Here is a 114,776-nt window from a genome sequence, read left to right as displayed (position 1 = left end):
CGGTAAACCATAATACTCGAGATGATCAACTTTTAACGTTTCAAGCTGCCAAGTCCATTCATTCAAATACCAAATTAAATTTTCAGACTCTTGTTCAAAACTTGCCACGTTTAATCCTTCACTTTCCAATGCCCTGCTTTGGTTGAACCCACTCGCATAATTTTATTTTGCTGCTTGAGTTTTTGAAGATGGTACTTCACACCATCTGCCGTGATGTTTAAGTTTTCTGCAAGTTGGTTTCTAGTGAGGTTTGGATTTTTAACAAGAAGTTGAAGAATTATTTCTTGTGTACTTGGTTCACTACCTTGTTCATTTTCTTGGGTAGTTTCTTGGGTAGTTTCTTGGGTAGTTTCTTGGGTAGTGCTACCCAATACTTGTCCGGTAGTTTGTGGGGTAGCTGGTTCATTTTTAGTCAGTGATTCTATAAAGCCTTCTGCATAGGGCAGCACTATTCGCGTGAAGTTGCTTAGGAAAACATAACTGTCTTTAGAATAGTGTTGCAAGATTCTCGGCACGCCAGAACCTAGGTGCTCGACCATTTCTAAATCTCTAAATACACGCATTAAGACTTTGTTTTGTGGGTGTGAGATGCCACTAAAAAAATCGTCTTTATCCATGCCTTCGGGCAATGCACCTGTTGAGGTGATTTCTAATCGGTCGCTAAAAAATTCAAATTTAGGCGGGGCTTCTCGTGTGTAATCGTTGTGTACAATGGCATTAATCACGGCTTCTCGTACCGCAATGTCATTAAGCATTTGTCGTTGTTTGCGGGTGGTTGAAGTGATTTGGGTAAAGGTACGATTTTCTATTTTAATTTTATCTAGAACGGCTTTGGTGGCTTTAATTAAACAGCAGTAACCGTACTCTTCGTTTTCAATTAAATCAATACGATCTGTACCCGCATATTTGGCTACTTTGATTGAGTTACCATTTTGATCGGCAAGTAAATAAGCCGCGTAGTTGTATTTACCGTCTTCGGTAAGCAGCTCTAAGTTTTTAGCAAAGTGCTGATTAAGTGGCAAACCAACGGCTTCATAGTATATTTTAAGCTGCTCAAAGGTTAAATCTTGATATTGAGAACGAATATTGCCAATAGAGTTGCGGGTGCGAGTGGCAAACAGTTTAGAAATCATTTGCTCTGGCATAGGTTCGGACGCGGAACCAATTCGCAAAAAGCAGCCTTTAGGTGCCATGCCATATTTCGTTAGATAGTAAGGTTTTGCAGAACCACTCGCTATGACGATTTTGATAATATTTGTGCCTTGCCAATCTGTAACAAAAACATCAAACAACCCTAAAGCAGATGGCGAAACATTGTGTTTTAAACGGTCTTTGATTTTGAGTTGCAGACTGTCTAAATCATCTAATTTTATGGCTTGTTGAGACTTGTCATCCACACCTATATAAATTTCACCGCCGTGAGGCGAGTTCAAAAAAGCAATAACCTCTTTTTCTAGGCCACTGGTTAATTGACGTTTAAATTCAATACGGTTTGATTCTTGCAAAGGTTTTCTCACTGGCTGACAGGCGGAATGAATCATATAAATCAGTGATTTTACAAGTTAGCAGGCCTGGTGTCATCTTTAATCTCTGGGGGCTAATTGTGTAATCGGGTAAATAATGAAATGGTGTTTGTTTTGGTTTTATTCAGAATAGGTCTGTATTATTGTGGCAAAAAACAGCGCAGGGTTAAAGGTTTTAAATTACCAGGCCTGGTATGCCCTGTGACCATTTAAAATGGTGTGGGCAATAGGGTAAAACAAAAATTACCAGGCCTGGTATGCTCTATGGCCATCTAAAATGGTGTGAGCATAGGGTAAAATAGAATCAAACATTCAAAATCAAACGGATGCTTTTAAAGCCTGTTCTAGGTCTTCTAAAATGTCGTCTATATGTTCAATTCCTATAGATAAACGCACCATGTCTTCTGTGACACCCGCTGATTTTAACTCTTCGGCATTTAACTGTCTGTGAGTGGTTTCGGCAGGAATACTGGCTAGAGTTTTGCAATCACCAATATTGACTAAACGAATGATTAATTTAAGCGCATCATAGAACTTAATTGTGCCTTTACGCCCAGCTTTTAGACCAAAACTTAGAATACCTGAGGCTTTACCGTTCATGTATTTTTTGGCTAAAGCGTGGTCTTTATGGCTTGGTAATCCCGCGTAATTTACCCATGAAACCAGGTCATGATTTTCTAACCATTCCGCAACTTTTTGGGTGTTTTCACAAGTGCGTTCCATACGTAATGCTAGTGTTTCTAAACCTTGCATTAGTTGAAAAGAACTTTGCGCCGATAAGGCTGCACCCATATTACGTAATGGCACTACACGACAACGTGCAATAAAGGCCGCAGCACCAAAGTCATCTGTATAGGTTACACCGTGATAAGAAACGTCAGGCGTGCTTAATAGTGGAAAACGATCTGCATGTTCTGCCCAAGGGAATTTACCTGAATCAACAATAACACCACCTAGGGTTGTGCCGTGACCACCTATGTATTTTGTGGCAGCATGAATCACAATATCCGCACCATCATCAATCGGTTTCCAAAGCACTGGCGTTGCCACGGTGCTATCCACAATTAATGGAATACCGTGTGAGTGTGCAATGTCTGCTAAACGCGCAACATCAGCAATACCACCAGAAGGGTTACCAATGGTTTCACAGTAGATCGCTTTGGTTTTGTTATCGATTAGAGCGCTAATTTCATCATTGGTAGCATCTTTATTAAAGAAGCGTGTTTCAAGACCTTGACGTGGCAAAGTGTGGGCAAATAAATTATAGGTTCCACCATAAAGTTCGCTGGCGCTTAAAAAGTTATCGCCTGCTTCAGCAATGGTTTGCAAAGTGTAAGTAATGGCAGACATACCTGTAGATACTGCTAATGCCGCAACACCACCTTCCATTGCTGCAACACGAGTTTCTAAAACCGAATTAGTTGGGTTCATCATTCTAGAATAGATATTACCAGGTACCTTTAAATCAAATAAATCAGCGGCATGTTGTGCATCATTAAATGCGTAAGAAGTTGTTTGATAAATTGGTACGGCAGCCGATTTAGTGGTTTCTTCGGCGGTATAGCCAGCATGTATAGCAATGGTTTCGAGTTTCATGGAGCATCCTTTGTTTTTTTATATGTTGTAAGGTATTTTGTAATTGGCCGTGTATATTAGAAAAAAAATGATGAAAAGACAAAAACATTAGAGCTTATTAATTTCACTTAGTTTAGAGAATCTTTTTTAGCTTTAAGATATTAATGAAAAGAATCCAGAAATTTTTTTAATGGCTTGATTTTTATCAGTAGGTAATTGGAAGATAGGAATGTCTGTCCAGTTTTCTATACCGTTAAGATGATTCGTTTTGTCTATAAAGTTTTGCACAATACACAATGTTTGTAGCCCGGCTTGTTCAATGGCATTTAATGTGAGCAGGGTGTGGTTAATACAGCCTAACTGATTTTTTACCACCAAGATAACGGGTAGGTTTAAGGCTTTGGCTAAGTCTAGGTTTAAACCGTCTGAGCATAGTGGTGAATAAAAACCGCCTGCGCCTTCTACTAAATATAGGGTGTTTTCACTGGGCGATTTAGGCAAGCCGCAAGCGGTTGCTAATTGATTAGTGGTAATGGTTAATCCTGCTTGTTGAATAGCAACTTGTGGAGAAACAGGGGGCTCAAACTGATAAGGACAAATTGTACTGATTGCTTCAATAGATTGGCAAGATTGCTGTAAAAATAAAGCGTCGCCACTTACCAGGCTGCCATCTTTTTGTTTTATGCAGCCAGAAGCGATTGGTTTGCGCGGTATGACCTTTATGCCCGCACTTATTAAAGTGTGAGCAATACAGCCCGAAGCATAGGTTTTACCCACATCCGTATCTGTACCGGTAATAAAAAAACCACTCGCGGTTTTACCAGGCCTGGTAAAAGCATTGGTGGCTTTAAAAAAAGGCGAATCAATAGGTGCTTTTAAAGACATATTAAGCACAAATTCGCATGACAAAAGGCTTCATATAAACGTTATAAGTTTTCAATTAAGCGTGATTGCGCTTCACGGTATTTATCGTAAGTTTGCATAACAATTTCTTCAGGCAGTTCAGGGCCCGTCGCTGGATTTTTATCCCAGTCTAGGCTGTCTAAATAATCGCGAATAAATTGTTTGTCAAAACTTGGTGGGTTGCTACCTACTTTATAACTTGACGCGGGCCAAAAACGTGAACTATCTGGGGTTAAGGCTTCATCAATTAAGTAGATAGTGCCTTCAGAATCCTCACCAAATTCAAATTTAGTATCGGCAATAATAATACCGCGCTCTAAAGCAAAGTCAGCGGCCGTGGTGTACAGTTTTAAACTTAAATCACGTACGGCTTTGGACTTCTCTTTACCCATAATGGTAACAAGCTGATCAAAGCTAATGTTTTCATCATGATCACCTTGTTCAGCCTTGGTAGACGGCGTAAATAAAGGTTCAGGTAATTTAGCGGCTTGTTTTAAACCTTTTGGTAAGTCTATTCCGCAAACACTTTGGGTCTTTTTGTACTCTTTCCACCCCGAACCGACCAAATAACCACGCACAATGGCTTCAACAGGCAAAGGTTTAAGTTTTTTAACAATCATGCCACGCCCATCAAGTTGCTTTAACTCTTCTGGGGTTAGGTAATCAGCCAGGTTTAAACCTTCTGCTAATTGATTTGGCAAGATGTCTTGCATTTTTCTCATCCAAAATTGCGCCGTTTCAGTCAGTATGCGACCTTTACCAGGGATTGGCGTTGGCAGAATGGCATCGTAAGCAGAGATTCTATCTGTGGTAACAATTAATAGGTGGTTTTCATCGATATCATAGATGTCTCGAACTTTACCTTTATTAATGAGAGGTAGGCTTGTTAAGCTAGATTCATAAAGTGCTTGCATAGAGGCATTCCTGTAAATTTGGGGTTTAGTTCGAAAGTTTGTTGTTAATCATCTTTACGACGATTTAATACGTAGGGCATTTTAAAATGACCATATCGTAAAATGAGTACCGCGATAGACAATAGCGTTATGGTGCCACCAATGGCAATCATTTCCCACTCATTTAAAGATTTTAGGTCTAAAATTAATAAACGAGCTAGGGCAACAATGGCAATATAAATTGGAAAACGAATAGGCAATTTACCAGACTTAAGGTAAATACCCACCATGGCTAATACTTCAAGGTATAAAAAGAGTAAAAGCAAATCACCTAACGTGACTTCTCGTACTTGAATCATGTGAATAACTTCACCTGTTCCAGCAAATAGCGTTGCGATAGTAATGACCAATAAACCAATATATTCAGAGATATGAATGGCTTCGCCTAATATACGATCATGTATTGGTCGTTTTTGCTGTTTACGCATGTAAGAGTAATCTTTTGTTCGGGAAGACTCGTTATGTACTGAACTTTCTTCTTCTATCATGGTTTTTACCTTGGTTTATCACTTTATAAGGAGCATTATCCTTAAAGATTTTTTGCCATTTTAATGGATACTGTTAAAATGCACGAATTATTTTTTAAACATTTATAGATATAAGGTATGTAAACATGGCTAAACAAGAAAATTGGATTGCTCCTTCAATCTTATCTGCTGACTTTGCTCAGTTAGGTAAAGACGTAAAAGACGTCATTGCGGCAGGTGCGGATGTAGTGCATTTTGATGTAATGGATAACCATTATGTGCCTAACTTAACAATTGGGCCTTTGGTTTGCGAATCGTTAAAAAACTTTATGGTTAAAGAAGGCGTAAACGCGCCAATTGATGCACACCTTATGGTTAAGCCTGTTAGCCGTATTATTGGTGACTTTGCTTCTGCTGGTGCTGATTTTATTACCTTTCACCCAGAAGCGTCTGAGCACATTGACGGTGATTTAGGTTTAATTAAAAACGCCGGCCTTAAAGCAGGTTTAGTTTTTAACCCAGCCACATCATTATCGCACCTAGAGCACGTAATGGATAAAATTGACATGATTTTAATTATGTCTGTAAACCCTGGTTTTGGTGGTCAATCATTTATTGCACAATCACTAGAAAAACTAAAAGCAGCACGTAAATTAATCGACGCTTCTGGCCGTGATATTCGTTTAGAAATTGATGGTGGTGTTAAAGTTGAAAATATTCGTGAAGTGGCTGCCGCAGGTTGCGATACGTTTGTATCAGGTTCTGGTATTTTTGGAAAAGCCAACGCTTCAGATGCTAACCGTTATGACACGGTTATTAAGCAAATGCGTGAAGAGTTAGCAAAAGCCTAAAATTTAAAGTTTAGCTTTTTCACCAGAACGCTGGCCACTCAGAAATGGGCGCCGGCGTTTTGTGGTTTTAAGGGAAAGCAATCCTCAAGAAAATTTGAGGCAAAAAGACATAAAAAGAGAATAATATGGAAAAGTTAAAACCAGGATTTGTTTTATTTGATTTAGATGGAACATTAATCGACAGCGTACCCGATTTAGCCTATTGCGTCGATGAGATGATGAAGCAACTAGGTATGCCTCTTCGCGGTGAAGCTGCAGTGCGTAACTGGGTAGGTAATGGTGTTGAACGTTTGGTAGAACGCGCATTAATCAACTCAGTTGAAGGTATGCCAGATCAAGAGTTAAAAGACAAAGCCTACCCAATTTATTTAGAACTTTATAAACACAATAACTCACAGCGCGGCTGTGTGTATGATGGTGTTATTGAAGGTATTGAGTGGATTAAAGAGCAAGGTTACCGTGTGGCTTGTGTCACCAATAAAGCAGAAGAATTTACCATTCCATTGTTAAAAGACAAAGGGTTGTTTGATTACTTTGAAGTGATTGTATCGGGCGATACTTGCGCAGAGAAAAAACCACACCCAATGCCGCTTTTATATGCAGCAGAACAATTAGGTGTTGCGCCAGAAAACGCACTAATGATTGGAGATTCACGTTCAGACGTTAAAGCTGCTCGTGCTGCAGGTTTTCATATTTTCTGTATGACTTATGGTTATAACCACGGTGAAGATATTCGTGACTATAACCCCGATGTTGTCGCGGACTCATTTTTAGAGTTTAAAGACTACTTGGCCTCCAAGTAACAATCAGTTCACCTCGTAGCTTGGCAACTTCTGCGTTAGAGAACGGTCACTCACATTTGTAAGCGTCCTTATCTTTGCCTTGAATTTCCTCAAGCTACAAGGCAATCTGATTGCTATTTCATATTTTTATTTAGGCTATCTGGTTGTTTTTACCCTATGTTCATACGATTTTAGATGACCACAGGGAATACCAGGCCTGGTAAAATTTAAAACAACCTAAAAATACGAAAGATTTGTATTAACAATAAGGATGCACAAAATGGCTTTTATTAAAGCATTGTTACTAGAAATTTTTCGACCGTTATTTTGTTCTCTTGCAGGCATTAAGCGTGCTATCTTATTTAAATATTTAGACAGAAAACAAAACAAATCTTTATCCACCTCGTCAAACCCAAAGGCAGATCAAAAATGAGCAACGAACTTTTTGCCAATTTAGCCAAAGAAGGTTACAACTTTGCGCCGGTTATGCGTACCGTTTTATCGGATTACGATACTCCGCTCAGTGTGTACCACAAGTTAGCTAAAGGCCCTTATTCATATTTATTTGAATCAGTACAGGGCGGTGATAAGTGGGGGCGTTACTCTATTATTGGTTTACCGTGCCGTACTCGAATAGAAATTTCAGGCAATCAAATTAAAGAAATTTGTGATGGCGAAGTGGTACAGCAACAAGTGGCTGATGACCCTTTAGCTTGGGTAGAAGCGTATCAAAACCAGTTTAAAGTGTATGAGCGTCCAGGCATGCCGGTTTTTAATGGTGGTTTGGTAGGCTATTTTGGTTACGATACGGTTCGTTATGTTGAAGAACGACTAAAAAATAGCACGCCAGCACAAGATGATATTGGGGCGCCTGATATTCAGTTATTGGTTTCAAAAGAACTTGTGGTGTTTGATAACTTAAGTGGTCAAGTTCACGTTATTGTAAATGCCGATTTATCTAACCCAAATGCTTACAGTGATGGCGTTATTCGATTAGATGAAATTCAAGCTCAACTCAGTGTTCAAATGAATGTGCCAGCTGATTTACCATGCAAAGAGGTTTTGACCGAATCTGATTTTTCATCGAGTTTTGGTGAACAAGCGTTTAAAGATGCAGTGGCAAAAATAAAAGAGTACATTTTATCTGGCGATGCCATGCAAATTGTAATCTCTCAACAAATGTCAGTAGATTACAACGCTTCTCCTATCGATTTATATCGCGCCTTGCGTTATTTAAATCCATCACCGTATATGTTCTTTATAGATTTAGACGATATGCAAATTGTGGGTTCATCGCCAGAGATTTTAGTGCGTTTAGAGGACAATCAAGTCACGGTTAGACCTATTGCAGGTACTCGTCGTCGTGGTTTAACGGCTGAGCAAGATGCTGAGCTTGAACAGGATTTGTTAAACGACCCTAAAGAGTGTGCCGAGCATTTAATGTTAATTGATTTAGGGCGTAATGATGTAGGGCGTATTGCGCAAGTTGGCTCAGTCGATTTAACTGAAAAAATGGTGGTAGAGCGTTATTCTCACGTGATGCACATTGTGTCTAACGTTAACGCGCAAGCCAAGCCTGGAATGACGGCGATGGATGTATTACGGGCTACTTTTCCGGCTGGTACGGTTTCTGGGGCGCCCAAAGTTCGCGCTATGGAAATCATTGATGAACTTGAACCCGTTAAACGTGGTATTTACGCCGGAGCCGTAGGTTATTTAGGTTGGCATGGCAATATGGATACGGCCATTGCCATTCGTACCGCTGTAATAAAAGACAATAAGCTTTTTTTACAAGCTGGCGCAGGTATTGTGGCCGATTCGGTTCCTCAATCAGAATGGGATGAAACGATGAATAAAGGACGCGCTATCTTTAGAGCGGCCCAATTTGTGACCGAAGGTATGAAAACCGATAACCCAGATGCAGGTCACCGTTAGTTACCGGTTGAATAAGGATAAACTCATGTTATTAATGATTGATAATTACGACTCTTTTACCTACAACATTGTGCAGTACTTTGGTGAATTAGGTCAGCAGGTTGAAGTGTATCGTAATGACCAAATAGATTTAGAAACGATTCAGACATTAAACCCTGAATATTTAGTGATTTCACCAGGCCCATGTACACCAACTGAAGCGGGTATTTCGGTTGAAGCGATTAAACACTTTGCAGGCAAAATTCCTATTATGGGTGTGTGCCTTGGGCATCAAGGTATTGGTCAGGCATTTGGTGGTAATATTGTACGTGCCAAAGAAGTGATGCACGGTAAAACCTCACCGGTTTACCATAAAGATTCAGGTATGTTTGCAGGCCTGCCGAATCCGGTGCAAACCACACGTTATCACTCTTTAGTGATTGACCAAAATACTTTGCCAGATTGTTTAGAAGTGACCGCTTGGACTCAAGATGCCAATGGCGAATTTGACGAGATTATGGGCGTTCGACATAAAGAGTTTGCCATTGAAGGTGTGCAGTTTCATCCAGAATCAATTTTGACAAATCAAGGGCATCAAATGCTCAAAAACTTTCTTGAACAGCATAAATAAGATTGTTTAAAAGGATTAAATCATGGAATTAACAGCCGCATTAGAACACTTATTGGCTAAACAAGATTTTCACGCTGAGCAGATGGAATCTGTCATGCATAAATTGATGTCTGGTAAAGCAACTCCAGCGCAAGTTGCTGGCATTCTAACGGCATTGAGAATGAAAGGTGAATCGCTTGAAGAGATTACGGCTGCGGTTCAAGTTATGCGTAGCTTGGCCACGCCTGTTGAATTAGAAGATAAGTCTAAGCTGATTGATACTTGTGGAACAGGTGGTGATGGTGCGAGTACCTTCAATATATCAACCGCTTGTGCTTTTGTGGTGGCGGCAGCGGGCGGTTCGGTTGCAAAGCATGGTAACCGTTCAATCTCAAGTAAATCGGGGAGCGCGGATGTCTTAGAGGCCGCTGGGGTAAACTTGGATTTAACCCCAGAGCAAGTTGCAGAATGTATTAATACAACAGGTGTTGGATTTATGTTTGCTCAGGCGCATCACCGTGCTATGAAGCATGTGATTGGCGTGCGTAAAGAGTTAGGTGTGCGTACTATTTTTAATATGCTTGGGCCTCTTACAAATCCAGCAGAAGCCCCTTTTCAGGTCATTGGCGTGTACGATAAAGCGTTAACGGTATTGTTTGCTAAAGTACTACAAAGATTGGGCTCTAATCATGTAATGGTCGTTCATGCTGCAGATGGTTTGGATGAAATTAGTATTGGTGATAAAACTTATGTTGCTGAATTAAAGCATGGTGAAGTAACTGAGTGGCAAATTGACCCTGCAGATCATGCAATGAACCATGTTGACTTAAAAGCATTATCAGTCACTTCAGCGCAAGAGAGTCTTGACATTATATGTTCGGTATTTGCTAATACAGATTCAGCAGCAAAAGATATTGTCTGTTTAAACTCAGGTGCATCATTGTATGTAACTGGTCTGGCAAATTCTTATTCAGAAGGTGTAAATTTAGCAAAACAGGTCATTGCAGACGGTTTAGCGCAAGCCAAAATGGATGAGTTTATTGCTAAAACGCAATCGTTTTCTAACGCGTAAATGATTAAATCCCATTAGAGAATATACAGGCCTGGTAAAAGGTGATTTAACATGATGCATGCCGTAAAACGCCACACGTATTTTGTTTTAGGTGTGCTTAGTTTTATAACGGGTTTAATCGGAATTGTTTTACCTATATTACCCACTACGCCTTTTATGATTTTGGCAGCGGCTTGTTTTGCTAAAAGCTCACCACGTTTTCACCAAGCATTGCTTAATAATCGTTGGATTGGTCAAGATCTTAAACGATGGGAACAAGAACATACCATGCTAAGAATAACCAAGGTAAGAGCAACTTGGGTAATTGTTCTTATGTTTAGCCTTTCTATTGCCATATTAATAGGCAGGCCATGGTTGCAACTTATGCTGATTTGCATTGCCATTATTTTACTTTTCTTTATGTGGCGTATAGCCGAAGCACCCGTTGAAAAAATTGCTACAAAAAAGAGTATTAAAAAATAGTTATTAAAAGTATGCGTTATTAAAAAAAACGTAGAACAAAGGAAAATCCTATGAGTGGTACACCAACCATTTTAAAAAAGATCATATTTCGCAAGCTAGAAGAAATTCAAGAAGGGTGTGAACGAATTCCCCTTAGAGAGATGAAACAAAAAGCCTTGATAGCGGCTACAACACCAACTCGTGGCTTTGCAGATGCAATGCAAGCAAAACTTGATGCAGGGCAATCTGCCGTGATTGCGGAAATCAAAAAAGCCTCACCCAGTAAAGGTGTGTTACGTGACCCATTTGACCCAGTAGAGATTGCCAAAAGTTATCAAGCTAATGGCGCAGCGTGTTTGTCGGTATTAACCGATAAAGATTTCTTTCAAGGTTCAAATGAATATTTAATGAAAGTACGAGAAGCGGTTGAATTACCGATTATTCGTAAAGACTTTATTGTTGATGACTACCAAATCTATGAAGCACGAGTTATTGGTGCAGACTGTATTTTATTAATTGCCGCTGCCATTGGTGATGCCCAAATGTTTGAGCTAACACAAACCGCCTTAACGCTTGGTATGGATGTATTAATAGAAGTGCACAATGAAGATGAACTTGATCGTGCCTTACGTTTGCCATTACCTATGATTGGTATTAACAACCGTGATTTACACACTTTTGATGTCTCTCTTGAGACTACCATTAAAATGTTAGATAAAATCCCAGATGACCGAATTGTCATTACTGAAAGTGGCATTTTAGGACCTGATGATGTGAAAAAAATGCGTGAACATCACGTAAATAGTTTCCTGGTAGGCGAAGCCTTTATGCGTGCGGAAAATCCAGGTGAAAAGTTAGCCGAATTATTTGTGTAAATATGTAAATAATAATATAGCATTTTTATTTTTTACTATAAAATGACCAGGCCTGGTAAATTTGAATTTGCCAGGCTTTTTTTGTCTCAAGAATCTCTCCCATAGACAGTTTTTGTTCAATATCCTCATTGAATTTAGGAAGCTTATGTCTGCTCAATCTTTTACTTTAATCTCTATTAATATGCCTGTGGTTTTATCACGCTTACAAATTTCTGAAACGCTCAATATAAAATTGAATAAAGGAATTGAAGCTTGTTATTACGCAGAATTAGAGGAGAATCGTTATCTTTTTTTTACTGAGTTTTCAGTATTAACCTTTATTAATTGGCCACAACAAAAAGTGCTGGAAACCCTGTCTTTATTGGGGATTGAAAATGCCAAGAATTTTAAAGAAACGGTATTGCATCAAGATTATTTAATTAAACAAAAATCCGATGTAAACCAAGGTTCTGCTGTGTCTAATGATTTGATTGAATTAGCCGAGTTTAGTTTATGGCCGTTAATGATTGTCGCTTTAGTCGTTTCCCAAAGTGTGGGATTAGAACGCTTTGAAAATAAAGTAAACCGTTACTTCAGTAAAGGTCGAGATATGGTGAATGATTCGGGCCGTTTAGCTTGGATGAAACGCCATAAATTTGCCGATTATGCCGAAGAAATTAGCTTATTAAGGCACGATATGGTTTTAGACTTACGTCTATTAGATAAGCCCAATGTGCTTTGGGATAATGAAAATTATGAACGTTTATATAATCGTTTGGCAGAAGCGTTAGAGCTAAATGATCGTTTTGAGGTGTTAAGTTACAAACTGAATACGCTTAAAGAAGATATTAGTATGATGATGGATTTATACAACCACAAACACAGCTCTTTTTTAGAGTGGATTATTATTTGGCTGATTGTGGCTGAAGTAGTGATGAGTTTATTAGGTATATTTGGTGTCGTTAACCATTAACCGAACTAAATATGTTGTTGGCTTTAAAAGAATATTAACCACGAAACGAAGAACTCGGCTGTAGCGCCGAGAAGGCACGAAGAAATTTAAAATTTAATATCTGCTACATTCGGTTATAGGTTATTTAGGTTTGTTAAATAAATACTTATGATACTTTGGCTAATAAAAGTATAGGTTACAGTTTTAAGTGGCTATAAATCTTCGTGCCTTCGTGTCTTCGTGGTTCAATTCAAACACTCAACATTCAACATTCAACATCCAAAACTAAAGTGGCGGGTCAATGGTAACGGCGGTTGTGGTGTTGAGTCTAAACCAACCGGCTACACTGGCTCTAGGTTGATGAGTAGGCAAAACTTCATGCGGTATTTGCTCGCTCATAAAAACAACCATTTTGCCCATTTCGGGTTTTATTTTAGCGGTTTGTTCGGTTTGATTATCGTTATACAACACCAATTCACCTCCCCAATTGTCTTGCCAGTCAGGGTTTAAGTACAATACGGTGGTTACCATTCGGTTCGCTTGCCCTTTAAAGCTGTCACGGTGTGTTTTATAAAAGCCGCCTACGGGATAAAGTGCATAATGGCATTCGTATTCAAACAGCCCTAAAAACAGAGCACGATTCATTTCGGTTTGCAGTTGTTGCATGGCTTCAAAATATTGCAACTGAGATTCAGAGCGCCCATCTAGCCATTTTATTTCATCTGTACGCACCTTATTATTTAGCTGATGTTGCTCACCTCGCCCAATACCAGCACGTTGTAAAGCACCGAGTTCATCATAGGTTTCAATTTCAGCAAGTAAGCATTCACACATAGAGTGAGAGATGGCATTAGGCCATTCATACCAGCCGTACTCAACTAAATTGTCTATAAGTGTTGTTATATTTTCAGTCGTAAAATTCAATAGAGTAATGCTCAAAATGAAGGGGGCGAAATTATGCGCCTATTTTTAGGTTAGAGCAATCAAAATATGCACAAAAACGCTATTTTTATATTCAAGGTATTACCTTGTATATCAATAAGATGGGGAGATAATTGATTAGGTGAAAAAAATGAAAAAAATTGCTTGCTTTATTTAAAAAATAACGAATAATACGCTCTTCCTTTTTCACACAGAAACCTTCAGCGTTTTGCTGACGGCAACAGAAAGAAAAATGGTTAACACCTCACGTAGATAAAGCTACGTGGTTGGGGTTCGCAAACTAGCCTTTGTTTGTGAACTATTGGGTAACTAGCTTCTAGTCCCTATTATTAATCATTCATCCGCAACGGCCTTGTTCGGGTGTTTTATAAGGTAATCTAAAAATGCCAAATTCAGAAAACGTTCTGGTCACGAGTAACGACCATTTTGAAGTAATTGAAAAAACCACAGTCATCGATGATTCTTGGCCAACCCATGATCAAGCGGTTGTGGACCAAACTCAAGATCACTTTATTTGCCGTGACGGTAAAACCTTTGCGGGTACGCACTTAATTGTTGATTTTTGGGGAGCAACTGAGCTCGATAACCTTGGATTGATGGAAAAATCGTTAAGAGCCGCCGTAGAAAAAGCAAAAGCGACTTTGTTACATATTCATTTACACCATTTTACGCCAAATGGCGGTATTTCGGGTGTGGCGGTATTGGCTGAATCTCACATTAGTGTGCATTCTTGGCCAGAACGTAACTATGCGGCATTTGATGTGTTTATGTGTGGTGATGCACAACCAGAAAAAGCCATTGATGTATTAAAAGCGGCCTTTAATCCAAATGAAATTAAGGTGGATACTATTTTACGCGGTGAAGTGGTTGAACATGAGTTGGCTATCGCATGAGTAAAAGTTATCTAGAAACCTTATACCCAACTTGGGGGCAGCAATTTGTAATTGATGAAGTGTTGTTTGAAGTAAATACCGATCATCAACATTTGGTTATTTTTAATAATGGCCAATGGGGTACGGTAATGGCGCTAGATGGCGTGATTCAAACCACTGAAAAAGACGAATTTATATATCACGAAATGATGGTTCATGTGCCTATGTTGGCACATGGTCACGCCAAAAAAGTATTAATTATTGGCGGTGGTGATGGCGGTATTTTGCGTGAAGTATTAAAGCACGAGATGGTTGAATCAGTTACGCAGGTAGAGATTGATCAGCAAGTGATAGATATGTGTGTTCAGTATTTACCAAATCATTCTGCGGGCGCATTTAACAACCCTAAAGCCAATATTGTGATTGCTGATGGCGTGGACTTTGTTAACCAGTGCACTGAAAAATTTGATGTGATTATTTCTGATTCAACAGACCCTGTTGGGCCTGGCGAAGTTTTATTTACTTCACGTTTTTACCAAGGGATAAAAAATTGTCTAAATGAAGGTGGCGTGTTTGTTGCCCAAAACGGCGTGAGCTTTTTGCAAACCGAAGAAGTAGCGACAACTTACCAGCGTTTATCACCGCTGTTTACTGAAGCCAGTTTTTACAGTGGTGCGGTGCCAACTTATGTTGGTGGGATTATGACATTTGCCTGGGCTACCGACAACTTAGCCCTTAAAAATGTTTCGTTAGAAACTATTGAAACACGCTACCAAGCGGCCAATCTTTCTACTCGTTTTTATACCCCTGCGGTACATAAAGCAAGTTTTGCCTTACCGCAATATGTTTTGGATTGTCTGAAATGATGAACAATATTGAGTTAGAACAGCATTTTGCTGAAGAGACCCACCCAGATGTGTTGGAACAGTTTGACCGTGCCAGCTTAGAAGAGTTAGTTGCCAAACACGAAACGCCATTTATGGTGCTAGATTTAAGTGAAGTAGAGTACCAATATAAGTCGTTACAAGCGGCCTTGCCTGGTGTAAAACTATTTTATGCGCTTAAGGCTTTGTCACATCCTGAATTAATTAAACGTTTAAAGTCGCTAGGCAGTTATTTTGACTTGGCAACCAGTGGAGAAGTCGATTTAGTAGAGTCTTTAGGCATTAAGGGTAATCAGTGTATTCACACACACCCAATTAAAAAAGACAAAGAGATTAAACGAGCTTTAGAGTTTGGTTGTAATCGTTTTGTGGTGGATAACCTTGAAGAACTTAAAAAATTTATACCATACGCAGGGCAAGTAGAATTAATTGCGCGTGTAAGTTTTAGAAGTAAGCAAGCGGTTGTGGATTTATCGCGTAAATTTGGTTGTTCTTTAGAAGAACTACCCGTTATTGTAGAGTTTGCACAGTCAAATGGTATTGAAGTCGTTGGCTTATCTTTTCATGTGGGTTCTCAGTCACTTTCACCTATGACACAAGTAAATGCTGTGCGCGCTAGCGTGGCGGCAATTAAGGTAATGAATAACGTGAACTGGAAGTTCTTAGATATTGGTGGCAGTTTTCCGGTTTCTTATCAAGAAGACGTTTTGCCAATTGATGAGTTTTGTGTACCGGTTATGGAAGCATTATCTGAGCTACCAGAAGGCATGGAAATTTTTGCTGAACCAGGTCGTTTTATTTCAGCACCGTCTATGATTGAGGTTGTCTCAGTTGTAGGCAAAGCTAAGCGTGGTGCCAGAACTTGGTATTACTTAGACGATGGTGTATACGGCGGATTTAGTGGGCAAATGTTTGACCACGCTAAATACCCAATAGCTCCACTAAAACAATTTGAAGCAACGGGTGAGTTTTTTCCAAGCGTATTAGCTGGTCCAACGTGCGACAGTATTGATGTGGTTGCAGAAGATATTGAATTACCAGAAATGGAGGTTGGAGATATCTTAATTGGTAAACAAATGGGCGCTTATACTATTGCTTCTGCTACGGAATTCAACTATTATCCAAAGCCAAAAATTGTTGTGGTGGAAGATATTTTTGATCCAGAAACCGACGCATTTTAAAATCCGTTAAGGGGTAAAAGGCATGAGTATTTTAGTAAATTGGCAAGGTAAAAAAGCATTTGAGGCAACTTCATCAAGCGGTCATAAGGTGATGATGGACGCTTCTCAAGAGGTTGGGGGTGAAGACCGTGGTTCTCGTCCAATGGAATTATTACTGATGGGTCTGGGCGGTTGTTCAGGGATTGATGTTATGATGATGTTGGAAAAGGGCAAGCAAAACGTAACGGACTGCCAGATGGAAATTACCTCTGAACGTGCTGATGCTGTGCCAGCGATTTACACTAAAATACATCTGCACTTTACAGTAACAGGTAGCGATCTTAACGAAAAAAAGGTCAAACGTGCCGTTGAACTATCAGCAGATAAATATTGTTCAGTATCTAAAATGTTAGAAAAAACCGCAGAGATGACCCATTCTTATGAGATTATTGAAGCGTAAAATATTCATTACACCAATAAAAATGAATTTACCAGGCCTGGTAAATTTAATTCTTTAAAAAGAAGCCCATATTTAAAATCGGTAAATGTGGGCTTTTTTTATGCTTATTGAGGGCAATAGTATGTCTGCAGGCTTAATTCATGGATTGTTATTAGACGGTAACGGTGGCGCTAAGTTTTTAAGTTGGGATGAAGTGAATGCTTGGAACCCGAGTAAAGGCGAACTTTGGGTGCATCTTGATTACAGTGTTTATGATGTAAAAGAGTGGCTTTTTCACGAAAGTAATTTAGATGTTTCAGTGGCTGAAACCTTAATGAGTAATGAGTCACGTCCACGGTTTAGCTTACTTGATTCAGGTGTTTTAATGGCCTGGCGAGGTGTAAACCTTAACCCTACGGCAGAGCCAGAAGACATGGTGGCAATTCGTCTTTGGAAAGAAGAAGGCCGTTTGGTTTCAACTATGCGACGTGATTTAAAATCAGTTAATGAACTGGTGCATGCATTAGAGCGCGGTCGTGGACCTAAAACACTGGGCGAGTTGTTAATCGAAATCGCCGACCACATTGTTTGGAAAATTGGCGATGTAGTGGATGATTTTGATGATGCTATGTCTGATTTAGAAAGCAAGGTTATTGAAGAAAGTCGTTTAACATTGAGAACCGAATTGAGTTCTTTACGTCGACAGATTATCTATCTGCGCCGCTACATTGGGCCACAAAAAGAAGCGCTTTTACGTTTTTCTATCGAGAAAATTAGTTGGTTAAATCAAGATGACCGTATATTACTCAGAGAAGTAGTGGATCGTATCACCCGAACGCTAGAAGAACTTGAAGTGCTTAGAGAGCGTGCTGCAGTAGCACAGGAAGAGCTGCAAAATAAAATCAGTGAAGAGTTAAATAATAGAATGTATGTGCTGTCTGTTATTACAGCAATTTTTCTACCCTTAGGTTTTTTAACAGGCCTGTTAGGGATAAATGTGGGTGGAATCCCAGGTTCTGATAACCCCGAAGCCTTTAGGTTTTTTGTGATTGGGCTGTTTGTTTTAGTTGTATCGCAACTTGTGATTTTTAAATGGCGTAAGTGGTTTTAATTCTGAGTTAGTCATAAAAAATAAGACTGTTCGCCCTATTAAAGGGCGAAAGATAAGATTAATTATTGGTTTCTATTACACAATCGCTTCATTATCAATTTTGGCAATTTGCATAATTAGGCGCATAAAAGAGTGAACAGCATCTAATGAGGCAGTTTCATTCATTGTATGGTAACCCGTAGTTGGGATTTGAATAGTCGTACCGTGAACCAGGCCTTGGGAATTTGCGGTAATTCTACCTAACTCTGTTCGTCCTAGTCCTTGTGGTTTTTGACCTGTTAAACCAGAATCCTGATTCATCTTTTCAATGTATTGATCTTTAAACCCAAAAGGAATGTCTAGCTGAAGACAGTGTTGAACAACGGATTGTGTGGTTTCAACATTAAATTCAGCATGTTCATCACGGTTGCGCAACACAATATGCTGTTTATCGGCTTCTTCACGATTTTTGTATGGACTTGTGTCTAATACATAAAGTTCATTGGTCGAGTTACCAAAACGACGAAACCATTCCAATAAATAACGCCAACTACCACCGCACTCTTCTTCAGCGGTAAAAAAGGCGGTTCCTTGATAACCTAAACTAAATAAATGCACTAAAACGGCTGCGGTTAATACGTTATCAAGTTGACCAGACAAGAACCCTTCTTCAGATTTAAGTTTATCTAAAAAGCCAACAGGCGTACCTGCTACTACGTGTTCTAAACCCTCAACTTCAAAAATTAAGTTATTACGAAACTCGCAAATATAGGCATTATTAATCACCCCTTTGCCACGATAAGCACCAGACCAAGGTTCATAAGCCAAAACAGGGGTTTGGTCAAAACGGTTCATTAGGGTGAGTTTGAGTTCATCACTTGTATTGTTATCAAATAGAGTGCCTACCTTGCCCGTAATAAACGCCGCAAACTGAAACTCGTTAGGGCCAGTACAAATTAAACCGTGGCGGTCAATGTGGCTAGAAAACATACAGCTTTCTGGGTCATTACCTTGTGCGACAAGCACACCTTCATACCAAGTGACATTGGCGCCACGTTCTTCTAGTTCACGTTGTAAAACTCTAAAAAAAGCGTGTTCGGCACCTACTACGCTGGGTTGGCGAATAAGCGATTTCAGTAGGTCAATGAACTCATCAAAGTGTTCCATGTGATTTCTCCAAGTTAGAGTAGACATGGCAGAATAATAAGTTTCTGTTGCGTCAAAATAATAAAAAGCGTTGGCAAATTAGGTAAAAGTAAGTCGCTAAAAAAGATTTTAGTCTGTATTGATTAAAAGTCGTACATTTTATTACTGTTATTGGTTTAAAAACTCTATTTGACAACTTCTACTATAAAAAGACATAATTGCTTTACTACTAAGTAATGCTTATTTAATGGTGTGTTGGTGGTATATATAAAAATTATGAGGAGTGTATTTGTGAATTTCTATTTAGATGTGTGGAAAAATTATTTTAATTTTTCAGATCGAGCAACCCGTCAGCAATATTGGATGTTTGCTTTATTTAACCTGATTATTGTTTTGATTTTAGGGGTGATTGACGGAGTGCTTGGGTTGGGAGCTGATGCAGGTATTGGTTTATTAGGTGGTATATATAGCCTGGCTATATTAATTCCAAGTATTGCGGTTACGGTTCGTCGTTTACATGATATGGGTCGTAGTGGTTGGTGGTTATTGCTGTGGTTAATTCCTTTAATTGGTGTAATTGTTATCTTTATCTTTACATTATTGGATAGTCAGCCTGCAACAAATGAGTGGGGACCAAGTTTGAAGTATGGAGAAGGCTCCGTTCTAACGAATGCATAAATCGTTTTTTATCAGAATCCACGTTACAAAAAAAGTCCGCGTTTGCGGACTTTTGCGTTTTACCAGCTAAATAAGGAGCTGGTTATTTCAGTTTATTCATTGAAGCCGTTATAAGTTATGAATCGTTAGCCTGTAAAGAAATGGTAATGGACTTTAAGATTCCATTGGTTAATTGTTCAAGTTGATTGTGTGGAATATTGTAGGCGGGCATGGTGTAAATCAGTTTGCCAAAAGGTCTTATCCATACGCCGTTGTCTAATGCGTTAGCTTGAATAACCGCACCTAAATCACTTCGTTCCAATTCAATTGCACCAATTGCGCCAAGCACTCTTACGTCTTTTACGCCATTAAGCGCTTTGAGTGGTAATAAGGTTTTATTAAAGTGGTTTTCAATACGCTGAATATTATCTTGCCAAGGCGAGGCGAGTAATACATCAATATTGGCAATGGCTGCACGGCAAGCCAAAGGGTTTGCCATATAGGTTGGGCCGTGTGCCAATATGCCAGGTTGGCCTTGGCTAATGGTTTCACTTATTTGTGCAGTGGCTAAGGTGGCAGCCAGTGTAATGTGGCCACCCGTTAGTGTTTTGCCTAAGGTTAAAATATCGGGCGAAATATCCGCCCATTCACAAGCAAACAGTTTGCCTGTACGTCCAAAGCCCGTGGCTATTTCATCGGCAATCAGTAATACATCAAACTCTGTGCATAAGTCTCTGACTTGTTTTAAATAGTCTGGGCGATAAAAACGCATACCGCCAGCACCTTGAACAATCGGTTCAAGAGTGACAGCGGCGATTTCATTGTGATGTTCTGCAAGAATGGCTTTGAATTGAGCAATGTCTTGGTTGTCTGATTCAAGTTCAAACCCCATTTGTGGTGCAGGGGCAAAGAAATGTTTAGGCAGTAATTCTGAAAATAAACTGTGCATACCATTTACTGGGTCGCAAATTGCCATAGTGGCAAAGGTGTCACCGTGGTAGCCGTTTTTTATAGTTAATAATTTATTTTTACCAGGCCTGGTCAAACTAATCCAATACTGCATGGCCATTTTAATGGCGACTTCCATTGCCACAGAACCTGAATCTACAAAAAACACTTTTTCCAGGCCTGGTGGTGATAAGTCAACCAAACGTTTGGCAAGTTCAATTGCGGGTTCGTGGGTTAATCCACCAAACATAATATGTGGCATGGTCTCAATTTGATCATGCATAGCTTGTTGGATTTTTGGGTGATTATAACCATGTAATGCCGCCCACCAAGAAGACATGCCATCCACCACTTCACGATTATCTGCTAGTGTAATAAGTGAGCCTTGAGTTTTCTTTACACCAATGGCTGAAATAGGATTAGGTAATTTGGCATAAGGGTGCCAAATATGTTCTTGGTCGTATTTTAAGCGTTCATCCCAGTTATCAAAGTTGTTCATAAAGTTTGTCTTACTGTCTTATAAATAGATTGGTATTTTACCAGGCCTGGTAAATTAGAAATTTAACTTTTGTTGCGCAAGTGTAAAGCTATCTTCAAGCGGTGCATGAATGGTCATGGTTTCTAAAGTGTGTGGATGAATAAACTCTAAGCTGGTTGCTGCAAGGTAGAGACGATGTTGTCCTAACCATTTATCAAAAAAATGATTGTGGTGTCGGTCGCCATATTTAACGTCACCAATAATAGGGTGCACAATATGATTCATGTGTCTGCGTAGTTGGTGTTTACGACCAGTTTTTGGTTTTAGTTCAACCAAAGAGTAGCGTTGTTGTTCATAACGTCCAATAGAGTGGTTAACCATAACTTGTGCTAAACAAGAATAAGCCGTTTCGGCCGTTTGGGGCTCAAGTTGTTCTCGTTTTAATTTTTCAGCAACTTTATCCCGTTTATATTTTAAGGGATGATTAATATAGCCGCTTTTATCTACCCAGCCACGACAAATGGCTTGGTAAGTCTTTTGGATAGTGTGTTGCATAAATTGGTCACTAAGCAAACGCGCCGTATCTGAATCAAGGGCAAAAAGCAGTAATCCAGAAGTAGCTTTGTCTAAACGATGTATTGGAAATACTTTTTTATTGATTAAATCTTTAGTGATTTGCACAGCAAATTGGGTTTCATGTTTATCAATAGGTGAGCGATGTACTAATAAACCAGCGGGTTTGTGTATAGCCACAATAAATTCATCCTGATAAAGGATGGATAAGTTTTCGATCTGACAATGAGTATGCATAGTAAATAGATTAGACATAAAGTATAAAGAAAGTATAAAAATAGACTTTCTATTCTATAAGAGTTCTTGAATAAAAGAGCATTAAACCGTTTTGTTTTAAAGGTGGAGCGTATTTATTTTAGGGAATTAAAATAAAATTATAAGTGTTGTTATTGTAGCTATTTACAATTAACTTATTGATTGTTAATATCTATTTTCATTTTGACTTATGGTCATAGCAAGTGGGTGATTGTTTTATTGTTATTTAAATTTAAATTTATTTAAATTTAGTGTTGACAGGGTTCAATAATTCTATAGAATACGCACACACAATTTGGAGGGTTTCCCGAGCGGCCAAAGGGGGCAGACTGTAAATCTGCTGGCTCAGCCTTCGGTGGTTCGAATCCACCACCCTCCACCAGTTTTGCGGGTATCGTATATTGGCTATTACCTCGGCCTTCCAAGCCGATGAGAGGAGTTCGATTCTCCTTACCCGCTCCATATTTCAAAGGCTCTCTTTGTTAATTTGTTCACTCAAGTTGATGCAGAGGGCCTTTTTAATTTGCTCTTATAGCTCAGTCGGTAGAGCGCATCCATGGTAAGGATGAGGTCATCGGTTCGATTCCGATTAAGAGCTCCAGTTTATTTTTAATTTTTGGTGTCGTTATGTCTTGTACATAAGTCGCTATAACGGAGTTTGCATCATGGCAAAAGAAAAATTTGAACGCGCGAAACTGCACGTAAACGTAGGCACCATTGGTCACGTTGACCATGGTAAAACAACTCTAACTGCGGCACTAACAATTGTGCAAGGAAAGAAGTACGGTGGAGACATCAAAGACTTCGCATCGATTGATAACGCACCAGAAGAAAGGGATCGTGGTATCACTATCTCAACGTCACACGTTGAATATGAATCAGATACACGTCACTACGCACACGTAGACTGCCCAGGTCACGCCGACTATGTAAAAAACATGATCACCGGTGCGGCACAAATGGACGGCGCAATCCTAGTATGTTCAGCAGCAGACGGACCAATGCCACAAACACGTGAGCACATCCTTCTATCACGTCAAGTAGGTGTACCATACATCGTAGTATTCCTAAACAAAGCCGACATGGTAGACGACGAAGAACTAATGGAACTAGTAGAAATGGAAGTTCGTGAACTTCTAGACATGTACGAATTCCCAGGTGACGACACACCAGTAATCATCGGTTCAGCTACACTAGCGATCGCTGACGACCAATCAGAAATTGGCGCACCAGCAATCGGCCGTTTAGTAGACGCTTTAGATGCCTACATCCCAGATCCAGTACGTGAAACTGACAAACCATTCCTAATGCCAGTAGAAGACATCTTCTCAATCCAAGGACGTGGAACAGTAGCAACAGGACGTGTAGAAACAGGTGTTGTAAAAGTTGGTGAAGAAATCGAAATCGTAGGAATTCGCCCAACAACAGTAACCACGGTTACTGGTGTAGAAATGTTCCGTAAACTGCTTGACCAAGGTGAAGCGGGTGATAACGTAGGTATCCTACTACGTGGAACAAAACGTGAAGACATCGAACGTGGACAAGTACTAGCCCATAAAGGTTCAGTAACACCACATACTAAGTTCGAAGCCGAAGTATACGTTTTAGGTAAAGACGAAGGTGGACGTCACACTCCATTCTTCAACGGTTACCGTCCACAGTTCTACTTCCGTACAACGGACGTAACAGGTGCATGTGAATTACCAGCAGGAACAGAAATGGTTATGCCTGGTGATAACGTACAAATGACTGTAGAGTTAATCAACCCAGTAGCAATGGCAGAAGGATTACGTTTTGCCATTCGTGAAGGTGGACGTACAGTTGGTGCAGGTGTTGTTGCTAAAATTATTGCTTAATATTTAGCGACAAATAGCGCTTGCTATCATAAAAGAAGGGGGGTATAATCCCCTTTTTTTGTGAATACACTCCAGGGGTATAGCTCCAATTGGTAGAGCACCGGATTCCAAATCCGGGTGTTGGGAGTTCGAATCTCTCTACCCCTGCCACATTCCAAACGGCCTGCATTTTATTGAAATGCGGGTCGTTTTTTAATTTAGCTGATAGATATATATGAGTAAAGAAATAGAAAGTCAAAGTAACTCGAATTCGCTAGACACAGCAAAGATGATTTTGTCTTTATTGGTGTTGGTAGGTTCTCTAGTCGGATATTATATGTTTCCAGATGTTCATCCAGTAATTCGCGTATTAGGCGTTGTTGTGGGTGTATCTGTAGCGATTTTCATTCTTTATCTTACATCTGTCGGTAAAAACTGGTTTCAGTACTTGGTTCTTGCTAAAAGAGAAGTTCGCTTGGTTGTATGGCCAACGCGTCCTGAAGCGGTGCAGATGACATTAATTGTCTTTGTTGTTGTTATTTTAATGGGTATCTTTTTGTGGTTTGTTGACATGTTCTTTTTATGGGCAGTTAAACTCTTAACAGGACAAGGTGGTTAAAATGGCTCAGAGATGGTATGTCGTACATGCTTATTCAGGTTATGAGAATAAGGTAAAAATAGCGCTAGCAGAGTATGTTGAGCGTGCGGGTTTAGAAGAGTTTTTTGGTGAAATTTTAGTGCCTTCTGAAGAGGTTGTTGAAATTCGTGACGGTAAGAAGCGTACGAGTGAACGCAAGTTTTTCCCAGGTTACGTTTTAGTGCAAATGGAAATGAATGAAGATTCATGGCATTTAGTAAAAAGCGTTCCGCAGGTTATGGGTTTTATTGGTGGTACAAGTGATCGTCCAGCACCTATTACTCAAAAAGAAGTTGATAGAATTCTTCAACGCGTTGAAACCAGTGTTGATAAGCCTCGTCCTAAGGTTATTTATGAACCAGGTGAGATGGTCCGTGTAGTAGATGGTCCTTTCAAAGAATTTGAAGCGGTTATCGAAGTAGTGGATTACGACAAAAATAAATTACAAGTTTCGGTATTAATATTTGGACGTTCAACTCCGGTTGAGCTTGAGTTTACTCAAGTAGAAAAAATTTAATATTTATTAAGTATGGGGAGCTGAAAAGCGTTAATACCCAAATAGGAGAAAATCATGGCTAAGAAGATTCAAGCCTATATCAAGTTGCAAGTACCTGCTGGTGCTGCAAACCCAAGTCCTCCAGTTGGTCCTGCTCTAGGTCAGCATGGTGTGAATATTATGGAATTCTGTAAAGCGTTTAATGCTCAAACTCAAAGTCTTGAAGCTAAAATGCCGGTTCCAGTTGTTATCACTGTTTATAGTGATAAGAGTTTTACTTTTATTACTAAAACACCTCCAGCGGCAATTCTTTTGAAAAAAGCAGCGGGTATCACTTCAGGTTCTGCAATTCCTAACGTAAATAAAGTTGGTACAGTTACACGTGCCCAGTTAGAAGAAATTGCAAACACAAAAATGGCTGATTTAAATGCAAATGATTTAGATGCAGCAGTAAACATTATTGCGGGTTCTGCTCGTAGTATGGGTCTAGTGGTAGAGGGTTGATACGATGGCTAAACTGACTAAAAAACAAAAAGTTTTTGCAGAACGCGTTAATCGTGATTCTTCTTATGACCTAATTGAAGGTATTAACATTGTTAAAGATTTAGCGACTTCTAAGTTTGTTGAATCTGTTGATGTTGCTATCCGTTTAGGAATTGATCCACGTAAATCTGACCAGGTTGTTCGTGGCGCGACTGTTATGCCAAACGGTACTGGTAAAACAGTACGTGTTGCTGTATTTACTGGTGAAGCTAACCAAGCTGCTGCTAAAGAAGCGGGTGCTGATTTTGTAGGTATGGAAGAGCTAGCTGACGAAATTAAAAAAGGCATGATGGATTTTGATGTAGTAATTGCATCTCCTGACGCTATGCGTGTGGTTGGTATGCTTGGTCAGGTTTTAGGTCCTCGTGGACTTATGCCTAACCCTAAGACTGGTACAGTTACACCAGACGTAGTTGGCGCAATTAATAACGCTAAAGCTGGTCAAGTTCGTTACCGTGCTGATAAAGCAGGGATTGTACACGCTGCTATCGGTACTGTATCTTTTGACGCAGAAAAACTAAAAGAAAATTTAAATGCATTAATGGAAGACATCAACAAAGCTAAACCAGCTTCTGCTAAAGGTGTTTACATTAAGAAATTGACTATCTCTTCTACAATGGGTCCTGGCCTAGTAGTTGATCAGTCAACACTATAATGGTGGTTGCATCAACTAAGTTGGTGCAGGCATTATTTGCGAATCGAGTCTCCTTTATTCCTAATAGGTTAAAAGTGAGCGCTCATCGCAGACCGTAGGCGAGTGTAGAACATACACTCTTAATAGATTTAAGCCTGCGTAGATGGAAGAGTTCAATGTTTCGATACATTGGACTGTTTTGGAGGTTATATGGCACTCAATATCGAAGATAAAAAGCTAGTTGTTGAAGAAGTTTCTGCTGTAGTTGCAGGTGCAGGTTCAATGATTACAGCTGAATATCGTGGTTTGACTGTAGAGCAAATGACCCAGTTACGTGCTAAAGCACGTGCGGCTAATGTACAAGTGCGTGTTGTTAAAAATACGCTTGCACGTCGTGCGGTATCTGGCACTAAATTTGAAGACATGGCTGAGACTTTTACTGGTCCGCTAGTGTTTGCATGGTCTGGTGAAGAACTAGGTAATGCTGCACGTGTTTTCAAGGATTTCGCTAAAGACAATGATGCACTTATTGTAAATTCATTATCTATTGGTGAAGGTGTAATGGATGCTAGTCAATTAGCTACTGTTGCCGCTCTACCTACTTACGATGAAGCTGTTGCTAAACTTCTATTTGTTATGAAAGAACCTGTTGCTAAGTTGGCTCGCGCCCTTGCTGCGGTTAAAGAACAAAAAGAAGCTGAAGCAGCTTAAATTTTTATTAAACGTTATAACGTTTAAACCCTATTAAATATTTGGAGATTTCAAATGTCTGTATCACAAAATGATATTTTAGAAGCTGTTGCAGCTATGTCTGTAATGGAAGTTGTAGAATTAGTTTCTGCAATGGAAGAGAAGTTTGGTGTATCTGCGGCTGCAATGGTAGCTTCAGGTCCTGCTGGTGACGCTGGAGCATCTGGTGAAGCGCAAAGCGAATTTGATGTTGTACTTACTGGCGCTGGCGCTAACAAAGTTGCAGCTATCAAAGCCGTTCGTGCAGCAACTGGTCTAGGTCTTAAAGAAGCTAAAGAAGCTGTAGAAAGCGCTCCTTTCAACTTGAAAGAAGGTGTTTCTAAAGAAGAAGCTGATGCATTAGCTGCTGAACTTAAAGAAGCTGGTATTGAAGTAGAAGTTAAATAATTCTGCTTTAATCGCTGATTTACAGCATGAAATGGCTGGCGTTTTTGCGTCGGCCTTTTCGTGTTTTTAAAGTGTGTAAAAGTGTGTTAGATATTTTATCGAGCTACCACAGTTTTATGCATTACCGGGTAAATTTTATTTGCTCAATTGACAATCTTATCGTCGAGGTAAACGATGACCTATTCTTTAACTGAAAAGAAACGAGTTCGTAAGGATTTTGCAACTCGCCCATCTATTCTTGAAGTACCTTATTTGCTTTCTTTGCAAAAAGGATCTTTTCACGATTTTTTACAAATGGAAAAAAAGCCAGCTGAACGTGCAGCCGTTGGTCTTCATTCAGCCTTTGCTTCAGTGTTCCCAATTCACGGTGTAGCTGGTACAGCTGATCTTGAATATGTGAGTTATCACATGGGTCAACCTGAATTTGATGTAAAAGAGTGTAAGCAACGTGGTGTTACTTATGCTGCTCCTTTACGTGTAAAAATGCGTTTAGTGTTATTTGATAAGGACGCACCAGCTGGTAAACGCCCTGTTAAAGATGTTAAAGAGCAGGAAGTTTATTTAGGTGATATTCCTTTAATGACGGATAACGGTACTTTTGTTATTAATGGTACTGAGCGTGTAATCGTTACTCAGTTACACCGCTCTCCAGGTGTTATTTTTGATAATGATAAAGGTAAGTCACACTCTTCTGGTAAATTATTGTTTAATGCTCGTATTATTCCTTACCGTGGTTCATGGTTAGATTTCGAATTCGACCATAACGACTGTTTGTTCACTCGTATCGACCGTCGTCGTAAATTACCCGTGTCAATTCTTTTAAGAGCGATGGGTTATTCAAATGAAGAGATCCTTGCGAGTTTCCTAGATTCAAATACGGTTAAGATTACTAAAAAAGGCTTTGAATTACAGCTTGTGGCTGATCAATTAAAAGGTCAAACGGCCGTATTTGATATTGAGCATGATGGTAAAAAGATTGTTGAGACTGGTAAGAAAATTACAGCACGTACTGTTAAGCAAATTAATGAAGCGGGTATTAAATCTGTAGTTGTTTCTCCTGAATACTTACTAGGTAAAGTATTAGCTTCTGGTGTTGTTGATAAAGAATCTGGTGAATTAGTTGCACGTACTAATGAAGTATTGACTACTGAGCTAATTGAAAAAATCTCTCACATTAATAAGTGTGAAATTAAAATTCTGTATATTGATGAACTAGAAAACGGACCTTATATTTCAGATACTTTAAATCTTGATACAACTACGTCACAACTAGAAGCTCAAACAGAAATTTATAGAATGATGCGTCCTGGTGAGCCACCAACAAAAGAATCGTCAGAAGCGTTATTTAATAGCTTATTCTTTGATGATGCTCGCTATGATTTATCTGCTGTTGGTCGCATGAAGCTTAACCGTCGTTTAGGTCGCAAGTCTAACGAAGGTAATGTTGTTTTAGAAAAAGAAGATATTATTGATGTATTGCGTGAATTAATTAATATTCGTAATGGTGCAAGTACTGTTGATGATATTGATACTTTAGGTAATCGTCGTATTCGTGCCGTAGGTGAAATGGCTGAAAACGCATTCCGTGTTGGTCTAGTTCGTGTTGAACGTGCTGTTAAAGAACGTTTAAACCAAGCTGAAACTGATGGTCTTTTACCTCAGGATCTTATTAATGCTAAGCCTGTGTCTGCTGCAATTAAAGAGTTCTTTGGTTCAAGTCAATTATCACAGTTCATGGATCAGGTTAATCCTCTTTCAGAAGTTACTCACAAACGTCGTGTTTCGGCTCTTGGGCCTGGTGGTCTTACTCGTGAACGTGCTGGTTTTGAGGTGCGTGATGTTCACCCAACTCATTATGGTCGTGTATGTCCAATTGAAACACCTGAAGGACCAAATATCGGTCTAATTAACACCTTAGCGATTTATGCTAAGACGAACGAGTATGGTTTTTTAGAAACACCATATCGTAAAGTTGTTAATGGTCAGGTTACAGACGAAGTTGAATATGTTTCTGCAATTGATGAAGCTCAATTCGTAATCGCACAAGCGAGTGCAAATGTTGATGCATCTGGTAAGTTTATTGATAATTTGGTTTCTGCACGTCACCAAAATGAATTTACTTTAGCTTCTTCTGCAGATATTAACTTTATGGATGTCTCTCCAAAACAGATTGTTTCTGTTGCAGCAGCTTTGATTCCATTCCTTGAACACGATGATGCTAACCGTGCACTCATGGGTGCCAACATGCAACGTCAAGCCGTTCCAACTTTACGTGCTGACAAGCCATTAGTTGGTACAGGTATTGAGAAGACCGTAGCTATTGACTCTGGTGTAACAGTTGTTGCTGAGCGTGGTGGTGTGGTTCTTTCATCTGATGCAGCACGTATTGTTGTGCGTATTAATGCAGACGAGATCAAGGAAGGTGAATCTGGGGTTGATATCTATAACTTAGTTAAGTATCAGCGTTCTAACCAAAACACATGTATTAACCAAAAGCCAATTGTGAAAGCAGGTGATACAGTTGTACGTGGTGATGTTATGGCTGATGGTCCATCTACTGATTTAGGTGAACTTGCACTAGGTCAAAATATGCGTATCGCATTTATGCCTTGGAACGGTTATAACTTTGAGGATTCAATCCTTGTTTCTGAGCGTGTTGTTCAAGAAGATCGTTATACCACTATTCACATTGAAGAATTAACGTGTTTATCACGTGATACTAAGCTTGGGCCTGAAGAAATTACAGCCGACATTCCAAACGTTGGTGAGTCTGCATTAGCCCGTTTAGATGAATGTGGTATTGTGCATGTTGGTGCCGAGGTTAAGCAAGGTGATATCTTAGTTGGTAAGGTAACGCCTAAGGGTGAAACTCAGCTAACGCCAGAAGAGAAATTACTACGTGCCATCTTTGGTGAAAAAGCTTCTGATGTTAAAGATACTTCATTGCGTGTTACTAAAGGTATCGAAGGTACAGTTATAGACGTTCAAGTCTTTACTCGTGAAGGGATTCAAAAAGATTCTCGTGCTCTAGCTATTCAAGAAGAAGAGCTAAGTAAAGTTCGTAAAGATATTGATGAACAATACATTATCCTAGAAGCCGATACTTTAGGACGTATTAGAACAATGCTTGATGGTAAGAAGCTTGTTGACGGTACTAAGATTGATGGTGCTTATTTAGATGGTATTGATTCTTCAAGATGGTTTGCATTAAATGTAGATGATGCCGATGTTATGCATCAGCTTGAAATGCTAGAAGCTCAGCTTAAAGAAAGCCGTAAAGATTTAAATGAAGCATTTGAAGAGAAGCGTAAAAAACTGACTCAAGGTGATGATTTAGCACCTGGTGTTTCTAAAATGGTTAAAGTTTACGTTGCTATTAAGCGTCGTATTCAGCCTGGTGATAAGATGGCTGGTCGTCACGGTAACAAAGGTGTTATTTCACGTATTTGTCCTGTTGAAGATATGCCTTACGATGAAACTGGACGTCCAGTAGATATCTGTCTAAACCCACTAGGTGTACCATCACGTATGAACGTTGGTCAGATCTTAGAGGTTCATTTGGGGTTAGCAGCTGAAGGTCTTGGAACCAAGATCAATGCTATGCTTGCACAGCAAGCAGATATTGCTGAAATTCGCGGTTTCTTAAATAAAATTTATAACGAAACTCAAGGTCAAAAGGTTGACTTCACAGGGTTTAGCGATGATGAGATTATCGAGTTAGCGCATAACCTTAAAAAAGGTGTCCCTTTAGCTTCAGCTGTATTTGATGGTGCTTCTGAAGCACAGATTAAATCTTTACTAAGATTAGCTGAGCTACCAGAATCAGGTCAGATGAAATTATTTGACGGATTGAGTGGTGAAGAGTTTGATCGCCCTGTAACGGTTGGTTACATGTACTATCTAAAACTTAACCACTTGGTTGACGATAAAATGCATGCTCGTTCTACTGGTCCATACAGTTTAGTAACTCAGCAACCACTTGGTGGTAAAGCTCAGTTCGGTGGACAGCGTTTTGGTGAGATGGAGGTATGGGCACTAGAAGCTTATGGTGCTGCCTTTACTCTACAAGAGATGCTAACGGTTAAGTCGGATGACTTAAACGGTCGTACTAGAATGTATAAGAATATTGTGGATGGCAATGAGTATATGGAACCAGGTATGCCAGAATCGTTTAGCGTATTACGTAAAGAGATTCGTGCTTTAGGTATTGATATTGAGTTGGAGCAAGACTAAATGAAAGATTTATTAGGATTTCTAAAAAAACAAAACGTATCGAGTGATTTTGATGCGATTAGAGTAACACTTGCTTCACCAGAAAAAATCCGTTCTTGGTCTTTTGGCGAAGTTAAAAAGCCAGAAACGATTAACTACCGTACATTCAAGCCTGAGCGTGATGGTCTTTTTTGTGCAAAAATTTTCGGACCAATCCGTGACTTTGAATGTTTGTGTGGTAAATACAAGCGTTTAAAGCACCGTGGTGTAATCTGTGAAAAATGTGGTGTTGAGGTTACTCAATCTAAAGTACGTCGTGAACGTATGGGTCATATTGATCTAGCGACTTCTGTAGCCCATATTTGGTTCTTAAAATCACTGCCTTCACGTATTGGTTTAATGTTAGATATGACATTAAAAGAAATTGAGGCTGTTCTTTATTTTGAAGCCTTTATGGTGGTTGATCCAGGCCTAACTCCGTTAGAACCTTGGCAGTTACTGACTGAAGAAGAATACCTAGATGCAATGGATGAGCATGGTGATGAGTTTGAAGCACAAATGGGTGCTGAAGCAATCAAGAAAATGTTGCAAGCCATTGACTTAGAAGGTGAAGCTGAGCGTCTACGTGTAGAAATAGACAATACTAATTCTGAAACTAAGCAAAAGAAAATCTCTAAACGCTTAAAATTGGTTGAATCATTCCTGCAATCAGGTAATAAACCTGAGTGGATGATTTTAGATGTATTACCAGTACTTCCACCTGAGTTACGTCCATTAGTTCCGCTTGATGGTGGTCGTTTTGCGACATCTGACTTAAATGATTTATACCGTCGTGTTATTAACCGTAATAACCGTCTAAAACGTTTATTAGATTTGATGGCTCCAGATATTATCGTACGTAACGAAAAACGTATGTTACAAGAATCTGTTGACTCTCTATTAGATAACGGTCGTCGTGGACGTGCTGTAACAGGTACGAATAAGCGTCAACTTAAATCATTAGCCGATATGATTAAAGGTAAGCAAGGTCGTTTCCGTCAAAACTTACTTGGTAAGCGTGTTGACTACTCAGGTCGTTCTGTCATCGTGGTTGGTCCATCTTTACGTTTACACCAGTGTGGTTTACCTAAGAAGATGGCTCTTGAACTATTCAAGCCATTTATCTTCAGTAAACTACAGAAGCGTGGACTAGCACCTACAATCAAAGCAGCCAAGAAAATGGTTGAACAAGGTCTACCAGAAGTATGGGATGTTCTTGATGAGGTAATCAGAGAGCATCCAGTGCTGCTTAACCGTGCACCAACACTTCACCGTCTTGGTATTCAAGCGTTTGAGCCAGTATTGATTGAAGGTAAAGCGATTAACCTACACCCATTAGTTTGTTCTGCATTCAACGCCGACTTCGATGGTGACCAAATGGCGGTACACGTGCCATTATCACTAGAAGCACAGCTAGAAGCTCGTACATTAATGATGTCTACCAACAACCTACTGTCACCTGCTAACGGAGATCCAATTATTGTTCCTTCGCAGGATGTTGTATTAGGTTTGTATTACATTACACGTGAACGTATTAACTCAATTGGTGAAGGGAAAGCTTTCTCTAACTGGCAAGAAGTACAGCGCGCACTTGATTCTAAAGCCGTACATCTACATACGATTATTAAATTGCGTATCGTTGAAACGGTTATTGATGAAGACGGTGTTGAAACGGTTTCTAGCCGTATTGTTGATACAACAGCAGGTCGTGCATTATTAACTAGAATTTTACCTAAAGGCTTAAGTTATGACTTATTAAACTTAAACCTAACTAAGAAAAATATCAGTTCGGTATTAAACACTTGTTACCGTGTTCTTGGACCTAAAGAAACTGTTATTTTTGCTGACCAATTAATGTATGCAGGTTTTAAATGGTCTACATTAGCTGGACTATCTTTCTGCTCTGATGACATGTTAATTCCAGATTCAAAAGCAGGTATTATTGATCGTGCAGAAGCTCAGGTAGAAGAGATTCAAGGCCAGTTTTCACAAGGTCTTGTAACCGAAGGTGAGCGCTATAACAAAGTAGTTGATATTTGGTCTCATACTAACGAACTTGTTACTAAGTCAATGATGGAAGAACTGCAGTTTGAAACGGTTACCGATAAAGAAGGTAAAGAAGTTCAGCAGACTTCATTTAACTCAGTTTACATGATGGCCGATTCTGGGGCTCGTGGTTCCGTAGCACAAATGCGTCAGCTTGGTGGTATGCGTGGTCTTATGGCAAAACCTGATGGTTCTATCATTGAAACACCAATTACAGCCAACTTCCGTGAAGGTCTAAACGTACTTCAGTACTTTATCTCTACACACGGTGCACGTAAAGGTTTGGCGGATACCGCACTTAAAACAGCCAACTCTGGTTACTTAACTCGTCGTCTTGTTGATGTTGCACAAGATGTGGTTGTAACAGAAGATGACTGTGGTACAGAAGCTGGTATTCGTATGACAGCACACGTGGAAGGTGGTGATATTATCGAATCTCTAAAAGATAGAGTATTAGGTCGTATTACAAGCAAAGACGTGGTGACTAAAGATGGTGAAATCCTTGTTGCTAAGGGTGAACTAATTGATGAAAAACTAGCCACTATGATTGATGACAGTGGTGTTGATCATGTTAACGTTCGTTCACCAATGACTTGTGAAACCAAGTTTGGTATTTGTAAGCAATGTTATGGACGTGACTTAGCACGTGGTCACCTTGTTAATATGGGTGAAGCAGTAGGTGTTATGGCTGCTCAATCAATTGGTGAGCCAGGTACTCAGTTAACCATGCGTACTTTCCATATCGGTGGTACAGCATCAGGTTCAGCTGCACAAAGTCAGATTGAAGTTAAACACGCTGGTACGGTTAAGTGGGATAACATCAAAGCAATCAAAAACTCTGATAAACAATTAATCGTAACGTCACGTTCTGGTGAAGTATCGGTGAGTGATGAAACGGGACGTGAGCAAGAGCGTTACAAAATAGCTTACGGTACTACGTTAAACATTGCCGATGGTGGCAAAATTAAGTCAGGTCAACTGTTAGCGCAATGGGACCCACATACTCACCCAGTTATCACTGAAGTTGAAGGTAATGTTGCATTTGGTAACTTTGAAGGAACAGTTGAAGAACGTCTTGATGAGTTAACAGGTTTAACAACTCACGTTGTTAAAGATGCTAAAGAACGTATGTCTTCTGTAAAAGAAACGCGTCCTTACATTGCCTTAGTTGATACAGCTGGCGAAGCCGTTTGTTTTGCAGGAACGCAAACTCCGGCGATTTATTATTTGCCAGAAAACAGTGTTGTTGTTGTGCAAACCGGAAGCAAGGTTGGTGCGGGTGACGTTCTAGCGCGTATTCCACAAGCTTCTTCTAAAAACAAAGATATCACGGGTGGTTTACCACGTGTTGCTGACTTGTTTGAAGCACGTCAACCTAAAGAACCTTCAATCATGGCAGAAGTTTCTGGTGTGGTTGGTTTTGGTAAAGAAACTAAAGGTAAACAACGTCTTGTTATTACACAAGATAGTGGTGAACAATATGAAGCACTTATTCCAAAATGGCGTACAGTGTCAGTATTTGAAGGTGAGCGAGTAGAGAAGGGTGATGTTGTTGTAGATGGTAACCCTAATCCACACGATATCTTGCGTTTATTAGGTATTGAAAAGCTAGCTGAATATATTGTGGATGAAGTACAGGATGTATATCGTCTACAAGGTGTAAAAATCAATGACAAACATATCGAAACGATTGTTCGTCAAATGTTAAGAAAAGTTGAAGTGAAAACCTCTGGTGATACTGGCCTAATTAAAGGTGAGCAAGCTGAGTATTCAAATGTATTAGCATTAAATGAAAAAGCACAAGAAGAAGGTAAAGTAGAAGCCAGTTATGAACGTGTATTACTGGGTATTACTAAAGCTTCTTTAGCAACAGAATCATTTATTTCTGCGGCCTCTTTCCAAGAAACAACTCGTGTATTAACTGAAGCTGCGGTAAGTGGTAAACGTGATACGTTAGTTGGTTTGAAAGAAAATGTTATTGTTGGTCGTCTAATTCCAGCAGGTACAGGTTTTGCCTATCACCTTGCTAGAAAAGCAGCGGCTGAAAAATCAATGGACGAACTGAACGCTTTTATGAGAACAGAACCATCTGAGATTGTAGAAGAAGTTGAAGAAACGATCATTGAAAATGTGATTGAGAATGAAGGTGTTGATGCCTAAGTCAAATAAATTCAAGTAGTTAATGCTTGACTTATTGTCTTTAGGTAACTAAAATCCTCAATCCTAATTTGTAGGTCTGGTAATTTGCCAGGCTTGCACTTTCGTATATGTAAGAGTTAATCTCAAATTTGGAGAAAAATGAATGGCGACTATTAACCAGTTGGTGCGTAAGCCGCGTAAAGATAAGCGTAAAGTTTCTAACGTTGCAGCGTTGCAGGCATGTCCTCAACGTCGTGGTGTTTGTACGCGTGTTTATACAACAACCCCTAAGAAGCCTAACTCTGCTCTGCGTAAAGTTGCGCGTGTACGTTTAACGAATGGCTATGAAGTAGCTTCCTATATTGGTGGTGAAGGTCATAACCTTCAAGAGCACTCGGTGATCCTTATCCGTGGTGGTCGTGTAAAAGATTTACCTGGTGTGCGATATCACACAGTTCGTGGTGCATTAGATTGCGCTGGCGTATCTGATCGTAAACAAGGTCGTTCTAAGTACGGTGCGAAACGTCCTAAAGGTTAGTAACTAACTTTTAAACATACGTTTTGCAACAATTTGTGTTCAATTTATACCGGAAGAGTTAAGAATGGCAAGAAGAAGAGAAATACCAAAGCGTCAGGTTCTACCTGATCCTAAGTTTGGTGATACAACGTTAACAAAATTCGTTAACATGATTATGGTAAGCGGTAAAAAAGCAGTAGCTGAAAAAATCGTTTACGATGCGCTAGATGTTTTAGTAGAGCGTAAAAAAGGTGGCGAGCATGCATCGTTGCTTAAAGAAGCATTAGATAACATCGGTCCTATGGTTGAGGTTAAATCTCGCCGTGTGGGTGGTGCAACTTATCAGGTTCCTGTTGAAGTTCGTCCAGACCGTAAAGTTGCGCTAGCAATGCGTTGGCTTGTAGAAGCTTCACGTAAGCGTAGCGAAAAAGGCATGATGCTAAGATTAGCTGGTGAGTTAGGTGACGCACTAGAAGGTCGTGGCTCGGCTGTTAAGAAAAAAGAAGATACCCACAGAATGGCAGAGGCAAACAAAGCCTTCTCACATTTCCGTTGGTAATCTGAAGAGGGCCCTGTTAAGGGCCTTTGTTATTTAATGTTTAACTAAAAAGGTTGATAAAGTGGCACGTACTACCCCTTTAGAAAGATACCGTAATATCGGCATCATGGCACACATTGATGCAGGTAAAACAACAACAACAGAACGTATTCTGTACTATACCGGTGTATCTCACAAAATTGGTGAGGTTCACGACGGTGGTGCAACTATGGACTGGATGGAACAAGAACAAGAACGTGGTATTACTATTACTTCAGCGGCAACAACTGCTCACTGGAGTGGTATGGCTCAGCAATACCCACAACACCGTATCAATATTATCGATACTCCGGGTCACGTTGACTTCACGATTGAAGTTGAACGTTCTCTACGTGTATTAGATGGTGCAGTAACTTGTTTCTGCTCTGTATCAGGTGTTGAGCCTCAGTCTGAGACTGTATGGCGTCAAGCTGATAAATATGGTGTACCACGTATGGGGTACGTCAATAAGATGGACCGTGCAGGTGCAAACTTCTTAAACGTAAACCAAATGGTTATTGATCGTTTAGGTGCTAACCCTGTTCCTATGCAGTTACCAATTGGTGCTGAAGAGACTTTCCGTGGTGTTGTTGATCTTGTTAAGATGAAAGCAATCTATTGGGAAGAAGAAAACATGGGTATGCAGTTTACCTATGAAGATATTCCAGAAGATATGGTTGATCTTGCGAATGAATGGCGCGAGAAAATGGTTGAAACGGCTGCCGAAGCTTCTGAAGAGCTTATGGATAAATACCTTGAAGAAGGTGATTTATCTGAAGAAGATATTAAATTTGGTATTCGTAAACGTTGTATCGATGTTGAAATCGTTCCAATGTTCTGTGGTTCATCATTTAAGAACAAAGGTGTTCAAACCTTGCTTGATGGTGTTATCGACTACATGCCTGCGCCAATGGATGTTCCAGCTATTCAAGGTGAACTTGAAGATGGTACTGCAGCAGAGCGTCACTCAACAGACGACGAGCCATTTGCTTCTTTAGCATTTAAAATCATGACTGACCCTTATGTTGGAACTCTAACATTCTTCCGTGTTTACTCAGGTACTTTAGCGGCTGGTAGTCCAGTTTATAACTCAGTAAAAGAAAAACGTGAACGTGTTGGTCGTATTCTACAGATGCACTCTAACTCTCGTGAAGAGATTAAAGAAGTGCGTGCTGGTGATATCGCTTGTGCCGTTGGTCTTAAAGATACAACAACAGGTGATACTTTATGTGATCCTGATAATAAAATTGTTCTAGAACGTATGGAATTCCCTGAGCCAGTTATCTCGATTGCTATCGAGCCAAAAACAAAAGCTGACCAAGAAAAAATGGGTATTGCACTTCAAAAGCTTGCTGCTGAAGATCCATCGTTCCGTGTTCATTCTGATGAAGAAACCAATCAAACAATCATCTCTGGTATGGGTGAGCTTCACCTAGATATCATTGTTGACCGTATGAAGCGTGAATTTAGCGTTGAAGCTAACGTTGGTGCACCTCAGGTATCTTATCGTGAAACGATCAAAACAGCGGTTGAAGCAGACGGTAAGTTTGTTCGTCAATCTGGTGGTCGTGGTCAGTATGGTCATGTTGTATTCAAAATTTACCCACGTGAACCTGGTGAAGGTTTTGAGTTTATTAACTCTATCGTTGGTGGTGCTGTACCTCGTGAATACATTGGTGCTGTTGAAAAAGGTGCAAAAGCTCAGCTAGAAAGCGGTGTTATTGCAGGCTTCCCAATGGTTGATGTAGGTGTTGAACTTATTGATGGTTCATACCACGATGTTGACTCGAACGAAATGGCGTTCTCTGTAGCGGCTGGTATGGGTATTAAAAATGGTACTCAACAAGCTAATCCAGTTATTCTAGAGCCAATTATGGCTGTTGAAGTTACCACGCCAGAAGAGTACATGGGTGATATCATCGGTGACCTTAACCGTCGTCGTGGTATGGTTGCAAGCATGGATGACATTCCTACTGGTAAGTCAATCAAAGCTGAAGTACCATTATCAGAAATGTTTGGTTATTCAAATTCAATGCGTTCATTAACGCAAGGTCGTGCTAACTACAGCATGGTGTTTGCGAAATACAATGACGCACCGAAGAATATCCAAGAAGAAATCATTGCAAGTGTCAAAAAAGGCGCTTAATACATTTAGTTAAATCCAGGCCCACTTAATAGGTGGGTCTTTGCTTAATATAGGTATTTTAAAATGGCAAAAGAAAAATTTGAACGCGCGAAACTGCACGTAAACGTAGGCACCATTGGTCACGTTGACCATGGTAAAACAACTCTAACTGCGGCACTAACAATTGTGCAAGGAAAGAAGTACGGTGGAGACATCAAAGACTTCGCATCAATTGATAACGCACCAGAAGAAAGGGATCGTGGTATCACTATCTCAACGTCACACGTTGAATATGAATCAGATACACGTCACTACGCACACGTAGACTGCCCAGGTCACGCCGACTATGTAAAAAACATGATCACCGGTGCGGCACAAATGGACGGCGCAATCCTAGTATGTTCAGCAGCAGACGGACCAATGCCACAAACACGTGAGCACATCCTTCTATCACGTCAAGTAGGTGTACCATACATCGTAGTATTCCTAAACAAAGCCGACATGGTAGACGACGAAGAACTAATGGAACTAGTAGAAATGGAAGTTCGTGAACTTCTAGACATGTACGAATTCCCAGGTGACGACACACCAGTAATCATCGGTTCAGCTACACTAGCGATCGCTGACGACCAATCAGAAATTGGCGCACCAGCAATCGGCCGTTTAGTAGACGCTTTAGATGCCTACATCCCAGATCCAGTACGTGAAACTGACAAACCATTCCTAATGCCAGTAGAAGACATCTTCTCAATCCAAGGACGTGGAACAGTAGCAACAGGACGTGTAGAAACAGGTGTTGTAAAAGTTGGTGAAGAAATCGAAATCGTAGGAATTCGCCCAACAACAGTAACCACGGTTACTGGTGTAGAAATGTTCCGTAAACTGCTTGACCAAGGTGAAGCGGGTGATAACGTAGGTATCCTACTACGTGGAACAAAACGTGAAGACATCGAACGTGGACAAGTACTAGCCCATAAAGGTTCAGTAACACCACATACTAAGTTCGAAGCCGAAGTATACGTTTTAGGTAAAGACGAAGGTGGACGTCACACTCCATTCTTCAACGGTTACCGTCCACAGTTCTACTTCCGTACAACGGACGTAACAGGTGCATGTGAATTACCAGCAGGAACAGAAATGGTTATGCCTGGTGATAACGTACAAATGACTGTAGAGTTAATCAACCCAGTAGCAATGGCAGAAGGATTACGTTTTGCCATTCGTGAAGGTGGACGTACAGTTGGTGCAGGTGTTGTTGCTAAAATTATTGCTTAATTTTAGTTAATATACATTTGTTATAAAAAAGGGAGCCTCGGCTCCCTTTTTTTGTGCCCAGACTTTATTAAATACAAAAATATACGTATAGTAGGTTGATAAAATTATTGTTAGGTTGGCTTATGTATCGTGTTGAATGTCTCTTTAATAGTTTGGTAATACGTCTAATTATTAGTTTAGTTTTTCTATTACCTGTTTCTATTTTTACAGTAATGCCTTTGTTGATTGCTCCATTTGCCATAATTAAAGGAAATGTTTTATTGGGTATTGTGGTCTTAATTTTCACCGTACCAGTTGTGATAGGTGTAATTGGTATGTTACGACGGTTGGTTACTATCAGTAATAAGGAGAATGAAAGTTTTCATAAGAATACAAGAGTCATGTTACTAAGTGGGGTTATTAGTAGTCTTTTAATAATAGTTATACACAACTTTGGTGTTATTAATTTTAAAAATGATATATCAAATATATTTGTATACTTATTTGCGGGTTGTTTACTTCTGTTATTAGCGACCCCAAAAAAAACAAGCATCCCCGAGAATTTTGATCCTTACGCTTGTAATTGGTGGTTAGGTAAAGGAGTTTTGTTTCTGCTGGCGGCAGGGATGGTGTTATTTTTAGTAGTCATTGTTTTTATAGCATTAATGAGTAATGTACAAATGTAAAAACTGTCACAAGCTTAAAAGCTTTTAAGATTGTTTTATATTTCAGTTGAATCGACTGAAATATAAAACACAAATTACCAGGCCTGGTAAAAACCAAATATTAAACACAAATTACCAGGCCTGGTAAAAACCAAATATTAAACACAAATTACCAGGCCTGGTAAAAACCAAATATTAAACACAAATTACCAGGCCTGGTAAAAACCAAATATTAAACACAAATTACCAGTCCTGGTAAAAACCAAATATTAAACACAAATTACCAGGCCTGGTAAAAACCAAATATTAAACACAAATTACCAGTCCTGGTAAAAACCAAATATTAAACACAAATTACCAGACCTGGTAAAAATCAAATATTAAATACAAATCACCAGGTTTGGTAAAACGAAAAATAGTAATTCATGTATGTTCATGGTTTGGGTAATGATTAATTGAGATTTTTTAGTGAAGTTTTAACTATAGTAATAATCCTGCTGGCTAATTATAGGTCTTGAGTTTCGTTTAGTAGTGTTGAGAGTTGTATTTGAGTTTTATGGGGGAATTTATTTGGTTTATATTCGTTTATTATAAGGGCTTGTTTTAATTTAATTAACTTGGTATAATCCGCTCCCTTAGTTTGTATGCCACTAAAAAGGCATGCTTTTCTATATTCTAAATAAAAGAGAATAAATTATGGCGACTCAAAATATTCGTATTCGCTTGAAAGCGTTTGATCACCGTTTGATTGATCAATCAGCTCGAGAAATTACGGAAACTGCAAAAAGAACTGGTGCGCAAGTACGCGGTCCAATTCCAATGCCAACTCGTAAAGAGCGTTTTACAATTTTGATCTCACCGCACGTTAACAAAGATGCTCGTGATCAGTACGAAATTCGTACTCACAAGCGTTTGTTAGACATTGTTGATCCAACAGAAAAAACTGTTGATGCATTAATGAAGTTAGACTTGGCTGCTGGTGTAGACGTTCAATTGGAACTACGTTAATTCGTAGATAGCGAGTCATCAATCGTAATGACTGGCAACACTATAATAATGAGGTAATGATATGAGTATTGGTATCATTGGTAAAAAAATCGGAATGACTCGTGTGTTTAACGACGAAGGTATTTCAACTCCTGTCACAGTGGTTGAAGTTTCTCCAAATCGTATTACACAAATCAAGACTTTAGAGTCTGATGGGTATTCTGCGATTCAGGTTACAACTGGATCAGTGCACGCAGGACGCGTAAGCAAGCCTGCTGCAGGACACTTTGCTAAAGCAGGTGTTGAAGCTGGTAAGGGTCTTTGGGAATTCCGCACAGAAAATGCTGATGTGGAAGGTCTAGAGGTAGGTTCTGAGTTAACTGTAGAGCGTTTTAATGACATTGCTGTTGTTGATGTAACAGGTACAACCAAAGGTAAAGGTTTCCAAGGTGGTATTAAGCGTCACAACTTCAGTATGCAGGATGCTACTCACGGTAACTCGATCTCTCACCGTTCAAACGGTTCAATCGGGCAAAACCAAACTCCAGGTCGCGTTTTCAAAGGTAAGAAAATGTCTGGTCACATGGGTGATGTTCGTCAAACAACACAGAACTTAGATTTAGTGAAAGTTGATGCAGAGAATGGTCTGTTATTGATTAAGGGTGCAGTCCCTGGTGCTAAAAATAGTACTGTCATTGTTCGTAAAGCTGTTAAGTAAGGTGGGCATGATGGATTTAAAACTAATCGAATTAGCTTCAGGTAAAGAAAACGGCACAGTAGCTGTTTCTGATGCCTTATTTGGTGGAGACTTCAATGAAGCTCTTGTACACCAAGTAGTGACTGCATATATGAATGCAGGACGTCAAGGAACTAAGGGTCAAAAGAACCGTGCCGCAGTACGTGGTGGTGGTGCTAAGCCTTGGAACCAAAAAGGAACTGGTCGTGCTCGTGCTGGTACTATCCGTAGCCCTATCTGGGTTGGTGGTGGACGTGCGTTCCCTGGTCATAACCGTGATTTCTCTCAGAAAGTAAACAAAAAAATGTACCGTGGTGCTATGCGTTCTATCGTAGCCGAGCTTGCTCGTACTGGTCGTTTAATTGTGGTTGATGAGTTCAAGGTTGATGCACCAAAGACTAAAGAATTTAATGCAAAACTTGCACAGTTAAAGATTACTGATGCATTAGTTATCACTGAAGGTTTTGACGAGTATTTGTATTTGTCAGCACGTAACCTTTATGGTGCAGATGTGTGTGATGTTGCGTCAATTGATCCTGTAAGCCTTATTGGTTTTCAGAACGTTGTAATGACTCAAGGTGCAGTTAAGCAGCTAGAGGAGCAATTAGCATGAATCAAGAAAGAATTCTAAAAGTATTGCTAGCGCCACATGTTTCTGAAAAATCAGCAAACATGGCTGATGCTACAGGTCAATACGTTTTTAAAGTAGAGCCGACAGCTACTAAAACAGAAGTAAAGGCAGCAGTAGAGTCTTTATTTGAAGTTAAAGTGCAGTCTGTAAATATGATTAACCTTAAAGGTAAGCGTAAAGTCTTCAAAGGTCGTCAAGGACAACGTAATGGTGTGCGTAAAGCAATCGTTCGTTTAGCGCCTGGTCAAGACATTGACTTCGCTTCAGCTGAATAAGGAGTTCACGCATGGCAATTATTAAAAAATCTAAACCGACTTCTCCAGGTCGTCGATTTGTTGTAAGTGTTGTTGAGCCAAGTTTACATAAAGGTAAGCCTCATTCAGCGTTACTTGAAAAGAAATCAAAATCAGGTGGTCGTAACAACAACGGTCGTATTACTGTTCGTCATCACGGTGGTGGTCACAAACAGCATTATCGTATGGTTGACTTTAAACGTTCTAAAGCCGGTGTTCCAGCTACAGTAGAACGTCTTGAATATGATCCTAATCGTTCAGCACACATTGCATTACTTAAATATGCAGATGGTGAACGTGCTTATATTATCGCTCCTAAGAACTTAGTAGCTGGTGATGTAATTGAAACTGGTGATCACGTAGCAATCAAAACAGGTAACTGTTTGCCGATGCGTAATATCCCAGTTGGTACAATCGTACACAACTTAGAAATGCGTCCAGGAAAAGGTGCTCAAATTGCACGTTCTGCTGGTGCATCAGCTTCAATCGTTGGTAAAGATGGTATTTACGTACTGGTTCGTTTACGTTCTGGTGAAATGCGTAAAATCCTTGCTGAATGTAAAGCAACGATTGGTGAAGTTGGTAACTCTGAGCATAGCTTACGTAAGTTAGGTAAGGCTGGTGCAACGCGCTGGCGCGGTGTTCGTCCTACTGTTCGAGGTGTTGCGATGAACCCTGTTGATCACCCACATGGTGGTGGTGAAGGTCGTACATCTGGTGGTCGTAACCCAGTTACTCCATGGGGTGTTCCGACTAAAGGTAAGAAGACTCGTAGCAATAAACGTACTGATGGAATGATCGTACGTCGTAGAAACAAAAAATAAGGAAGGACACTGATGCCACGTTCAGTTAAAAAAGGACCTTTTGTTGATCATCACTTATTTAAAAAAGTGGTAGAGGCACAAGAATCTGGTAATAAACGTCCAATTAAAACATGGTCACGTAGATCTATGATCTTACCTGATATGATCGGCTTAACAATTGCTGTTCATAACGGTAAAGAGCATATCCCAGTTTTCGTATCAGAAAACATGGTTGGCCATAAATTGGGTGAATTTTCAATGACTCGTTATTATCGCGGACATGCCGCGGATAAGAAAGCCAAGCGCTAGTAGGGGAATAATATGCAAGTAAGTGCAACACATAAATTTGCTCGTATCTCTCCACAGAAAGCTCGCCTTGTAGCAGACTTAATCCGTGGTAAAGATGTAGAAACAGCAGTTAATATTTTAGCATTTAGCGATAAAAAGGCCGCAAGCCTAATGAAAGCAGTTTTAAACTCTGCAATTGCTAACGCTGAAAATAATGAAGGTGCTGATATCGATGAATTAAAAGTTACTGCAGCATTTGTTGATGCAGGACCAATCATGAAGCGTATGCGCGCTCGTGCTAAAGGTCGTGGTAACCGTATTTTAAAACGTATCAGTCACATCACCGTCACTGTTGGCGATAAATAAGGAGAATCAGAATGGGTCAAAAAGTTCATCCTATTGGGATTCGTCTTGGGATCACAAAAGATTGGAATTCTCGTTGGTACGCGGATAGCAAAAACTATTCTGATAACTTAATCAGTGATGTTGAGATTCGTAACGAGTTAAACAAAAAATTAAAGCATGCTTCAATCAGTAAAATTAACATTGAACGCGTAGCAAATGGAGTTCGTGTAACGATTCATACTGCTCGTCCAGGTGTTGTTATTGGTAAGAAGGGTGAAGATATTGAAAAGCTAAAAGCATCGCTTTCAGCTTTAACTGGTTTACCAGTAAATATCAATATTGAAGAAATTAAAAAACCTGAGCTAGATGCTAAATTAGTTGCTGAGTCTATTTCTCAACAATTAGAAAAGCGTATCCAGTTCCGTCGTGCCATGAAGCGTGCTGTAGGTAATGCAATGCGTATTGGTGCTGAAGGTATCAAGGTTACGGTTTCAGGTCGTTTAAACGGTGCTGATATTGCACGTGCAGAATGGTATAGAGAAGGACGTGTTCCTCTTCATACTTTCCGTGCTGATATCGACTATGCAACCTATGAAGCAGACACAACTTACGGCAAAATTGGCGTAAAAGTATGGATCTTCAAAGGTGAAAAGCTTGGTAAGCTTGCATTAGATGACAATAATCAATCTAAGGGCAAAAAAGGCCGTAATTAAAAGGATTTCCAACTATGTTAATGCCTAAACGTACAAAATTTAGAAAAGTACACAAAGGACGTAACCGTGGTCTAGCACAAGTCGGTAACAAAGTTAGCTTTGGTGATTTTGGTCTTAAAGCCTTAGAAAGAGGCCGTATGACTTCACGTCAAATCGAAGCTGGTCGTCGTGTTATGACTCGTCACGTTAAACGTGGAGCCAAAATTTGGATCCGCGTATTCCCTGATAAACCAATTACTAACAAACCTCTTGAGGTTCGTATGGGTAAAGGTAAGGGTAGTGTTGAATATTGGGTAGCTCAAATTCAGCCAGGACGCGTTTTATACGAAATCCAGGGTGTAAATGAGCAATTAGCACGCGAAGCTTTTGAGCTTGCAGCGGCTAAATTACCTTTTAAAACACAAGTTGTAACAAGAACGGTGATGTAAATGACTGCTAAAGAATTAAATGAAAAAACAGTTGAAGAGCTTAATGCTGAATTGCTTGATCTTTTGAAAGAGCAATTTAACTTAAGAATGCAAAACGCAACTGGTCAGTTATCTAACTCAGCACAATTAAAAACGACTCGTCGTTCAATTGCGCGTGTTAAAACCATCATTCGTCAAAAAGTGAGTAAGTAAAGATGGCTGGTCAAGAAAAGAAAGCACGTACAATGCAGGGTGTAGTTGTTAGTAACGGTATGCAAGATTCTATCGTTGTTTCAATCGCACGTTTCATTAAACATGCAAAATACAAAAAATTTATTAAGAAATCGACTAAAGTAATGGCTCACGATGCTGAAAATGCTTGTGGTGTTGGAGATACAGTAACTATTCAAGAAACTGCACCAATCTCTAAAAACAAGTCATGGACTCTAGTTTCGATTGACGATAAAGCAAAAATTTAAGATTTATAGCATTTCCGAAAATTATCTGTTATAATCCTCGGAATCTACTTAGCCACTTTAAAGAATAAGCCTAATTTTAGATTAGGAACTCTTCTTTTTAGTGGTTTTTGTGCTGTAAGTAATTTTTAAGTTTATGGATGGAGTACCACCATGATTCAAATGCAAACTGTGCTTGATGTTGCTGATAACAGCGGAGCAAAGCGCGTCCAATGCATTAAAGTATTAGGCGGATCAAAACGTCGTTATGCTGGTGTTGGTGACGTAATTAAAGTGAGTGTAAAAGAAGCTGCACCACGTGGAAAAGTGAAGAAAGGTGATGTTTATAATGCCGTAGTTGTTCGTACAGCTAAAGGTGTAAGACGTCAGGATGGTTCTTTGATTAAGTTTGATGGCAATGCTGCTGTAATTCTTAATGCAAAACATGAGCCAATCGGAACACGTATCTTCGGTCCAGTAACTCGTGAGTTACGAAACGACAAGTTTATGAAAATCGTTTCTTTAGCTCCTGAAGTTCTATAAGGAAGACGTAATGAATCGTTTAAAAAAAGGTGATGAAATTATCGTTATTACTGGTAAAGACAAGGGGAAACGTGGTTCTGTTTCTTCAGTTTTATCTAACGGTAAGGTTCTAGTAGATGGTATCAACCTTGTTAAGAAACACACTAAATCAAACCCTATGACGGGTGCGCAAGGTGGGATTGTTTCTAAAGAGATGCCAATCGATGCCTCAAATGTGGCTTTAGTAAATCCTGAAACTAATAAAGCTGACAAAGTTGGTTTTAAAGTTGAAGGTGATGCAAAAATCCGTTTCTTTAAATCTAATGGTAAAGCTGTTGACGCTTAATTAAGGATATAAAGATGGCAAGATTACAAAAAATGTATAAAGAGCAAGTTGTTTCTAAATTAGTAGAACAATTTGGTTATCAGTCTCCAATGCAGGCTCCTAAGTTGACTAAGATTACAATCAACATGGGTGTTGGCGATGCGATTGCTGATAAAAAAGTTTTAGATAATGCTGTTTCTGATATGGAAGCAATTGCAGGTCAGAAAGCAATAAAGACTTTAGCTCGTAAATCGGTAGCAAGCTTTAAGGTCCGTGATGGATACCCTTTAGGTTGTAAAGTGACTTTACGTGGCGAAAAGATGTATGAGTTTTTAGATCGTCTAATCAATATCGCGTTACCTCGTGTACGTGACTTCCGTGGTGTAAACCCGAAAGCATTTGATGGTCGTGGAAACTATAACTTAGGCCTTAAAGAGCAAATTATTTTCCCTGAAATCGAGTTTGAAAAAGTTGACAAAATCCGCGGTATGGATATCAACTTTGCAACAACTGCACAAACTAACGACGAAGCGAAAGCTCTTTTAGAAGCCTTTAACTTTCCGTTTAAGAAATAGAGGTTTTTCTAATGGCTAAGCAATCAATGATTATGCGCGAAGAAAAACGTGCAAAAACTGTTGCTAAATATGCAGAGAAGCGTGCTGCATTAAAAACTGCATCAGTAAATATGTCTTTGAGTTTCGAAGAGCGTATGGATGCAATGGAGAAGTTAGCAAAACTACCTCGTAATGCATCGCCTGTTCGTCAACGTAATCGTTGTCGTTTAACAGGACGCCCACACGGTGTTTATAGAAAATTTGGATTATCGCGCAATATGCTACGTGAATTAGCAATGCAAGGTGATGTTCCAGGATTAAGAAAAGCCAGTTGGTAAGGATAAATATCTATGAGTATGTCTGATCCAATTGCTGATATGTTAACACGCATTCGTAATGGCCAAATGTCTGGTCACTCGAGCGTAGTAATGCCTTCTTCAAAAGTAAAAGCCGCAGTGGCTAAAGTTTTGAATGATGAAGGTTTTATCTCTGCATTCAGCATAAATGACAAAGATGGAAAAGCTGAATTATCAGTGGATCTAAAGTATTTCGAAGGTAAACCAGTTATTGATATGATTAAACGTGTAAGCCGTCCAGGTCTACGTGTTTATAAAAACAAAGATGAGTTACCTAAAGTAATTGGCGGTCTTGGTATCGCTGTAATTTCAACGTCCAAAGGTATTATGACTGACCGCGATGCTAGAGAAGCTGGTATCGGTGGCGAAGTTGTTTGCTACGTAGCATAAGGAAACTATTATGTCTAGAATTGCAAAAGCTCCAGTGAACTTACCTGCAGGTGTAGAAGTGTCTATTTCAGGCACTACTGTAACTGTAAAAGGTTCTAAGGCATCATTAACTAAAGAGTTTAACCCTTCAGTTATTGTTAAAAATGATGCTGGCGTTGTAACTTGTGCACCAGTTGAAGGTGCACCAAACGGTTGGGCTCAAGCAGGTACTGCTCGTTCAATCATCAACAACATGGTTGTTGGTGTAACTGACGGTTTTGAAAAGAAATTAGAATTAGTTGGTGTTGGTTACCGTGCTAAAGCTGAAGGGAAAGTATTAGATCTTACTCTTGGTTTTTCACACCCAGTTAAACATGCATTACCTGAAGGTATTACTGTTGAAACTCCAACCCAAACTGAAATTGTTGTAAAAGGTGCAGATAAGCAAGTTGTTGGACAAGTTGCTGCAGAGATCCGTGGATACCGTCCACCAGAGCCTTATAAAGGTAAAGGTGTTAAGTATGCAGGTGAGCGCATTTTACGTAAAGAAGCTAAGAAGAAATAAGGCTGAGTCGATATGGATAAGAAAACAGCCCGTCTTCGTAGAGCTAAGAAAACTCGTGGAAAAATTAACGAGCTTAAAATGCCAAGACTTTGCGTACACCGCACTGCTCAGCACATTTATGCCCAGTTAATTTCTGCAAGTGGTTCAGAAGTTATTGCTTCTAGCTCTACTGTACAAGCGGACGTTAAAAAAGAAATTAGTAACACTGGTAATAAAGATGCTGCAGCTGCAGTAGGAAAAGCGATTGCTGAAAAAGCAAAAGCTGCTGGAATTACCGCTGTTGCTTTTGACCGTTCTGGTTTTAAATATCACGGACGCATCCAACAATTAGCAGAATCAGCCCGTGAAAACGGTCTTGAATTTTAATAGAAGGATTAATTATGTCTTCACGTGAATTACAAGACGGACAAGATGGTCTAATTGAAAAATTAGTAAATGTACGTCGTGTAGCTAAAGTTGTAAAAGGTGGTCGTGTATTTGCATTCTCAGCACTAGCAGTAGTTGGTGATGGTGAAGGTAAAGTTGGTTACGGTAGCGGTAAAGCTAACGAAGTACCAGTGGCTATCAAAAAAGCAATGGAAAAAGCTCGTCGTAACATGAGAGATATACATTTAAACAATGGTACTATCCAATACCCAATTAACTTCAAACAAGGGGCGGCTAACATTGTTATGCTTCCTGCGTCTGAAGGTACTGGTGTAATTGCTGGTGGTGCTATGCGTGCAGTTTTAGAAGCTGCAGGTGTTAAAGATGTACTTTCAAAATGTGTAGGTACTACACGTCCAGTTAACGTTGTTCGTTCTACGGTTAATGCACTTTCAGGGATTTCAAGTCCTGAATATATTGCAGCTAAACGTGGCAAAACAGTTAATGAAATTGTAGGTGAGTAAGATGTCAGATAAAAAATATGTCACTTTAACGTTGGTAAAAAGCACTATTGGTCGTTTACCTGCGCATAGAGCATGTGTATCTGGTCTTGGTCTTAGAAAGATGCACCAAACAGTAAGCGTTATTGATACTCCAGAAAATCGTGGAATGATCAATAAGGTTTCCTATTTGCTTAAGGTAGAGGAAGCTTAAAATGCAGTTAAATACTCTTAAACCTGCTGAAGGTTCTAAACCTTCTAAAAAGCGTGTAGGTCGTGGTCAAGGTTCTGGCTGGGGTAAGATGGGTGGCCGTGGTCATAAAGGTCAAAAATCTCGCTCTGGTGGTATGCCTAAGATTGGTTTTGAAGGTGGGCAAATGCCTCTTCAAAGAAGATTGCCAAAAGTTGGTTTCTCTTCACGCAAATCTGCATACGCAACCGAGATTCGTCTTGATACATTAGCAAAAATTGATGCTGAAATCATTGACGTCGCAGCGCTTAAAGCGGCTGACGTAATCGGTGATAAAATTAGAGTCGTTAAAGTTATTAACTCAGGTGAAGTAACTAAAGCACTTAAATTATCAGGCATTAAAGCAACTGCTGGTGCTAAAGCAGCTATTGAGGCTGCTGGCGGATCAGTAGAAGCTTAATTATGAATAGTTCTATTGCATCAGGTATGGGTGATTTAAAAAACAAAATTTTATTTGTTTTAGGTGCGTTAATCGTTTATCGATTAGGTACTCATATCCCTGTACCATCAATTGATCCAGTTGCTCTTGCAGCAATGTTTGAACAGCAAAAGGGTACTATCCTGGACATGTTTAACATGTTTTCAGGTGGTGCCCTTCAACGTTTATCTATCTTTGCACTTGGAATCATGCCTTACATTTCTGCATCGATCATTATGCAGCTTCTTACTGTAGTTTCTCCAACTTTGGAACAACTAAAGAAAGAAGGTGAGCAAGGTCGTCGTAAAATAACTCAGTACACTCGTTACGGTACTGTTGTATTGGCTACTTTCCAAGCGTTAGGTGTTGCTATTGCACTGGAATCACAAAATGTGAATGGTATGTCTGTAGTAATTGACCCTGGTCTAATGTTTAGACTAACGGCAGTTGTTACCTTAGTTGGTGGAACTATTTTCCTAATGTGGTTAGGGGAACAGATTACTGAACGCGGAATTGGTAACGGGATATCTTTGATAATCTTTGCCGGTATCGTTGCAGGTTTACCAGCAGCGCTAGGTGGGACATTTGAACAGGTTAATACAGGTGCTATGCACGCAATTACAATTTTTGTATTGTTAGCGTTAGTATTTGCAGTTATTTACTTCGTTGTATTCGTAGAACGTGGACAAAGACGCATTCCTGTTCACTATGCGCAAAAGATGCGTGGGCGTAAGTTATTTGGTGGTCAAGAGTCGCATCTTCCCCTAAAACTTAATATGGCTGGAGTGATTCCTCCCATCTTTGCTTCGAGTATTATCCTTTTTCCGGCTACGTTAGGTGGTTGGTTTGGTAGTGCTGAAGGTCTAGGATGGTTGAAGGACATCGCCACGACGATGTCACCAGGTCAGCCGCTTTACGTGCTTTTGTATGCAATAGCTATAATTTTCTTCTGTTTCTTTTACACTGCGATTGTTTTCAATCCTAAAGAAACAGCGGATAACTTAAGAAAATCAGGTGCCTATTTACCAGGTATCAGACCCGGTGCTCAAACAGCACGTCATATTGATAGTATTATGGGCCGTCTAACTTTAGCCGGTGCAATGTACATCACAGCCGTATGTTTGTTACCAGAGTTCCTAATTTTATATTGGAACGTTCCATTCTATTTTGGTGGAACTTCGCTACTCATTATTGTTATTGTTGTTATGGATTTCATGACGGCTGTACAGGCACAGATGCAATCTAGCCAGTACGAAGGAATGATGAAAAAAGCAAATTTAAAAGGTAAATAACAAAACTTGTTATATATCTGGTATTTAGGTTGAAAGACGTGTATAATTGCCCGTTTTTCAGTAGATGGAATTAAAGGGAGCGCAAAATGGCTCGTATTGCCGGCGTAAACATTCCAGTTAACAAGCACATTGTTATTGGATTGACTTCGATCTACGGGATTGGTTCTACTTCAGCTAAAACTATATGTGAAGCTGTAAAATTGGATCCGACCACGAAGGTTCGAGAACTAACTGAAGAACAGTTAGAAGCACTTCGTTCAGAAGTTACAAATTATAAAATTGAAGGTGATCTTCGTCGTGAAGTATCTATGAACATTAAGCGATTAATGGACATGGGTTGCTACCGTGGAATTCGTCACCGTCGTAGTCTGCCTTTACGTGGACAACGTACAAAAACTAATGCACGTACTCGTAAGGGTCCTATCAGACCTATTAAGAGATAACGCATAATTGCGAGATTAGATATGGCAAAAGCTAAAGCAAATTCGCGTGTTAAAAAGAAAGTAAAACAGGTTGTAACGGACGCCGTTGCACACGTTCACGCTAGTTTCAACAACACAATTGTGACAATCACAGATCGTCAAGGTAATGCACTTTGCTGGGCAACATCTGGTGGTAGTGGATTCCGTGGTTCTCGTAAGAGTACTCCATTCGCTGCCCAGGTGGCTGCAGAGCGAGCTGGTCAAATGGCTCACGACTACGGTGTTAAGAACATGGATGTATTGGTTAAAGGTCCTGGACCTGGCCGTGATTCAGCTGTTCGTGGTTTACATAGTGCAGGTTTCAAAATTACATCTATTGCTGATGTAACTCCGATTCCTCACAATGGTTGCCGTCCACCTAAGAAACGTCGCGTTTAATATTTGAGGTTAACATGGCTAGATATATTGGTCCAAAGTGTAAACTTGCTCGTCGTGAAGGTACAGATCTTTTCCTTAAGAGCGGTGTTCGTAGCATCGAATCTAAGTGTAAAATTGATCAGTTACCAGGTCAACACGGAGCAGGACGTAAGCGCGTAACAGAATACGGCTTACAGTTACGTGAAAAACAAAAAGTACGTCGTATGTACGGTGTACTTGAAAAGAAATTCCGCCTTTATTATAAAGAAGCGGATCGTCGTAAGGGTTCAACAGGTGTTAACTTGTTACAAATCCTTGAGAGCCGTCTAGATAACGTTGTTTATCGTATGGGCTTTGCTTCTACTCGTTCTGAAGCACGCCAATTGGTATCTCACAAGGCAATTTTAGTTAATGGTCAGTCAGTAAATATTCCTTCTTTTGAGGTTTCTGCTGGTGACATCGTTGCTATTAGAGAGAAATCTCGTAACCAAACTCGCATCGCGACTGCATTAGATTTAAATGCACAAGCGGGAGCAGTTAGCTGGGTTGAAGTTAACAAGACTGCATTTGAAGGTACATTTAAAAATGTTCCTGATCGTTCAGATCTATCTGCTGATATTTCAGAAAACTTAATTGTTGAGCTTTACTCTAAGTAAACTTTGAATTGATACGGAGATAACTTCGAATGCAAGAGATGTTAGAACAGTTGTTAACACCGCGTTTAGTTGATATTGATAGAAAGACACCATTTCATAGTCGTGTGACTCTAGAACCACTTGAACGTGGTTTTGGACACACATTAGGAAATGCATTACGTCGCATTCTATTATCATCTATGCCTGGTGCTGCTATTGTAGAAGCCCAAATTGATGGTGTTTTACACGAATACTCTTCAATTGAAGGTGTAAGAGAAGATGTTTTAGAAATTCTTTTAAACCTAAAAGAAGTTGCAGTGAAACTTAATGCCAGTGATGGCGCTGAGTTAACGCTGAACAAAAAAGGTCCTGCTGTTGTACGCGCTTCGGATATTGTGTTAAATCACGATACTGAAATCGCGAACCCTGATCATGTGATTGCACATGTTTCTGAAGGTGCAGAATTGAATATGACAATCAAAGTAGCGAGAGGCATGGGTTACCAAGCTGCTCCAACTGCTAAAGATTCACAAATTGGTGTGCTTCGTTTAGACGCTAGTTTTAGTCCTGTTCATACAGTAAGTTATGAAGTTCAGAACGCTCGTGTTGAACAGCGTACTGACCTAGACAAGTTAATTCTTGACGTAGTAACTGACGGTACTTTAGATCCTGAAGATGCAATCAAACAAGCAGCAACGGTTCTTCATTATCAGCTTAATGCTTTTGTTGATCTTAAGCATAAAGAAGTTATTGCACCGGAAGAAGAAGAGAACGAATTTGATCCTATCTTCTTGCAGCCTGTTGATGATCTTGAGTTAACAGTTCGTTCAGCTAACTGTTTAAAAGCAGAACAAATTTATTACATTGGTGACCTAGTACAGAGAGCTGAACCTCACTTACTTAAAACACCAAACTTAGGTAAAAAATCTCTACAAGAAATCAAAGATGTTCTTGCTCAGAGAGGTCTAAGCCTAGGTACTAAGTTAGAAAACTGGCCGCCAGCAAGTTTGGTAAGTAAAGAGTCAGCTTAATTATAAGGAAGCTATCATGCGTCATGGTAAGACAGGTCGTAAGTTAAATCGTAACAGCTCGCACCGTAAGGCAATGTTTAAAAACATGTCTGCTTCACTTATCGAACACGAAGTGATTCGTACTACGGTTGCTAAGGCTAAGGAACTTCGCGGAGTTGCTGAACCTTTAATCACGTTGGCTAAAAATGACAGCGTACATAACCGTCGTACTGCGTTTGCACGTTTAGGCGATAAAGCAGCAGTTGGTAAATTATTCAGTGAACTTGGTCCTCGTTACCAAGCTCGTCCAGGTGGGTATATCCGCATTTTAAAATGTGGTTTCCGTCCTGGTGATAATGCACCAATGGCGATTGTTGAATTAGTTGACCGTCCGGTTGCTGATTCAGCTGCTGAGTAATCAGATTTAAAAGCCCGCTTTATGCGGGCTTTTTTATAGCTATTAAAACGAAATTCTTCGTTTACTTTTCTAAAGTTTCTGTATGTTCGACACGCACTGTCACTTAAATTCTTATTACGATAATTCCACTTCTTTTCCTCAATCTGATAATTCATATTTAGCGGTATCTACTCAACTAAATGATTGGGCTCCTACTTTAGATTTTGCAGTTAAACATAACGGTATTTATCCTGCTTTAGGCATACATCCGTGGTTTGTTAATGATTCTTATCATGTTGATTTATTGGTTCTAAAAAGTTTACTTTTAAAATCAAAAATCGCAGCTTTGGGTGAGATTGGTTTAGATTTTAAAGATGAATTTAAGAATACTAAATTGATTCAGTTAGATTGTTTTGAAGCACAGTTACAATTAGCACAACATCATAATTTACCCGTTTCACTCCATTGTATTAAAGCGCATAATGACATGCTGTCGCTTCTTAAATCTTATAACGTCACAGGTGTGATTCATGGTTTAGGAAGTAGTGTTCAAATCGCCCAGCAGTATGTTGATTTAGGCTTTAAATTTGGTGTGAATGGTGTAACTGTACGTGATAATGCAAATCGCTATCACGAGCTTGTAAGGACCTTTGGATTAAAACATATTGTTTTAGAAACTGACTATCCTAATATCAATTTACCAGGCCTGGTAAATTGCCAATTATCGGATATTAATAACGTTGCCCAAAAAGTTTCTACTTTATTGAATATTTCAATTGAAGACGTGATTAAGCAAACCGATTATAATTCTTTTCAATTATTTAATAAGAACTGATTTTATGACAAATGCCCTATATGAAAGAAGCCTGTTAGTTTTTGATGAAACAGGGGTTCAAAACTTAATAAATTCACATGTACTTGTTGCTGGTGTAGGTGGTGTTGGAGGTTTTGTGATTGAGGCTTTAGCCCGTGCAGGGGTTGGTGAACTTACAATTATTGATCACGATTCTGTTTCGGCATCTAATAAAAATAGACAAATTATTGCTCTTAATTCAAATTTAGGCCAAAACAAAACGTTGGTTATGGCTGACCGTATTGCAGATATTAATCCAGATTGTAAAGTAAATACAGTGCAACAATTTTTAAAACCTGATGATATGGATCCTTTATTAAAAAAGGGTGATTTTGATTATGTAGTGGATGCGATAGACAGTCTTAATTGTAAAGCTAATTTGGTGATTACGGCTGTTCAAAACCAAGTACCAGTCGTATCGAGTATGGGAGCAGGACGCAGAATTGATCCCAGTAAAATTGAGCTTGCAGATATTTCTAAAACGCACGGCTGTGCCTTAGCGCGTAATATGCGTCAACGTTTAAAAAAGCAGGGCATAAAAAAAGGCGTTATGACTGTATTTTCTACCGAACTCCCAAAAGATCCTGGCCCTATGGAAGAGATTGAAGGTGCTCGTGGTCGTGTTGTAAATGGTACGGCCAGTTATATGCCTGGTATCTTTGGATTAATGCTTGCAGGGTATGTTATTTCTGACATTGCTAATAAGAAGTCTTAATTAAATTTAACTTTTACCAGGCCTGGTAAAAGTGGTTTTTTTGTGTGATTTAGTAATGAGCAATGATTAATTAACAGCTTGATACAAACCTGTTGAGTTTACTGTTTGGGCAGCTTTTTTTACTGCACCGTTATCAATCAGTCGTTTAATTTCTTTTTTAAGTATTTTACGGCTCTGTTTTTCAGGCATTCCAGCTTTTATTTCTGGGTTATAAAGCAGTTTTAATAGAATGTAATCTAGACCAGTTAGCAACTCTATTTTACTGTCGTCATTGGCAATACTGGGGTTTACCCAGCTTGCATCATTGGGCAAGCCTAACACTTGCGTTGTTTCTTCTACCACACATGAAACTAATAAACCCCGGCTATAATCATGATCCACAGGCAGAATGACATCGGCATGCGTTATTTCATTATGATTATTGGTTTTAAAGTTTCCCATGCATTGGCTATCACGCTGAATATTTTTAACTTTAGATTGGGTATAGCGGCGTATAACTTCACCGTAATGTTTATCTATAGTGAGATAAATTAAAAAGTTTGCTTTTGTTACTTTGGTTGCAAGCTTTATATCCAAACCAGTGATATCTGCTAGGTGTTTAAGGTGAATAGTAAATAAATTTTCTACTAATTTATTTGGCTTAAGATATTTGTATTTAAATTGATAACGAATGGGATGTTGCCATTTTAAAATACGTTGTTGTGTTTTTTTATATTCATTTTTAAGCGCAATCTCTTCAAATGATTTAAGAATATATTGCGGGTTTTGCCAGGCGGTATAAGAGTGATGACGGGCATCACTTTGTTCAGGCTGTGCTTGAGCGAGTGAGCCAAAAAAGCAAAGGAATACGCTAAGCAGCTTAAAAGCGGATTGTTTTGAATTTAGCGTAAATGCTTTTGTGCAATTTATCCATTTCATATTTGCTTTTGCTCACAAAGTATAACCAGCCATATATAACCAGCGATAGGATTACCAGATACTGTGTTCAACATTAGTTGTCAAGCACAGTTCTTATATTCTGGATCAAAAGGTTTGCCGTGCTTTAATACGGCAAACACAATATGAATAAGTTTTCTCATTATTGCCACCACTCTTTTCTTTCCTTTTACGCCGTTGGCTTTTAACCGTTCTGAAAAACGCTTAATGACAGGGTTATGCTGAATGGCACTTAATGCTGGCATATACAATGCCTTTCTGAGTTCGGCATCGCCCATTTTAGACATTTTTGAGGTGTTTAATGAGCTACCTGACTGACGAATTAACGGAGCAAGTCCCATAAAACTGGCCATGTGCTTGGCTTTGTCAAAATACTTTATATCACGAATTCCAATTAACAACCGAGTGGCGGTGGCTTCAGCAATACCAGGTATGGTTTCGAGTAGCTTAACTTGGCTCAGCAATTCATCGTCTGAGCGTAAGCACTTTTTTATTTTGGTTTCAATTTTTTTAAGTTGTTGATTCAAATGCGCAATCTGTTCTTGTTCAAACTCTTGAATCTCTAACTCTAGACTGCTACCCATTTGATTTTTAAGTTGAATCTCTTGTTTTATTAGTAGAGATTGTACTCTGTGCCATTCTTGCAGTTTACGCAACGTTGGCGACGGTGGTTGCCATGGTTTTGGTCGTTGTGTCATGGCAAAGTCAGCAATAAGCTTGGCATCTTCTTTATCGGTCTTGGTTCGATTCAGTTGCGATTGTGCATATCGCTTGATTCGGGTTGGGTTAACGACACTGACGGCTATCTTTTGTTCATAAAGCGCCAGGGCTAAGCCGAGTGAGTATTTGCCTGTGGCTTCCATGACAATGGCACAATCTTGATTAGGTAGCCATTGGATTAGGGCTTTATAGCCAAGTTCATCATTTAAAAAGCGTTTAACATCGTTTGTTTGAGCAATAGCGACATCAAAGTATTCTTTTCCTATATCAACACCAATATATGTTGTCATAATTTACCACCTTTATGTTTTGTGATAAGGTAATTATTGCTTGGTAAAATCACACTATGAGCAGACTAACCTTATGAATACAGGCTAAACGACGGTTTGCCTAAGATACTGTTCAGTTTATAGTGTGTGGGGATAAAGGTCTTAATCTGATAACCTGGATCACTTCGGTGTCCTTGGCCTGGTAACAAGATCTCTTTATCCCTTTACTAAGCGTCCCTAGTAAATTCTCCATTTCTGAAGAACACTTTCAACATATAAGGCCTGGTAAATTACAGCATGTTTTTTAAATAGTACCCAGTATGAGACTCTTTACAAGCCGCAATGGTTTCTGGTGTACCTGTGACCACAATGGTTCCACCGCCAGAACCGCCTTCTGGGCCTAAATCAACGATCCAATCGGCAATTTTAATGACATCTAAATTATGTTCAATAATCACTATGGTGTTGCCTTGGTCACGTAGATGGCGAATCACTTTTAACAGTAATTCAATATCATGAAAATGCAGACCGGTTGTGGGTTCATCCAAAATATACAGCGTATTGCCGGTATCTCGTTTAGACAATTCTTTAGCTAATTTAACACGCTGTGCTTCACCACCAGAAAGTGTGGTCGCACTTTGACCCAGTTTAATGTAACCAAGACCAACTTCCATCAACATTTGCAGTTTGCGAGATAACACGGGAATAACATCAAAAAAGGCGCGGGCGTCTTCAACTGTCATCTCTAAAATTTCATGAATGTTTTTACCTTTGTACTGCACTTGCAAGGTTTCTCGATTATAGCGCGCACCGTTACAAACATCACAAGGTACATAAACGTCAGGTAAAAAGTGCATTTCTACTTTTAATACACCATCACCTTGGCAAGCCTCACAACGTCCACCTTTAACGTTAAAACTAAAACGGCCAGGATTATAGCCGCGCGCACGTGACTCTGGTGTTGCGGCCAATAGTTCACGGATGGGTGTGAATAACCCTGTATAAGTGGCTGGATTAGAACGCGGTGTACGGCCAATAGCGGATTGGTCAATGTTGACTGATTTATCAAAATGTTCCATACCCGATAACTTTGTATAAGGAGCAGGTGAGTGTTGAGCTTTATTTAACTCATTAGCAGCAAGTTTAGATAAAGTGCCGTTAATTAACGTTGATTTACCTGAACCTGAAACCCCGGTTACACAGGTTAATAAACCAGCAGGAATTTTTAAGGTAACATCTTGCAGATTGTTACCGCTTGCTCCTTCAACAGTCAGCCATTTATCATTTGGTTGTAGGCGTTCGCCTGGTACTTCAATTTTACGTGTACCTTTTAAAAATTGCCCCGTTAATGAGTTAGGGTTATCCATAACTTCTTGCGGTGTACCTTCAGCCATGATGCGACCACCATGAATACCGGCACCTGGGCCAATATCTAATACATAGTCGGCGGCACGTATGGCATCTTCATCATGTTCAACCACTATTACGGTATTGCCTAAATCTCTTAAGTGGGTAAGGGTGGCTAAGAGGCGATCATTATCACGTTGATGTAATCCAATAGAAGGTTCATCAAGCACATACATTACACCAACTAAACCAGCTCCAATTTGGCTGGCTAAACGAATACGTTGAGCTTCACCACCAGAGAGCGTGTCGGCACTGCGGTTAAGGCTTAAATAATTTAAGCCAACATTGACTAAAAAGGTTAAACGGTCATGCACTTCTTTAATGATTTTACTGGCAATCTCACCTTTTGCACCTTGTAAGCTAAGCGTGCCAAAGATTTTGTGCAATTCACCAACCGGTAGTTCGGTTAATGAGGGCAGGGTGTAATCACAAATAAAGACATTACGTGCCGCTTCATTTAAACGTGTTCCGTGACAGCTTTTACAAGGTGATGTCACGCGAAATTTATCTAATTCATCACGCACGGCTTTGCTTTCGGTTTCCGCAAAACGGCGTTCCATATTGGGTATCACGCCTTCAAAACGACGAGTGTCACTGTATTTACCATGTGGTAACGGAATTTTTTCTTTACCAGAACCAAAGAGAATGATTTTTTTAAATTTTTCATCTAAGGATTCCCAAGACTCTTCAATGTCAAAGCCGTAGTGGTCAGCGAGTGCTTTGAGTAAATCATAATAATATTTATGGCGGCGATCCCAGCCTCGAATTGCGCCACCAGCCAGGCTTAACTCAGGGTGTGTAATGACTCTTTCTGGGTCAAAACTCTCTTTAATTCCCAAGCCATCACAGGCTGGACAAGCGCCATGAGGATTGTTAAATGAGAAAATACGCGGTTCTAATTCTGGTACCGAATAGCCACAATGCGGGCAGGCAAATTTTTCAGAGAACAGTAAGGCAAAGTCATCGTCCTCATCCATTGGCAATACTTGTGCAATACCATCGGCTAAACGTAATGCCGTTTCAAACGATTCTGCCAAACGCTGTTTAATATCGTCACGCACTTTAAAGCGATCAACAATCACTTCAATATCGTGCTTTTTGTTTTTATCTAGCTCAATCGTGCCGTCTAGTTCTAATACTTTGCCATCAATACGGGCACGTATAAATCCTTGCGCTTGCAATTCATCGAGTAAATTGTGATGTTCACCTTTTTTGCCACGCACAATCGGCGCAATCAGCAAACACTTGGTGCCTTCGGGCAAAGTTAAGGTGTGGTCAACCATTTGGCTAACGGTTTGTGCTTCTAAATCACAGCCGTGAGTCGGGCAACGTGGCGTACCTGCTCTAGCAAACAGCAAACGTAGGTAATCATAAATTTCGGTAACCGTACCTACGGTAGAACGTGGATTGTGAGAGGTTGATTTTTGTTCAATGGATATCGCGGGAGACAGGCCTTCGATATGATCAATATCGGGTTTTTCCATAACGGATAAAAACTGGCGGGCATAGGCCGAAAGAGATTCAACATAACGGCGTTGGCCTTCAGCATAAATGGTATCAAAGGCTAATGAAGATTTACCAGAGCCAGATAGGCCTGTAATCACAATTAGTTTATCGCGTGGCAGGGTAACATCAATGTTTTTTAAGTTATGGGTGCGGGCACCGCGAATAATAATTTCTTCCAACATAGCCTATATCCCTAGATCCATTTAATTTTTAGCAGTCGATTATTATAGCAAGAATATAAAAATGCATACGGGCTTACTTAGTGACGATTGGTAAAAGTAGAATAAAAAAGTGAAATGGAAGTTTAATTTTTACCAGGCCTGGTAAAAATGAAAATGCCCATATTTATTATCTTAAATGATGGGATAAAAATAGGGCATTAAGAGAGGTTTTGGTAATGTTTTGGCTATGTTTTGGTTATGTTTTGTTAGGTTAAAACCATAGCAATGATTAACTTTAATTAGGTAATAAAATCGTGCCAGAAACCGTCACCGTTACTTGGCTTTGCCCAGCTTCTACTACGGGTGCTGCCATTTTAGAGGACATCATTGCTACATCTGCACGAGCATACATGGCACGAGGCATAACGGAGTTTGGTGTGTTGATGTGTGTTTCTAATATTTTAAATGAAGGCGCATTAAAATTATGGGCAATACGCGAAGCTTTATCTCTAAATTGAGTAATCGCTTTATCCGTTAATTGACCTAAAATTTGGTGTTGTAACTCATCAGACACGCCAAACTGCATAGATTGATAAGCTAAATAGGGTTGAATTTTTGCCAATATTTTTACCAGGCCAGGTTTATTTTCTAAAGTAAGCACTAATGTTTGCTGACCACGCCAATGACTAATAACTTGCTTGGTATATACCGGCTGAATATTGTACTGAGATGTTTTCACAATAATATCTGGATAAGGTCTTAAGGCCTTAATGGCGGCTTGCATTTTAATATTAATTTCATTGGCAACAGCTTGTGCTGAAATGCCCTCGGCAACACGATTAAACTGCATAGTAATGGTGTCATTAGGCACGCTTTGGTTTTCTGAAATAGAAAAATAAACCTTGTTTCCCTGTGGTTGAGTGGTGTCAGCAAAAGCAAGGTTCGTTAAATTTAGTAAAAATAGCATGCTAGAAATTAGCAGAGAATTTTTAACGGTTAATAATTTCATTTTTTTATCTCCTTAAGGAATCGTTAAGATACCTTTGATACGCATTGCTCATAAGGTGATTAGCCTGTAAATTAGCGCACGACAAACGTATAAACTGTTCGAGTTGTATAGTTGAACAATATTTCGATTATAACGTCAGTATTTATTAAGTTTGTTATAATTTCGCAGCTTAATGATATAGAGACCTTTGCACGAGACCATGAACACATAAAAACAGTTATAATTCTCTATCTTCAAGCTAAAAAAATCGCCCAATAACTTGTTATTATGCGTATTTTTTAGCCTAAATCTAAAGAATTCTATCTTGTTTTTCTTGTGCCCCTGTCTCGTGAAAAGGTCTCATAGAGAATAATACAAAACGGATTTGAGAATAAATTTACCCAAACATTTTCTAATCAAAGTAAAAAATAAAATATTGGTTCGCTATTGATTCGCGCATTTTGCTTCATTATTTTATTTTGTAAAAGAGTTTCTCGCTAAGCACCCATAAAACCAAAACCTATAGCAGATTAAATCATGAGCCTAGAACAACAAAGTATGACTCCCACTGAAAAACGTGCCGCTTTCTCTGTAGCCGGAATTTTTTCTACCCGAATGTTAGGCCTATTTATGATATTCCCTGTGTTTGCGCTTTTTGCACAGCAGGAATTTAACGGCATAACCGGGTTTCAAATTGGTATTGCAATGGGTATCTACGGATTAACTCAAGCTTTTTTACAAATTCCATACGGCATGTTATCTGATAAATATGGCCGAAAACCACTGATTATCTTTGGTATGTTTATTTTTATGGTTGGCTCAATTGTCTGCGCCATGGCCAATTCTATTGAAATGATGATTATTGGCCGAGCGATCCAAGGTATGGGAGCAGTAGCCGCTGTATTAATGGCCTCGGTAGCAGATTTAGTTTCAGAAAAATTTAGATTAAGAGCCATGTCTATTGTTGGTATGACCATTGGTTTTTCATTTACCTTATCATTAATAGCAGGGCCATTATTAGCAAGCTGGTTTGGTGTAAGGGGTATTTTTTGGACAATTGCAGGACTAGCCGTTATTGGTATGCTACTTGTTAAATATGCTATGCCAGATATCGAAAAACAACATTTTCAACGAGAAGCAGAAGCGGATCCAAGTCAATTTAAAGAAATTCTAAAACACCCACAATTATTGCGTTTAGATTTTGGGGTGTTTGTATTGCATGCCATTCTCACATCTATGTTTGTGGTGTTACCGCTTACGTTAAGAGATTCAGCAGGCCTGGTAGCAACGCAACATTGGGAAATTTATTTACCTGTTATGTTGTTGTCATTTCTATTAATGGTACCTTTTATTATTCAGGCTGAAAGTAAAGGCAGAATGAAAATGGTGTTTGTAGGAGCTATCGCCACCATAACGGTAATGCAATTAGGTTTTGCCTTTGTTACACCTAGTTTTTGGAGCCTATTTCTTTTATTGTTAATTTTCTTTACCGCTTTTAACTTGCTTGAAGCCTCTTTACCATCACTGGTTGTTAAATTATCGCCAGCAGACAAAAAAGGAACCGCCAGCGGCGTGTTTTCTACCAGTCAGTTTTTAGGGGCTGCGTTAGGTGGTGCAATGGGCGGTTATTTTTACCAACACTTTGGGCACGATGGTGTTTTTATCTTTACCGCCGTTATTGGTACTTTATGGACGCTTGCCGCTTTAACTATGGAAAAGCCATTACCGCTTAGTATTGCGTCAGTGCCTATTGAAGATTTAAAACCAGATGAAGCAGAAAGCCTACAAAAAACATTGTTAGCTTACGATGGCATCTATGAAGTGGTAGTATTACCTGATGAAAAACGTGTGTATTTTAAAATAGACCGAAAAGTAGTGGATGAAGTTGCGTTAATTAATTACATTGAGCAACGATAAATTGTAAAATTGACCAAATATAAATTAAATAAGAAACAGAGAGAGCAATACTATGCGTGGTGTGAATAAAGTCATTTTGGTTGGAACCTTAGGTGCAGACCCAGAAGTTAAATATGCGGCAAATGGTAATGCCATTGCAAACCTAAGTGTAGCAACCAGTGAAGAGTGGAATGACAAAAACACTGGGCAAAAACAGCAAAAAACAGAGTGGCACCGTGTTTCTATGTTTGGAAAATTAGCTGAAATTGCAGGCCAGTACCTTAAAAAGGGCTCACAAGTCTATTTAGAAGGTAAATTACAAACTCGTAAATGGCAAGACCAAAATGGTCAAGACCGTTACACGACCGAAGTCGTTTTAAGCGGTTTTGACGGTACCATGCAAATGCTTGGTGGTGGTAATCGCCAAGGTGGTGACGCTTCTTTTGGTGGAGGTAATGATTTTAACCAAGCGCCAATGGGTAACCAAGGTGGTCAAAGAGGTGGACAACCACAAGGTGGTTTCAACCAACAGCCTGCTCAACAGCCAAGACAACAAAATCCAATGGGGCAGCAAAATGTTCCACCAATGGGAGGACAGCAACCAGCACAACCACCACAGCGTGCTCCTGCTTACGCACCAAATGATTTTGATGATGATGATGTACCGTTTTAGGCTAAAACAAAATTAAAAAAGTATAATTATTTAAAGAAACCCGCTTAAACAGCGGGTTTTTTGTATTTAAAATTTGTTGTACGAAAGCTTTTTAACTTAAAAAATCCTCCATACATTCAACTAAATCTTTATTTTTTTGAGGGTCAAGAGCGTCACTATGCGGGGGTGCAAACTGGCCTAAATCGTTATCGAAATATTGTCCAGATTTGTGTTTAAATTCATCAGATAAGCTAGCACGCAACAAAATATCAGAGCCAATATTTATGTCTTTACCAGGCCTGCCAAAACCTTCTTTTACCATTTTGGTCGCCAATAATGAACCCGGGTTAATGGCAATAATGTTTGGGCCTTTATCACCTAATTGTTGCGCCATAAAAAATGACCACATCAATATTGCGAGCTTGCTTTGTGCATAGGCATTAAATTCATCATTAAATTGTTTTTTACCTAGCAGGGCATCTAAGTCAACGGTTGCTTGTGCTGCGGATGATAAGTTAATTACTCTGGCAGTGTTTGCCAATAAAGGTAAAAGCTGCTGTGTGAGTAAATAGGGCGCTAAGGTGTTTACAACAAAACGCCTATCTATACCACTATCTGAAATTGGATGTTTGGTTTTATAAATGCCTGCATTGTTAATCAATACATCCAGTTTATTGTGCTTATTTTTTATAGCTTTTGCTAACTCAATAACGTCTGCTAGTTTTGATAAGTCTGCTAAATAGCTTTCTACCTGGTTGGTATTTGATAATGCATTGAGCGTTTTTTCTACATTGGCTAATTTGGTTGAATTGCGACCATGTATTAATACTTTATGCCCCAAAGAGACTAATGCTTTAGCGGTTTCTAAACCTATACCATCTGTTGCACCTGTAATTAAAATGGTTTGTGACATATTGGTTATCCTGTTTTTATGCAAATTCTGGCAAAAGTCCATCTGCAAGCATTTTGAGGGTATTTTCAGTATTAGCCTGATTAAATCTTAAGTTAATTGCGACGTGGTTAACACCAATTTTTTCTAGGTTTTTTAGGTGTGATTTAAGTGAATGAATACCTAAACGATAACCTAAATGAATAGGTTGTAATGGTGCATTGGAATCTTCAATAAGATCAATGTATAGAGATTGAATTACTGGTTTATTAAAACTGCCAGCGGCTTTGGCACGTGATCTCCATTTATCAATTATCTTGGCTTGAGTGGTTATGTTTCGTGGGTAGGTAATCCAACCATGACCATTTTGTGCTATCCAGTCCGGAGATTGCTGACTGCCTCCTGTAATCAGTAAGGGGGAGTTGGCCTGTTGTTGGTTTGGGTAGCATATCGAGTTGACCGTTTAATTTGCCATAGCTATTTTCAAATTGAGGTTGGTGTTCTGCCATGTGTTGAATATATTTAAAGCTTTCTCTAAAACGTTGACCTCGATCCTCAAAGGGCAAGTTTAATGCAGGATATTCATCTGGCCTATCGCCTGAAGCGACTCCTAAAATAAGCCTACCATTAGAAAGTTCATCAATACTGGTAGCGGCTTTGGCTATGTGCGCAGGGTGGCGCAAAGGCAAGACTAGGCTTGCCACTCCTAATGAAATAGTCTGCGTATATGCAGATAAAAACCCTAAATATACAAAGGGATCAAATAATTGTCCTGCATCACCAAAAGAGGGTACATTAAAAGGTACGTCTCTTAACCACAAAGCACTAAAACCAAGTTGCTCAACAAGTTGAGCACGCTTTAAATGCGCTGTCATAGTTGGTACAGCACTGTTGGCATAGTTTTCAATCGGTACAGTAATTCCAATGGTTAAACGACCTGCTTTAAAGCTATTATTGTAAGCCTTATTAAGTGTTGCGAAGTCGTTTAAACTAAAAGAGTCATTGGGTTGCTTTAGCATGATTTAAAAACCTTCTAAAACCAATTTACCAATAGACTTACCTGTTTCAAGTTCGGTATGTGCTGTTTTTAAGTTGCTTACATTGATTGTTCCTAAGTTTTTACCAAGAGTGGTTTGAATATGACCTGCATCAACCAGCTCCGCAATACGATTTAATAGATGACCTTGTGCATCGATATCTGGGGCATTAAACATTGATCGTGCAAACATAAATTCTATATGCAATGATTGGCTTTTTAATTTTAGCTTTGAAACATCTAATGGAGTACTTGGATCATCTATCATGGCAATTTTTCCAAAGGTTGACAAAAATTCTGGATAACTCTCAAAATAGCTTTCAGTACTGTTTAAAGTGGCAATATGAGTAACTGCTCCAATGCCTTGTGTTTGTACAAGAGATTCAATTTGTGGAGTAAGTGGTTGTGTATGGTCTACTACATAATCCGCTCCCAATTTGGTTACCCATTCTTGCGAACTTGGACGAGAGGCCGTGGCAATAATTGTGGCACCTGTAATCGCTTTGGCTATTTGAATTAAAATAGACCCAACACCGCCAGCGGCACCTACAACTAAAATCACATCATTGCTTTTTTCTGTGGAATCAGGAGACTGTTGTTTGAGATTAAAATGATCAAACAGTATTTCCCATGCAGTAATTGCCGTTAAAGGTAATGCTGCTGCTTCAGTGTTGCTTAAGCTGTTAGGTTTATGACCCACAATACGTTCATCAACTAATTGATATTCTGCGTTGCTACCAGGGCGAGTTAAATCGCCTGCATAAAACACGGCATCACCTACTTTAAACTTAGTGGTATTTTCGCCTACCGCTACAACTTCGCCAACGGCATCCCAACCCAGTATTTTTAATTGACCATCTTCAGGAGGCATTCCTAAACGAACTTTGTAATCAACTGGATTAACGGCAATGGCTTGTACTTTTATTAATAAGTCATTACCTCTTGCAGTAGGTGTTGGTAAATCTAATTCAATTAAGGCATTTGTATCTGTGATAGGTAGTGATTGATTGAAACCAATAGCTTTCATGTTTTTTCTCCAGTTAGAGATCTTTGCACAAGCTAAGAAATGGTTAAAAATCGCCAAAAATCAGAAAGATTATTTCGCATTTTTCCACACATCTCAGTCGTGTAAAGATCTCAGGTTAAATTTTGTCTGTCTGTTATGTATAACGTTGAAAGAATCATAACGGTTGATTACAATGTTATGAATAGGGTAATTTTTGATTAACTATCAAAATATTTTTGAAAATAGGTAGGGTTATGAATATTGACGATCTTAAGGTTATTTTAAAAATTGCAGAGTTTAGAAGTATTACGCAAGCCGCCGAACAGCTTGATATGAGTACGGCAACCGCAAGTGCGGCACTAAAACGTGTTGAAAATTTATTGGGTACAGAATTGTTTACGCGAACAACACGGCAGCTTAAATTGTCTAATGCAGGTGAACGTTATATACCCGAATGCAAACAAGCTTTGCAGGTTCTTGATAGTGCTAAACAAAATATTAAAGAAGATATGGGAATTATTGATGGCGAGATACGTTTGGCTGTCTCTTCGGATTTAGGGCGTAATTTGGTTATGCCTTGGCTTGATGAGTTTATGGATGTCTATAAAAATTTGAGTCTCAAAATTAATATTAGCGATAGTAATATCGATTTTTATCGTGATTCAGTTGATATGGCTTTACGTTATGGAACACCTAATGATGCAAGTATGTATGGCTTTAAAATCTGTGATATGCCAGGTTGTCTATGTGCTTCGCCGGATTATTTAAAACAACATGGAATACCAAAAACACTGGTTGAGTTATCTCATCATAATGGACTTTTTTATCAACTGGATGGCATTAAAAACGATCTTTGGACATTTGATGAGAATGGCAAAGCTTGCAAAATTAAAATGAAAGGAAACCGCGTATCAAATGATGGTGATTTGGTTCGACAATGGTGTGTAGCAGGTAAAGGATTAGCGTTAAAATCCAGTTTGGATATTTCTAGTGACTTACTATCAGAAAAGGTTATTGCGTTAAAAGAATTTTCGCCGATTTCAAAAGAATTGTGGTTGGTTCTTCCTAGTCGACAGTCTATTACACCAGCGGTGCGATTGTTGAGAGATATGCTAAAAGAAAAAACGGCACAAATTTTTACAAAAATGCGAGAACAGGGCGTTATATAGTATTGGTAATTGTTTTACAATAAACCCTGTAGCATCTGTCACAGTCTTGAATGTAAATACGGCTAATAATGGAATATTAGCAGAATAAAATTATGATGATAAGGTTAAGTATTTTGTTGTGAATTGAGTAAAAAAATAGGTCTTTAAAACGTATGTTCACTACTTAAAATTTGGCTTTACATTTGTTCAACAGGCAGTAACTTGGTTTTTAATTTTTCTAATGCTCGAGTAATTTCGCCTTTATTTGTATGCCAAAGAGCGCCACTGCTTAGTACAAAGGTGACTACTAGTGTAAGTAGCATTAAATTACCTGATAAGTATAAAAATATCATCATACTGATATTACTCATATTTGGATCGGTGGTTAAACTACTTGAAATAATATACCCTGTTAAAAATATTGATCCACAAATTAGATAGGCCATAAATATAATGCGATTATGACGGATAGCCAAAGCCCAATTTGCGGCAACATACCAATGTGATTCGGGATTTTCTTTTAAGTTTAAAAATAGTGACTTTCCATAAAAATATTGAAATAACATGATGCTTAAAGACGCAATTGGAATTATCCAAAGCCAATGGATAAGATTTAATTCAAATAAAATAACCACAGTAAATAAATGAACCAAAATAATATTTAAGTTAAAGATATTATGCGGTGTTTTAGCTTGTTTTATTTGATCAGAATTCAGAGTTGTTTGTACCATATTACAATTCCTATATAAGATGTATTAAAAATACATGTTATATTAAAAATAAAAAGAAGTCTATAAGATTCATATAGGATGCACTTTATGCAGTTAACAAAATACACAGACTATGCCTTACGAGTGTTGATTTATCTCGCGATGGAAGAAGATCGTACTGAAAAAATACAAATCCAAACGATTGCAGATAAGTTTGGAATTCCTAAAAATCACTTAATTAAAGTGGTTCATCGGTTGGGGTTAGAAGAATTTATTACAACAATCAAAGGAAAAGGGGGCGGAATCTTTTTATGTAAGGCGCCTTCGGCGATAACAGTTGGGCAAGTGGTTAGATGTTTAGAAGCTACATTAAATCCAATAAATTGCGAAATGCCTGCTTGTTGCATTAAAGAGATTTGTTTATTAAAACCAGCCTTAAATGAGGCTATGGAAGCTTTTCTGGCAACGTTAGATAATTATACATTAGCGGATATTACGCAAAACAAAAAGAGTTTGGTACAGGTTTTACACACCGGCGGTACAGAAAACTTTTTTAAATAAAGAAGGATCACTCGTGACAAATCAAGAGCAAAATACGGATGTTTTACTTGAATTTAAAGACATCTTTGTTAGTTATGGCGAAGCTCCAGTTTTAGAAAACGTAAATTTAAAGGTTTTAGAAAATCAACATTGGGTCATTTTGGGAGCCAATGGCAGTGGTAAATCTACTCTAATAAAATTGATATCAAATGATCTTTACCCAAACCCAAAATACCCATTTAAAAAAGAAGTGTTTGGTAAAGAGTTATGGAATATCTTTGAGCTTAAACATAATTTAGGAATTATCACCCACGATTTACATAATTATTTTGCGATGAATGGTCGTTTCTTAACCGCTTATGAAGTTGTTATTAGCGGGTATTATAGTTCTATTGGTGTTTTTCAACATCAAGATTTTACCGCTGAACAACATCAAAAAGCACAAGAGATTTTGGCATTTTTGGACATCTCAGAAATGAAAGATAAGCAGGTGCATCAAATGAGTACTGGTCAGTTAAGATTATGTGTAATTGGCAGAGCTTTGGTGCATAATCCACGTGCTTTATTATTGGATGAACCCACAATAGGTTTAGATTTTAAAGCGCAACATCGGTTTTTAAAATTGCTTCAAAAACTATCAAAAACAATGTCGATTATATTGGTTACACACCACATTGAAGAGGTGTTTGATGAAATTAGTCATGTGGCTTTAATGTATAACAAAACGGTGTTTAAGCAAGGTAAAAAACAAGATATTTTAACGTCTGAAAACTTATCTACTATTTATGAAATTGAGATGGATATTCAGCAACAGGAAGGGCGCTATTATATTCAAGGCATTCGTGAATAATATTTGTTAAAAACCAGCTACAAAAAAAGGCCATAATGGCCTTTTTTTGTAGGAGAGTTTTTTAATTCATGGAGTTTAAATGACTCATTTATAAGTTAATAGAGTCAATATACATTATGAACTGGTTTTATTGCTATCTTGCCACTTTCCACCTAACGCCTTATATAAATTAACTAAAGCTTTGGCATGATTTAATTTTAAATCAACACGGTTTAGTTGAGCTGAAAAGAGGTTTCTTTGTGCATCTAAAACTTCTAGATAACTTGAGTAACCTGCATCAAAACGTTTCTGTGACAAATCTAAAATTTTCTCAAGTGCATTTACCTGTCTGTCTTGAGAGGCTAATTGTTTAGCGGTTCCTTGTAAGTTCGTTAGGGAATCCAATACTTCTTTAAATGCTGTTCGTATAGTTTGGTGGTACTGAATGACCAATGCCTGTTTTTGAGCTTCGGCTATTTGTACTTGTGACTGACGTTTTCCATAATCAAAAATGGGTGCATCAATGGCAGCAGATGTTGTCCAGCCAATAGAATCATCACTAAATAACTGATTTAGAGCTTCACTAGAAAAACCGAACAGGCCTGTTAAACTAATAGACGGGTATAAAGCCGCTTTAGCCGCTCCAATATTGGCGTTAGCCGCAATTAAACGTTGCTCTGCCGCTTGGATATCAGGGCGACGTTCTAGTAGTTCAGATGGTAATCCTTTTGGTAACGGTAAACTGTTTAACGAGTTTAAGTCCTTTGTTTGTAAACCACTTGCCATCATTTTGGTTAATGCTTTTGGCGATTGCCCAACAAGAACGGACAGTGCATGCAATTGTAAATCACGTTGTTGCTGTTGAAGTTGCAAAGCAATTTCAACAGAGGCGAGTTCTGATTCTGCCTGATGAACATTTAAGGGGGTTACGCTACCGTATTTAAGCTGTGTTTGTCTAAGTTCTAAAGTTTCTTTTCTAGAATTGACTGTATCTTGAGCAAGTTTGACATTTTGGTTAAGTGCCATCAAGTTTAGATATGACTCTGCAACCGCAGCAGTTACACTTAATTTAACGGTTTTTTGATCCGCTTCAGTGGCTTGTAAATTCGCTTCTGCTTCTTTCTCTAAGGCATCATTTTTGCCCCAAAGATCAATTTCATAGCTCAATAAAGCCCCTAAAGAAAAAGTACCGTAAGTGTATTCGGAATCAACAGGGTATTGGTTCAGAGTGTTTTTGGTTCTACCTAATGTACCACTGGCGCTGAGTTCAGGATATTGAGCGGCCTGATTCTGAGTTAATACAGAACGCGCTTGTTGAAGGTTTAATTTTGCAATATTAATGTCGCTGTTGTGTTCTAAAGCTTCGTTAATAAGAGTATTTAAACGATCATCACCTGAAAGTTGTTTCCACCATGCCTGTTCACTTTGGCCTAATTGCATGTCAACTTGAGGTGGTAGGTTTTTCCAGTTTTCTTGGTCTGGAAGTTCAGTTTTTGGTTTTTCATAAGTAGGTATTTGGCTACACCCCGTCATTAATAAAACGGGGATAAGAGCCGAAATGGTGATTATTTTTCTCATTATTTAGACTCCACTTGATTTTCTTGGTTAGGTTTTGTCGTCTCTTTTTTTGATGAAAAACGTTCTGAGAAATCCGCAACCCATCTGAAAAACATTGGTACAAATAGCGGTGCAAAGATAGTTGCAGCAATCATACCACCTACTAAACCTGTACCAACTGCTTGACGTGCTGCAGCACCTGCACCCGTACTTAACATTAACGGAATAGCAGCAATGGTAAAGGCTAAAGAAGTCATTACAATTGGTCTGAAACGCATTTGAGCAGCTATTTCAGCAGACTCGAGTAATGAATAACCTTGTTTGTGTTTTTGCATAGCCACTTCAACAATCAGTATGGCATTTTTAGCGGATAACCCTATTAATGTTAGCAATCCCAATTGGAAGTAAATATCATTTTGTAATCCGGCTAATTTCACCGCGATTGTTGCACCAAGTACCGCAAATGGTACTGCAGTAATTACTGCAATTGGTATTGACCAGCGTTCATACTGTGCGGCTAAAATTAAGAACACAAACAATAATCCAAATAAGAAGGCCTGGTTACCGCTGCTTGCAGATGCTTTTTCTTGATAAGCTTCACCCACCCAACCTAAACTGTATCCTGTTGGCATGACTTCATTGGCGACTTCTTCAAAAGCGGCAATGGCTTGACCAGAGCTGTAACCTGCGGCAGGTTCGCCCATAAGTTTGGCAGCTGGGAATAAGTTAAATCGATCTATAACATCTGCCCCAGTGGAGCGTTTTACTTTAACTAAAGCACTTAGAGGAACCATTTGTCCGGTTTGTGAGCGTACAAAAACTTTTGCTAAATCTTTTGGACTTTCACGGAAATCAGATTCTGATTGTAAGTTTACTTTATAAGTACGGCCGTATAGATTGAAGTCATTTACATACATACTACCGAATGTGGCTTGCATGGCTGTAAATACATCTGAAACAGGTATTTGCATTGACTGAGCTTTATCCCGATCTAAGGTAATCTCATATTGAGGTGTTTTAGTAGAGAAAGTGGTACGCACTGACTTTAATTCAGGTCTTGCCGTAGCTTTTTTAATTAATTCATCTGTTACTTTACTTAGGGCTAAAGAGCCATCACCGTTACGGTTTTGTAAGTAGGCTTCAAACCCCCCCGTCATACTCATCCCCATAATAGTAGGCATGCCGATTGGGATGTTAAATGAATCAGGTACAGCTGAAAGTTTTCCAAATATTTGACCCACAATACCATTGATATCTTCTCCTGGCCCTGTACGGTCATCCCAAGGTTTTAAATTTACAAAAGTAACACCAGCATTGGTTTTATTCGTAAAGGTTTGTAAATCAAAGCCCGCAAAACTTAGCGCGTGGGCAACAGTAGGGAGTTGACGAACAGATTCTGATACTTCATTACGAACCACTTCTGTACGTGCTAAAGAGCTTGCAGGTGGTAGGTAGCTTAATACAAAAAGCACCCCTTTATCTTCTTGAGGTAATAAGCTTTTAGGCACACCACCTAAGGTTTGGTAGGTGATAAATACCAGGCCTGCAAAAAGCAAAATGCTAATTAGGCTGTAACGAATAACAACCTTAACACCTGCTGTAAATCCACTGGTTAAGCGTTCAAAAAAGCGGTTAAAGTATAAAAAGAATCCGGTTTGTTTATGTTCCGCTTTTTGTAAGAGGTTTGCACATAAAGCAGGGGTTAATGTTAAGGCAACAATTCCTGATATTGTGACCGAAATAACAATAGTAATCGCAAACTGCTTATACATTTGTCCTGTTAAACCACTTATAAATGCAACGGGAATAAATACCGCAGAAAGTACAAGTACAATTGCAATAATTGGCCCTGTGATTTCATGCATCGCCTTAATTGTGGCATCACGTGCGGAGAGATTTTCGGTTCGCATTATTCGTTCAACATTTTCTACAACGATAATGGCATCATCTACCACAATACCTATGGCGAGTATCATCCCAAATAAAGTCAGTTGGTTGATAGAGAAACCAAGTAAATACATCCCTATAAATGTACCAATAATCGATACAGGAATCGCCAAAACAGGAATTAAAGTGGCACGTGCATTTTGTAAGAATAAATATACAACTAATACAACTAATACTAGAGCCTCAAACAGGGTATAAATTACTTTTTCAATTGAGATATTTACAAATTCTGTTGTGTCATATGGCACTTCATAATTTAACCCTTTAGGAAAGCTTTTAGACATTTCAGCTAATTTTTTATCAATGATTGCCGACGTTTCTAATGCATTTGCCCCTGGTTTTAAAAAGATACCAATCGGAACAGTTGGTTTACCATCAAAAGTCGCATTAAAGTTGTATCTTTCTGTACCTAATTCAACTCTGGCAACGTCTTTTAGGCGCAAAGTATTACCATTGGTACCGGCACGTAAAATAATATTTTCAAATTGTTTTGGTGTAGATAGGCGTCCTTCTGTTGTCACAGTGTAAGTAAAAGCTTGCGGGTTGGACATTGGTTCTTTACCAAAACTACCAGCCGCAAATTGTGAGTTTTGTGATTGAATGGCACTGTATACATCACTTGGTGTCAGCTTGTATTGTGCTAATTTGTTTGGGTTTAGCCAAACTCGCATTGAATAGTCTTTTGTACCAAATTGACGAGCTTCACCTACGCCTGGAATACGAGCAAGATCATCTAAAACGTTAATTAAGCCATAGTTTGCAATAAAAACGGTATCAAGAGAAGAATCACCAGAATACAAGGCAATAACCTTTAATATACTGGATGATTTTTTATTAACCGTAACACCAACCCGTTGAACTTCAGTTGGGAGTTTGCTTAAAGCACTTTGTACTTTGTTATTTACATTAATGCTTGCTTGGTCTATATCGGTACCAATTTTAAAGGTAACGGTAAGCGTTAATGTACCCGCTGACGAGGTGGTTGAGTTGATATACAGCATGTCATCCACGCCGTTAATCGCTTGCTCTAGAGGTGCGGCAACGGTTTGTGATATTGTTTCAGCACTTGCGCCAGAGTAGGTTGCGCTAACCGCAACTTGTGGCGGAACAATCTGAGGGTATTCAGAAATGGGCAGGCCTTTCATAGCAAGAAAACCTGCGATAATTATCACAAATGAAAGTACGCTGGCCAATACGGGGCGATTTATAAAAAATTTAGAAAACATGGTATATCCTCAAATTAACACACACTTAGGTGTTAATTAGTTTGTCATTAGCTGTAAATGAGTTGCCATTCAGTAAAGTTATTTTCATAACTTTACGATTTGATTTTGTAGGCTAGGTCTAGTTTTGCTATTAATCCAATAATGATTAGCTTATTTACTTGCTTTACTGTCTGTTTTAGCTGGTGTAATGCTTACTGGTGTTTTTGGTCGTAACTTAATTAAGTTATTCGTCACGATTTGATCACCATTTGATAAACCTGAATCGACTAGCCAGTTATTCTCTTTTTCACCTGCTAATTGAATAGGAGCTAAATCTGCAATACCATCTTTTATTTTATAAACAAAGGCTTGGTTACCCATTTGTAACATTGATTTTTGAGGAATAACAAATACATTTTTATGAATAGCATTGGTCAATCTTAAGCGAATAAATTCACCAGGTATTAACGTATGGTTGGTATTGTCAAATACCGCTCTAGTTTGAATGCTTCCTGTAGATACATCGATATTACTATCTACAAAGTCAACTTTACCCGTTGCGATAACGTTGTTTTGACTATCGATGATCTGTGCTTTCCACTGATCTTCTGGTAGAGAGGTTAGTTTGCCAGCGGCAATCGCTTTTTGTTGTTGGACATGGTCGGCATCAGGGATAGAAAAAATAACATTGATTTTATTTAATTGAGTAATGGTTGTCAGTAGACTGTTATCGGCACTTGAACCAACTAAACTACCAATATCTTGTTTCTTAATACCGACTACGCCACTAATTTCAGCGCGAACTTCTGTGTAATCTAAATCAATCTGCGTTTCATTTAATGCGGCTTTTTGACCCTCTAAATTCGCTTTTGCCAATTCAAGAGTAGACAGCGCCGTATCAACTTCCTGTTCACTGACTGCTTTATTTTTATATAAACCTTTTACGCGATTGTATTCACGTTGTGCTTGGTTTAAGTTGGCTTTTGCAACACTAACTTGAGCCTTAGCTTTAATGACTAAGGCTTTATATTTACGATCATCAATCTTATATAAAACTTGTCCCGCTTTAACGGTTTGCCCTTCAGTAAAAAACTTTTTCTGTAGAATTCCGTTTACACGTGCATAAACTTGAACTTGTTGAGCCGCTTGAGCTCTCGCAGAGTAGTCTGAATAAATTTCGACATCTTGCTGCGCTACTGTCATTGCACTAACGGGCACAGCAGGTGGTTTTTTGGCTTGTTCAGCAGCAGACGCAAAAAAAGGTATAAAAAGCAGAGCGCCTATAAGTCCTTTTGAAAGTCGGGCCTTGGTTGCTAATAGCGATAAGATCATGATGGAATCCTTAGAGTAATTATCTGATTTCAACAAAGTGTAGCATACACTACACTTTTGGTGCAATAAAGAGTTACAATATAATTGAATTTTATAGAAATATAATTGTGGGCATTCAAAAACGGCATAATGTGAACCTTAAAATACATGTCTTAAAAGGGCATTTATAAATATTGGTTTTAAGTGTATTGCAGTTCATGTTAATAAACGGTTAACGTATAGAAAAAATTATAAAATGCCTTTTTATTTTTTGTAAAAAAGCACAAAACAACAAAAGCGTTAAGATAAAGATCTCTTAATTAAAGGGGTATGTAAACTGTACTTAAGGCGTGAGAATATGAGAATGGGTTCTTTTTGCTCAGAGAATTTTATAAGTACATATTTTTAGTAATGGGCTTAATATTAAACATGATATCGGAAATTATTTTTTGGTGAACTTATGACTAAACCAACACAGCCAACACTTTGTGAACCTTGTAATAAACGGGGACTTGCTCGTCAGCAAAAGTTTTTAGAAACAGCAGAAGAACTTTTTTTAACCATTGGTTATGCCAATACAAGTGTTAATGAAGTTGTAAGAATTGCCGGTGGTTCTTTAGTGACGCTTTATCGTATTTTTGGTAATAAACTCGGCTTGTTTGAGGCGGTTTTTCGTAAAAAAACCATGGCATTTTTCAATGAGTTGGACGAAGGCGTAGTTTGGAGCGATGATTTAGAAAGTAGTTTGATGAGTTTTGGCAGGCACATGCAAAGCGTTATTTTGAGAGAAGATGGTATTGCGGTTTATCGTCTAGTATTAATGGAAAATAATGCAGATCAGCAAGAAATACAACGAATTTATTATAAATATGGTCCGCAAGTGGCTATAGGAATGCTAGCAAAATACTTAAGAAAACAGGTTAAAGCCAATAAGATTAAAGTAGATAATACCGAATTAGCGGCGGCACAATTTATGGAAATGATAAAAGGCCCTTTTGTAAATCGCTTGATTTTTGGTGAAGTGATTACTAAAGAAGAAGTTGATCTTGCTTTAAAGCAGGGCGTTAAAATTTTGTTAAGTGGTGTGGCTGTTAAACAGCCCTAACCGTTAATGTCCTTCTATGCCAGAGCTCTGTACTAAAGTTTGGTTTGTTCGGGTAGCGATTTAATATATAAGTCATGTTTGCTGTAAGGTATTTCAATTTTTTCTATTGCAAAACGTTTATAAATAGCGGTGTTTAAACTGTCTTTAACACGCCCTCGTATTTCGGGATTGTCTATCCACACAAGCAGTTCTAAATCTAAACCAGAAGCACCAAATTGACGAAAACGTACTCTAGGCTCTGGATCGGTACAAATTTGTATCTCCTGTTTTGCTATATCCATAAGCGTGTTTTTAACATGATCAATATCTACATTGTAAGCCACACTTACCGCAATGCGTGTTCTTGATTTTATATGACGACCAGACGATTCATTTACGATCTTACCGTTGGCAATGACGGCATTGGGTACATTTATTTCTAAATCGTCACGGGTTAAAATTCGGGTTGAACGTAAACCAATGTGTGTAACCATTCCTCTTTCACCACTATCAATGACAATGTAATCACCAATTTTATAAGGTGAATCAGCTAATATAAATACCCCAGAAAGTAGATTGGCAATAGTGTCTTTGGCCGCAAAACCAACGGCAATACCAATGATTCCTGCTGAAGCTAGCCAGGCACTCATATCAATGTTCCAAGTAACAAACAATAGATAAAAAATAATGAGTACAACTAATACGGCAGCCACATTTTCAAATAAAGGCAGAGTTTGTGGCTGTATGTATGAACCAGGTTTATGTGTTCTGCTTAAGTTTTTAAGACTAAATTGTGAACTTCGATAAATAAACTGGCCCCAAACAATAATATCGATGCTTTGTAAAAGCATGGGTAATATCGTTTGTAATTTATTGTGTAAATTAAATACGTTAAAGGCGTTATCGAAGCCAAGCAGGATAATAGAAATAGAGATGGGTAAACGTATGGCTTGAAAAATAAAAGCTAAATTAATTTGTTGTGTTTTGTTTGCCCAAGTAAGAAAGGTCCAACGAATGAAATAGCTAACAAATAGAGCAATAAATAGAGCGCTAATTATTAGTAAAAGGGCGTCAATTAACGGGTTGTTAGGTGTACTTAGGTGTTGTTTTATAAAATCTAGCATAAATATTCCTTTAATAAATCAACGAACTTTCATTATGATTTAAATTTACCAGGCCTGGTACATTCAAATGAATAACAGGAAATATTTATTCATTTTTTACTTTTATAACGTGTTTAAATTCATATTTAAACGTAAAAATATCTAAATACTAAAACGGCCGTTTTCTGTACAGAAAACGGCCGTATTTTTTAGATCATAAATTAAATACAATGCTTTAATAATGACCGATTTTAAGGCTTAAATAGTAAACTATTTGATGATTTCCATCTCTACGCGACGGTTTTCAGCACGACCTTCTTTTGTTTTATTTGAAGCCATTGGATTTTCTTCACCCATACCTGTTGCATGAATACGATCTGCTTCAATACCTTTTGACTCTAGGTAAGTTTTTACTGAGTTAGCACGTTTTTCAGAAAGTTTTTGATTATAGGCTGCTGGCCCAGTAGAGTCAGTGTGACCAGTCACTTTAACGTCTGTTTTAGAATTATGTGAAAGGTAGTCAGCATAGTCATCAAGCTTTGTTTTAGCGGCATCTTTTAATACAGCTTTATCAAAGTCAAAGAAACCACGGAATTCAACAGGTGCTGTATCTACAATTTTCTTAACAAAAACTGGCTTAGGTTCAGGAGCAACTACTGGAGCAGGTTTCGCTACAACAGGAGGTTTTGGCTCAGCCCAACCTTCACATTTTGCCATGGCGGTATCTTTAGACCAGTGAATTGTACGAACGCAGTAACCGTAATTATCACGTACAATGCGGTTTTGTGAGTCAACAACATAAGCAACTTGATCAGAACCATCAATGTCTTCTTTTACTGGAGGAAGAAGTGTCGGTGCTGGCTTGCTTTCGGCAGTTGTGCTTTCAGCAACTGATGTCGTTGTGCTAGTTTGTTTAGTTTTAGGTGTTTCACAGCTGGCTTCAGCGGTTTCAGGAGTCCATGAGCTAGAACGAACGCAACTTCCATAAGCATCTTTAACAATTTCACCGTAACTATCTGTTACGTACGCATTAGATGCCGCAATAGCGTTTGTACTTGCCGAAATAGAGATAATTGCAATTAACGGAAGTAGTCGTGTTTTAATCATTTACATAATCCTTTTGTAGATAAGTTTAGAGTCAAAAATAACTCTTCATCACTTAAGACAGTTGGTAAACTTAAAAAGTCACAAACAAAAAGCTTTAAAAGAATTATTTTTTAATTTCAGCCTATTTATATGCTTTTACGTATTGTAAATCAAGAATAAAATTAGGGTTTTTGTTTAATCGTATAAAATTCTATACTTTAGGTTGTTTTTGATAGATTTGATCTAGCAATTTATCATTTGGGATAACAACAATTCCATCGTCTGTATTTATTTCAGTACTACTGCCATTGATTTTTATTACCGTACCGGTTTGATCTTGTATTGTAATTGTGTCATGAATCTTTATATGTTCTTTTAAATAGTAGCCCGATAAAAGTTTCTTTAATTGAGGTGCACTTCCAATACCTATTGCTAACGCAATGGCTAAAGTAAATCCAGTAAAGGCGACCAAAATAATCATTTGAATTAATTGAGTATCAAACTCAAGCTGCTCTAAAACAGTCAACACAATAATGACAAACAATAGGCCATAAACAGCGTTAGATAATAATCTTGCCGCTGCAGGAATAAAATTTTTGAATGTATTGTGAAGAACACTGCGAATAAAGTGGGCGATAAATAGACCTGCCACCAAAATGATTAACGCCGCCATTAAATTAGGTATATACATGGCAATTTTGTTCAGCGTATCAACAAAGCCTTTTAATCCGGCGTATTCAGCGGCAGTGATTAATGTGAAAAGTACAATTAACCAAAAGAACAGGCCTGCTAAAAGTGTTGAAGGGGTTTGTTTGATGCCTATAGCGAGCAGTTTTTTATCTAATTGAATGCGTTCAGCCGCACAATCAAATTTAAGTTTTTTAAACAGCTTAAAGCTAAACTTTTTAACAAACACGGCAAGTAAATAACCGATTATTAAAATGCTTAAAGCAATCAAAATATCAGGTAGCGCCATTAAAAAATTATTATAAGCATCTTGCCAAGTAAACTGTATGCGGTCTTTCACATCGTAAATATTCATTTATTTTCCTTTTGATGTGTACATGTTTTTGCCATAGAAAATAGAGCCAAAGGTACTTTATAAAAGAATAGAGAAAAGACTTCTTGTAATAAGGTAAGCCAGTTTACGCCTTGAACAATCATGACTACACGCTCTTCAGGCGAGTTTTGTTTATGATCTATGGATAAAAGTTGTTTAAGTTTGTTTTCATCTACTGAGTTAGGATTCATGAACAGTACTTCTCGTAAAGTTGTTTAAAATTATCCATAGCACGGTATAACCGCATTTTGGTGGCACTGAGTTTAATATCTAAAATCTCAGCAATCTCTTTTAAGCTTAATTCTGTATTAAAACGCATGCTAATAATGGCTTTTTCGAGATCTGCTTGTTTGTCTATACAATATTGAACACATTGATTTTCATCATCACATTTAAACTCTTCACTGAGTTGCAAGTCGTCGGCATAATCCTCTAATGAATCATAATGAGTAAGCTGTTTTTTTTGAGCGGCCGTATGGCATAAATTAATGGCAATACGATATAACCAAGTTGAAAATTTAGCGTCACCTCTAAAATTTTTTAACTGCTGAAATACCTTTAAAAAAACTTCCTGAGATAACTCTTCTGCCTGTTCTGAATTTCCAAAATAGCGTAAACAAATTGCATGAACTTTTTGTTCATGACGTATAACTAATTCCTCAAATGCTAAGGTGGTATGAGGCAGCTCACTTTTTGCTTGTTCTACAATTTCAATGTCGGTTAAATTTTTTAACATGCTTGCTATGATACTTAATTTAAGGTCAACTGACGAAACGGCTTTGAGAATCAATGTACTTATGCAGTATTTTATCTTCAATATTTTTCAGCAGAAAACCTCACTTAATAATTAAGACGACATCTTTATAAAAAAGGTCACATTGTTAAAGTGACTTTTAGTATAAATTAGCGGTCTGATGAGTTATGAGTTGGCTACATTATAAAACGATAGGAAAAATACAATGGAAAACTTTAGTACCAGCTTAATGGTGATTGTTGTCTTATTAGTGGCAAATGGTTTTTTTGTTGCCGCTGAATTTGCTTTGGTTAAGGTGCGTACATTACGTGTTGAAAACCTGGCAAAAGAGGGTGGTTTATCTGCACGTTTAACCCTAAAAATTAAACAAAATCTTGAACCCTATCTAGCAGCGTGCCAATTAGGGATTACCATGGCGTCACTGGGATTGGGTTGGGTCGGCGAGCCCGCGGTGTCTAAAGTATTAGAACCTGTATTTTATTCGATGGGTATGCCAGATGAAGTCTTGCATTTCACTTCGTTTTTAATTGGTTTTATTGTTTTCTCTTCGTTGCATATTGTTATTGGTGAGCAAGTGCCTAAAACCTATGCAATTCGCAAGCCTGAACCCGTATCGGTTTGGGTGGCGATTCCGTTACATGGTTTTTATCTGCTGAGCTATCCCTTAACGAAAGCCTTAAATTGGTCAGCGTCGACTATTTTAAAAGCAATGGGGGTTAAAGAAGCTTCGCACGAAGAAATTTTTAGTGATGAAGAGCTTAGTGAAATGGTTGATGTATCGAGCACTCATGGAAGTTTAGACAATATTAAAGCGGATATGATTCAAAATATGTTTGCGTTTGATACCCGTATTGTAAGAGATATTATGGTGTCTCGAAGCCAAGTCGATTGGATAGACGTTAATAGTGATATAGATGTCATTAAAAAACAAATTGTTGAATTGGGCCATTCTCGCTTTCCGTTAGTACGCGGTAATTTGGATGAAATTGTTGGCGTGTTATTGGTAAAAGACTTGTTATTGTCAACCTTAGACAGTAACGCTGAAACGCCTAATGATATTGAAGAAATTGCTCGTAAAGGTTTAATTATGCCTGAAGTCATGGGGTTGCAAAAAGCCTTTGATTTAATGCGCAGTGAGCGAAACCATATGGCATTAGTGGTGGATGAATACGGCGCATTATCTGGGATTATTACTATGGAAGATTTAATTGAAGAAATAGTGGGTGAAATTGCAGATGAACTAGATGATGATGAACTTGCGATTAAGCAATTAAAGTTTACCGAAGGCTTTGAAATTTCAGGGCTAATGGCATTGCATGACTTTGAAAAGCTAACGGGCTCAAAGTTAAATGTAGAGCACAATGTAAGCACTATTTCTGGATTAATTATGTCTGAATTAAATGAGATACCAAAAGTGGGTGATCAGGTGTTATATAACCACTGGCAATTTAACGTAAAGAGTTTAGAAGGTAATCGTGCTGAAAAGGTCTGGGCAATTCTTCAAAAAACAGATTTAGAGGTGAATGATTTGCATAGACAAGTGATGCCAAATGAATACACTTTAAGCAAGGAGACAAAAGATGTCTAATGACCTGTTTCCTGAAGAAATAGTGAGCAGTGAAGATAAGCTGCTTTATATTCAAACGCTTGTTGCTGAAGAACGTGAACAAGAAGTTTGTGATTTATTTGAAGGTTTAACAGAAAATGAGTTGTCTCATATTCTTGAATCCTTTCCTCAAAATCAACGCCAGGCATTATGGAGTTGTGTTCCAAATGAAATTCGCGGTGAGGTACTTGCTGAACTAAATGAAGATGCACGTTTAGCCATATTACAAGATCTTAAAGCTGAAGAAATCAACGAAATCACTAAAGATTTGGACGCTCAAGATACGGCCGAAATTTTAGACTCTCTTGCTCAAAATTTAGAAGACGATGTGATGCAAACCATGAATGCATCACGTCGTGAAGAGGTGCAAAGCGTTTTAGACTATGAACCCGATGCGGTTGGACGTTATATGCATACCGACACGGTAAGTATTCGTGAAAATGTTAAGTTAGAAGTCGTTCAGCGTTATTTGAGAATTAAAAACATCATCAATAGGGGCACCTTAGAATTGATGGTTGTCGATGAGAATAGCCGTCTTTTAGGTGCTTTACATGTGGTTGAGCTCATTCGCAATGATCCAGAAGCGATGGTTGCAGATATTATGGAACCGCCAGATACTGTACTTGATACGATGAGTGCTATTGAAGCAGCAAAATATATTCGATCTAAACATCATCATTTTGCGCCAGTTATAAATGAATGTGGTGTTTTGATGGGTCAGTTAACAGCGGACGATGTGTTTGAGCTTACTTTAGAAGAGAGTGAGCAAACCGTTATGAATATGGCCGGTTTAGATGAGGAAGAAGATTTATTTGCCCCAATAAAAAAGAGCGTGAATGGACGTACCATTTGGCTAGGAATTAACTTGGCAACAGCTTTTTTAGCCGCCGTTGTTATAGGTCAGTTTGAGGCCGTGATAACTCAAGTTGTTGCTTTAGCTGTTCTTATGCCCGTGGTTGCAAGTATGGGCGGGATAGCAGGAAGTCAAACATTAACTCTGACTATTCGTGGTTTGGCTATGGGTAAAATTGGTGGTACCAACCGAGTCGTACTTTTTAATAAAGAGTTTTGGATTGGTATTATAAATGGTCTCATTTGGGCTGTGATTGTGGCTATAATTGCACAGCTTTGGTTTGGTGATATTATGATAAGTATTGTAATCGGCTTGGCAATCCTTATCAATATGATTGCGGCGGCTGTTTCAGGTGTTGTTGTACCATTAATCTTAAAGAAGTTCGGACAAGATCCCGCACTGTCAGGAGCTGTGATTTTAACAACGGTAACCGATGTGGTTGGGTTTTTATCCTTCCTGGGGTTAGCCACATTATTAATTTTAAAATAAAAAAGGATCGGCTATGTCTAATGTAGTTGGTTGGCGTGAATGGGTAAGACTGCCAGAATTAGGTATTGAGCGTTTACAGTGTAAAGTCGATACAGGGGCAAAAAATTCAGCTCTTCATGCATTTGAGGTTGAACCCTTTCAAAAAAATGAACAAAACTGGGTACGTTTTTCAATACATATTGATGAAAATGATCCTACACAAATTAAAACCTGTGAAGCTGAAGTGAAAGATATTCGCAAGGTTACAGACTCTGGCGGAAATTCCACCGATCGTTTTTTTATTGAAACAATTTTAGAAATTGGTGAACATAAATTACCCATTCCCGTTTCGCTTACAAGTAGAGATACTATGGCATTTAAAATGTTGTTAGGGCGTACTGCTCTTAGAGAGGCGAGTTTAATCGTACATTCTGATGAATCATTCTTGCAAGGAACAAAATAATGAAAATAGCCATTTTATCAAGAGGGCCAAAGCTTTATTCAACCCGTCGTTTAGTTGAAGCTGCTGAGGCAAAAGGGCACGAAGTACGTGTGATTGATGCGCTTCGTTGTTATATGAATATTAACTCTGTGCATCCCGAGGTTCATTATAAGGGTCAAGTTCTTGAAGGGTTTGACGCGATAATCCCTCGTATAGGTGCTTCTGTTACATTTTATGGAACAGCGGTTCTTAGACAATTTGAAATGATGAATGTATTTCCGTTGAATGAATCAGTAGCCATTTCTCGCTCACGCGATAAGTTAAGAAGTTTACAGCTGCTATCACGTAAAGGGGTTGGTTTACCTGTCAGTGGTATTGCACATTCACCAGATGACGTGGATGACTTGCTTAAAATTGTTGGGGGCGCACCTGTTGTTATTAAACTGCTGGAAGGCACCCAGGGAGTAGGGGTTGTGTTGGCCGAAACTCACTCTGCAGCAACCAGTGTTATTCAGGCATTTAATGGCTTAAGAGCCAATATTTTAGTACAAGAATTTATTAAAGAAGCTGGCGGTGCAGACATTCGTTGTTTTGTGGTAGGTGGTAAAGTCATTGCTGCAATGAAACGTCAAGGTAAAGAAGGTGAGTTTCGTTCCAACCTACACCAAGGTGGTTCAGCTAATTTAATTAAAATTACAGCCGTTGAGCGTGCAACGGCCGTTAATGCGGCAAAAATCATGGGCTTAAATGTGTGTGGTGTCGATTTATTACGCTCAAACCACGGCCCTGTGGTTATGGAAGTTAACTCATCTCCAGGTTTAGAAGGTATAGAGAAAGCAACAGGCAAAGATATTGCAAGTATGATCATTGCCTTTATTGAAGCGAATGCAAATAAAAAGATAAACCGTACACAGACAATTGGTAAGGGCTAAAAAATGCAACCTAAAATCATTCGCAATAAGCCAATTATAATTGGGGATGTGACTGTTAAGCCTGGCGAAAAAAAGACCATTGAATTACAGGTTGGAAAACTCTATACACATAGTGAATTGACCATGCCGGTACAAGTATGGTGTGGTAATCAGGCCGGGCCAACTTTATTTATTAGTGCGGCAATACATGGCGATGAATTAAACGGTGTTGAGATTATTCGTAGGCTGTTAAAAGTTAAATCTCTTCAGCGTTTAAAAGGCACATTGATTACCGTGCCAATTGTCAATTTACATGGTTTTATTAACCATAGCCGTTACTTACCCGATCGTCGTGATTTAAATCGTAGTTTTCCAGGTTCTAAATCAGGCTCTATTGCAGGACGTTTAGCCCATATTTTTCTCAATGAAATTGTCAATAAGGCAACTCATGGTATTGATTTGCATACTGGTGCGATTAACCGTACCAACCTGCCTCAAATTCGTGCCGATTTAGATAATGAAGAAGTGAAAGAAATGGCGAACTCATTTGGTTCGCCAGTTATGCTAAACGCCAATTTGCGTGATGGTTCTTTAAGAGCCGCTGCGGTTAAAAAAGGGATTCCAATTCTACTGTATGAAGCGGGTGAAGCATTGCGTTTTGATGAGGTTTCAATTCGTGCAGGTGTGTCGGGCATTGTGAATGTTATGCGTCATTTAGGCATGTTGCAGAAATCTCGCCGTAAAACAGAACGTAATACCAAACCTGTTGTGGCACGCTCAAGCTTTTGGATACGTGCCCCACAAAGTGGCATTTTTAGATCTTTAGTCAAAGATGGTGATCGAGTTGAAGCCAATAAGACATTAATTGGTGTGGTATCAGATCCATTTGGAGAAGTGGAAGAAGAGGTCTATTCGCCAAACAGTGGTATTGTTATTGGCCAAATGTGCATGCCTTTGGTTAATGAGGGTGAGGCCCTGTTTCATATAGCCAAATTTGCTCGTAGTGATCTTGCGGAAGGTAAGGTGGGTGAATTTCAAGAAGAGATGTATGACGATGCAAACTTGATGTACCCTTCGGATGATATTCCAAGATACGGTTCTGTATAAAGAGACCACAAAAGTTGGGTATTTTAGTTAAACGGCACTTAAAAGCCTGATTTCGATATTTTATCGGACTCAGGCTTTTTTGTTTCTAAAGCGCTTTTTGTAAGCCAGGATCGTCATCTAACTCTTGTAAAAGCATTTGAAACTCTAAATTGTTTTTTAATAGTGAACGACCGGCCTTAATTAGTTTTGCCATATCTGGTTTTGTTAAACTTAGGCGAGTGGGGATAAGGTTAAACTCATTAACCTCTTTTTTTGAACCTAATTCATTAAAACTAATTTTTATAAAGTGTGGTTCAACCGTGTTTTCTTTGGTGGAGAGTTGATTGCCCCATTGAGTTAATGATTGTTCAAATAACTGTAATGTAGAAACATTGTATCTATGAATTTGAATATCACTCATAGCATCAATGCTCTGTTGCATAGTAGGGCTTTTATTGGTCATTCTAATGTTTTGAGAACTTTCGGTAGAGGCATCTACCGAAATAACTGCGATATGTTTGACTTTCTTTTTATTTAACTTTTGTAAAAAAGCTTTAGGCCCGCCAGTAAATTGAATCGATTCGTAAATGGCACGTAATCCTAAATTATCAGTAATACCACCGTCCACTAATTGTAAATACGGGTAATCTATTTCTATGTATTCTTTTAGAGAATTAATGGCTTGCTGTAATTCCATATTGTTTTTTATGTTTTGTTCTGCAACAGCAAGTTTTTGGGAAGCACCATTATTACAAGGTTGAAAGTTTTGAACAACCACAGGATTAAAAACGACAGGTACAGCAGAGGAGGCTGTTACCGCTTTAGCGACAGAGAAACTATTGATATCAGAGCAAATATAATCAAAATAATCTTGGGTAAATGAAAAGCGAGCGCCATTTGCTAAGTCAGAAGCATTAATTAAAATCAGGGGGCGACCTGGTTTGTTTAAATCGGCAAAAGTCGCATCTTTAAAAATGGTACTGTTATATAACTGTATCGCTAACTGAGTTCGGCCAGTATCGCTAAACCAAGTAAGAGGATTAAGAACCTCACTAATGAGTTCGTCTTCAAAGTTTTTCTGAAGCATGACTTTTTCAAAATCTTTAAAAGTTCGATCACCATTTAAACCGTAATATGCGGCAATAAAACTACCACCAGAAACCGCACTAATAATATCAACCTCGTCTAACAGGTTTGTGTTTGTTTTATTATGCGGCAGTTTTGTGTTTTTTAATTCAAGCAGAACGCCATAGGCCAATGCGGCGGCACGAGTTCCACCTCCAGAAAAACTTAACACAAACGCAATACGACCCTGGGGCTTCTTTTCTAAGACAGATTTTATTGAGTAACTATTCTTTTCTGCTTTAGAGTAATCGGCTTGTTTTTTATTATTAATCACGCCATATGAAGAACAGCCTGTTATAACCGAACTTAATAATAAAAGTAGAAGGGTGGTTTTTAGTATTTGTAAGGGTTGCATGTTTGCCATCGCACAGAATATTTTAGGTATCTTAACATGAGTTATTTTGAGTACACAGAGCTCTAGTGTAGATACTTTTAATGGCAATGAAAATAAACGAATAAAATTCTCATTTAGGCCTTTATAAAAATGACTTGCGGTCGATACCTTTAATAGAGGTATCTATGGATGATAAATAATAAGCCGGTTGGTCCAGCTATAAAATACTTTTTTAGGCGTTTAGAAAAACGTTCTGCGGAGATTCAAGAAGAACTGAATTCCGAGGCTGATGCACACCAAGACGTACTGTTTGAAGAGGTTGAGGGCTTTTTTAGACAAATTATGACTCAAAATATTTTTATTCACACGGTGGGTTTAAATGGTAAGCATGAGTCAACAATCTTATCTAAAGCCATTTTTAGTATGAATCGAGTTGTTCGAGTTTATTACAGTACAAGTTTTGATGAAGAGCAGAGTGGCTTTATTCGTATTCGACCTGATACTCAAGAGCAAAAAATTATTGTAGAGCGTTTGCATGGTTTTCGTCCAAAAGCGGAAACAATGTACTCAAGTGGTGATCAAGGTCATGTCATTCGTTTTATGATACGTTGGTTAATGCGTCGAATAGATTGGGATAAAACACGTTTAGGTAATTTAGACTTGTATAAACGCGTTCTTGAACAACGACAAGCAGAAGTTGAAGAGCAAATTGCCGCAGCCGCAGCCATGCAAGAACAAGAAGACTTGCAACGAACCTTAGAAAGGCATCAAAAGGTTATTCAGAATAGAAGAAAAATTCATCAATAGAGCCTAAGTGCTCAATTGTTAGGGATTTAATTAAGTAAAGACAAATAAAAAACGCCCACAGTACATATATTGTGGGCGTTTTTTATTGATGATTTATTTGTTTAATGAGAACGGTTGACTGCTAAATCTGCTAGCGCAAAAAGTGCTGACTTTAATTGACTGTCTTCTAAAACATCTAAAGCACGTTTTGCTTGCTCAGCTTCCTCTTGCGCCACTTTTTGGGTAAAAGATATCGCACCAGAATTTTTAATAATTGCGGTGACTTCTTCTAATAAATTAATCCCTTCAGACTCAATGGCATTACGAATGATTGTTTTATCAGTATCGCTACCATTTTCTAAGACATAGATGAGTGGCAAAGTAGGTTTACCTTCTGCTAAATCATCACCAATGTTTTTACCTAACTCTTCTTCGTTGGCCGTGTAGTCCAATGCATCATCAATCAGTTGAAATGCAGCGCCTAAATGTCTGCCATAAGCAATAAATGCACTTTCTAGTTCAGGTTTATTGCTTAGTATTGGTCCCATTTGTGTGGCAACTTCAAACAATTTGGCTGTTTTGCGGTGAATCACTTCCATATAACGTTCTTTGGTCGTATCCGCATCATGGCAGTTAAGCAGTTGCAATACTTCGCCTTCTGCAATCACATTAGTGGCTTCAGACATAACCTGCATGATTTTTATCAGGCCTGGTTCAACCATCATTTCAAAAGAACGAGAGTATAAAAAGTCACCCACAAGTACACTGGCCGCATTACCCCAAACTTCGTTAGCCGTTTTATTGCCACGACGAGTATCTGATTCATCGACAACATCGTCGTGTAATAACGTGGATGTATGAATAAACTCAATCACGGCCGCCATAAGTTGGTGGTCTGTACCTTGATAGCCACAAGCACGGGCACTTAAAAGCACTAAAAGCGGACGTAGACGTTTGCCGCCACTATTAATAATGTAGTGTCCTACTTGGTTAATCAAAACAACGTCCGAAGAGAGACGGTTAAGAATGAGTTGGTCAACCGCTTTAATATCGTTTTCGATTAAGCCACGGATTTCAGATAACGTCATGATTGTGATAGGCGATGAGCCTTCCAGGTATTTAATTAAGGCGGCTATTTTAGTATGAATAAGCCATTGACGCTAGTCTTAGCGGGGAGATAGCAAATAATATTAAAAAAAAGGAAAATATCTGACCCAAAAACGTATCGCAATGAATAAAAAAATATTCATTATATTCAAGTCGTTAGCGGTCTTAATCACAGAATAAGCCATTCACGGTTGTTTATAAATTTACCAGGCCTGGTAAATCTAAAAATAGGTGTAAAATTGTTTTGACCTTATGGGTGAAAGTTTGTATAATCCCGCTTTCGCTAAATAAGCGGCTTATTAAAAAGAATTAAGATATCCGGGAGAAAGATATGTACGCAGTTATTAAAACCGGTGGTAAGCAGTATAGAGTTCGTGAAGGTCAAATCTTACGTATTGAATCACTAAATGCAGAAGCTGGTGATGCAATTGAGTTTGACGAAGTATTGATGGTAGGTGAAGGTTCTGATGTTAAAATCGGTATGCCTGTTGTTGAAGGTGCTAAAGTTGCCGCAACTGTTGAATCAAACGGTCGTGGTAAAAAAGTTACTATCATCAAATTCCGTCGTCGTAAGAACCGCTCTAAGACTAAGCAAGGCCACCGCCAAAACTACACTGAAGTTAAAATCGGTAAGATTTCAGCTTAAGATTTGAATCAAAACGGCTGTTATTTCTGAGTAGGGGATAACACTGTTAACTAAAAGGACTATACCATGGCTCATAAAAAGGCAGCAGGTAGTACTAAAAACGGTCGCGATTCTAATGCCAAGCGACTAGGTGTGAAAGCATTTGGTGGACAGCAAGTTTCTGCTGGTAGCATTATTGTTCGTCAGCGTGGAACTAAGTTCCACCCTGGTGAAAACGTTGGTCGTGGTAAAGACGATACTTTATTTGCAAAAGCAGACGGTTCAGTTGCTTTCGTATCAAAAGGTAAGCCTTTACGTACTTACGTAACAATTGTATCTGAATAATTTCAGCCTCTATTGTTAGAAAAACGCCCCGCTTTGACGGGGCGTTTTTGTTTGTGCTTAAAAAAGAGTAAAAAGTAGCTGTTTTTAAACGTTCTGATGCGTTATTAATCAGTTATAGCTAAACTTTTATAACTAAGCTTTGATAAAATAAATCGATTTTGTACAGTTTCAATAAAATGAATTTTTAATTCCTCGTTATTATGTGGTTTTAACGCATTTATTTATGTGTCTTAAGTCATTTTATTAAAGCTGTTACTGTTAATTTGCCAGATAATCTGGTTAACCAATTTAAAGGATGCATTCATGCAATTTGTAGATGAAGCTAAAATTCACGTAGAAGCTGGTCGTGGCGGAAACGGAGTGGCGAGTTTTCGCCGCGAAAAATACATTCCTTTTGGTGGGCCAAATGGTGGCGATGGCGGCGATGGCGGTAGTGTTTATCTTTTAGCCGACCGTAATCTAAATACCTTAGTCGATTTTCGTTTTACCAAAAACTATAAAGCACAAAATGGTCACGCAGGAATGGGTCAACAAAAAACGGGACCTGCAGGTGAAGATTTAGTAATTACTGTGCCAGTGGGTACAAAGGTTGTTGATGTAAATGCGGATGAAGTCGTAGGTGATTTAACCGAGCATGGCCAAAAGCTTTTGGTCGCACAAGGTGGTCTTCATGGTTTGGGCAATATTCACTTCAAAAGTAGTCGAAATCGTACACCACGTCAATGTACACCTGGTGAAGATGGTGAAGAAAGAGAGCTGCGTTTAGAGCTTATTGTTCTTGCAGATGTTGGTTTACTTGGTATGCCAAATGCAGGTAAATCTAGCTTAATTTCTGCTGTATCTGCCGCGCGTCCAAAAGTTGCCAACTACCCGTTTACTACCTTGTACCCTAATTTAGGTGTGGTAGCGGTTTCTCCTGAAACCAGTTTTGTTATTGCTGATATTCCAGGTCTAATTGAAGGTGCAGCAGAAGGCGCTGGTTTAGGTATTCAGTTTTTAAAACATTTGTCCCGTACAGGTCTTTTATTGCATGTTGTTGATATTGCACCTGAAGATGAATCTGATCCAGCTGAAAACGTAAAAATCATTCAAAAAGAATTAGAAAAATACAGTGAAGAACTTTCAGGCAAAGATCGCTGGTTGGTCTTAAATAAAACCGATTTATTACCTGATGATGAGGCGGACGAAGTTTGCCAACGCATTGTTGAAGAAACTCAGTGGCAAGGTAAGGTTTATCAAATTTCAGCTGTTCAGCGTGCGGGTACACAAAAACTTGTCAATGATATTGCCTATGCGTTAGAGCAGAATCGAATTGAAGCGGCTGAAGAGTTAGCACCTGTGCGTGCCCAAGTTGATGAAGATTTTGAATTTTAATCATTTATTTTAATAGTTACCTGAAAGTCATAAAGAGTTGAAGCAATATGCAGCGTTCTGATTTAAAACACACTAAGCGTTGGGTGGTTAAAATTGGCAGTGCCTTATTAACAAATGATGGACGAGGCTTAAATCGAAAAGCATTAGCCAGCTGGGTTTCTCAGATGGTCGAACTTAAAAAACAAGGTGTAGAGGTTGTCATTGTATCTTCTGGTTCTGTTGCAGAAGGCATGAAACGTCTAGGTTGGAAAACCCGTCCTAAGTTATTAAATGAATTACAAGCGGCCGCGTCTGTGGGTCAAATGGGTTTGGTTCAAGCTTATGAATCTGAATTTTCTCAATACAATATCCATTCAGCTCAAATCTTAATGACACACGATGATTTATCAAACCGTAAACGTTATTTAAATGTTAAAAATGCCATTGAAACCCTGCTTGAATATGGCGTTGTTCCCATTATTAATGAAAATGATACCGTTGTTACGGATGAAATCCGTTTTGGTGATAACGATACCTTAGCGGCGTTAACCGCCAATTCGATTGCTGCTGATGTTTTGGTTATTTTAACGGATCAAAAAGGCTTATTTGATGATAACCCGCGAGAAAACCCTAATGCGAAGTTAATTTCAGAAGCGAAAGTCAGCCGAAAAGACATTGAAGCAATGGCGAGTTCAGAAGGCGGAGCTTTAGGGAAAGGTGGCATGTATACTAAAGTCATGGCAGCTAAAAGAGCAGCACGTTCTGGTACTGCTACACTAATTGCTTCAGGACATGAAGAGAATATTTTACCTAATTTATTTGCAGGCAAAGCTCAAGGCACCTTATTGATACCTGATTTAGAACCATTAACCGCTCGTCAACAATGGTTAGCGGGGCATTTACAAGCCAAAGGTTCTCTCATTCTCGATGCTGGAGCCGTTAAAGTTTTACGTTCTTCTGGCAAAAGTTTATTGCCCATTGGCGTTAAAAAAATGCAGGGAAATTTTCAGCGTGGAGAAATGGTGGTTTGTTATGATGAAATTGGTAAAGAAGTTGCTCGTGGTTTGGTAAACTATTCAAAAACAGAAGCGCTACAAATTATTGGTCAGCCAAGTCATAAGATTGAATCTATTCTTGGTTATATTGAAGATGAATCTTTAATTCACCGAAACAATTTGGTTTTGAGCTAAGGATAAGAGCTCTATATTAATGTTAGCCAGCCAGTAATACGTAAACGTTTTTTATTACTTTTTTATCAGGATGATTTTGAAGTTGAGTACCTTCCCTCAAGCTTTTAGTTCAAAAATCTTATATATCATTATTATAATTAAAGGTAGCCTACATGTCTGAAGTGTTTATTGGCCGACAACCTATTTTAGACAGAGATATGAACGTCTTTGCTTATGAGTTGCAGTTTTATAACGGAATTAATCCTAATAACAAAGCGCTGCAAGCCACAGAAGAACTCATAGAAGAAATTGAAAAAACAATTGGGTTTCAATCGATTGTTGGCGAACATAACGCATTGCTACACCTTCCTAAAGACCTTATTAATAAGGCTATCTTGCCCCAGTTTGACACCAAGCATCAACTCGTTTTAGAAATTCCTAATAATATTCTTAAAGATGTAGAGGTTCTTCGTAATTTAAAAGAATTAAAAGAAGAAGGCACCAGCATTGCCTTAGATGACTTTATGGATGATGATGCCAGCATCCGTTTAGCGGGCATTAGTGATTACGTTAAAATTGACCCAGAATCACATAATGAAATACAGATGAAAAAAATCCTAAGTGATTTGCAGCAAAAAAATATTAAAGTTATTGCCGAAAAAGTAGAAACTGAAGAGATGTTTCTTTACTTAAAAAAACTTGGATTTGATTATTTTCAAGGTTATTTCTTTACTAATCCTATTATTATTAATGGTCAAAAATTAAGTGGTAACAAGCTCACTTTATTGCAGTTATTGTCTAAGGTGAATGACAACAATACTGATTTTGGTGAGCTCTCAAAGATTATTGCTCAAGATGTGGCATTAAGCCATAAATTGTTAGTGGCTATTAATAACCCTGCAGCCATGATTCCTATTCGAGTTGAAACGATTGAAGATGCTGTTAAATACATGGGTGTTAAGCGATTAAAATTTTGGGTTAATATGCTCATGCTTTCAAGTATGAAAGATGTCCCTCTTGAATTATTAACGACCTCTTTGATGCGGGCAAAATTTTGTGAATTATTAGCTGAATTATCTGGGCAAGCTAGCGAAAAAGAGAGTTTCTTTTTAGTTGGTTTGTTCTCGAATTTAGGTGCATTTTTTAGAATACCATTGGCTGATGTTGTGTCAGAAATTCCACTATCAGACGACCTTGTGAATGCTTTAGTGAATAAACGAGGCGCAATGGGAAATGCACTCAAAGTATTAGACGGTATCGAACACTTTAACAGTACTTTAAAAAGCTTGAAATACGATGGTTTAGAATTAAAACAAATTACGCATAGTTTTATGTCAGCCAACGCCTGGGCGCAACAAGTTATTTCTCATTAAAAAAACAATAAGCTGGTTAACCATTTAACTTGAGAGTAAATCAGTTGTACAATTGTTTAAATACATCGCATTAAAAGTCGGCTTTTGTCGGCTTTATTTGTTTTTAGGGGCTATTTGGTAGCAAGATTGTGATGCAGCTCAATAAATAGCCATACACGTTTAGGAGAGAGTTTTATGACAATGCAGTCCATTAATCCAGCAACAGGTGAGTTACTTATTGAGTTTGATACCTGGGATAGAGAAACTTTAGATTACACGCTGACTCAAGCTGGTTATATGTTTGAAGATTGGTCTAAATTAACGCCTATGGAAGATCGTTGCACCATGATTAAACGAGTTGCCGAGGTTTTAAGAGACGATGTGGTTCCTTTAGCAGAATTAATTACCTTAGAAATGGGTAAAACAACCAAAGAAGCCCAAGCTGAAATTGAAAAATGTGCCCTTGTTTGTGACTTTTATGCAGAGAATGGCCCGGCTTTTTTAGCTGATGAACCGATTGAAACCGATGCGAGCAAAAGTTTTGTTGCGTACTTGCCTTTAGGTGTTGTTTTAGCGGTTATGCCTTGGAACTATCCATTTTGGCAAGTATTTCGTTTTGCGGCGCCTGCATTAATTGCAGGTAATACTGCGGTGTTAAAACATGCCTCTAATGTTCCGCAATGCGCTTTAGCTATGGAAGAAGTTTTTCGTAAAGCAGGGTTTCCAGACCATATATTTTCAAACTTAATGATTGGTTCTTCAATGGTTGAGCAAGTCATTCGTCACCCAGCTGTTCAAGCAGTTAGTTTAACAGGCAGTGAAAATGCCGGACGTTCAGTTGCGAGTATTGCCGGGTCTGAATTAAAGAAAACTGTACTTGAATTAGGTGGTTCAGATGCCTTTATTGTATTGGATAGCGCAAATATGGATGAAGCTATTCAAGGCGCTATTATTGGTCGTTTCCAAAATATGGGACAAAGCTGCATTGCTTCAAAACGATTTATTGTAGACCAGTTTATTGCACAAGAATTTGTGGATAAATTTAAAGAAGCCGTTGAAGAAAAATTTGTAGCTGGTGATCCATTAGATCCAGAAACCACTTTAGCCCCAATGGCTCGACAAGATTTATTGGATGAATTGCATCAACAAGTCATGAAATCTGTTGAACTGGGTGCCAAAATTGTCACTGGCGGTTATCAATTAGACCGCCCTGGTTGTTATTACGCTCCAACCATATTAACGGATGTTACCAGTAATATGCCGGCCTATCATGAAGAGTTGTTTGGACCTGTGGCTATTGTGATTAAAGCCACAGAGCCAGCTCATGCCTTGGGCATTGCTAATGGTGTAGACTTTGGTTTAGGTGGTTCTATTTGGACAAATGACCTTGCCACGGCAGAAACGATGGCACGAGGTATGGAATCAGGTGCAACGTTTGTGAATCACTTCAGTTTTTCTGATCCTAAAATGCCATTTGGTGGTGTTAAAAATTCAGGGTACGGCCGTGAATTGGCAGCCAATGGAATTCGTGAATTTACCAATGTAAAATCAATTTGGATTAAATAGCGCTTTACCACTCAATGGCCTTTAATTTAAAGGCCATTGAGTATAAAAGTTTAATTATGGATTGCGGTTACCAAAAAGGGACTTTATGTTCGATTTATTGTTTAAAACCTTATCAGATTTAAAAGAACCCGCTATTTTATGGCGTTTATTTGTGCCTTTTGTCGCGGCGATTATTTTAGTGTCAATTTTAGGCTACGGCATGTTTGGCATGTTTTTGGTCAGCGATTTTGTAACGCAGAACCCAATTGTGCATGATATTACGGTTTGGCAAGAAGAAGCGCAACAATCTATTGGTGCAGTTCCCTTTATTGGGGGCGCTTTGCTTTGGATTTTTGGTGTGGTATTTGCCGTTATTGCTGGTGTACTTGGCGTATTGTTGGGCAGTTATCTAATATTGATTTTTGCCATGATTATTACAGGTTTTATGACCGATAGCTTGGTAAAAGTTGTGCATGATAAACATTATCCAAATACCGATTATTCTGGTCATGGTACTATGCTGGGCATGATTTGGAAGCTATTGGTCTATGGCTTTTTATTGCTATTGCTGTTTTTGGTGACCATTCCAATGTTGTTTATTCCATTGTTAAATGTGGTGTGGTTTTGGTTATTAGGTTTTATGTTTTTTAGGTATTCAATTGTTCAAGATGTAGGGCAAGTTATATTGCCTGAATCTATGTTTAACGAAGTTAAGCAGATGACAAATTGGGCGCCAACGGGTGCTGTAGCGGCTTTATTTTTGATGAGTACTTTACCGTTAATTGGTTTGTTTGTACCTGTATTAGCGGTTATTGCTTTAGCGCATTATTATTTTGATCATCTTTCTACCATGCCTGTTAAAGATAATCAGTAAAACCGTTATTAAATGTAACGGATCATCTCAATAAACAAACGTAATAAAATACGTTTTACCAGACCTGGTAAAATCAAATTTAAAATTCAGTTTTTACCAGGCCTGGGTATTTAACGTTTCTTTTTTGGGGCTTTTTTGGCTTTCTTTTTAGCGGCTGTCTTTTTAGGTTTCTTTTTAGTACTGAGTTTTTTCATGGCATCTTTCAGTTTAAACCTTGGTTCTAACCCTTCTATATACGCTTCAGGCAGTTTTTGTTGCAGATGATATTCAATGCGTTCAAGGTTGGCAATATCGTGATGCTCTACAATATTAATGGCCACACCCACTTGTTGAGCTCGTCCTGTGCGTCCAATACGGTGAATGTAAATATCGCCTCTATAAGGTAAGTCATAATTGATTACATGGGTGATATGAAGCATATCCAAACCACGAGCCGCAATATCAGTGGCCACTAGTATTTTGATTTTACCGTTTTTAAACTTTTGCATTTTTTCAAGACGTACCGCTTGAATAAAGTCGCCATGTAACACTTGTGCCGATAAGTTTTGAGATTGCAAATACTCAGTGACTTCAATCGCTTTGTCTTTTTTATTACAAAAAACAATGGCGCTTTGGCAGCTTGAATCTTTTAATAAGTTGGTCAAAATCGCTTGTTTGTGGGCTTTATCATTGGCTAAATACAAGCCTTGTTGTACTTGTAGCGATTGTTGGTTTGGCGCATCTACTTGAATGATTTCTGGGTTATCTAACACTTCATCGGCAAATTTGGCAACGCCCGAACCGCTTAAGGTGGCTGAGAATAATCCTGCTTGAAAGTCGCCAGGTATCGCTTCAATCAAAGCTCTAACGGTTGGGCCTTGACCCATGTCTAACATACGGTCGGCTTCGTCGATAATTAAAATTTCAACATCGGATAGGTTGACGTAATCTTCTTCCATTATTTTAGCTAGACGACCAGGCGTGGCAACAATAATATCGCACGGTTTTTTAAGCGTTTCTATTTGCTGACTCATTTTAAAACCGCCGGTAATAATGGCGGTTTCAAAATGACAGTTTTCACCAAACTCTTTAACAACCTTATGAATTTGAAACGCTAATTCTCGGGTAGGGGCTAAAAGTAACACTCTTGGTTGGTCACTGTATTGGGGTTCGTCCAACAGGTATTGCAAAATAGGCAATACAAAGGCCGCTGTTTTACCTGTGCCTGTTGCCGCACCAGCCAGTAAGTCTTTACGTTCTAAAAGAACCGGAATCGCCGCTTCTTGAATAGGCGTAGGCTTGTGGTATTTTTGTTGTTGAATGGCATCCAATAGGACGCTGTCTAAATCCAGTTCTTCAAAAGTCATGAGTATCTCTGTAATGTGACGTGGCGAGCAATTTACCAGGCCTGGTCGTTTTAATTTATTTGTGTATTTTATAACAAGGATGATAGTCGCTGGTATCTAGTTTCATACGTTTTTGATCTACAAAACTTTGTAATAGTGTATCCATGGCTTTCATAATATCTTTGTCACCATGTAAATCAAATGGGCCGTTACGTTCAATTTCTCTAATACCATCGGCTTTAACATTACCCGCTACAATGCCAGAAAAAGCTTTGCGTAATTGACCCGCTAAACTGTGTACTGGCTGATCTTTGTGTAGATTGAGTTTGGCCATATTTTCATGAGTCGGAATAAATGGTTGTTGATGCTCAAGATCGAATGTTAAACGCCAATTGAAATAATATGCATCACTACTTGATCTACGGTCTTGTCTGACCACTTCCATTTGGTTTTTCATGTAAGTCGCAATATCTCTTGGCTGATCAATCATGAGTTTGAGTTTATCTATGGCTGCTTTACCTAAGGTTTCAGCTAAAAAGTGCAAGATACCGTCAAAATAGGCTTGGCTACTTTCATCCCCAGTTAATACTACGGGCAGGGCAATATCTTCGTTTTTAGGGTTTAATAAAATACTTAATAGATACAGCAGTTCTTCCATTGTGCCAGGGCCACCAGGAAAAATAATAATGCCGTGTCCAATCCGAACAAAAGCTTCTAATCTTTTTTCAATGTCGGGCATAATGCATAACTCATTAACAAACGCATTCGGTGCTTCTGCGGCAATAATGCCAGGTTCAGTCATTCCTATATAGCGACCTTGTTTATAACGCTGTTTGCCATGCCCTAAAATAGCCCCTTTCATTGGACCTTTCATAACACCTGGGCCGCATCCTGTACAAATATCTATACTGCGTAAGCCAAGTTCATAACCTAGGTGTTTGCTGTAATGGTATTCTTTTTCAGGAATAGAATGACCACCCCAACAGACCACAATATTTGGGGTTTCGTTCGGTTTCATTAATTGCGCGTTACGCGCTATATGAAAAACGGCATTAGTAATACCGTGTGGCGTTGTTAGGTCTAATTTGGGGCTAAATAAAACTTCATTTCGTGAATAAATTAAGTCACGAATAACAGCAAATAAATGCTCTTTAAGCGCTGTCATAAGTTTATTGTCTACAAATGCATGGTGAGGTGCGTGTTTTATCACCAATTGCACACCGCGTCCTTTTACGCCAACAGAAATAGAAAAATTAGGGTATTTTTCTAACAAAGCGAGTTCATTATCGGCTTCAGAACCCGTGTTTAATACGGCTAAAGCACAACGTAATAAAATGTCATTTAACCCTTCGTCAGACACATCACAAAGCTGGCGTGCTTCACGGTAAGATAAAATTTGTAAAGAGCCTTCAGGGCGAATAATCACTTCTTCAATATCGGTATTCATGATAGGGTACACTCATTATTTATTAGCTATTTTTATGGGGTTTATTATGCGTGACAATCGTCCTTATGAGGAAGGTTTTTTAATGATTTTATTGCTTCTTGCTTTAGCGGTAATCATTTGGTTGTTTTCTCCATTTTTAGAAGCTCTTTTCTTTGCAATGATTTTAGCTACGGCAAGTTATAAGGGCTACCAAAAACTCTTATCTCAATGCAAACAATCAGAATCTACAGCAGCCTTAATTATGAGTGTGGCAGTATTTATTGGTGTTATTGCTCCAGTGACCTATTTATTGGTTGAGGTCAGTCTGCAGGTTGGTAGCTTAATCAATCAAGCGCAAGCTTGGTTAAGCCAGCAAGACGCCGAAAGCTTTACTAAACTCAATCAATCTATTTTAAGTTATTTACCGATTAGTGAATCCACTCAAGCGGACGCTCTAGCGCAACTAAAAGAGCATTCGCAAAAAATTCTTGGCTTTGTACAACAAGCGAGCGTATTTTTACTTGAAGGGGTTTTGGGCACAACCTCATCTTTTGTAACCTTTATTGGTTTATCGGTGTTTGCCTTGTTTTTCTTTTATCGTGACGGGCATAAAATTGCACACCACATTAAAATTTTATCGCCATTAGAAAACTACTACGACCTAATGATTATGAATCGCTTTTCTTCCTTGTCCACAGTTTTAACGCTAAGTGTGGTTGGTATCGCGTTAATGCAAGGTATTTCATTTGCTATTTTAGCTTGGATTTTAGGTTTACCAGGCTTGTTCATCGGTATGGCTATTGCCGTAACTTCATTTATACCCGTGGTGGGTGCCGCATTAGTTTGGATACCCATTGTTATTTACGCCTTAATTCAAGGCGATTACATCACTGCTGTTGTTATTACTCTTTGGGGTGTAGTCATTACTGGGTTTGTCATTGATAATGTCATGCGTCCTCTATTAATTAGTCGTTTAACCAAAAGTTTAAGCAACGGTGGCGAAGGGCTAGAAGTTGCTAACCATACTTTAATTACCGTGTTATCTACCTTTGCGGGTTTACTGCACTTTGGTGTCATTGGTCTGTTTTTTGGCCCTGTTATTGCCGCCATGGCCATTACCATTTTTGATGTATATGAACATAAAAATTCTCACACTTTAGATAGAAGTTAGTAATGAGTATTATTATCAGGTTGGTGTTATGATTATCTTGTAACAAAGGAGTGAAACGATGAAGAAAATATTATTAACCGCTATTTTATCCACATTAACTTTTAGCGCTTCAGCACAAGATGATTTATATGTTCAAGGTTTTGAAGCTTGGGAACAAGAGTTAAAATCAATGGGAGATGAAATCTCCACCCATGCAACTCAAGCCTATGTAAATGACGTCAGTGGCGTGATTAAAAAACACGGTTATATTGGTCAAGAATTACCACTGCCTAAAGCAACAAAAGTAATGGATGGTGTTTATTCTATAGTGGGTAGTCAAATTTGGCATAATCCATCAAACTTTGGTTTAAATAATAATATCTCTTTTATTATTTTCAAAGATGGCGTGTTTGTATTTAATGCAGGCGCAAACCCAGCCATTGCTTACAGTGTTCATCAGCAAATTAAACGTATAACAGATAAACCCGTTAAATGGTTAGCGGTTGAAAACAATCAAGGCCATGCCTATTTAGGAGCCAGTTATTGGGTGGATGTCGGTGTAAAAAATCTCTATTCAAGCCAACAAGCCAATGATGTATTTGACCAAGCTTTTGAAGCAGAGCGTGCAGAGTGGGGAGAGCGAGTTGGTAAAATCATTACTCATACAGCACGTAATGTCACCGATAAATTTACCACCTTTGAAGGTAAAATGAGCGTTGACGTTGGTGGTGGAGAAACGTTTGAATTAATCGATTTCGGGCCGGGCCATACACCAGCATCAACCAGTGTGTATATACCAAGTAAAAATCTATTTTTATCGGGAGATCTAACTTTTAATGAACGTATGCCCGTTATGTTTAACTACACCAATAGTTTTGATTGGATGGCATCATTCGATAAAATGATGAAAACCATTCCAGCAGACGCTAAAGTCATTCCTGGGCATGGAACACCAACAGACATGGCGACGGTTAAAAAACAAACTTACGATTATTTCCGTTACCTACAAAAAGAGATTAAACCCATTGTTGAAGCAGGTGGTACTATAGAAGACGCTGAAGCCGTTGACCAATCTATGTACAAAGATCGCCCTGTGTTTGAACAGGCAGCTAAAAATAATGCAAGAAAGATATATACAGAAATTCAAAATGGTTACTTCTAATTTGAGGCTTATTTAGGCTATCTCGTTGTTGGAATTCGTTCACATAGCGTTGCTATGCTTCACTCGTTCCGCCTAGATATAGCACTAAATAGTCACTCAAATTAACTTTTGAGGTTATTTTGTCCACTTCTGCGTTAAGTTAAAGCTCGTTTAGCGTTACTAAACTTCGCTTTAACTTGCCTTGAGTTGACCTAAAATAATCACTCAAATATTCTTTGAGACCTATTTAGGCTATCCCGTTGTTGGAATTCGTTCACATAGCGTTGCTATGCTTCACTCGTTCCGCCTAGAGATAGCACTAAATAGTCACTCAAATTAACGGTCTTTTGAATTAATTGATTTATGCCTAAAAGCCGATTTAAGAATTTGTCTTAAATCGGCTTTTTTGTAGGATTTCTTTCTTTGTTTATTGTTTATGTTGTTCACTTCTGCGTTAAGTTAAAGCTCGTTTAGTTTTACTAAACTTCGCTTTAACTTGCCTTGAATTGACCTAACATAATCACTCAAATTAACGGACTTTTGAATTGTTTGATTGAGTTTAATATTGAATTTACCAGGCCTGGTATGTCGTGTGGCCATATTTGCAGTGTGAGCATAGGGTAAATTTTTGAGTTAATTAAGATATACATATTAAAAAAGCCAGATAAGAGGTTAAGTTCTTATCTGGCTTTTTGTCTCACTAGGGGTTTATAACGTTACAGAAGTTATATAGATCCCATTAGGTTTGGATCATCAATATAGCCATTTTCTACACCCTTAGTCACAATAGCAATGGCATCGTGAGGGTGTAGGCTTTCTAAATGGTTTACGCGTATCCAAAAATCTTGGTACTCAGCGCATTTATCTAATTGAGTCAGCAAGCGCCTTGAAGCATCTTCACAAAACATTAAGTTTGATGCATTTAAGCGAGCAAACTCTTGTTCATCTTCACGTTTTACTGTGGCTTGTACTGGCGTTTTTAATGCATCTTCAATGTAATTAATAAGCGTTGATATTTCTAATACATCACCAGGAGCAACTTTTACTTTTACTTGAGCATAAGAGCGCTGGCTATGTGGTGTGGCATTAATACCTTCTGGCGTACCTAGCCAATCTACTACCGTTTTATAATCTAGATCTTGACCAGAAAACTGTGCTTCAAACGCTTCTTGAATCAATTGACGAGATAAAGCAGCTGAACAAGGGCAGGTAGATGAATACGGTACTGTGATAGAAAGTTCGCATTCAAATTGACCATTACGTACTTCGCCACGTAGCGTGGTTGGGTAGTGTTTCCAACCGCTATTATCACTTTTTAAAGATTGGCGACGTTCATAATAGTCAAATTTAAATTCAACAAATGCATTGGCACTTAATCCGTGATGAGATTCAATAAATTTATCTAAAATAGATTTAACACTATTCGGAGTTAAAACTTCTTGAGTCGCCATTTGGTCTAACAGAAGATACAAGCGAGACATGTGAATGCCTTTGCTTTGAGGATCGTCTAAACTGACATAAGCTTGTGCTTTTGAAGAGAGGCGAACTTCGGTTAGGTTTGTATTACTGGCGTGTGCTTGTTTAACAAGAATAGGGAGTTCAATTCCGCTCATTCCTACCCAGTTAAGTTTCCCATTAGGGCCGTGATGCGGTTGACACGCGATATCGGGCATGTTCTTTGTCATGCAATTTCCTTCGACTTTAGTGAGTTAAAGAGTGCTGTTTTGTACTTGTAGGGTTATAGCTATAAATAAACTATAGATTTATAAATCTACTTAACAAAAGCGTATTTTAACGTAACTCACTGAAATAATTATAAAAGAGGATGTAGACGTTAAAGATGTTTACATGCTCAAAGTGGCTGATTATTCTATCAAATAATTGATTAAAATGCTGGGTTATTCAGTAAAAAAAGTTTACTAACAGTAAAAAATAGTTACTAAGTTTGTTTAATTACGTTTTATTGTAAATTGTTAATAGTGTTTTTTATTTGTTTTTCAAGTTCTTGGGGTGACAGTTTTACACTATTTTCATTAGAATCGCTGGGCTTAAATAAGCACTCTAAGCGGTTATCTTGTCGCCATGCAATATCCTCAAACTGCAAATTTTGATTTGACCAATTCAACAATTGCCATTCATTACCTGTTTTAAGCAATGCTTTGGCTCTTATTAAGTACGGGGCTATTTCTTCAAATAAGGCTTTAAGTTTTACTCGGTTAAATTGTAATTCAGGGCTCCAAATCCACCCCATGCTTAATAATTCACCCGATTCTGTTTGGCTAATAAAGCACTTTTGGGTGCCTGCAATTTCAGAATTATATTCTTCTTGAATATGTGACGTATGTTGCTGGTGTTGAGACTGTTCTGTTATTGGTGAAAGCAAGGTAAAAGGTTTTTTAGGCCTCGCTTGTAAAAGCGAGTTTAAAGTAATGGCAGAAAATTGGGTTGTAATCACTTCATTCTTAGGAGGGTAGCAATTTGCCAGCACCTCATTAGCTTCATCTCTTTGAGAGTTTGTAGCTAAATCAATCTTATTTAAAACAATGGTGTCTGCTAAATTGACTAAATCTCGCATAACGGCAGATTTTTTCCAACGATCTTGTGTGAGCTGCATTGGCGTAATGATGCAAGTGATTTTTTGCAATTGCAAAGGTTTAGCAAAAGGTGTTTTTTGAAGTGAATCAATAATTTTGGCGGGATGTCCTAAACCTGTTGGCTCAACCCAAATTCGGTCAATTGGTTTTTTTGCTTGAGACAGAATCTGGTTTAACGTGGTCACTAACCCTAATTGAGCTGTACAGCAAATACAACCACCAGAAACCGCTAAAATTTGTAAAGAGCTCGCTTCATTAGAGTTTTTGTCTAAGGTTTGATTTTGATCTGCAGTTTGTTTTGAACTGGCTAGAAGTTGGCTAGCATCAATATCGACCTCACCAAACTCATTAATAAGTATGGCCCAGTTTTCGTTTTGAGGTTTTTGCTGAATCAGGTGTTGCAAGCAAGTGGTTTTGCCGCTACCAAGTAAACCTGTAATAAGGTGAACGGGTATCGGCGTATTCATAGTAATGTGCTTGCTAAAATTAATGGAGCTTAACGCGGAACGTCAGTGCCGCCAAGCAGTGTATTTACCACGGCTTCACGATCAAGCTCAATGCCTAAACGATCTGCAATAATTTGCGCATCGCGGTACGCATTACCTAAACACGTTGTAGCGCCTGGAGAAGGGGTCATATTAAAAATAAGGTTTTCATTTTCAGGCACAATGCTGGCTTCACCTAATTTTAATTGCATGGTGGTTTTGTCTATCACTTGTGGGCGTAAGCCACCTATGCCTTCAGCGTATTCTAAGTCTTCAGGTTTTAAACTTGGAATGATTTTACTGGCATCTTTAGCAAAGAGTTTTTGGCGAATTTTGGGTATTTCAAATGCAAAGTTTCTGAAAATATAATTACGAATCGTGCTGTCTTTCATTAAATCCCAAAAAACACGAATAACTTTGGTATCAAGTTTTAAGCTTTTCCAAAAATCCCAGTAAGTTCCGCCTGTATAACGTTCTAGTTTTGGTAAAACTAACGCAGTTGGTCCAAGACGGGTTTTATTTAATTCAATTAAATCAGGATCACCATGCAATGCCGCAAAAGGGAGTTTGTCATTTTGCATGGTATACACTTTCCCGTTTAGCATTTTAGGCACATAGTAAAAGCTGCCCGCCATTGGCAAAATAGACATGTCCATGCCATGGCCTAATTGGTTGGCCAGCAATAAACTGTGTGCCCCAGCCGAAACCACAACAAACTTAGCCAAAAAAGTACCTTGAGGCGTTGTTAATTCATAGTGGTCATCAAATTTAGCAATTTTTTGAACTTCACTACTTAAAGATACATTGATTTCTTTATTGGTATTTCTAGCGCTATTAATAAAGGATTTAGCCAAGTTACCAAAGTTAACTGCAGAATATTCGTCGGTACAACCCGAAGCTAAAATCTTTTCTTCACGAGGTTTGCCATCCACTAAAGCAACCGCAGGTTCTACTTCAGCAATACGCTCAGCATCCCATAATTCCATGTATGGAAAGGCTTCAGAAAATTCATGATAACGTTTTTCTAAACGTTCACATTCGTCTTCACCCACAGCCAAAATCATTTTTGGAAACTTATATAAAAAGTCATTTTTTTCAACTTGGTCAGCATAATGCACAATCATATTGGCTTGCTGTTTAACCAGTTTGGCTTTTTCTAAGGTGTAATTAGTTTCAATATCGCCACAGTGCAATGTTTGGCTATTTGAACGAGCATGAGAATTAAGCGGAGCTAGAGAACCATATTTTTCTAACATGGCAACAGAACCAACATTTGTGTATTTAGAAAGCATGTAAGTTAAGGCGCTTCCTGAAATTCCACCGCCAACAATGACGACATCAAATGTACGATTTTTCATCTTTTTAATCTCTATGGTTTCTAAATAACTGAAATAATATGAATGCTAGCCCTTTATTATATAAAAAATATTGATATGGGGTTCGAGTAATGTAATGTTTAGACTCATTTTTTTGAAAGTGAATGCTGTTTTTAAATTATAAAAGTTTCGTTTTTTTGGGCAAAGCCTAGATTTAAACTCGACTTAACACGGTACAATAACTCTCTCCGTGAATATCTTTACGTTAATAGTTTTGTTTTTAAGCAAAGTCAGAGGGTTGTGATGTCAAATGGTTTAAAAAATAATGCGGTTTTTATTACAGGAGCATCGCAACGAATTGGTGCCTATTTGGTACGTCAGTTTTTAACATGTACCGATTATCCTGTTATTTTTACCTACAAAACTCATCGACAAGAAGTGGATAACCTGGTTGCGTTGGGAGCGATTGCTATTCAATGTGATTTTGAAGATATAGATAATTTACCAGGCCTGGTAAAACAGATTAAACAACACTGCAAAAGCTTAAGAGCGATTATTCATAATGCCTCATTATGGCTTAGTGATGAACAAGCTCCTGCCTTTTCGGCTGAGTACCAAAGCTTATTTAGATTGCATGTTGAAGTGCCTAATTTTTTAAATCATCAATTACAGCCCTTGCTATTGGCGGCAAACTCAGAATTTAAAGATATTATTTCGCTATCTGATTTTAGCGTAAACAAAGTGACTGAAAGCCATATTGCTTATTTATCAAGCAAAGCCGCTATGCAAACAGCCAGTAAAGCATTTGCCAAAAAATTTGCCCCTGACATTAAGGTCAATGACATTGCCCCAGCACTGATTATGTTTAATGAACATGATTCCAATGCCTACAAAGAAAAGCGCTTAAAACAAGCTGCGCTTCCCATCGAACCTGGTGCAGATGTGGTCTGGCAAGCCGTTCATTACCTTATAAATAACTCATACACCACAGGCACTTGTTTGCAGCTAGATGGTGGGCGACATTTAATGTAATATCAACTAAATTGTAAGTTGGTGTGTGCAAATTTATAGAGCAAATAAATGTATTCTGAAATATTGAAGCACTATAATAACCGCCAACCTAATATACCAAATGATTTCTAAATATGCGTTTGTAGCTCAGCTGGATAGAGCACTGCCCTCCGGAACCAACACTCACTTAATTTATCTAGTTTTAATCTTATTGAATATCAATAAAAATTACAGGTAAATCTATATTAATTGACTGATTATAAAAGGGTTTTTAATTAAGTTTAACTTTGTGACAGAAGTATGCGTACATTGTCTTAATTGGATTTTAAGTGTCACAAACCTTACAAGCTGTCACAAAGCGTGTCACAATACCGACAGTAGCGCTAGATAAGCATCTGGTGACAAAATAACACTTAAGGTCAATTTACAGTGGACACGATTGATAATAAGCAATACCTAAACCTTGATATACCCAAGCTTACTTCAGAATTTAACCATCAAGAACTTGCAGACTTTGTAAACTTCTTTGACATACCAAAGCGACAGCACAACCTATTAGGTCAACTAAACAAACTGTCAGGCATATGTAATATACTTTCCTACTTAGTACCAGGTCGTTATGAGTATTTGCAGGCTATTACAAAGTACTTAACTGAACATAAGCTAGATAATGACTTACAAAACAAACTTATAAGCACTCAGGCCGGAGACAGATCTGGATTAACAAGCTCCTACCCAGTCTTTAACGCTCTCCAAAAAATCCCACACACTCAGAATTCAATTAATATTTTTGAGCTATTAATTGCTCTAACCTATCTTATAAAAGATATTGCTCCAGACATAACCCCTAACCCTGCAACCAAAACAAACTTGATTAGCATATCTAGATCCATTCGTAAACAGTCCAGCAGAAGCCATCCTCTTTTCGCTAAACTCCAACCTATTGAAATTCATGAACTTGCTAATATCAACACTTCATTGAATTCTTACTCAAAAGCAATAGGCGAAAACAAATCTCCAGAACTAATTAGCCTCATTTCATATTTTTTAAACTTCCGCAAAGAAAACCAACCCGACGCAATTCAATCCGAAAAAAAGGTCGAACCTGTAGATGAAGTTGAAAATACTCCTATTAACAGAAGGCTTTCTCCAAAAAATCTTATTCGTAAAATTAAAGCTGGATCTAGCAAGCGACCATCATCACCAATCATAATTTCTATTCCTCCCACCAATATCCAAGAAGATGTAGATCGAAGTGGGATAATCAATGAAGACAGCATTGAAGATGATAGTAGTGTTGTTGAGAATGAAAAAATAGATGGTGAGGATAAATCTACCGCAGGTAATCGTGTTGCCGCTAAAGCATGTCAGCAAAAAGGCATAATGCAAGCACAGTTTTCAAGGTATCGCTGGGAACGTTTAAGCACGACGGAAAAAACTTTAATCATCGCATTATCTCAGAGCTCTAATGAAATTGGCGCAACTGCTGCAATTCTTACACTTTGCTTCGGTTCAGAGCCGCTTGTTTGGGGAACATTTAAAACAAACAGCCAGAGTGACAATAGTTCTTTTATAGACTTGGATAATCAACTCTGGGGACACCCAATTGAAAACCATGAAAATGCATGGAAACCAAATAACGAGCAAATAGCCTTAGTATATCAGGTAGAAAACATCATCAAGCTACCATTACCCCTCATCATCTGTAAAAGACTAAGCCGAAAGATAATGCCTGAAACGAAAATAGTTTCAGATCTATTTTCTAAAACCCCAACAGAGCTACAGAAGGAATTAGAAAATTGGCTGCTATCGATAGGGTGTCGCAACCGACAATTAACCCCATCAAAACTTAGAGAAGAACTCTATTCAACGATTATGGATCAAACAATGGACGAGGTTGCAGCACATATGATTAGTGCACAACCAACATTCCAGCTACCTACTCAAGCATTTTATACCGCTTTTCATACTAAACAGCTGTCTCAGATATATAACAGAGCTTTGAATGAAATTTTCAACTGCTCAATAGATATGAACTTAAACATAAATGAATTACACGGCTCTAGACTTCAAGCCCATGAAGCAATTTTAGTTAACCTCATTGAAAGTCTAAAAAATGAAGTCAGCAATATATCAAACAATAATTTCATCAATTACCATAACAACTTTGTGCTTTATACATACCAAATGCTTTCTCATGCTACAGGACATAGACTAGTACTGGATCCCTTTGCTCAAAAAACTGATTTTATTGAAGCAGTCAAGTCTGCCATTATTTATGATAAAGAGACGGACATTAATCATACTGGGCGCGCTACAATTCTAGGCCACATCGCTTGGGAGCAATTTTTAAACTATAAAGAACACCTTCGTAAGTTATCTAACAAAGTATATGCAGAAGATACACTCCTAAGATCCAAGATCATTGGCTGTCTAAACGGAAAGCAAACCCTTCCTTTTCTTTTTTTATTAAAGCGAGAAAATAGAAATATTAAAGTAATTAATATAAGCGAAAACAGTCTTAAAGAAGTTATGCCAAATTGGCCACTTCCCTTGAACACGCATCGCCACCTTTTAGCAACAAAACTTAGAGAAATTGGCGCTTCCTCAGAAATGATCGAATATCAACTGGGACACTTTCAAAATGGTACTCAAGCCTTAGGGCTTGCTTCTACCTTATCCTTATCTGATATAGAAGAACACCTAACTCCTTATATAGATAAACTGTTGACTCAATTAAAGTTTGAACCCGTAATTTCTAAAATACGAGCAAGCGACCCAAAAACGAAAACACAAGAAACAAAGCGTATTCAACTTGGTTTCGAAAAAAGGCTTGAAAAGCGTGATAAACGTAAAAAACTTGAAAACTCAATTATTAAAACTGAACTCAATAATCTTACTGCTAAATTGAGCGAAATTTCTAGCTTCCCAAAAGAGTTATTTGAAGAGCAAGGTGAAAAACTTATCGAGAGTTCTATCGAGTCTCTTCTTGAACACAAAAAAATGGTTAATCGTGGACGAGCACTGTACTTATTCAATAAGACGTTAATTAGATTTTTAAATAAAAATAAAATGAAATTAAAAATTAATTTTTCTTTCAATAAAGTAACTAAAGATCCATCGCCATTTTCATCTCGAACGGGAAAGGATTACCATCAGTTTTTAGAGATCAAAGAAGCCTTTATTAAGGCAACTCCACAATTGCTCCATAAGAAAAATGACATTAATTATTTAGTTGCATTCAGCTTAATTCAAGAAATTATTTTAGGACGAATGCATAACCCTTCATGGATTAGAAACTATTGCCTTAGCCTTCAAGAAGGTTTAATTATAAAACCATCAGGAGTCGGGATATATTTAAGATTTACTGAAAAAAATGAAGGAGTCTTTAAGTATGAGCCTTCAGATGCTGGAAAGTTGCTTTTTATAGCAAAAAAATCCGATTTTGAGTTTCAAAAAACTAAGATTAAGCAACAAAAAATAGAGAAATTATGTGAGGATATCCTAAAAAATATACATTTCCCAAACCGCCCCAAAAGCTTATCAATCAATAAACTTCTTTCTTTAGCCAAATCAGTAGATGCCATTCAACTTCCTGGTGTTTTGAGAGCTATTTGTACAGGTGAAATAAAAACATTCTCAATAGAGCCTAATCGAGACGAAGCCATTAGAACGGGGTATCCTTTAGAGCTTCTAGATGACTATAGCCCAAGAAAGAAGAGAGCCCTCAATTTTGATATGCATTCGTGGGCATCAATCAGTCCAAATTACAAAGAAACTAAAAAAGTACAAAAAATAACCCGTAACCTTTTCAAAAACCAAGAGTTAACGAAGCAAGATGGATCACAAAAAAAACGATTTTTAACTCATCTAGATGACTTGTTAAGCTCTAAAACAGATATCTATCCAATTTATATGCATTTATTAGAATGGGGTAAATACATCTTGAGCAACCCGAACAATAAGAGGACAAGAGCTACCTATGTAAACAAAGCTATACATAGCAACTCAAATGGATTAATTGAAGCTTTTCAAGAAACAGATATAACCAAGCTAAAGCCAGATGATTTTATTAAGGCATACAACCAGGTAATTCAATTTTACCCCTCATTCCAAGATGCTACAGAACAAATTATTACTCACGTTCAAGATTTACAATCATTTCATAAATATCTTGTTGAATCTTACGGAGTTGCAGATATCGACTTTTTAGATTTAGACCTACCTGAATCAATTTCTAGCTATATGGTTAGTGCCAATTACATTAATATTGAAGAATATCGTATTATTTTAAAAGCTTTAAAAGAAGACCCTGTTGCAAATGAATCGCAAAGATCTTATCAAAGTGTTGCTTTCTGCATAGGTTTTAATTTTGGCTTACGTTCTAGCGAACTTTTTTCATTATCAATAAAAGATATACAGTTAGTATTCGAGGGTTCAAGTACTGGCTCTATTACCATTCAACCCAATAGGTACGAAACTCTAAAAACATTAGCTTCAAAAAGAAACTTACCTATTTCAATATGGCAAGAAGAAGAGGAAGTTGCTCTAATAAAAGATTTTTTACAGATTCGTCTAGAACAAGGAGCTAAAGAAAACTCTCCCCTTTTCGGATGGTATGGCAATAAATTTGTGTCAAATATCGATAATATTAAAAATCGCATAGTTTACGCGATGAGATACATTACCGGTGATACATCACTAAACATGCACCATCTCAGACACTCATTCGCAACTTGGATAACTTCAGCACTTATAGACCTACCAACCTCTTCATTTTCAAAAAATGAAGTTAAGTTTGAAGCCTTGAAGTCACACTTTAATTTTAAAAGTTCTAGACGAGGATTATTTCAAGTAGCTGAATTTATGGGACATTCTCATCCTTTAACGACAATCACAAACTACATACATGGTTTTGATGATTGGTTAAGCGAATACTCAACAAGCAACGAACTATATTCTCATAATTATCAGTTTATTGCGACGCTATCGACCGTAAAGCCAGCAACATTAAGAAAATGGAAATCGAGATTTAAAAATGAAGAAAATTTAATTCGTTTTACAGCTGCAAGACTTCTTCATTCAGAAGATTTTGATGAGTCTGAGGTTCAATTTTACGCAACCTCATTACCTGAAAGTGCATATAAACAACCTGTACTCGATTTAAGCTTACAACAATTGCAATGGTTAGTAATTCGATTTCCTGACTTAGGTGACATCGAAAATACTGCTCAAGCCCTTTTTTGCCAGCCAGAAGAAATTGGGGCTTTACTAGAGTCATTTAAAAGCATTGGCGAAATTTCTGGCTATATACCTCAACCTTTAAAAAAAATGTTTTCTGATAAATTTAATGTTATTGAAGATGAGAAAATCTCAAATCATTTTCAATCCATACCACGCCAAGATATCAATCATAAGTGGATAAAATCACTTGAAGATTCAATTAAAGATGATAGCCAAACAAAGGATTTGATAAATCAGATGCTATCGCTTTGGAAAAGGTATATCTTCCCTAAAGAAACATACTGGAAATTAGAAAAACTAGAGCAACTGGAGATTTTTGTAAAGGCTCTTCACCATACAAGCATTCCTTACAGCTCGATGGAGTTAATAGGCAATAATAACTATCCTAATTCAGGAGTATTAAAAAAACTAAAAAAGAAAAACCGTAAAAATCATGAAAAATCGAAACTACCCCGCAAATATTTCACAATTAATCCAGAAAA

The 114,776-nt window shown here is 38.4% G+C and carries 114 protein-coding genes and 4 tRNA genes (2 of these 118 running past the window's edge); 84 read left to right on the top strand and 34 right to left on the bottom strand.

The window, feature by feature from the left end; all coding sequences use genetic code 11:
- From ACYQ0E_RS12015 to ACYQ0E_RS11990, 6 genes are all read right to left on the bottom strand, one after another.
- On the bottom strand, positions 1-108 hold the 5' portion of the coding sequence (locus ACYQ0E_RS12015; RefSeq protein WP_460188461.1) for a hypothetical protein. Its footprint begins 195 nt before the window's first position; 108 of the gene's 303 nt are visible here — the first part of the coding sequence; the start codon lies at positions 106-108; the stop codon falls past the left edge of the window.
- 2 nt (positions 109-110) lie between these two features.
- Positions 111-1,505, bottom strand: coding sequence for an RNA-binding domain-containing protein (locus tag ACYQ0E_RS12010; protein WP_460188460.1), 1,395 nt, complete (start codon positions 1,503-1,505; stop codon positions 111-113).
- Positions 1,506-1,841: 336 nt separating this feature from the next.
- On the bottom strand, positions 1,842-3,119 hold the full coding sequence (locus tag ACYQ0E_RS12005; RefSeq protein ID WP_460188459.1) for an O-acetylhomoserine aminocarboxypropyltransferase/cysteine synthase family protein: 1,278 nt from the start codon (positions 3,117-3,119) through the stop codon (positions 1,842-1,844).
- Between the two features lie 132 nt (positions 3,120-3,251).
- Positions 3,252-3,983: a dethiobiotin synthase gene (gene bioD / locus ACYQ0E_RS12000; RefSeq protein WP_460188458.1), complete on the bottom strand. Its 732-nt coding sequence runs from the start codon at positions 3,981-3,983 to the stop codon at positions 3,252-3,254.
- A 41-nt stretch (positions 3,984-4,024) separates the two neighbouring features.
- Positions 4,025-4,915, bottom strand: coding sequence for a phosphoribosylaminoimidazolesuccinocarboxamide synthase (locus ACYQ0E_RS11995; protein ID WP_460188457.1), 891 nt, complete (start codon positions 4,913-4,915; stop codon positions 4,025-4,027).
- Positions 4,916-4,959: 44 nt separating this feature from the next.
- A complete protein-coding gene (locus ACYQ0E_RS11990; RefSeq protein ID WP_460188456.1) occupies positions 4,960-5,442 on the bottom strand; it encodes a phosphate-starvation-inducible protein PsiE in 483 nt (160 codons plus the stop codon).
- A gap of 125 nt (positions 5,443-5,567) precedes the next feature.
- Here ACYQ0E_RS11990 and rpe point away from each other — a divergent pair, with 125 nt between their 5' ends.
- From rpe to trpC, 7 genes are all read left to right on the top strand, one after another.
- The gene (gene rpe, locus ACYQ0E_RS11985; protein WP_460188455.1) at positions 5,568-6,272 is read left to right on the top strand and encodes a ribulose-phosphate 3-epimerase; all 705 of its coding nucleotides are present in this window, start codon (positions 5,568-5,570) and stop codon (positions 6,270-6,272) included.
- Between the two features lie 125 nt (positions 6,273-6,397).
- Positions 6,398-7,075: a phosphoglycolate phosphatase gene (locus ACYQ0E_RS11980; RefSeq protein ID WP_460188454.1), complete on the top strand. Its 678-nt coding sequence runs from the start codon at positions 6,398-6,400 to the stop codon at positions 7,073-7,075.
- Between the two features lie 408 nt (positions 7,076-7,483).
- Positions 7,484-8,989 (top strand): anthranilate synthase component I, encoded by a 1,506-nt coding sequence (gene trpE, locus ACYQ0E_RS11975; RefSeq protein ID WP_460188453.1) that lies wholly within the window; start codon positions 7,484-7,486, stop codon positions 8,987-8,989.
- Between the two features lie 25 nt (positions 8,990-9,014).
- Positions 9,015-9,599: an anthranilate synthase component II gene (locus ACYQ0E_RS11970; protein WP_460188452.1), complete on the top strand. Its 585-nt coding sequence runs from the start codon at positions 9,015-9,017 to the stop codon at positions 9,597-9,599.
- A 22-nt stretch (positions 9,600-9,621) separates the two neighbouring features.
- On the top strand, positions 9,622-10,650 hold the full coding sequence (gene trpD / locus ACYQ0E_RS11965; RefSeq protein ID WP_460188451.1) for an anthranilate phosphoribosyltransferase: 1,029 nt from the start codon (positions 9,622-9,624) through the stop codon (positions 10,648-10,650).
- A 51-nt stretch (positions 10,651-10,701) separates the two neighbouring features.
- Entirely contained in the window at positions 10,702-11,112 is a 411-nt protein-coding gene (locus ACYQ0E_RS11960) for a YbaN family protein (protein WP_460188450.1), read from the top strand.
- A gap of 50 nt (positions 11,113-11,162) precedes the next feature.
- Entirely contained in the window at positions 11,163-11,966 is an 804-nt protein-coding gene (gene trpC, locus ACYQ0E_RS11955) for an indole-3-glycerol phosphate synthase TrpC (protein ID WP_460188449.1), read from the top strand.
- A 25-nt stretch (positions 11,967-11,991) separates the two neighbouring features.
- Here the strand turns inward: trpC and ACYQ0E_RS11950 are convergent, their stop codons facing one another.
- Positions 11,992-12,123 carry a hypothetical protein gene (locus ACYQ0E_RS11950; RefSeq protein WP_460188448.1) on the bottom strand — a complete coding sequence of 44 codons (132 nt, stop codon included), beginning with the start codon at positions 12,121-12,123 and terminating at the stop codon, positions 11,992-11,994.
- On the opposite strand from ACYQ0E_RS11950, the gene ACYQ0E_RS11945 reads away from it, so the two are divergent.
- Positions 12,112-12,918 carry an RMD1 family protein gene (locus tag ACYQ0E_RS11945; RefSeq protein ID WP_460188447.1) on the top strand — a complete coding sequence of 269 codons (807 nt, stop codon included), beginning with the start codon at positions 12,112-12,114 and terminating at the stop codon, positions 12,916-12,918. The genes ACYQ0E_RS11950 and ACYQ0E_RS11945 overlap by 12 nt on opposite strands.
- A gap of 264 nt (positions 12,919-13,182) precedes the next feature.
- On the opposite strand, the gene ACYQ0E_RS11940 is transcribed toward ACYQ0E_RS11945, so the two are convergent.
- Positions 13,183-13,821: a 2OG-Fe(II) oxygenase gene (locus ACYQ0E_RS11940; protein WP_460188446.1), complete on the bottom strand. Its 639-nt coding sequence runs from the start codon at positions 13,819-13,821 to the stop codon at positions 13,183-13,185.
- Between the two features lie 401 nt (positions 13,822-14,222).
- On the opposite strand from ACYQ0E_RS11940, the gene speD reads away from it, so the two are divergent.
- The 5 genes from speD (at position 14,223) to ACYQ0E_RS11915 (ending at position 18,305) form a co-directional block, all read left to right on the top strand.
- Positions 14,223-14,732 carry an adenosylmethionine decarboxylase gene (gene speD / locus ACYQ0E_RS11935; RefSeq protein WP_460188445.1) on the top strand — a complete coding sequence of 170 codons (510 nt, stop codon included), beginning with the start codon at positions 14,223-14,225 and terminating at the stop codon, positions 14,730-14,732.
- Positions 14,729-15,577 (top strand): polyamine aminopropyltransferase, encoded by an 849-nt coding sequence (speE, locus tag ACYQ0E_RS11930; RefSeq protein WP_460188444.1) that lies wholly within the window; start codon positions 14,729-14,731, stop codon positions 15,575-15,577. Before speD ends, speE begins: the two co-directional genes overlap by 4 nt.
- Positions 15,574-16,776, top strand: a complete 1,203-nt coding sequence (locus tag ACYQ0E_RS11925) for a type III PLP-dependent enzyme (RefSeq protein WP_460188443.1) — start codon at positions 15,574-15,576, stop codon at positions 16,774-16,776. Before speE ends, ACYQ0E_RS11925 begins: the two co-directional genes overlap by 4 nt.
- Before the next feature lie 22 nt (positions 16,777-16,798).
- Positions 16,799-17,215 carry an OsmC family protein gene (locus ACYQ0E_RS11920; RefSeq protein WP_460188442.1) on the top strand — a complete coding sequence of 139 codons (417 nt, stop codon included), beginning with the start codon at positions 16,799-16,801 and terminating at the stop codon, positions 17,213-17,215.
- A gap of 121 nt (positions 17,216-17,336) precedes the next feature.
- On the top strand, positions 17,337-18,305 hold the full coding sequence (locus tag ACYQ0E_RS11915) for a zinc transporter ZntB (RefSeq protein ID WP_460188441.1): 969 nt from the start codon (positions 17,337-17,339) through the stop codon (positions 18,303-18,305).
- A gap of 75 nt (positions 18,306-18,380) precedes the next feature.
- Here ACYQ0E_RS11915 and ACYQ0E_RS11910 read toward each other — a convergent pair whose 3' ends face one another.
- Positions 18,381-19,451: a peptidase M42 gene (locus tag ACYQ0E_RS11910; protein WP_460188440.1), complete on the bottom strand. Its 1,071-nt coding sequence runs from the start codon at positions 19,449-19,451 to the stop codon at positions 18,381-18,383.
- A gap of 270 nt (positions 19,452-19,721) precedes the next feature.
- Here ACYQ0E_RS11910 and ACYQ0E_RS11905 point away from each other — a divergent pair, with 270 nt between their 5' ends.
- The gene (locus ACYQ0E_RS11905; RefSeq protein WP_460188439.1) at positions 19,722-20,108 is read left to right on the top strand and encodes a DUF805 domain-containing protein; all 387 of its coding nucleotides are present in this window, start codon (positions 19,722-19,724) and stop codon (positions 20,106-20,108) included.
- A 115-nt stretch (positions 20,109-20,223) separates the two neighbouring features.
- Here ACYQ0E_RS11905 and ACYQ0E_RS11900 read toward each other — a convergent pair whose 3' ends face one another.
- Positions 20,224-21,534 carry an adenosylmethionine--8-amino-7-oxononanoate transaminase gene (locus tag ACYQ0E_RS11900; protein ID WP_460188438.1) on the bottom strand — a complete coding sequence of 437 codons (1,311 nt, stop codon included), beginning with the start codon at positions 21,532-21,534 and terminating at the stop codon, positions 20,224-20,226.
- 54 nt (positions 21,535-21,588) lie between these two features.
- Positions 21,589-22,266, bottom strand: a complete 678-nt coding sequence (locus ACYQ0E_RS11895; protein ID WP_460188437.1) for a pseudouridine synthase — start codon at positions 22,264-22,266, stop codon at positions 21,589-21,591.
- A gap of 372 nt (positions 22,267-22,638) precedes the next feature.
- On the opposite strand from ACYQ0E_RS11895, the gene ACYQ0E_RS11890 reads away from it, so the two are divergent.
- The 47 genes from ACYQ0E_RS11890 (at position 22,639) to ACYQ0E_RS11660 (ending at position 56,821) form a co-directional block, all read left to right on the top strand.
- A tRNA-Tyr gene (locus ACYQ0E_RS11890) sits at positions 22,639-22,723 on the top strand.
- Between the two features lie 5 nt (positions 22,724-22,728).
- A tRNA-Gly gene (locus ACYQ0E_RS11885) sits at positions 22,729-22,803 on the top strand.
- 63 nt (positions 22,804-22,866) lie between these two features.
- Positions 22,867-22,942, top strand: a tRNA-Thr gene (locus ACYQ0E_RS11880).
- Positions 22,943-23,006: 64 nt separating this feature from the next.
- Positions 23,007-24,197, top strand: a complete 1,191-nt coding sequence (gene tuf, locus ACYQ0E_RS11875; RefSeq protein WP_460188426.1) for an elongation factor Tu — start codon at positions 23,007-23,009, stop codon at positions 24,195-24,197.
- Between the two features lie 73 nt (positions 24,198-24,270).
- Positions 24,271-24,347: transfer RNA gene (locus ACYQ0E_RS11870), tRNA-Trp, on the top strand.
- A 64-nt stretch (positions 24,348-24,411) separates the two neighbouring features.
- Positions 24,412-24,795, top strand: coding sequence for a preprotein translocase subunit SecE (secE, locus tag ACYQ0E_RS11865; RefSeq protein ID WP_460188436.1), 384 nt, complete (start codon positions 24,412-24,414; stop codon positions 24,793-24,795).
- A 1-nt stretch (position 24,796) separates the two neighbouring features.
- Positions 24,797-25,330, top strand: a complete 534-nt coding sequence (nusG, locus tag ACYQ0E_RS11860) for a transcription termination/antitermination protein NusG (protein ID WP_460188435.1) — start codon at positions 24,797-24,799, stop codon at positions 25,328-25,330.
- A gap of 54 nt (positions 25,331-25,384) precedes the next feature.
- Complete coding sequence (gene rplK / locus ACYQ0E_RS11855) at positions 25,385-25,813, top strand: 50S ribosomal protein L11 (protein ID WP_460188434.1); 429 nt, start codon at positions 25,385-25,387, stop codon at positions 25,811-25,813.
- A gap of 4 nt (positions 25,814-25,817) precedes the next feature.
- Complete coding sequence (gene rplA, locus ACYQ0E_RS11850; protein ID WP_460188433.1) at positions 25,818-26,507, top strand: 50S ribosomal protein L1; 690 nt, start codon at positions 25,818-25,820, stop codon at positions 26,505-26,507.
- A gap of 189 nt (positions 26,508-26,696) precedes the next feature.
- Complete coding sequence (gene rplJ, locus ACYQ0E_RS11845; RefSeq protein ID WP_460188432.1) at positions 26,697-27,197, top strand: 50S ribosomal protein L10; 501 nt, start codon at positions 26,697-26,699, stop codon at positions 27,195-27,197.
- Positions 27,198-27,251: 54 nt separating this feature from the next.
- Positions 27,252-27,623: a 50S ribosomal protein L7/L12 gene (gene rplL / locus ACYQ0E_RS11840; RefSeq protein WP_460188431.1), complete on the top strand. Its 372-nt coding sequence runs from the start codon at positions 27,252-27,254 to the stop codon at positions 27,621-27,623.
- Between the two features lie 174 nt (positions 27,624-27,797).
- Positions 27,798-31,856, top strand: a complete 4,059-nt coding sequence (gene rpoB / locus ACYQ0E_RS11835; protein WP_460188430.1) for a DNA-directed RNA polymerase subunit beta — start codon at positions 27,798-27,800, stop codon at positions 31,854-31,856.
- Complete coding sequence (gene rpoC / locus ACYQ0E_RS11830) at positions 31,857-36,080, top strand: DNA-directed RNA polymerase subunit beta' (protein WP_460188429.1); 4,224 nt, start codon at positions 31,857-31,859, stop codon at positions 36,078-36,080.
- 142 nt (positions 36,081-36,222) lie between these two features.
- Positions 36,223-36,597, top strand: coding sequence for a 30S ribosomal protein S12 (rpsL, locus tag ACYQ0E_RS11825; protein ID WP_040726436.1), 375 nt, complete (start codon positions 36,223-36,225; stop codon positions 36,595-36,597).
- A 64-nt stretch (positions 36,598-36,661) separates the two neighbouring features.
- The gene (gene rpsG / locus ACYQ0E_RS11820; protein WP_460188428.1) at positions 36,662-37,135 is read left to right on the top strand and encodes a 30S ribosomal protein S7; all 474 of its coding nucleotides are present in this window, start codon (positions 36,662-36,664) and stop codon (positions 37,133-37,135) included.
- 61 nt (positions 37,136-37,196) lie between these two features.
- The gene (gene fusA / locus ACYQ0E_RS11815) at positions 37,197-39,299 is read left to right on the top strand and encodes an elongation factor G (RefSeq protein ID WP_460188427.1); all 2,103 of its coding nucleotides are present in this window, start codon (positions 37,197-37,199) and stop codon (positions 39,297-39,299) included.
- Between the two features lie 63 nt (positions 39,300-39,362).
- Positions 39,363-40,553, top strand: coding sequence for an elongation factor Tu (tuf, locus tag ACYQ0E_RS11810; protein ID WP_460188426.1), 1,191 nt, complete (start codon positions 39,363-39,365; stop codon positions 40,551-40,553).
- Between the two features lie 122 nt (positions 40,554-40,675).
- Entirely contained in the window at positions 40,676-41,218 is a 543-nt protein-coding gene (locus ACYQ0E_RS11805) for a hypothetical protein (RefSeq protein WP_460188425.1), read from the top strand.
- A gap of 675 nt (positions 41,219-41,893) precedes the next feature.
- Positions 41,894-42,205 carry a 30S ribosomal protein S10 gene (gene rpsJ / locus ACYQ0E_RS11800; protein ID WP_029406733.1) on the top strand — a complete coding sequence of 104 codons (312 nt, stop codon included), beginning with the start codon at positions 41,894-41,896 and terminating at the stop codon, positions 42,203-42,205.
- A gap of 61 nt (positions 42,206-42,266) precedes the next feature.
- Positions 42,267-42,902, top strand: a complete 636-nt coding sequence (gene rplC / locus ACYQ0E_RS11795; RefSeq protein WP_460188424.1) for a 50S ribosomal protein L3 — start codon at positions 42,267-42,269, stop codon at positions 42,900-42,902.
- Positions 42,903-42,912: 10 nt separating this feature from the next.
- Positions 42,913-43,533 carry a 50S ribosomal protein L4 gene (gene rplD, locus ACYQ0E_RS11790; protein WP_460188423.1) on the top strand — a complete coding sequence of 207 codons (621 nt, stop codon included), beginning with the start codon at positions 42,913-42,915 and terminating at the stop codon, positions 43,531-43,533.
- Positions 43,530-43,826, top strand: coding sequence for a 50S ribosomal protein L23 (gene rplW / locus ACYQ0E_RS11785; protein WP_460188422.1), 297 nt, complete (start codon positions 43,530-43,532; stop codon positions 43,824-43,826). The genes rplD and rplW overlap by 4 nt, the downstream gene beginning before the upstream one ends.
- 11 nt (positions 43,827-43,837) lie before the next feature.
- The gene (rplB, locus tag ACYQ0E_RS11780; protein WP_460188421.1) at positions 43,838-44,668 is read left to right on the top strand and encodes a 50S ribosomal protein L2; all 831 of its coding nucleotides are present in this window, start codon (positions 43,838-43,840) and stop codon (positions 44,666-44,668) included.
- Between the two features lie 12 nt (positions 44,669-44,680).
- Positions 44,681-44,956, top strand: coding sequence for a 30S ribosomal protein S19 (gene rpsS, locus ACYQ0E_RS11775; RefSeq protein ID WP_460188420.1), 276 nt, complete (start codon positions 44,681-44,683; stop codon positions 44,954-44,956).
- 12 nt (positions 44,957-44,968) lie between these two features.
- Entirely contained in the window at positions 44,969-45,301 is a 333-nt protein-coding gene (gene rplV, locus ACYQ0E_RS11770) for a 50S ribosomal protein L22 (RefSeq protein WP_460188419.1), read from the top strand.
- A gap of 11 nt (positions 45,302-45,312) precedes the next feature.
- Entirely contained in the window at positions 45,313-45,993 is a 681-nt protein-coding gene (gene rpsC, locus ACYQ0E_RS11765; protein ID WP_460188418.1) for a 30S ribosomal protein S3, read from the top strand.
- A gap of 14 nt (positions 45,994-46,007) precedes the next feature.
- On the top strand, positions 46,008-46,421 hold the full coding sequence (gene rplP, locus ACYQ0E_RS11760) for a 50S ribosomal protein L16 (protein ID WP_460188417.1): 414 nt from the start codon (positions 46,008-46,010) through the stop codon (positions 46,419-46,421).
- Positions 46,422-46,613, top strand: coding sequence for a 50S ribosomal protein L29 (gene rpmC / locus ACYQ0E_RS11755; RefSeq protein ID WP_040726401.1), 192 nt, complete (start codon positions 46,422-46,424; stop codon positions 46,611-46,613). It begins immediately after the preceding gene.
- A gap of 2 nt (positions 46,614-46,615) precedes the next feature.
- Positions 46,616-46,879 carry a 30S ribosomal protein S17 gene (gene rpsQ / locus ACYQ0E_RS11750; protein ID WP_460188416.1) on the top strand — a complete coding sequence of 88 codons (264 nt, stop codon included), beginning with the start codon at positions 46,616-46,618 and terminating at the stop codon, positions 46,877-46,879.
- 150 nt (positions 46,880-47,029) lie between these two features.
- Complete coding sequence (gene rplN / locus ACYQ0E_RS11745) at positions 47,030-47,398, top strand: 50S ribosomal protein L14 (RefSeq protein ID WP_040726393.1); 369 nt, start codon at positions 47,030-47,032, stop codon at positions 47,396-47,398.
- Between the two features lie 10 nt (positions 47,399-47,408).
- Complete coding sequence (gene rplX / locus ACYQ0E_RS11740; protein ID WP_460188415.1) at positions 47,409-47,723, top strand: 50S ribosomal protein L24; 315 nt, start codon at positions 47,409-47,411, stop codon at positions 47,721-47,723.
- A 14-nt stretch (positions 47,724-47,737) separates the two neighbouring features.
- Positions 47,738-48,277, top strand: coding sequence for a 50S ribosomal protein L5 (gene rplE, locus ACYQ0E_RS11735; RefSeq protein WP_460188414.1), 540 nt, complete (start codon positions 47,738-47,740; stop codon positions 48,275-48,277).
- A gap of 11 nt (positions 48,278-48,288) precedes the next feature.
- A complete protein-coding gene (gene rpsN, locus ACYQ0E_RS11730) occupies positions 48,289-48,594 on the top strand; it encodes a 30S ribosomal protein S14 (protein WP_460188413.1) in 306 nt (101 codons plus the stop codon).
- Positions 48,595-48,606: 12 nt separating this feature from the next.
- A complete protein-coding gene (gene rpsH, locus ACYQ0E_RS11725; RefSeq protein ID WP_460188412.1) occupies positions 48,607-49,002 on the top strand; it encodes a 30S ribosomal protein S8 in 396 nt (131 codons plus the stop codon).
- A gap of 10 nt (positions 49,003-49,012) precedes the next feature.
- Entirely contained in the window at positions 49,013-49,546 is a 534-nt protein-coding gene (gene rplF / locus ACYQ0E_RS11720) for a 50S ribosomal protein L6 (RefSeq protein ID WP_460188411.1), read from the top strand.
- 12 nt (positions 49,547-49,558) lie between these two features.
- On the top strand, positions 49,559-49,912 hold the full coding sequence (rplR, locus tag ACYQ0E_RS11715; protein ID WP_460188410.1) for a 50S ribosomal protein L18: 354 nt from the start codon (positions 49,559-49,561) through the stop codon (positions 49,910-49,912).
- 14 nt (positions 49,913-49,926) lie between these two features.
- Complete coding sequence (gene rpsE, locus ACYQ0E_RS11710; RefSeq protein ID WP_460188409.1) at positions 49,927-50,436, top strand: 30S ribosomal protein S5; 510 nt, start codon at positions 49,927-49,929, stop codon at positions 50,434-50,436.
- A gap of 1 nt (position 50,437) precedes the next feature.
- Complete coding sequence (gene rpmD, locus ACYQ0E_RS11705) at positions 50,438-50,626, top strand: 50S ribosomal protein L30 (protein ID WP_460188408.1); 189 nt, start codon at positions 50,438-50,440, stop codon at positions 50,624-50,626.
- A gap of 1 nt (position 50,627) precedes the next feature.
- Positions 50,628-51,062, top strand: a complete 435-nt coding sequence (gene rplO, locus ACYQ0E_RS11700; RefSeq protein ID WP_460188407.1) for a 50S ribosomal protein L15 — start codon at positions 50,628-50,630, stop codon at positions 51,060-51,062.
- Positions 51,063-51,064: 2 nt separating this feature from the next.
- Positions 51,065-52,372 carry a preprotein translocase subunit SecY gene (gene secY, locus ACYQ0E_RS11695; RefSeq protein WP_460188406.1) on the top strand — a complete coding sequence of 436 codons (1,308 nt, stop codon included), beginning with the start codon at positions 51,065-51,067 and terminating at the stop codon, positions 52,370-52,372.
- 86 nt (positions 52,373-52,458) lie between these two features.
- Positions 52,459-52,815, top strand: coding sequence for a 30S ribosomal protein S13 (rpsM, locus tag ACYQ0E_RS11690; protein WP_460188405.1), 357 nt, complete (start codon positions 52,459-52,461; stop codon positions 52,813-52,815).
- 21 nt (positions 52,816-52,836) lie between these two features.
- Entirely contained in the window at positions 52,837-53,232 is a 396-nt protein-coding gene (gene rpsK, locus ACYQ0E_RS11685) for a 30S ribosomal protein S11 (RefSeq protein WP_460188404.1), read from the top strand.
- Between the two features lie 14 nt (positions 53,233-53,246).
- A complete protein-coding gene (gene rpsD, locus ACYQ0E_RS11680) occupies positions 53,247-53,867 on the top strand; it encodes a 30S ribosomal protein S4 (RefSeq protein WP_460188403.1) in 621 nt (206 codons plus the stop codon).
- Between the two features lie 29 nt (positions 53,868-53,896).
- The gene (locus ACYQ0E_RS11675) at positions 53,897-54,877 is read left to right on the top strand and encodes a DNA-directed RNA polymerase subunit alpha (protein ID WP_460188402.1); all 981 of its coding nucleotides are present in this window, start codon (positions 53,897-53,899) and stop codon (positions 54,875-54,877) included.
- A gap of 16 nt (positions 54,878-54,893) precedes the next feature.
- The gene (gene rplQ / locus ACYQ0E_RS11670) at positions 54,894-55,274 is read left to right on the top strand and encodes a 50S ribosomal protein L17 (RefSeq protein ID WP_040726345.1); all 381 of its coding nucleotides are present in this window, start codon (positions 54,894-54,896) and stop codon (positions 55,272-55,274) included.
- Between the two features lie 82 nt (positions 55,275-55,356).
- On the top strand, positions 55,357-56,088 hold the full coding sequence (locus tag ACYQ0E_RS11665) for a TatD family hydrolase (RefSeq protein WP_460188401.1): 732 nt from the start codon (positions 55,357-55,359) through the stop codon (positions 56,086-56,088).
- A gap of 4 nt (positions 56,089-56,092) precedes the next feature.
- On the top strand, positions 56,093-56,821 hold the full coding sequence (locus tag ACYQ0E_RS11660) for a tRNA threonylcarbamoyladenosine dehydratase (RefSeq protein WP_460188400.1): 729 nt from the start codon (positions 56,093-56,095) through the stop codon (positions 56,819-56,821).
- Positions 56,822-56,887: 66 nt separating this feature from the next.
- Here the strand turns inward: ACYQ0E_RS11660 and ACYQ0E_RS11655 are convergent, their stop codons facing one another.
- From ACYQ0E_RS11655 to ACYQ0E_RS11640, 4 genes are all read right to left on the bottom strand, one after another.
- Positions 56,888-57,739, bottom strand: coding sequence for a DUF2927 domain-containing protein (locus ACYQ0E_RS11655; protein ID WP_460188399.1), 852 nt, complete (start codon positions 57,737-57,739; stop codon positions 56,888-56,890).
- Positions 57,740-57,819: 80 nt separating this feature from the next.
- A complete protein-coding gene (locus ACYQ0E_RS11650; protein WP_460188398.1) occupies positions 57,820-58,767 on the bottom strand; it encodes an IS110 family RNA-guided transposase in 948 nt (315 codons plus the stop codon).
- Between the two features lie 269 nt (positions 58,768-59,036).
- Entirely contained in the window at positions 59,037-61,841 is a 2,805-nt protein-coding gene (uvrA, locus tag ACYQ0E_RS11645) for an excinuclease ABC subunit UvrA (RefSeq protein ID WP_460188397.1), read from the bottom strand.
- A gap of 274 nt (positions 61,842-62,115) precedes the next feature.
- The gene (locus ACYQ0E_RS11640) at positions 62,116-62,829 is read right to left on the bottom strand and encodes an SIMPL domain-containing protein (protein WP_460188396.1); all 714 of its coding nucleotides are present in this window, start codon (positions 62,827-62,829) and stop codon (positions 62,116-62,118) included.
- Between the two features lie 516 nt (positions 62,830-63,345).
- Here ACYQ0E_RS11640 and ACYQ0E_RS11635 point away from each other — a divergent pair.
- On the top strand, positions 63,346-64,725 hold the full coding sequence (locus ACYQ0E_RS11635) for an MFS transporter (RefSeq protein WP_460188395.1): 1,380 nt from the start codon (positions 63,346-63,348) through the stop codon (positions 64,723-64,725).
- 52 nt (positions 64,726-64,777) lie between these two features.
- Positions 64,778-65,377, top strand: coding sequence for a single-stranded DNA-binding protein (gene ssb / locus ACYQ0E_RS11630; protein ID WP_460188394.1), 600 nt, complete (start codon positions 64,778-64,780; stop codon positions 65,375-65,377).
- Between the two features lie 91 nt (positions 65,378-65,468).
- Here the strand turns inward: ssb and ACYQ0E_RS11625 are convergent, their stop codons facing one another.
- The 3 genes from ACYQ0E_RS11625 to ACYQ0E_RS11615 form a co-directional block, all read right to left on the bottom strand.
- Positions 65,469-66,269, bottom strand: a complete 801-nt coding sequence (locus tag ACYQ0E_RS11625; protein ID WP_460188393.1) for an SDR family NAD(P)-dependent oxidoreductase — start codon at positions 66,267-66,269, stop codon at positions 65,469-65,471.
- 284 nt (positions 66,270-66,553) lie between these two features.
- A complete protein-coding gene (locus tag ACYQ0E_RS11620) occupies positions 66,554-67,264 on the bottom strand; it encodes an LLM class flavin-dependent oxidoreductase (RefSeq protein WP_460188392.1) in 711 nt (236 codons plus the stop codon).
- A 3-nt stretch (positions 67,265-67,267) separates the two neighbouring features.
- Complete coding sequence (locus ACYQ0E_RS11615) at positions 67,268-68,308, bottom strand: zinc-binding alcohol dehydrogenase family protein (RefSeq protein ID WP_460188391.1); 1,041 nt, start codon at positions 68,306-68,308, stop codon at positions 67,268-67,270.
- 233 nt (positions 68,309-68,541) lie between these two features.
- Between ACYQ0E_RS11615 and ACYQ0E_RS11610 the strand changes: the two genes are divergently transcribed.
- Entirely contained in the window at positions 68,542-69,456 is a 915-nt protein-coding gene (locus ACYQ0E_RS11610; protein WP_460188390.1) for a LysR family transcriptional regulator, read from the top strand.
- Positions 69,457-69,632: 176 nt separating this feature from the next.
- Here ACYQ0E_RS11610 and ACYQ0E_RS11605 read toward each other — a convergent pair whose 3' ends face one another.
- Positions 69,633-70,166: a hypothetical protein gene (locus tag ACYQ0E_RS11605; RefSeq protein ID WP_460188389.1), complete on the bottom strand. Its 534-nt coding sequence runs from the start codon at positions 70,164-70,166 to the stop codon at positions 69,633-69,635.
- 87 nt (positions 70,167-70,253) lie between these two features.
- Between ACYQ0E_RS11605 and ACYQ0E_RS11600 the strand changes: the two genes are divergently transcribed.
- A complete protein-coding gene (locus ACYQ0E_RS11600) occupies positions 70,254-70,706 on the top strand; it encodes an Rrf2 family transcriptional regulator (protein WP_460188388.1) in 453 nt (150 codons plus the stop codon).
- Between the two features lie 13 nt (positions 70,707-70,719).
- Positions 70,720-71,535, top strand: coding sequence for an ABC transporter ATP-binding protein (locus ACYQ0E_RS11595; protein ID WP_460188387.1), 816 nt, complete (start codon positions 70,720-70,722; stop codon positions 71,533-71,535).
- A gap of 114 nt (positions 71,536-71,649) precedes the next feature.
- Here ACYQ0E_RS11595 and ACYQ0E_RS11590 read toward each other — a convergent pair whose 3' ends face one another.
- From ACYQ0E_RS11590 to ACYQ0E_RS11580, 3 genes are all read right to left on the bottom strand, one after another.
- A complete protein-coding gene (locus ACYQ0E_RS11590) occupies positions 71,650-73,092 on the bottom strand; it encodes an efflux transporter outer membrane subunit (protein WP_460188386.1) in 1,443 nt (480 codons plus the stop codon).
- Positions 73,092-76,244, bottom strand: coding sequence for an efflux RND transporter permease subunit (locus tag ACYQ0E_RS11585; protein ID WP_460188385.1), 3,153 nt, complete (start codon positions 76,242-76,244; stop codon positions 73,092-73,094). Before ACYQ0E_RS11585 ends, ACYQ0E_RS11590 begins: the two co-directional genes overlap by 1 nt.
- 150 nt (positions 76,245-76,394) lie before the next feature.
- Positions 76,395-77,555: an efflux RND transporter periplasmic adaptor subunit gene (locus ACYQ0E_RS11580; RefSeq protein ID WP_460188384.1), complete on the bottom strand. Its 1,161-nt coding sequence runs from the start codon at positions 77,553-77,555 to the stop codon at positions 76,395-76,397.
- A gap of 439 nt (positions 77,556-77,994) precedes the next feature.
- Here ACYQ0E_RS11580 and ACYQ0E_RS11575 point away from each other — a divergent pair, with 439 nt between their 5' ends.
- The gene (locus ACYQ0E_RS11575) at positions 77,995-78,639 is read left to right on the top strand and encodes a TetR/AcrR family transcriptional regulator (RefSeq protein WP_460188383.1); all 645 of its coding nucleotides are present in this window, start codon (positions 77,995-77,997) and stop codon (positions 78,637-78,639) included.
- Between the two features lie 32 nt (positions 78,640-78,671).
- Here ACYQ0E_RS11575 and ACYQ0E_RS11570 read toward each other — a convergent pair whose 3' ends face one another.
- The 5 genes from ACYQ0E_RS11570 to ACYQ0E_RS11550 form a co-directional block, all read right to left on the bottom strand.
- Positions 78,672-79,742 (bottom strand): mechanosensitive ion channel family protein, encoded by a 1,071-nt coding sequence (locus ACYQ0E_RS11570; RefSeq protein WP_460188382.1) that lies wholly within the window; start codon positions 79,740-79,742, stop codon positions 78,672-78,674.
- Positions 79,743-79,991: 249 nt separating this feature from the next.
- Positions 79,992-80,828 carry an OmpA family protein gene (locus tag ACYQ0E_RS11565; protein WP_460188381.1) on the bottom strand — a complete coding sequence of 279 codons (837 nt, stop codon included), beginning with the start codon at positions 80,826-80,828 and terminating at the stop codon, positions 79,992-79,994.
- A gap of 190 nt (positions 80,829-81,018) precedes the next feature.
- Complete coding sequence (locus tag ACYQ0E_RS11560; protein ID WP_460188380.1) at positions 81,019-81,849, bottom strand: mechanosensitive ion channel family protein; 831 nt, start codon at positions 81,847-81,849, stop codon at positions 81,019-81,021.
- Positions 81,846-82,058: a hypothetical protein gene (locus ACYQ0E_RS11555; RefSeq protein ID WP_460188379.1), complete on the bottom strand. Its 213-nt coding sequence runs from the start codon at positions 82,056-82,058 to the stop codon at positions 81,846-81,848. The genes ACYQ0E_RS11560 and ACYQ0E_RS11555 overlap by 4 nt, the downstream gene beginning before the upstream one ends.
- Positions 82,055-82,603, bottom strand: coding sequence for an RNA polymerase sigma factor (locus tag ACYQ0E_RS11550; RefSeq protein ID WP_460188378.1), 549 nt, complete (start codon positions 82,601-82,603; stop codon positions 82,055-82,057). The genes ACYQ0E_RS11555 and ACYQ0E_RS11550 overlap by 4 nt, the downstream gene beginning before the upstream one ends.
- 223 nt (positions 82,604-82,826) lie before the next feature.
- Between ACYQ0E_RS11550 and ACYQ0E_RS11545 the strand changes: the two genes are divergently transcribed.
- Genes ACYQ0E_RS11545 through ACYQ0E_RS11525 form a run of 5 tightly spaced genes read left to right on the top strand, consistent with a single transcriptional unit; the run spans position 82,827 to position 88,008 of the window.
- Positions 82,827-84,209 carry a hemolysin family protein gene (locus ACYQ0E_RS11545; RefSeq protein WP_460188377.1) on the top strand — a complete coding sequence of 461 codons (1,383 nt, stop codon included), beginning with the start codon at positions 82,827-82,829 and terminating at the stop codon, positions 84,207-84,209.
- Positions 84,202-85,569: a magnesium transporter gene (gene mgtE, locus ACYQ0E_RS11540; RefSeq protein ID WP_460188376.1), complete on the top strand. Its 1,368-nt coding sequence runs from the start codon at positions 84,202-84,204 to the stop codon at positions 85,567-85,569. Before ACYQ0E_RS11545 ends, mgtE begins: the two co-directional genes overlap by 8 nt.
- Before the next feature lie 13 nt (positions 85,570-85,582).
- The gene (locus tag ACYQ0E_RS11535; RefSeq protein WP_460188375.1) at positions 85,583-86,011 is read left to right on the top strand and encodes an ATP-dependent zinc protease family protein; all 429 of its coding nucleotides are present in this window, start codon (positions 85,583-85,585) and stop codon (positions 86,009-86,011) included.
- Positions 86,011-86,922: a 30S ribosomal protein S6--L-glutamate ligase gene (gene rimK, locus ACYQ0E_RS11530; protein WP_460188374.1), complete on the top strand. Its 912-nt coding sequence runs from the start codon at positions 86,011-86,013 to the stop codon at positions 86,920-86,922. Before ACYQ0E_RS11535 ends, rimK begins: the two co-directional genes overlap by 1 nt.
- Positions 86,923-86,925: 3 nt before the next feature.
- The gene (locus ACYQ0E_RS11525; RefSeq protein ID WP_460188373.1) at positions 86,926-88,008 is read left to right on the top strand and encodes a succinylglutamate desuccinylase/aspartoacylase family protein; all 1,083 of its coding nucleotides are present in this window, start codon (positions 86,926-86,928) and stop codon (positions 88,006-88,008) included.
- Between the two features lie 85 nt (positions 88,009-88,093).
- On the opposite strand, the gene ACYQ0E_RS11520 is transcribed toward ACYQ0E_RS11525, so the two are convergent.
- Positions 88,094-89,476: a patatin-like phospholipase family protein gene (locus ACYQ0E_RS11520; protein WP_460188372.1), complete on the bottom strand. Its 1,383-nt coding sequence runs from the start codon at positions 89,474-89,476 to the stop codon at positions 88,094-88,096.
- 159 nt (positions 89,477-89,635) lie between these two features.
- Here ACYQ0E_RS11520 and ACYQ0E_RS11515 point away from each other — a divergent pair, with 159 nt between their 5' ends.
- Complete coding sequence (locus tag ACYQ0E_RS11515) at positions 89,636-90,253, top strand: hypothetical protein (RefSeq protein WP_460188371.1); 618 nt, start codon at positions 89,636-89,638, stop codon at positions 90,251-90,253.
- Positions 90,254-90,354: 101 nt separating this feature from the next.
- Here ACYQ0E_RS11515 and ispB read toward each other — a convergent pair whose 3' ends face one another.
- Positions 90,355-91,320, bottom strand: coding sequence for an octaprenyl diphosphate synthase (ispB, locus tag ACYQ0E_RS11510; RefSeq protein WP_460188370.1), 966 nt, complete (start codon positions 91,318-91,320; stop codon positions 90,355-90,357).
- A 350-nt stretch (positions 91,321-91,670) separates the two neighbouring features.
- Between ispB and rplU the strand changes: the two genes are divergently transcribed.
- The 7 genes from rplU (at position 91,671) to ACYQ0E_RS11475 (ending at position 98,602) form a co-directional block, all read left to right on the top strand.
- Entirely contained in the window at positions 91,671-91,985 is a 315-nt protein-coding gene (gene rplU, locus ACYQ0E_RS11505) for a 50S ribosomal protein L21 (protein ID WP_275595311.1), read from the top strand.
- Between the two features lie 66 nt (positions 91,986-92,051).
- Positions 92,052-92,309: a 50S ribosomal protein L27 gene (rpmA, locus tag ACYQ0E_RS11500; RefSeq protein WP_460188369.1), complete on the top strand. Its 258-nt coding sequence runs from the start codon at positions 92,052-92,054 to the stop codon at positions 92,307-92,309.
- A gap of 303 nt (positions 92,310-92,612) precedes the next feature.
- Positions 92,613-93,683, top strand: a complete 1,071-nt coding sequence (gene cgtA / locus ACYQ0E_RS11495; RefSeq protein ID WP_460188368.1) for an Obg family GTPase CgtA — start codon at positions 92,613-92,615, stop codon at positions 93,681-93,683.
- Between the two features lie 47 nt (positions 93,684-93,730).
- On the top strand, positions 93,731-94,852 hold the full coding sequence (proB, locus tag ACYQ0E_RS11490) for a glutamate 5-kinase (RefSeq protein WP_460188367.1): 1,122 nt from the start codon (positions 93,731-93,733) through the stop codon (positions 94,850-94,852).
- Positions 94,853-95,004: 152 nt separating this feature from the next.
- Positions 95,005-96,204 (top strand): EAL and HDOD domain-containing protein, encoded by a 1,200-nt coding sequence (locus ACYQ0E_RS11485; RefSeq protein ID WP_460188366.1) that lies wholly within the window; start codon positions 95,005-95,007, stop codon positions 96,202-96,204.
- 174 nt (positions 96,205-96,378) lie between these two features.
- Positions 96,379-97,749, top strand: a complete 1,371-nt coding sequence (locus ACYQ0E_RS11480; RefSeq protein WP_460188365.1) for an NAD-dependent succinate-semialdehyde dehydrogenase — start codon at positions 96,379-96,381, stop codon at positions 97,747-97,749.
- A gap of 85 nt (positions 97,750-97,834) precedes the next feature.
- Positions 97,835-98,602, top strand: a complete 768-nt coding sequence (locus tag ACYQ0E_RS11475; RefSeq protein ID WP_460188364.1) for an EI24 domain-containing protein — start codon at positions 97,835-97,837, stop codon at positions 98,600-98,602.
- 110 nt (positions 98,603-98,712) lie between these two features.
- On the opposite strand, the gene ACYQ0E_RS11470 is transcribed toward ACYQ0E_RS11475, so the two are convergent.
- Both ACYQ0E_RS11470 and ppnN read right to left on the bottom strand, forming a co-directional pair.
- Entirely contained in the window at positions 98,713-99,948 is a 1,236-nt protein-coding gene (locus ACYQ0E_RS11470) for a DEAD/DEAH box helicase (protein WP_460188363.1), read from the bottom strand.
- A 55-nt stretch (positions 99,949-100,003) separates the two neighbouring features.
- Positions 100,004-101,374, bottom strand: a complete 1,371-nt coding sequence (gene ppnN / locus ACYQ0E_RS11465; protein WP_460188362.1) for a nucleotide 5'-monophosphate nucleosidase PpnN — start codon at positions 101,372-101,374, stop codon at positions 100,004-100,006.
- A 46-nt stretch (positions 101,375-101,420) separates the two neighbouring features.
- Between ppnN and ACYQ0E_RS11460 the strand changes: the two genes are divergently transcribed.
- Positions 101,421-102,524 carry an AI-2E family transporter gene (locus ACYQ0E_RS11460; protein ID WP_460188361.1) on the top strand — a complete coding sequence of 368 codons (1,104 nt, stop codon included), beginning with the start codon at positions 101,421-101,423 and terminating at the stop codon, positions 102,522-102,524.
- Between the two features lie 58 nt (positions 102,525-102,582).
- Entirely contained in the window at positions 102,583-103,665 is a 1,083-nt protein-coding gene (locus tag ACYQ0E_RS11455; protein ID WP_460188360.1) for an MBL fold metallo-hydrolase, read from the top strand.
- A 704-nt stretch (positions 103,666-104,369) separates the two neighbouring features.
- Here the strand turns inward: ACYQ0E_RS11455 and folE2 are convergent.
- From folE2 to ACYQ0E_RS11440, 3 genes are all read right to left on the bottom strand, one after another.
- On the bottom strand, positions 104,370-105,329 hold the full coding sequence (gene folE2 / locus ACYQ0E_RS11450) for a GTP cyclohydrolase FolE2 (RefSeq protein WP_460188359.1): 960 nt from the start codon (positions 105,327-105,329) through the stop codon (positions 104,370-104,372).
- 275 nt (positions 105,330-105,604) lie between these two features.
- Positions 105,605-106,705: a CobW family GTP-binding protein gene (locus ACYQ0E_RS11445; RefSeq protein WP_460188358.1), complete on the bottom strand. Its 1,101-nt coding sequence runs from the start codon at positions 106,703-106,705 to the stop codon at positions 105,605-105,607.
- A gap of 29 nt (positions 106,706-106,734) precedes the next feature.
- Complete coding sequence (locus ACYQ0E_RS11440) at positions 106,735-108,081, bottom strand: FAD-dependent oxidoreductase (RefSeq protein ID WP_460188357.1); 1,347 nt, start codon at positions 108,079-108,081, stop codon at positions 106,735-106,737.
- Positions 108,082-108,342: 261 nt separating this feature from the next.
- Between ACYQ0E_RS11440 and folM the strand changes: the two genes are divergently transcribed.
- The gene (gene folM, locus ACYQ0E_RS11435; RefSeq protein WP_460188356.1) at positions 108,343-109,071 is read left to right on the top strand and encodes a dihydromonapterin reductase; all 729 of its coding nucleotides are present in this window, start codon (positions 108,343-108,345) and stop codon (positions 109,069-109,071) included.
- A 408-nt stretch (positions 109,072-109,479) separates the two neighbouring features.
- On the top strand, positions 109,480-114,776 hold the 5' portion of the coding sequence (locus ACYQ0E_RS11430) for a tyrosine-type recombinase/integrase (RefSeq protein WP_460188355.1). The gene runs 112 nt beyond the window's last position; only the first 5,297 of its 5,409 coding nucleotides appear in the window; its start codon is at positions 109,480-109,482; the stop codon falls past the right edge of the window.

It is taken from the genome of Thiomicrorhabdus hydrogeniphila (genome assembly GCF_054656895.1).
The sequence above is the reverse complement of the archived record's forward strand: the minus strand, read 5'-3'. Positions and strand labels throughout refer to the sequence as shown.

Excerpts from the sequence above, each read along its gene's own strand:
- ACYQ0E_RS12005 (WP_460188459.1), bottom strand. The coding sequence starts at position 3,119 with ATGAAACTCGAAACCATTGCTATACATGCTGGCTATACCGCCGAAGAA.
- bioD (WP_460188458.1), bottom strand. The coding sequence starts at position 3,983 with ATGTCTTTAAAAGCACCTATTGATTCGCCTTTTTTTAAAGCCACCAAT.
- ACYQ0E_RS11995 (WP_460188457.1), bottom strand. The coding sequence starts at position 4,915 with ATGCAAGCACTTTATGAATCTAGCTTAACAAGCCTACCTCTCATTAAT.
- ACYQ0E_RS11990 (WP_460188456.1), bottom strand. The coding sequence starts at position 5,442 with ATGATAGAAGAAGAAAGTTCAGTACATAACGAGTCTTCCCGAACAAAA.
- rpe (WP_460188455.1), top strand. The coding sequence starts at position 5,568 with ATGGCTAAACAAGAAAATTGGATTGCTCCTTCAATCTTATCTGCTGAC.
- ACYQ0E_RS11980 (WP_460188454.1), top strand. The coding sequence starts at position 6,398 with ATGGAAAAGTTAAAACCAGGATTTGTTTTATTTGATTTAGATGGAACA.
- trpE (WP_460188453.1), top strand. The coding sequence starts at position 7,484 with ATGAGCAACGAACTTTTTGCCAATTTAGCCAAAGAAGGTTACAACTTT.
- ACYQ0E_RS11970 (WP_460188452.1), top strand. The coding sequence starts at position 9,015 with ATGTTATTAATGATTGATAATTACGACTCTTTTACCTACAACATTGTG.
- trpD (WP_460188451.1), top strand. The coding sequence starts at position 9,622 with ATGGAATTAACAGCCGCATTAGAACACTTATTGGCTAAACAAGATTTT.
- ACYQ0E_RS11960 (WP_460188450.1), top strand. The coding sequence starts at position 10,702 with ATGATGCATGCCGTAAAACGCCACACGTATTTTGTTTTAGGTGTGCTT.
- trpC (WP_460188449.1), top strand. The coding sequence starts at position 11,163 with ATGAGTGGTACACCAACCATTTTAAAAAAGATCATATTTCGCAAGCTA.
- ACYQ0E_RS11945 (WP_460188447.1), top strand. The coding sequence starts at position 12,112 with ATGTCTGCTCAATCTTTTACTTTAATCTCTATTAATATGCCTGTGGTT.
- speD (WP_460188445.1), top strand. The coding sequence starts at position 14,223 with ATGCCAAATTCAGAAAACGTTCTGGTCACGAGTAACGACCATTTTGAA.
- speE (WP_460188444.1), top strand. The coding sequence starts at position 14,729 with ATGAGTAAAAGTTATCTAGAAACCTTATACCCAACTTGGGGGCAGCAA.
- ACYQ0E_RS11925 (WP_460188443.1), top strand. The coding sequence starts at position 15,574 with ATGATGAACAATATTGAGTTAGAACAGCATTTTGCTGAAGAGACCCAC.
- ACYQ0E_RS11920 (WP_460188442.1), top strand. The coding sequence starts at position 16,799 with ATGAGTATTTTAGTAAATTGGCAAGGTAAAAAAGCATTTGAGGCAACT.
- ACYQ0E_RS11915 (WP_460188441.1), top strand. The coding sequence starts at position 17,337 with ATGTCTGCAGGCTTAATTCATGGATTGTTATTAGACGGTAACGGTGGC.
- ACYQ0E_RS11910 (WP_460188440.1), bottom strand. The coding sequence starts at position 19,451 with ATGGAACACTTTGATGAGTTCATTGACCTACTGAAATCGCTTATTCGC.
- ACYQ0E_RS11900 (WP_460188438.1), bottom strand. The coding sequence starts at position 21,534 with ATGAACAACTTTGATAACTGGGATGAACGCTTAAAATACGACCAAGAA.
- tuf (WP_460188426.1), top strand. The coding sequence starts at position 23,007 with ATGGCAAAAGAAAAATTTGAACGCGCGAAACTGCACGTAAACGTAGGC.
- secE (WP_460188436.1), top strand. The coding sequence starts at position 24,412 with ATGAGTAAAGAAATAGAAAGTCAAAGTAACTCGAATTCGCTAGACACA.
- nusG (WP_460188435.1), top strand. The coding sequence starts at position 24,797 with ATGGCTCAGAGATGGTATGTCGTACATGCTTATTCAGGTTATGAGAAT.
- rplK (WP_460188434.1), top strand. The coding sequence starts at position 25,385 with ATGGCTAAGAAGATTCAAGCCTATATCAAGTTGCAAGTACCTGCTGGT.
- rplA (WP_460188433.1), top strand. The coding sequence starts at position 25,818 with ATGGCTAAACTGACTAAAAAACAAAAAGTTTTTGCAGAACGCGTTAAT.
- rplJ (WP_460188432.1), top strand. The coding sequence starts at position 26,697 with ATGGCACTCAATATCGAAGATAAAAAGCTAGTTGTTGAAGAAGTTTCT.
- rplL (WP_460188431.1), top strand. The coding sequence starts at position 27,252 with ATGTCTGTATCACAAAATGATATTTTAGAAGCTGTTGCAGCTATGTCT.
- rpoB (WP_460188430.1), top strand. The coding sequence starts at position 27,798 with ATGACCTATTCTTTAACTGAAAAGAAACGAGTTCGTAAGGATTTTGCA.
- rpoC (WP_460188429.1), top strand. The coding sequence starts at position 31,857 with ATGAAAGATTTATTAGGATTTCTAAAAAAACAAAACGTATCGAGTGAT.
- rpsL (WP_040726436.1), top strand. The coding sequence starts at position 36,223 with ATGGCGACTATTAACCAGTTGGTGCGTAAGCCGCGTAAAGATAAGCGT.
- rpsG (WP_460188428.1), top strand. The coding sequence starts at position 36,662 with ATGGCAAGAAGAAGAGAAATACCAAAGCGTCAGGTTCTACCTGATCCT.
- tuf (WP_460188426.1), top strand. The coding sequence starts at position 39,363 with ATGGCAAAAGAAAAATTTGAACGCGCGAAACTGCACGTAAACGTAGGC.
- ACYQ0E_RS11805 (WP_460188425.1), top strand. The coding sequence starts at position 40,676 with ATGTATCGTGTTGAATGTCTCTTTAATAGTTTGGTAATACGTCTAATT.
- rpsJ (WP_029406733.1), top strand. The coding sequence starts at position 41,894 with ATGGCGACTCAAAATATTCGTATTCGCTTGAAAGCGTTTGATCACCGT.
- rplC (WP_460188424.1), top strand. The coding sequence starts at position 42,267 with ATGAGTATTGGTATCATTGGTAAAAAAATCGGAATGACTCGTGTGTTT.
- rplD (WP_460188423.1), top strand. The coding sequence starts at position 42,913 with ATGGATTTAAAACTAATCGAATTAGCTTCAGGTAAAGAAAACGGCACA.
- rplW (WP_460188422.1), top strand. The coding sequence starts at position 43,530 with ATGAATCAAGAAAGAATTCTAAAAGTATTGCTAGCGCCACATGTTTCT.
- rplB (WP_460188421.1), top strand. The coding sequence starts at position 43,838 with ATGGCAATTATTAAAAAATCTAAACCGACTTCTCCAGGTCGTCGATTT.
- rpsS (WP_460188420.1), top strand. The coding sequence starts at position 44,681 with ATGCCACGTTCAGTTAAAAAAGGACCTTTTGTTGATCATCACTTATTT.
- rplV (WP_460188419.1), top strand. The coding sequence starts at position 44,969 with ATGCAAGTAAGTGCAACACATAAATTTGCTCGTATCTCTCCACAGAAA.
- rpsC (WP_460188418.1), top strand. The coding sequence starts at position 45,313 with ATGGGTCAAAAAGTTCATCCTATTGGGATTCGTCTTGGGATCACAAAA.
- rplP (WP_460188417.1), top strand. The coding sequence starts at position 46,008 with ATGTTAATGCCTAAACGTACAAAATTTAGAAAAGTACACAAAGGACGT.
- rpmC (WP_040726401.1), top strand. The coding sequence starts at position 46,422 with ATGACTGCTAAAGAATTAAATGAAAAAACAGTTGAAGAGCTTAATGCT.
- rpsQ (WP_460188416.1), top strand. The coding sequence starts at position 46,616 with ATGGCTGGTCAAGAAAAGAAAGCACGTACAATGCAGGGTGTAGTTGTT.
- rplN (WP_040726393.1), top strand. The coding sequence starts at position 47,030 with ATGATTCAAATGCAAACTGTGCTTGATGTTGCTGATAACAGCGGAGCA.
- rplX (WP_460188415.1), top strand. The coding sequence starts at position 47,409 with ATGAATCGTTTAAAAAAAGGTGATGAAATTATCGTTATTACTGGTAAA.
- rplE (WP_460188414.1), top strand. The coding sequence starts at position 47,738 with ATGGCAAGATTACAAAAAATGTATAAAGAGCAAGTTGTTTCTAAATTA.
- rpsN (WP_460188413.1), top strand. The coding sequence starts at position 48,289 with ATGGCTAAGCAATCAATGATTATGCGCGAAGAAAAACGTGCAAAAACT.
- rpsH (WP_460188412.1), top strand. The coding sequence starts at position 48,607 with ATGAGTATGTCTGATCCAATTGCTGATATGTTAACACGCATTCGTAAT.
- rplF (WP_460188411.1), top strand. The coding sequence starts at position 49,013 with ATGTCTAGAATTGCAAAAGCTCCAGTGAACTTACCTGCAGGTGTAGAA.
- rplR (WP_460188410.1), top strand. The coding sequence starts at position 49,559 with ATGGATAAGAAAACAGCCCGTCTTCGTAGAGCTAAGAAAACTCGTGGA.
- rpsE (WP_460188409.1), top strand. The coding sequence starts at position 49,927 with ATGTCTTCACGTGAATTACAAGACGGACAAGATGGTCTAATTGAAAAA.
- rpmD (WP_460188408.1), top strand. The coding sequence starts at position 50,438 with ATGTCAGATAAAAAATATGTCACTTTAACGTTGGTAAAAAGCACTATT.
- rplO (WP_460188407.1), top strand. The coding sequence starts at position 50,628 with ATGCAGTTAAATACTCTTAAACCTGCTGAAGGTTCTAAACCTTCTAAA.
- secY (WP_460188406.1), top strand. The coding sequence starts at position 51,065 with ATGAATAGTTCTATTGCATCAGGTATGGGTGATTTAAAAAACAAAATT.
- rpsM (WP_460188405.1), top strand. The coding sequence starts at position 52,459 with ATGGCTCGTATTGCCGGCGTAAACATTCCAGTTAACAAGCACATTGTT.
- rpsK (WP_460188404.1), top strand. The coding sequence starts at position 52,837 with ATGGCAAAAGCTAAAGCAAATTCGCGTGTTAAAAAGAAAGTAAAACAG.
- rpsD (WP_460188403.1), top strand. The coding sequence starts at position 53,247 with ATGGCTAGATATATTGGTCCAAAGTGTAAACTTGCTCGTCGTGAAGGT.
- ACYQ0E_RS11675 (WP_460188402.1), top strand. The coding sequence starts at position 53,897 with ATGCAAGAGATGTTAGAACAGTTGTTAACACCGCGTTTAGTTGATATT.
- rplQ (WP_040726345.1), top strand. The coding sequence starts at position 54,894 with ATGCGTCATGGTAAGACAGGTCGTAAGTTAAATCGTAACAGCTCGCAC.
- ACYQ0E_RS11665 (WP_460188401.1), top strand. The coding sequence starts at position 55,357 with ATGTTCGACACGCACTGTCACTTAAATTCTTATTACGATAATTCCACT.
- ACYQ0E_RS11660 (WP_460188400.1), top strand. The coding sequence starts at position 56,093 with ATGACAAATGCCCTATATGAAAGAAGCCTGTTAGTTTTTGATGAAACA.
- ACYQ0E_RS11655 (WP_460188399.1), bottom strand. The coding sequence starts at position 57,739 with ATGAAATGGATAAATTGCACAAAAGCATTTACGCTAAATTCAAAACAA.
- ACYQ0E_RS11650 (WP_460188398.1), bottom strand. The coding sequence starts at position 58,767 with ATGACAACATATATTGGTGTTGATATAGGAAAAGAATACTTTGATGTC.
- uvrA (WP_460188397.1), bottom strand. The coding sequence starts at position 61,841 with ATGTTGGAAGAAATTATTATTCGCGGTGCCCGCACCCATAACTTAAAA.
- ACYQ0E_RS11640 (WP_460188396.1), bottom strand. The coding sequence starts at position 62,829 with ATGAAATTATTAACCGTTAAAAATTCTCTGCTAATTTCTAGCATGCTA.
- ACYQ0E_RS11635 (WP_460188395.1), top strand. The coding sequence starts at position 63,346 with ATGAGCCTAGAACAACAAAGTATGACTCCCACTGAAAAACGTGCCGCT.
- ssb (WP_460188394.1), top strand. The coding sequence starts at position 64,778 with ATGCGTGGTGTGAATAAAGTCATTTTGGTTGGAACCTTAGGTGCAGAC.
- ACYQ0E_RS11625 (WP_460188393.1), bottom strand. The coding sequence starts at position 66,269 with ATGTCACAAACCATTTTAATTACAGGTGCAACAGATGGTATAGGTTTA.
- ACYQ0E_RS11620 (WP_460188392.1), bottom strand. The coding sequence starts at position 67,264 with ATGCTAAAGCAACCCAATGACTCTTTTAGTTTAAACGACTTCGCAACA.
- ACYQ0E_RS11615 (WP_460188391.1), bottom strand. The coding sequence starts at position 68,308 with ATGAAAGCTATTGGTTTCAATCAATCACTACCTATCACAGATACAAAT.
- ACYQ0E_RS11610 (WP_460188390.1), top strand. The coding sequence starts at position 68,542 with ATGAATATTGACGATCTTAAGGTTATTTTAAAAATTGCAGAGTTTAGA.
- ACYQ0E_RS11605 (WP_460188389.1), bottom strand. The coding sequence starts at position 70,166 with ATGGTACAAACAACTCTGAATTCTGATCAAATAAAACAAGCTAAAACA.
- ACYQ0E_RS11600 (WP_460188388.1), top strand. The coding sequence starts at position 70,254 with ATGCAGTTAACAAAATACACAGACTATGCCTTACGAGTGTTGATTTAT.
- ACYQ0E_RS11590 (WP_460188386.1), bottom strand. The coding sequence starts at position 73,092 with ATGAGAAAAATAATCACCATTTCGGCTCTTATCCCCGTTTTATTAATG.
- ACYQ0E_RS11585 (WP_460188385.1), bottom strand. The coding sequence starts at position 76,244 with ATGTTTTCTAAATTTTTTATAAATCGCCCCGTATTGGCCAGCGTACTT.
- ACYQ0E_RS11580 (WP_460188384.1), bottom strand. The coding sequence starts at position 77,555 with ATGATCTTATCGCTATTAGCAACCAAGGCCCGACTTTCAAAAGGACTT.
- ACYQ0E_RS11575 (WP_460188383.1), top strand. The coding sequence starts at position 77,995 with ATGACTAAACCAACACAGCCAACACTTTGTGAACCTTGTAATAAACGG.
- ACYQ0E_RS11570 (WP_460188382.1), bottom strand. The coding sequence starts at position 79,742 with ATGCTAGATTTTATAAAACAACACCTAAGTACACCTAACAACCCGTTA.
- ACYQ0E_RS11565 (WP_460188381.1), bottom strand. The coding sequence starts at position 80,828 with ATGATTAAAACACGACTACTTCCGTTAATTGCAATTATCTCTATTTCG.
- ACYQ0E_RS11560 (WP_460188380.1), bottom strand. The coding sequence starts at position 81,849 with ATGAATATTTACGATGTGAAAGACCGCATACAGTTTACTTGGCAAGAT.
- ACYQ0E_RS11555 (WP_460188379.1), bottom strand. The coding sequence starts at position 82,058 with ATGAATCCTAACTCAGTAGATGAAAACAAACTTAAACAACTTTTATCC.
- ACYQ0E_RS11550 (WP_460188378.1), bottom strand. The coding sequence starts at position 82,603 with ATGTTAAAAAATTTAACCGACATTGAAATTGTAGAACAAGCAAAAAGT.
- ACYQ0E_RS11545 (WP_460188377.1), top strand. The coding sequence starts at position 82,827 with ATGGAAAACTTTAGTACCAGCTTAATGGTGATTGTTGTCTTATTAGTG.
- mgtE (WP_460188376.1), top strand. The coding sequence starts at position 84,202 with ATGTCTAATGACCTGTTTCCTGAAGAAATAGTGAGCAGTGAAGATAAG.
- ACYQ0E_RS11535 (WP_460188375.1), top strand. The coding sequence starts at position 85,583 with ATGTCTAATGTAGTTGGTTGGCGTGAATGGGTAAGACTGCCAGAATTA.
- rimK (WP_460188374.1), top strand. The coding sequence starts at position 86,011 with ATGAAAATAGCCATTTTATCAAGAGGGCCAAAGCTTTATTCAACCCGT.
- ACYQ0E_RS11525 (WP_460188373.1), top strand. The coding sequence starts at position 86,926 with ATGCAACCTAAAATCATTCGCAATAAGCCAATTATAATTGGGGATGTG.
- ACYQ0E_RS11520 (WP_460188372.1), bottom strand. The coding sequence starts at position 89,476 with ATGGCAAACATGCAACCCTTACAAATACTAAAAACCACCCTTCTACTT.
- ACYQ0E_RS11515 (WP_460188371.1), top strand. The coding sequence starts at position 89,636 with ATGATAAATAATAAGCCGGTTGGTCCAGCTATAAAATACTTTTTTAGG.
- ispB (WP_460188370.1), bottom strand. The coding sequence starts at position 91,320 with ATGACGTTATCTGAAATCCGTGGCTTAATCGAAAACGATATTAAAGCG.
- rplU (WP_275595311.1), top strand. The coding sequence starts at position 91,671 with ATGTACGCAGTTATTAAAACCGGTGGTAAGCAGTATAGAGTTCGTGAA.
- rpmA (WP_460188369.1), top strand. The coding sequence starts at position 92,052 with ATGGCTCATAAAAAGGCAGCAGGTAGTACTAAAAACGGTCGCGATTCT.
- cgtA (WP_460188368.1), top strand. The coding sequence starts at position 92,613 with ATGCAATTTGTAGATGAAGCTAAAATTCACGTAGAAGCTGGTCGTGGC.
- proB (WP_460188367.1), top strand. The coding sequence starts at position 93,731 with ATGCAGCGTTCTGATTTAAAACACACTAAGCGTTGGGTGGTTAAAATT.
- ACYQ0E_RS11485 (WP_460188366.1), top strand. The coding sequence starts at position 95,005 with ATGTCTGAAGTGTTTATTGGCCGACAACCTATTTTAGACAGAGATATG.
- ACYQ0E_RS11480 (WP_460188365.1), top strand. The coding sequence starts at position 96,379 with ATGACAATGCAGTCCATTAATCCAGCAACAGGTGAGTTACTTATTGAG.
- ACYQ0E_RS11475 (WP_460188364.1), top strand. The coding sequence starts at position 97,835 with ATGTTCGATTTATTGTTTAAAACCTTATCAGATTTAAAAGAACCCGCT.
- ACYQ0E_RS11470 (WP_460188363.1), bottom strand. The coding sequence starts at position 99,948 with ATGACTTTTGAAGAACTGGATTTAGACAGCGTCCTATTGGATGCCATT.
- ppnN (WP_460188362.1), bottom strand. The coding sequence starts at position 101,374 with ATGAATACCGATATTGAAGAAGTGATTATTCGCCCTGAAGGCTCTTTA.
- ACYQ0E_RS11460 (WP_460188361.1), top strand. The coding sequence starts at position 101,421 with ATGCGTGACAATCGTCCTTATGAGGAAGGTTTTTTAATGATTTTATTG.
- ACYQ0E_RS11455 (WP_460188360.1), top strand. The coding sequence starts at position 102,583 with ATGAAGAAAATATTATTAACCGCTATTTTATCCACATTAACTTTTAGC.
- folE2 (WP_460188359.1), bottom strand. The coding sequence starts at position 105,329 with ATGACAAAGAACATGCCCGATATCGCGTGTCAACCGCATCACGGCCCT.
- ACYQ0E_RS11445 (WP_460188358.1), bottom strand. The coding sequence starts at position 106,705 with ATGAATACGCCGATACCCGTTCACCTTATTACAGGTTTACTTGGTAGC.
- ACYQ0E_RS11440 (WP_460188357.1), bottom strand. The coding sequence starts at position 108,081 with ATGAAAAATCGTACATTTGATGTCGTCATTGTTGGCGGTGGAATTTCA.
- folM (WP_460188356.1), top strand. The coding sequence starts at position 108,343 with ATGTCAAATGGTTTAAAAAATAATGCGGTTTTTATTACAGGAGCATCG.